This window comes from Bacillus sp. UNC41MFS5 (assembly GCF_000686805.1).
The window spans coordinates 210,594-325,936 of the sequence record NZ_KK366018.1 but is presented as its reverse complement, the minus strand read 5'-3'; the positions used below and the strand labels follow the sequence as shown (position 1 = coordinate 325,936).

Genomic DNA, 115,343 nt, shown 5'->3' with positions numbered 1-115,343 from the left:
ATGATTCATTACCTTACCATCAGTTCAGAAATGAATTTGAGACTCTAATCAATGCATTATTACATCTGCAGTTGAAATTCATTCAGAGTCAAACGGATATTCAAGAGATCGTTTGTACCCTCTTCCTTATTTTAAAACAGCAAAAAGGGATTGCAAAGATTCTTGGCAGAACGGCCCCGACGATATCGAGCCATTTTAAAAAGGGAAATAGTGAAGAAATCCTAGATACATTTTTAAAGATTATTAGTATATTGCATTCATTACAAGAAAAAGCGTATCCGGAAAGTGTCATTCATCCAGAAACTACAAATGAAAATCTTACAACAAGCATCAGGACTCACTTGCAATCGATTGTAAACACACTTATTGATTCTTAAGATTCAGCTATAGAGAGAGGAGAAACCATGTTATTTTTCAGTCTAGTTCTTGCCCACTTCATTGCTGATTTTTATTTACAAACAGATGACATGGTCATTGCAAAAAGAAAGAATTTATGGAAACATGTCAGCCACCATCTTTTCACGACTGCTTTAGTATTAATTGGATTCTGGATTCTCGACTATAATTTTGAGAATATCCTTAAACACCTGTTCATCCCTTTGATTTGTATTGTGGCGTCGCATCTTATTGTGGATTGGTTTAAGATTATCCTGCTTAATAAATTGAAAATGACGAATGAGGAAAATATGAAGCGGCTAGGTTACTTTGTTTTAGATCAGGTCCTGCATCTAGGTACGATTCTACTAGCATGTATGTTCTGCTTTCAGTTTAACATTGTAGGATTCGTTCAACAGAATGGGGGGTTAAGCTTTATTGATTCTGTTCTGTTTTTTATTATCATTGTTATCCTCACAACAACTGTAAGCGGACATATGATCAAGATCCTCCTCGGTTCCCTGCCAAATCAACTTTTGACCTTTGAGGGGAAATATTCTTTTAAAAATGAACAAAATGAAGCTGAATTTATTCGTAGGGGTAAAAAAGGATTAACAGAAGAATACAATTTTACAGTTTTCAGTAAGCATGATCTTTCGCGTGGGAAATTAATCGGCTATATTGAGAGATTACTAGTATTATTGTTAACATTTTATAGTGCCTACCCAGCCATTGGATTTATTGTGGCTGCCAAATCGATTGCCCGCTTTAAACAAATGGATGACAGGGACTGGGCAGAATATTTTTTATTGGGAACACTAACTTCTATGTTTCTTGGTATTACCCTTGGAATTTTATTAAAAGTAGTCATAACATAAGAAGTTATAGATTGAAAAGCATCCTGTGGGTGCTTTTGCTTTTTTTAGAGTGATTCAAAAGAGTTGACGAAACCATCGTTAAGTATTACTATTATCTCATATTCGAGATAATTGAAATTAAGAGATTTAATCAATTTGGACGGTTAGGAAATGACCAAATTTCTAACAATAATTGCAAGGAACTTTTAAATTTGAAAGGGGAAGGACACGATGAAACATATATTTCAAAAAGGAAAAGATGCAACGAAGCCAACATTTTTATTGCTACATGGGACGGGCGGAACGGAGTTAGATTTGATTCCACTTGCAGGTAAAATTGATGAGGATGCTTCTTTTTTAAGTGTACGCGGAAATGTCCTTGAAAATGGGATGCCGCGTTTTTTCCGGAGATTAGCTGAAGGGATTTTTGATGAGGAGGATCTTATTTTTCGTACAAAAGAATTGTATGAATTCCTAGACGAAGCCTCACAAACCTATGAATTTGATCGAAAGAATATCATTGCGATTGGATATTCCAATGGTGCGAATATCGCAGCGAGTTTGTTGTTCCATTACCAGGATGCCTTAAAAGGGGCCATTCTCCATCATCCAATGGTTCCATTAAGAGGAATTGAATTGCCAGATTTAACGGGGGTAAGTGTCTTTATTGGCGCAGGAACGAACGATCCGATTTGTTCGCCTCTGGAATCAGGGGACCTGGAAAAAATGTTGGAAAATGCGCAGGCAAAAGTCCATCTTCACTGGGAGCATAATGGCCACCAATTAACCTATGATGAAGTGGAAGCAGCTGCGGTCTGGTATAAACAAAGTAATAAATAGATACTTCCTTTATGCTAACCGAACAGCAATCGGTTAGCATTTTATTTTAAAAATTTAAACTATTCTATTGACTTTTTATCATTTTCTGAGGATAATCAAAGAAATTATAAATCGAAAAACAGTTTGGGATTAGTAAATCTTTGGAACGTGTTAGAGAGTGAAACCCACCGGCTGAAAGGTTTCTCACGGAAAAAAGTTTGAACCTGCCCTCACATACACTGCTTATGCAAACATAAGCCGTCACCCTCGTTACGGGTCCAAAGTGGGTGCATGGCATCAATAAAGGTGGTACCGCGGAAACGACTTTCCGTCCTTTTTATAAGGACAGAAGAGTCGTTTTTTTTATTTTAAGGCTGTGTTAAAGGGTAATGTTGATTTTTGCACTCTGTTGATTGGAGTGGAAGGCACGAAGACTCCTGCGGGAGTACGGGGCAGGGGAGACCCCGCAGGAGCAAAGCGACGAGGAGGCTCCCCGGCACGCCCGCGGAAAGCGAAGTGCCTGGAACGGAAATCAACAGACAAAATTAACACAGCCTATTTTAAAAGAAGGGTTAGAGGGATATGAAAAAACAGTTGGTGGTTGTAAAGATTGGGAGCAGTTCACTCACGAATGCCTCAGGGACAATTTCTGAAGAAAAAATACGTGACCATGTTGAGGCACTTGCTTTTTTGAAAGAACAAGGGCATGATGTTTTACTTATTTCATCTGGAGCTGTAGCCGCGGGTTTTGGTTCTCTTGGTTATCCCACTCGTCCCAAAACTGTATCTGGGAAACAGGCAGCGGCTGCTGTTGGTCAAGGGCTTCTGATGCAAAAGTATATTCAGTTGTTTAACGAGTTTAGTATCGTACCGGCCCAAATCCTATTAACGCGTGAAGACTTTTATAGCCAGGTCCGGTTTCATAACCTCTTTAATACGATTCAGAAGTTACTCCAAAAAGGTGTATTACCGATAATAAATGAAAATGATTCGGTGGCAATTGAGGAATTGACTTTCGGTGATAATGATATGTTGTCTGCTCTCGTGAGTGGCTTTTTACATGCCAATGCACTGATGATCTTAACCGATGTGAATGGTTTATATGATGGCAATCCAAAAACGTCTAAGGAAGCCAAGAAATATCATTTTATTCCCGAAATATCTGAAAACCTCCTAGGAGTTGCAGGGGAGGCTGGTTCTTCGGTAGGAACGGGTGGAATGAAGTCAAAATTACTAGCCTCAAAAAAAGCTCTTTCCCTTGGTGTCAGTGTCTTTGTCGGCACAGGTAAGGGAAAGGGAAAACTGGTGGATATTTTAGCTGGTAAAGGGGATGGGACGTATATTGGAGGGCCCTTCCAAACGCAAATGCAAATGAGAAAGCAATGGATCGCCTACCACTCACAGGTCGGTGGAGTAATTGAAATTGATGATGGGGCAGTGAATGCAGTGTTGTTTCAAGGTAAAAGTCTACTGCCAGTAGGAGTGACCAATGTAATAGGAGAGTTTAATGCCTTAGATGTTGTCGTGGTCCGCAATCAAAAAGGGAGAATCGTCGGGAAAGGACAAAGCTACTATTCATCTAAGAATCTACAAAAAGTAAAAGGCTTGCCAAGTGAACAATCCAAAGATTATTCGATTAACAAAAAAGCAGAAGTGATTCATCGTGATAATTGGGTCACCATGCCAAAGGAGTGAAAATAAATGAGTGAATTATTAGAAAAAGCCAGCAAATTGAAAAAAGCATCTAAACAATTGGGGATGCTGTCAACTGAAGACAAAAATGCAGCGTTGTTAACGATGGCGGACCATTTATTGAGAGAGAAAGAATGGTTAATCGCTGAAAACGCAAAGGATATAGAAGCAGGAAAAGAAAATGGATTTTCCGAATCACTTTTGGATCGGCTTCTTTTAACAGATGAAAGAATTGAACAGATTGTCGATGGAGTAAGACAGCTGGTAGATTTAAAGGATCCAATTGGCGAAACAATTGAAGCATGGGAGCGTCCGAATGGGTTACAAATCGAAACGATTCGGGTTCCGCTGGGGGTCATTGGAATGGTGTATGAAGCGCGTCCCAATGTTACCGTTGATGCAGGTAGTCTGTGCTTAAAGGCTGGAAACGCTGTTCTTTTAAGAGGGAGCACTTCGGCGATCCATTCTAATAAAGCGCTTGTTCATGTCATGCAGAAGGCACTCAATGAAACTGCTATTCCAGCAGATGCCGTTCAACTCTTAGAGGACACGAGCCGTGAAACAGCGGCTGAAATGTTTAAATTGAATGAATACCTCGATGTGCTTATTCCTCGCGGTGGAGCAGGGTTAATTCAATCAGTTGTTCAAAATGCAACAGTTCCAGTTTTGGAGACAGGCGTAGGCAATTGTCATGTTTTCATTGATGAAACCGCTAAAGAAAACATGGCTATCGACATTGCGATTAATGCAAAATTACATCGGCCATCCGTTTGTAATGCAGCGGAAACCGTGCTAATTCACGAAAAATGGCCTTATGTAGAAAAATTATTACATTCGCTTCATGACCGGGGAGTGGAACTGCGTGGGGATGAAGTTTTAACAGCTGACTATCCTTTTGTAAAGCAGGCCACGGAAGAGGATTGGAAAAGTGAATTTTTAGCACCGGTTTTGGCCGTAAAACTGGTAAATGATGTGAAGGAAGCGATTGATCATATTGATCAGTATGGAACGAAACATTCCGAGGCCATCATCAGTGAAAATCTTGACAATGTTCGTTGCTTCTTCCAGGCAGTCGATGCAGCGGTCCTCTATCATAATGCATCCACCCGATTTACCGATGGCGAGCAGTTTGGTTATGGGGCAGAAATTGGAATTAGTACACAAAAGCTTCATGCCCGCGGACCAATGGGCCTCCGAGCGTTAACAACAACGAAAGCGATTGTCCGTGGAACTGGACAAATTCGATCATAATGATTCACATAGTAAACAGGTAAGGATGTTGGTTCGTCCTTACCTGTTTTTTATTAATGAGTTGGAAACTATCCAAAAAAGAGGAAAAACTGGTATAATAAAAGCGAACGTATATTCCTATAATTATTTTTTAGTAAGATGGTGGTTCTAGTGTTAGATACTATTTCTATATCAGTAAGAACTCTCGTTGAACATGTATTTCGGAGCGGAAGTATCGATTCACGTTTCCGTTCACCATCAACGATGTTAGATGGAACAAGAATTCATCAAATGATCCAGAAAACGTATGGAGAATCTGATCAGAAAGAAGTATACCTCCGTGCAGAGGTCAAGGCAGGAGACCTTTCTTTCACTGTAGATGGCAGGTGTGATGGGTTGTTGTTTCGTGATGAAGAGGTGATTATCGATGAAATCAAATCCTTTTCGCACGCTTCGGAGCAGATTCAGCAAGGCGGCTATCCCGTGCACTGGGCACAAGCGAAACTGTATGCCTTTATGTATGCCAAGGATAATGATTTACAGGTTATCACTGTACAGCTTACCTATGTCCATGTTGATACACTTGAGAAGACATTTTTCCAAAAAAGATACTACATCACCGAACTTGAAGTCTTTCTAGAAAATGTAATGGAGGACTATTCCCCTTATGCAAACCTTCTCTCTAATCATCGAAAAAAGCGAAATGAGAGCTGTAGAGAGCTAACCTTCCCATTTGAAACCTACCGTGAGGGGCAACGGAAATTAGCTGGGGCGGTCTATAAGTCGATTTTAGATAAGAAAAATCTGTTTGCAAAAGCGCCAACCGGCATTGGAAAAACAATCTCGACACTCTTTCCATCCGTAAAAGCTATTGGTGAGGGGCATTTGGACAAAGTTTTCTATCTTACGGCTAAAACGATCACCCGTACAGCGGCCGAAGAGGCTTTTAAGAAAATGCGATCTTGCGGTCTTTGCATAAATACCGTAACAATTACGGCAAAAGACAAGGTTTGCTTTAAGGACGAAACCAATTGTCAAAAGGATTATTGTGAATTTGCTAATGGATATTATGACCGGATTAATGATGCGATACTTGATATCATATCTAATGAAAACGGCATGACTCGAGAAGTAATCGAAATTTACGCTAAGAAACACACCGTCTGTCCCTTTGAATTTTCGATTGACCTTGCCTATGTCGTCGATAGCATCATCTGCGATTACAATTATGTATTTAATCCGCGCGTCTCCTTAAAGCGGTTGTTGGAAGATCAAAAAAAATCTACTGCTCTATTGGTTGACGAGGCCCACAATCTTGTAGACCGCGGCCGGGAGATGTTTTCATCCTCCATAAACAAAGAGGTATTTCTACAATTGAAAAAGGAATTTAAAGGTGTCAATAAATCCCTGTTTGACGCAGCTAATAAGCTTAATGCCTGGTTTCTATCACTAAAAAAAGAAAATCTAGATAAGCATGAGTTCACGCTTAATCATCTGAATGAAGAATTGCTTGACTCCCTTATACAATTTCTAGAAGCTACCGAACAAGTGCTCTCTATAGAAGCTTCACCAACTCTTTTGGAAGCGTACTTTATCGTCAATAATTTTTTGAAAATCAATGAGTTTCTAGATGAACATTATGTCATTTACGTAGAAAAAGTGAAAAATGATTTCATTGTAAAGCTTTTTTGCATTGATCCTTCTAAGCTTCTTCATCAAATGGGAAAGGGATATCGATCCAAAATCTTCTTTTCAGCAACTCTTTCGCCTTTAAACTTTTATCAAGATCTACTTGGCGGGCAGGAGGATGATTATGTGCTATCCATCCCTTCGCCATTTTCAAGTGATCAGGTCGATGTCTATATTCATCCATTGTCCACTCGTTACCGTGATCGCGAACAGACGAAGGAATCAATCGCAGCAGGAATTCAATCATTGATAAAAAAGCGGCCTGGGAATTATTTTATCTTTTTCCCATCCTATCAGTATTTATTAGCTGTTTATGAACAATTCAAGCAGCAGGATGAAGAAACGAAAACAATTATTCAAGCACCTGGGATGACTGAACCGGAAAGAGAAGCCTTTTTGGATGCTTTTAAACCGAATCAAACGGAAACATTACTGGGATTCGCGGTCCTTGGAGGAATTTTTTCGGAGGGTGTCGATTTGATTGGTGATCGCCTAAATGGGGTTGTGGTTATCGGTGTAGGTTTGCCGCAACTATGTTTTGAACGGAATCTCATTAAAGAACATTTTAATCAACAAAACAAAAATGGTTATGACTATGCCTATGTATATCCTGGCATGAACAAGGTACTACAAGCTGGGGGAAGGTTAATTCGTTCAGAAGAGGACCTTGGAACGATCGTGTTGATTGATGATCGATTCTTACAACGTCAATATCAACAACTCCTGCCGCCAGAATGGCAGATGTTTACGGTTGGTACACTATAAATGCTTTAGAAGATAAACCCCTAATGGAGTCTTTTCCATAAGGGGTTTTGTAGTTCTTAAATAAAAAATGTTCCTGATACCATAAAGCTAAACAGTGTCCCAAGGATTAAACCTGTGGCTGCAAAAAAAGTAAGGATCGCACCGTGGATCTGACTGCGTTCACAAAAAGTCATGATGCCCATAAATACAGCCCCAACTCCGAACAAGAGCGGCATGAAGACAAGCGATACGGCGAAGAACAACCATCCCAAAATTACATAAGTCAATCCTTTCTTATTTCTAGTAGAAGATACATCCGGTTGGAAGGTTACACTCCCACAACTTTGACAAATATTTGAGTTGACTACCTCGTAGGAGCCTCCTGAAGAATCAAACATTTTACTCACCCCTTCGTATTTTTAAAAAAACTGAATATTTTAAAAATTAACTTTAGATTACCATAACTTGTTAAAAATTCAAGTGATATAGATTACTTCCTTGAATAAAAATGGCTTTTATTCCTTTTTTTAGATAAAGGTCCACACATAAATAATAATTTTTTTTGCTAAATAGGAGACATTTTTAGAATTATTACATATAATTAAAGAAAAGTTGCACACGGTAAAAACTTTGAAGGTGGGGAAAGAGAGATGGATAACCCTAAAATTATCAAACTTGTGAATGGTCAAAAAGGAAATTTAATAAAAATAACTGATATAAATCTAGAGGGTGTCATGAGAAGAAGATTATTAGATTTAGGATTTGTGAATGGAGCGCTCGTAGAGGTTATCCGAAAAAGTCCGTTAGGAGATCCAATTGCTTTTCGTGTCAGTCAAACAACCATCGCACTACGAAGAGAGGAAAGTTCAAGAATAGAGGGGGAGCTGGTGTCTTATGAGTAATGAATATCGAATTGCCTTAGCTGGAAATCCGAATACTGGGAAAAGTACCTTGTTCAATGCCTTAACCGGCCTCAGACAACATACAGGGAATTGGGCAGGAAAAACCGTTTCACTGGCACACGGGACTGTTCAGCATAAAGATAAAACGTTTAATCTTATTGATCTTCCTGGTACCTACTCACTTTTCTCGAATTCAACGGATGAAGAAGTTGCGCGAAATTATATCGTTTTCGAAAAACCAGATGTGACGGTTGTGGTATTAGATGCGACTTCATTAGAGCGTAATTTAAATCTAGCGTTGCAGGTATTAGAGATGACAACAAATGTTGTCATTTGTATCAATTTAATTGATGTTGCGGAAGAACAAGGAATTCAGATTAATGAGCGATTGTTGACCAATCGATTGGGGGTTCCCGTCATCAAGATTTCTGCCAGGAACAAAAAGGGATTTCCTATGCTTTTAGATACCATTGATCGGATTGTGACTGGGGTGATTGAATGCAACCCGGTACAGGTGTCCTATCCTGCGGAGATCGAAGCTAAGATTAAAAAAATTGAACCTAAAGTACGTGAATTTATTGGAGATCAATTATCCTCTCGTTGGGTTTCTTTGAGATTGCTAGATGGAGATGAATCATTACTGAATGAAATTAGTAACCGATTGGTTGCAGGAGGTGGTGTAGAGAATGAGTATTCAAAAGCTTTATGCTGAAGCTCAGGAGCTGTCGACACCAAAGCTGAGAGATGACATTGTTCAAAACCTTTACGATCGCAGTCATAAATTATGTCATGAAGGAATTACCTACACACAATCAAAAAGGGATACTCGAACCGAAAAACTGGATGCAGTTTTTACTTCACCAATTTTTGGTTTTCCCATCATGATTGCTATGTTAGGAGTTCTATTTTATTTAACAATCGCAGGAGCAAATATCCCATCCTCCATGATAGCTGAGTTTTTTGGATTCTTAGAGGGGTATATTACATCATTTTTTACCTTCCTGCATGCACCCGATTGGTTGCACGGAGTCCTTGTTCTCGGTTTATACCGAGGAACGACATGGGTGATTAGTGTTATGCTACCGCCGATGGCGATCTTTTTTCCAACATTTGCATTATTAGAAAATTATGGTTATCTTCCAAGGGTAGCCTTTAACATGGATCGGCTCTTTAAAAGAGTAGGTGCCCATGGGAAGCAATCATTAACAATGGCGATGGGATTTGGCTGTAATGCGGCAGCGGTTATTTCAACAAGGATTATTGAATCACCAAGAGAGCGGATGCTGGCCATCCTTACAAACAACTTTGTTCCATGTAATGGCCGATGGGGAACTTTAATTGTTTTAGCATCGTTATTCATGGCTGCCAATTTTACAGGTGGGGCAGCATCACTAGTTACCACAGGGGTCGTTGTCGGTATTGTTTTATTTGGTATAGTGGTAACCTTTTTTGTTTCTTGGGTTCTGTCGAAAACGGCCCTAAAAGGAGTACCAACTCATTACACATTAGAATTACCGCCTTACCGTAAACCGAAGATATTTGATACCGTGATTCGATCATCTTTAACAAAGTCTTGGTCTGTATTAGTTCGCGCCGTTAAAGTGGCTGCTCCAGCAGCGATTTTAACTTGGGTGTTTGCGAATATTTACATTGGTGATACCAGCATTTTGATGTATGCTGTTGAGTTTTTGGACCCATTTGGAAAAATGCTTGGCCTTGACGGTTACATCATGATGGCGTTTATTTTAGGGTTACCGGCAAACGAAATTGTTCTTCCAATCCTATTGATGGGTTATTTATCAACAGGATCTTTAACCGAAGTTGATAGCATGGTAGATTTGAAGAAAATCTTTCTTGATCACGGTTGGACGTGGCTCACTGCACTAAATATGATGTTATTTTCGCTTCTTCATTATCCATGCGGAACGACCTTGCTAAATATTTATAAAGAAACGAAGAGTAAGAAATGGACATTTCTCGCTTTCTTGATTCCGACTGTTATCGCAATCTTTGTTCCCCTCATTATTACACAAACGGTTAGATATTTTGGCTTACTATAAAGATTGAAAAAAGGGACTGACACTTTGTGGTCCCTTTACTTTTGAGGGTTAATAAAAAAAGGTAAGTCAGTGTTATTACTGACTTACCTTTTTTCGTTGGCTAATATAGAAAAGGGCTTGGTGGGACTTGAACCCACAAGACACACTGCAGTCAACAAGAAGGACTACAGGTTGCTCTACCACTTGAGCTACAAGCCCTGTTTTTATTTTGACCATTTACCTTAAAAATATCCGCTCCATTTTTAAAAATTAATCTACAGTCCCAGTTTGTTTGATATCTACCTTTACATGTACATGAACTTTTGCTGTTGGATAGAATCTCTTCCATTTTTTTTCATTAAAATCGCGATTTTGTTCTCTATATTTTGCACCTAGACCTAAAGGGTCCACTTCATGCTTTTGAAACTTTTTGATGAGTTTTAATGAGTGCTCTTCTAATTGCTCGGCAATTTCCTTTTGGATATGTTTTTTATCCAATGCTACCCTTTTTTTCTTGGGAGATGTGAATTCCTGAAGCCTTGTTTTCAACTTAAGATTAATCGTAAATTCCGGTCGGCCTTTTTTTATTTTTACTTGATAGTGTGCTTTTGAATGAAGATTATCTAGAACGACCTTTTCACCATTTTCTAAAGTGAAACGCTGTAAGCCTTGTATATATTTATCAACTAAACATTTAAATGTGAATGCATCCTCCATAAAAATAGGAAAGACATATCGATCATCTTTTAATATCGCCAGGCCAATAATTTTAATATTATCTTCTATCTGTTTGATTAATGGCAAATAGGGATCCTGTCCATTTTGGTTAAATTGAAATGAATATGTTTGTAAATTTGATTCAGGAAGATTATCTGATTTCATGGATTGATCCAGCATTTCTTGTACAAACAACGAAACATTTTCTGTTTTGAATTTCTCCATTTTAAGTAGTTCACTGGCATCCCCATCGACGACAGCCATTTGAATAACACTGCCTATGGCTGGGTCACGGTTTAGGGTGTCAACCACATCAGTAATCCCTTTTTTTGCTAGTGATTTTCCAAAAAGTGCAACCCGTAATTGACCGCTGACTAATGGATACCGTGACTCATTATTTATGTTGCTCCGAATTTCTTTACTCGTTTCACCCAAGGATATTTTGACTTCAGTGGTAGAGGGCTGATCCTTCTTATAAATTGGATAGGTAATGGATCCTTTTATCATTTTTTTTCCGGCCCAATCATATCCTACCCCCTGCGTCATATTTATTTGATTGACAATGTTGGTGGGTATCAGAGAACAACCGGATAATAAGAAAATAGTAACCCATATTACTATTAAGGTTCGATTAGCCATTTTGTTTTCTCCTTCTTAGTATTGTGAAAATTATTAGGAGGATTGGGATGTAGCCGTAAAAGATCCATAAATTTAGTTGGGTTACGTATTTACCCAGTGTTTCTTTCCATTGTTCGTTTATTAATTGAGATATAACGACACTGAGTAGGCTTAAAATGATTAAAAAGTTCTTTTGTTTCTTTTTAAAAATTCTCTTTAGACCTCTGGTAGTACACCATAACAGTAAAGTGATCAATGCTGAAACGATAATTAAATACATGGAGATATATAGGTATTCAAAGCGTTCTAAAAAAGATAGCCGGATAATTTTTATTAAAGTTAATTCTGGCCAAATGATTTCTTTTAACTGTCTTTCACTATAATAGGTAAATGATACAATCGCAGAAAGCGTATATAGTAAGGTAGTAAACAATACAGCTAAATGAGCGAACTTTTTTGACGATTTAGGATCTCTTATAAATGGATAGAACATGAGTAACGTTTCTGTTCCTGCTAACGTATACATAGAACTTTTGACTGCATCTAGCATATCCAAAAAAGAATGATTCATGATTGGCAGTAAATTGGAAAAATGAGCAGCTTTCAATGGAAAAATATAAAGGACGATTAGGGTGATTTGTGGAAAAATAAATGACAAAAAAGAAACACCAACAATAACCCGAAATCCTCCAGATACACAATAATAAACTACAACTAAGATTAATGAACAAAGTATCCATGAGGGTAATGTAGGGAACATCCAAACTTGAATAATCTCAATAAATCCAAGTAAGACCGAGACACTTGCCAACCAATAATAAATCATAATGATAAAACTAAAAAAATTACCAAGAATATTCCCAAACACTTTTGAATGGACATCAACGATATCTCCATCGGCTTTTTCGAGCAGTTTATACATCATCCATATGAATAGTTGAACTAAACACCCTGCCAAGAGTACACCAATCCAAGCATCATATCCTGCTTTCGCAGCAATGGTTCTTTGGAATCCTAATATGCCAACCCCAACTTGTGAATTATAAATAATAAAGAAAACTAAATAGGGAGAAACTTGATGCCTTTTATTCACTTGCACTGGAATACCCCTTTACGATTTATTCATAAAAATCGTTCACTGGCTCTGGGTTTTCTCGATTCCCAGTTGCTTTTCTTTTCTTTTGCGGTCTAAGGGTGGTCGGATTTTCTTGCTGTTTGGAAAAAGGAAGTCTAAACCAAAGATCTTGAAAAGATGTTGATCGTATTGGGTATAAGCTTAAATAAGGACGCCCGAGAGAAGTTAACCGTAATAAATGGATTTGTGTAAATTGCCATCCTAAAAACACCCCAAACAATCCAAACCATTGGGAAAGAATAATTACTGGAAACTTAATAAACCGAACAGTGTTGCTAAATTTATATACCGGCGACGTATAGGAAGCTAGGGTACCGAGCCCTACTAAAATAAGCAATACATTACTAGTTAACCCCGCTTCAACGACTGCCTGTCCGATAACAATCCCACCCACAACCCCAAGAGATTGCCCGATTTTAAATGGTAAACGAATACCTGCCTCTTTAACCATTTCAATCATGATTTCTAACATTAAAGCCTCTAAAAAAGGAGGAAAGGGAACAGTTGCCCTTGAACCAACTAGAGTTTCGAGCAATGGGGCAGGAATCAATTCATAATGATACGTCATGATCGCTACATACAAGGGAGTAGCTAGCCCAGAAATGTACAAAGTAAAAAAGCGTATGAGTCGAAAGAAATTTCCAATAATCCAGGAATAACTATAATCTTCCATCGCAATAAACGATTCAATTAAGGTAACTGGAACAAGGACTAGATTTGGTGAACCATCCACTGCAATGATTATTTTTCCTTCTGTTAGCCCTGCTGCCACACGATCGACTCGCTCAGTTGATATTGATTGTGGGAACAAGGAATTCGTATTGTCCTCAATCATTGAAGAAAGATAAGCACTGTCCTGGATATGATCATATTGAACATCGTTTATTCTTTGAACAACCGTGTTCACATTTTCCGGATCCGCAATCCCATCCATATAGATAACGGCAACATTGGTTTTTGAAAGTTCGCCGACTTTCATTTCGATTATAAGCAATTCAGGGACAGGTAATCGTTTTCGAATAAGATTAATATTGGTGTCTAATTCTTCAATAAAACCAACTTGTGGTCCAACTGTCGACGATTCCATCATTGCTATACTAACATCACGGAATTTACTGTTAGCAATATTTATTAATAAACATTCTTCATCTTGTTCATGCCTTTGAAGTGCCAAGAATCCCCGCATTAGGTTTTCAATGATTACCTTAGGATCATTTGTACAAAGAATTTCTTGTACAGGTATAACACTTTTTAATTCCTCTAATGATAGTTGCTCATTCAAAAAGGGCAAAACATCCTGGTGAAGGATGTCAGATGAAATCAGTGTCCGATAGTACGAAAGCCAAAAAGGATTCTCCTTTTTAATGGAAGTGTGCTCATGAACAAAGTCATTGGATTTTGATAATCGTTGGAGCCAATTTTGATTCTCATCGTTTTGTGAGCTTGCTTCTTTGCTGGGAAGATCTGCCTTTGGTTTCATGGATATCCCTCAAAATAATTTTTTCTTAATATGTGTAATAAAGGGAATTTTATGCAAATCATCCTGTGATTATAAGGTTTATGGAAGGAAAGATAATGGCAATGAAGAATAAACAAAAGCAAAAGATGAGAAATTAACAGAGTAGCAACTTTTATCTTGAATCGAATATTAGTGAAAGTTGGTGAAAAGCTTGAGAATATTTATGATAATTTTACTTTCTATTTTTTTAGGAGGCTGTTCAGCTGGAAATTTAAGTGACCAAAATCAAGTTCAACCCTCTTCACCATCCAAAATTGAAGATAGTACCAATCATAAAGATAAAAAAGGAATGATGAACTTTCTCTTAATTGGTAGTGATTCAAGAGGCGAACCTCAATCCTTTTCAGATGCCATCATAATTGCTCAATATGTTCCTAAAGAAGGTAATATCAAGTTAATTAGTGTGATGAGAGACAGTTATGTCAAGATTCCCGGGCATAAAAAGGGCTACGACAAGCTTAATATGGCCTATTTTATCGGGGGAAATGAATTATTAAAAAAGACCATTTATCAAAATTTCGGTATAAAAGTGGACCATTCCATTTCTATAGATTTTGAAGGGTTTGCGAATTTTATTGACTTGATTGCTCCAGAGGGTATTACTGTAAATGTTAGTCAAAAGATGATTGATGATTTCAATATGAAGGTGAACCCTGGAGAAAATGCGCTAAAAGGAAGAGAATTGTTAAAATATGTTCGGTTTAGGCATGATGACGAAAGTGATTTTGGTCGCGTTAAACGACAACAGGAAGTTATCGTCAAGGTAAAGGAACAGTTGAAAAACAAATTTAGTCATATAGAGTCGTTAGCCGCCCTGCCGGATTTTGTTGAGGAAAGTTTAAATCATGTGGAGTCAGACATGGATAAAGGAGAGATTTTAGCAGTACTGTCAAAACTAGTTTTTTATCCAATCAAAAATATCGACAGTTTACGTATCCCGGTCCAAAATAGCTATGTTAACAAAACCTATCCTCATGCTGGTGCTGTTCTAGAAATCAATTTGGAGGAAAATCGAGAGGCATTAAAGGATTTCTTAATGAAGCCTTCACCGGTGAACAGGGAGTATCATTATTAAGTAATAAAGCAGACATAGCTAGTGAACTATGTCTGCTTTATTGGAAAAAATACTGGAAGAAAATGTCTTATTGTACAAAAATCCTTAAAATTTGTACAAAACTAATCGTTATTTGTACTTAACTTCATAAATTGGTACAAAATGACCCGAAATCCGCACAAAACCACTCAAAAATTGCACAAAATGTTATTTCTTCAGTTTGTTGATCTCTTCCGTAACCACAAACGCAAGATCATCATTGCCAAACAACGATAACACACCAAGCAACGTTTGGTCGCTGACTTCTCCAGCTTCTTCTTTTGATACAGTTAACTCAATGGCCTCTCGTAAAGCTGGATTAGAACCCTGATTAGGATAGGCTTGTAAATATAACTCTTCTGGATCAAGGTCATGATTCACACACCATTGAGCAAAGACGAGAATCATCATTTTCTCTTCGCCACGATAGTTTTCGATTATTTTTTCTTCTAACTGTTTTGGATTCATAGGATTCTCCTTAGCAAGCGTTATGAACTAATTATATAAGATTTTTGTCGAATATATAATGGAAATACATGTTTTCGAATAAACTCCAACTTTTTAGGGATACTGTGTTAAGAAAATACTTTTAAAGGAAGTTGAACGTATAATGAGTAAAATTGAAGTTCAAGAAATTTTTACGATTACGGATGAAAATGGTGAAGAACAAGAAGTTGAAGTGCTTGGGGTCATGACAATAGAGGGTACAGACTATGTTGCTGTCGGGTTTGCGGACGAAATTAGGCAGGAATCTGAGGAAGATATTGATATCTTTTTTATGAAAGTCGATGATGAAGGTGATTTAGCCGCTATCGAAAGTGATGAAGAGTTCGACAAGGTTTCTGAGGCGTTTGATGCCATGATGGATGAAGAAGAGGGAATGGAAGAGTAATATAACCATCGGAGAGGGATGTTTGAAGCTCTCTCTTTTTTGCTTCATAAATTTCAATTGGAAAAAATATGTATGTATATAACCTTTCTAGGCATACTACTTATGAAGAACATCTATAAAGGAGCAATATCATGTTAATTGAAGAAGGTACTAAATATCAAATATCTCAAGGTATTAAAAGTTTTTTCAATTCTGCAGAATCTTTTACAGTTAAGAGTTATAATGGCGTCACTGTTCAATTTACACTTGCAGATAGTAAGGGGCATGGTTCCATGCCAATTGAGCATTTAGACTATTTATTGAAAAAATCAAACTTAACATTAATCCCAAATAAAAGAATATTATTAAGTAACGATAATAGTGAAGAACAAATTAGCTGAACAAACTCTGGGGTGAAGCCTATGGAAACTAAGAAACTCAAAGCTAAAGATTCAACGGTAGCGTACATAGATAGTGGAGAAGGGAAGCCAATCGTGCTTCTGCATGGCTTTTGTGGGAGTTCTAGCTATTGGGAGTTTGTAATTCCTACATTGTCAGCTAATTACAGGGTGATAGCACCGGACCTTCCTGGACATGGACAGTCAGATCCTCTTCAAGGTAGCAGCACGATTGAAAATATGGCTGATCAAGTGAAAAATCTTTTGGATGCATTAAATTTAACGGAAGTAACAATGTTTGGTCACTCATTAGGCGGGTACATCACGCTGGCTTTTGCAGAAAAGTACACTGGTCAATTAAACGGATATTCGCTTATTCATTCAACCGCCTTTCCAGATTCGGAAGAAGCGAAAAAAGCCAGGGTCGTCAATATTGATAAAGTAAACCGGTCGGGAATCTACTCGCTCATTGACGGATTGGTCCCAAAATTATTTTCGCAGGAAAATCAGGATGAGAATTATGTTGGTACTGCAATGGAAATTGGCTATGCTACTTCAGCAGAGGGGGCGATTGATGCGCTTAATGCGATGAAGGACCGGCCAGACCGGAATCGAGTATTAGAATCCTCGACATTGCCCATTCTCTTAGTTGCAGGGGAACAGGATCAAATCATTCCAGTAGAAAAAACATTTTCTGTAAGTAAAGCGAATATAAAGCAAGCTAAAATTAAAGATTCTGGTCATATGAGTATGTTTGAAAATCCGATGGAACTTATTTCTGAGATACAGGGATTTTTAGCACCTCTATAAGGTAGATTATAGGAACCAACTTGGTTCCTATTTTTTGTATTCTAATATAAAACAAGTTTATATATTAGAAAATAATTATTGACATTATAACGATTCTCTTGTTATTCTATAAACAACAAAGATTCACATTAGAAAACTTTCGATGTGGATATCTTTTTTATCTATTAGTTTCTTTATATGAATCTTTTTTATTTATTTCGATTCAAATTCCTTAATTTGAATTAAGGGTAAGTAATCATATAAACAGCCATCCTAATAATATTAGGAATATATGTTTAAAAGAAAGGATGATAGGATGAATTCACCGATGATTTATGAGCTTCGTCGTCCAACACAGACTGAACCTGGAAAAACTTATCCTGCGTTGTTTTTAATGCATGGGATTGGCAGTAATGAACAAAATATGCTGTCATTAGTAAACGGCTTAGAAGACCGTTTTTACATTTTTAGTATCCGTGGTCATATTCCACAACCTCCAGGCTATTCGTTTTTTACGATTCAAGGATATGGAAAACCGCACCGGGAAGTGTTTGATGAAGGAATCCGTAAACTAACAAGTTTTATTGATTATGCCTGCAAGGAATATCCATTGGATGAGAGCCAATTGTTCTTACTTGGCTTTAGTCAGGGAGCAATTTTGTCGATGACGCTTGGATTAACATTGGGCAGCCGAATAAAGGGAATTATTGCACTAAGTGGATACATTCCTGCTTTTGTAAAAGAAGAGTACGAAATCCACTCAGTTGATAATCTGTCCTTGTTTATTTCCCATGGTGAAATGGATCAGGTTCTTCCATTTGATTGGGGATTGGCAAATAATGAGTATTTTAGTGGTTTAGGGGCAAATGTCACCTTTAAAACCTACCAAGAAGGACACACCATCTCATTGGATAACCATCGTGATTTCATGAACTGGTTAATGGAAAAAGTAGAAAAATAATGATAATAAAAGGGGAAAATAATCATGTTAAAAAAATTCGAAGTTAGCACATTAATTTTAAGAGTCGTTTTAGGTATTACATTCTTTGTACATGGGTTAGTTAAATTTCAAGGTGGAATTGAAAATATCGTTGGCTGGTTTGACAGTATTGGGTTACCAGGTTTCTTAGCCTATGGAGTGGCTACAGTAGAAATGATTGGCGGAGCCGCATTAGTTATAGGTTTAGGCAGTCGAATTGTCTCAGCTCTATTTTCGTTACTAATGATTGGTGCAATCGTTAAAGTAAAACTAGCCGTAGGATTTTTAGGAAACGGACAAATGGCTGGTTATGAATTAGATTTGGCTTTCCTAGCTATGGCTTTGTTTATTGCGATTAATGGCAGTAAAATGTTTGCACTTGATCAACTCATTTTCAAAGGTCAGAAGGAAGAAACTACTTCTTTATCAAAAAGCTATAATAATTAAAAGGGGGATGTAAATATGATGCCATCTTTTTTTATTGCGCATGGAGCACCATTATTAGCAGTTGAGAATAATGAGTATACTCAGTTTCTAAGCCAGCTCGGTCAAACTCAGCCTAGGCCGAAAGCAATTATATTGTTTTCAGCGCACTGGGAATCATCGATGCAAAAAGTAAGCGAAGTCGACACATATGACACCATTTATGATTTTGGTGGCTTCGACCCGGAGTTATACACAATTAAATATCCGGCTAAAGGGGACCACCAGGTTTCACAAGAAATTAAAGACTTGTTCGCGAAAAACGGAGTCCCATTTGAAGTAGAAACGAACCGCGGCCTTGATCATGGGGCATGGGTAGTACTTCGAATGTTGTATCCGAATGCAGATATCCCTGTCATTTCGATGTCCGTTAATCCGAATCTTAAACCGGAAGATCAATATAAAGTAGGAAAAAGCTTAGCCTCATTAAGAGCAATTGATATATTAATCATTGCAAGTGGAGGGACAGTCCATAACCTGAGAGCAGTGAAATGGGCAGATAATGAAATTGATCAATGGGCTCTTGAATTTGACGATTGGTTGGCTCAGCACTTAAATAATTGGGACCTGGCGTCATTATTTAAATATGATTCCCTTGCACCTAATGCTGAATATGCTGTACCACGTTATGGCAATGAACACTTCATCCCAATTTTCTATGCAATGGGAGCTGCCGACGATAGTCAAAAAGCAAAGCTGCTGCATCGCAGTTTCCGCTACGGAAATTTGAGTCATAGTGTTTGGCAATTTGGGTGAATTGGATTAAATAACAAATCCTTTCCGCTATGGAAAGGGATTTTGTTATTTAATTATAATCATTTTCAATGAGATCCGGGTCCATATAGATACCATTAAAAAATACAGCCATCTCTAAAGTGCCCTTTGTATTATAAAAAGGAACTCCGACCATAACAATATCATCGTGTGAATGATTAATAAATACTTCGATTTTTTTTACTCCATTGTAGCTATATCCGTCACTTTTAAGTGAGTGTTTTACGTTCTTAAACTCTTGACTACTTAATAAAGTTGCTACAATTTTATTCTTTTCAGCTCCTAATACTGGTGAAACTATGCAACCACATTCATCTGTCTCTGCAGCCTTTGCTGTATTCCCAGTACTAACAAACAACGATAATCCAATAATGATTCCACATAATACTGTTATTAATTTCTTCAAGAATTTCTCCTCCTTTATATAACCTCCTTTATTTCATTCTCTGTTTTTCGACATTCTCCTTTAAAAAATTGGGAAAATATTCGACAAATGCCAATATTTATTACAATTTCGTGTCTAATTGGGTGTCAGGCACCTAGTAGTTTCAATCTACCATAATTAGGGTTAATTTTTTGAATATTCATTGACTTCTTGTATACATTCGTATACATTATACATGTAACCATTTTTGTATACATTTGTATACACAGAAAGGGGTTTTTAATATGAAAAACGAAGAATATAAGAACCATGACAAAGGCAGACTTCACCGCGGTGAAGGTTATAAACGAAAAGACAAGGATTCTCACCACCGAGGTGCAAAAACATTCCGTCGAGGAAGAGCCATTGCATTTTTAGAGATGATGAATGTAAAACGTTCTACCATAATGAAACAGTTAGAAGCGCCAGAGTTTCAATCGATTAATCAAGTTCTAGTCGGTGAATTAAAAGCAATAGATATGATCATTAACGAATTTGTCCAATTATTTGAACTTCACGAAATGGATGCAATCGATTCAATTAATAAAACTGAAGAAGAGGAAATTTCTTCAATAGCTACAAAAGATTCGTTAGATAACAACCAGAATGAAATGGATTAAGCAAAAAAAGACATAACTTAAATAAAAGATTGGAGTTGTTTTTATGTTCGTTCAGTTAAGAAAAATGACAGTAAAAGAGGGTAATGCAGAGCAAGTCGTAAAACGATTCAGTGGAGAAGGTTTGATTGAAAAACAGGAAGGATTCATTGATTCAACTGTTATGGTGAAAAAAGTTAGGCGAGGGGATGAAGAAGTCATTGTTATGATTCGGTGGGAGTCAGAGGAATACTGGAAGCAGTGGGAAAAGAGTGAGGCACATATAGCGAACCATAAAGCAAATCTTGGTAAGCCGAAGCCTGAATATATGGTTAGTTCAGAAGGTGGATTATACCAAGTAAAAGCGGTTAAAACTGCAGCCAAGCAGTTATTATAATAAAACAACGCTCAGAGCGATTAGTCTCAGAGCGTTGTTTGGTGATTTCTTCGCCTTTAATAGCCTTTTGCGGTATAGTATTTCACTGGTTCTTTATTAGAAGCTTTCAATTCTGAAAAGATTGTCCCTGTCAAACTATGTGACCCTTGCGCATCTAGACCCACTTCCCACATCATCATCCCGCCAAAGCCGTGATCAAGCGCTAGCCTTGTTTTCTTTTTCATTGTCGGACCACCGTTATAATGGTAGGTTGTCCCATTCATTTTCACGGTGTCCTTTCCGGCAAACGCAGGGTTTTTTTGAATAATTGCTGCAAATGAGACCTGTTTAATTTTAGGGTCTTCCGGTTGGGCGTACGATGGGACTCCCAATACTAATTTCTCTTTTGAAAGTTTATGAGTATCAAAGAGATTTGTCCAATAGTTTACGATTTTCTCAGTAAACGGATAGGGCGATAAATTAGCTGCATTGTATCCGCCGTCCCATTGACCATCATAGGCCATAATATTCACATGGTCGACATATTGAAACATGGACGGTTCATATTTAATAAAGCCAGCCTCGGTTAACGTGACCGCATGAATTTTTGAATGAACAGCAATAGACAGCTCTTTCTTTTTCGGGTGAAGCTGGGCGCTTAATTCTTTAGCAAAGGAAGCGAGATTTTTTGCATCAGCTGTCGTCCGAGGGTGTTCAAAATCGATATCAATACCATCCAGCTTCTCGCGGACTGCAAGATTAGTAAGCTCTTTCACTAGCTTTGCTCTAGATTTAGAATTAGAGATTGCTGGTTGAAAATAATTATAGGATTCTCCGCCCTTAATATGGTACCATCCACCGATTGCAAGGATAACTTTGGTGTCATGGCTGTCTGCTTTTTTAACAACCGTTCGTAGATTTTTTAAAGCTTGGTCGCCATTAAATAACACCGTTCCATCCTTGGTCGGATGGACGAATGAGAAAATGACATGTGTTAATTTCGAATAATCAACCATGTTTGGATCACGATAATCCTGAACATAACCGATGAGTACCTTTGATGCTGCTTTTTTTAATTTAGGAAACTCTTTTGCATTTGGCTTAATAGCTGATTTTGGTGCATCTTCTATGATGAGCGTACTAGGACGCACTTGCTTTTTATGGTTAGAGGTGAAAAGGACTCCTGTTAATATTCCTCCAATAAAGGTAACCGCGATTACCAGGCCAAGGAGGAGACGACGTTTATTCATAGTTATTGGTCCTCCCTATTATTTCTCACTTAAAAAATTGTAACAGAAAAAGCGATGTAAGAAGGTTGGTAATATCCACCTATGCAAGAATTGCCGCCATTGGGAAGTGAAAAAATTTGAATTCAGATGTTTCTTTTTGCTATAATCATAAGGTTAATGTTAAAAACCTAGTGTTTTTTATATATAAAAATTTGTAAGGTGGTAACCATGAATCAAGACTTTAGAGTGTTATTGTACTATAAATATGTAACCATAGAGAATCCTGAGGAAGTGACTCAGGAACATCTTCAATTCTGTAATGAACTTGGCCTCAAAGGCCGAATTATCATTGCTGCTGAAGGAATTAATGGTACGGTGTCAGGCACCATTGAACAAACTGACGCGTATATGGCATATATGTATGAACATCCTTTGTTCGCAGGTACTATTTTTAAAATTGATGAAGCGTCTGAGCATGCCTTCAAAAAGATGAAAGTTCGGTTCAGACCAGAGTTAGTTACTTTGCGTTTGGAAGATGACGTCAATCCGAATGTGCAAACAGGCAAGCATTTGAAGCCAAAGGAATTTTTTGAGGCAATGCAAGATGAAGATACAGTTGTTATTGATGCACGAAATGATTATGAGTTTGATCTAGGTCATTTTCGAGGAGCTGTCCGTCCGGATATTCTTAACTTCCGTGATCTGCCACAATGGATTCGAGAAAATAAACAGGAGTTTGAAGGAAAAAAGATTCTTACTTATTGTACTGGTGGGATTCGCTGTGAAAAATTCTCCGGTTGGCTGCTTCAAGAAGGTTTTGAAGATGTATCACAGCTTGAGGGTGGAATCGTTACTTATGGTAAAGATCCCGAAGTACAGGGAGACTTATGGGATGGTCAACTCTATGTGTTTGATGAGCGCATTAGTGTTCCTGTTAACCAAAAAGAGCATGTGGTTGTTGGGAAAGATTTTTACAGTGGCGAACCATGTGAACGCTACGTGAATTGTGCCAACCCAGAATGTAATCGTAAAATTCTTTGCTCTGAGGAGAACGAACATAAGCACTTACGAAGCTGTTCACACGAATGCCGTGTTCATCCTCGCAACCGTTATGTAGCACAGCATGGTTTAAGCGAAGAAGAGGTAGCGCAAAGATTGGCTGTCATTGAGAAAGAAAAAGAGTTAATCAAATAATTATTTTAATGAAAAACAGGTCATTGCGGTGGCCTGTTTTTCTTATGTTTTTTGGTTTGTTATAGGAATTCTGGAATATATTGATTATGATAAGAGTATAAATACGGTTTACATAGAAGGGAGCGGATATATAAATGGTGACCTATACCAATAGAAATGAAGTACCCACGCATGAAAAGTGGAATTTAGACGATATTTATTCCGATATGAGTAAATGGGAAGAGGATCTTCTTAGTATAGAAGAAATGGCAAAAAACCTGAAACAATATGATGGAACGATTCAGGATGGCCACTCATTGTATCAATACCTTATTCAACGAGAAGAATTATCTTTTATTTTTAACAAGGTTTATGCTTATGCGATGTTGAGTGTGGATCAAAATACAAGGGATACCCAAGCACAGTCCCACTTAGATCGAGCGAAACAGCTAAGTGTAAAAGTCAGTGCTTCGACCTCTTTCTTTATGCCTTATTTATTAAGCCTAGATGAAGAAACATTATCAGGATACATAAAATCAGAAAAGAAGCTGGATTACTTTGAAGAGGACTTATGGGAGTCCTTCCGTTACAAGCAACATGTATTAACTAAAGAACAAGAAGCTGTCCTTTCCCAGTTAGGGGAAGCCCTCTCGGCTCCAGGGAATATTTTTGGCATGATCAATAACGCAGATATTAAATTCGGGGAAGTAACCAGTGAAAACGGGGAACGTGTGGAATTAACGAGGGGAATGTACTCCAAATTAATTGAAGAAACAGACCGTGAAAAACGAAGAGAAGCATACAAGGCATATTATCAGCCCTACTTGCAGTTAAAAAATTCGATTGCAGCTACACTCTCAGCTGCCATTAAAAATAATGTGACTACGGCTAAAATACGTCAATACCCTTCCGCGTTGGAAAAATCCCTGTTTGGGGATAACGTACCAAAAGAGGTCTATGAGAATTTAATCAAAACAACGAAACAAAATATTCAGCCGCTTCATCAATATTCACGGATTCGCAAGGAAAAATTGAATCTGGATGAACTTCGTCAATATGATATGAGTGTCCCGCTTGTTAGCGGCGTGAAGCAAGTCATTTCTTATGAGGAAGCTTATGATACCATGTGCAAAGCTTTAGCACCACTTGGTGAGGACTATGTGAATATCCTGAAGGAGTTTAAAGAAGCACGGTATCTAGATGTTAGAGAAACACCAGGGAAGCGGTCAGGTGCCTATAATCTTGGAGTGTACGGTGTCCATCCCTATATCCTATTAAATCATCAAGATGATTTAGATAGTTTATTCACGTTGGTCCATGAATGCGGGCATGGTGTCCACAGCCGATTAAGTTCCCAGCATCAACCGCAAATCACTGCCAGGTACAGCATTTTTGTGGCAGAAGTGGCATCAACGGTAAATGAAGTGTTGTTAATTAACTACTTATTAAACAATGAGAAAAACCCTGATGTACGGAAGCATTTAGTGAATCATTTCATTGATCAATTTAAGGGGACTTTTTTTACCCAAGTCATGTTTTCTGAGTTTGAGATGAAGACCCATGAAATGGCTGAAAAAGGAATGCCGCTGAATGTGGAAGTATTTAACCAAACTTATGAGACATTATTCCGAGAATATAATGGGGAGGAAGTTGTCTTCGATGAAGAAGTAAAATTTGGCTGGTCAAGAATCCCTCATTTTTACCGCCCATTCTATGTTTATAAGTATGCAACGGGATTTGCGTCCGCGATTCACTTGGCCACGAAGATTCTTGAAGGGGACCAAGAAACATTATCTTCCTATTTAGAATTCTTAAAGAGCGGCAGTTCGGACTATCCACTTGAATTGTTAAAGAAGACCGGCGTCGATCTTACGACACCATCCCCAATTGAAAACTCACTTAAACGTTTTGGTGAATTAGTAGAGGAATTCTCACGTATATAGAAATAATCCACCCTTTAAGACCCATGACTTTCTTCTTCTGAAGATGGCCGTGGGTATATTTTTTTATAGTGTAATAGATGAACTCATTGTAAAATAAGGAAAGTTAAGTAAATAAAAGGGGTCATTTGGATTATGGAGAGTAGAAAAGACAAAAAACGAGGACGGAAGAAATCATTTCTCCCCATTCTCATTCTTGTAGTCGTGTTGCTGATTGCTGGAGGTTATTATTTGAACAGCAGTATGAAGAAAGAGAATTCTGCTGCGAAAATATCCAAGCATAATGAAAAAACGGTTGAAAAGGTAAAAAAAGAGGTAATTAAGGAAGAAATTAAGCCAGAACCCGTCAAGGAAACAGCGATTAAAATTAGTGCAGCTGGGGATTTTACACTTGGGTCAGACGAATCGTTTAATTATAGTAGTTCATTCATCAAGGCAGCTGATGACAATGGACTGCGGTATTTTGTCAAAGGCTTGGATAATATTTTTGTAAATGATGATTTTACAACGGTCAATTTGGAAACAACATTAACAAATGCGACCCAAAAAGCAGTGAAAACATTTCGCTTTAAAGGAGATCCATCTTATGCGGAAATTCTAAAATTGGGTGGAATTGAGGCTGTTAATTTAGCCAACAATCATATCCATGATTACCTGGATAAAGGCTATCAGGATACAATGACATCTCTGGACAAGGAGAACATTGGTTATTTTGGGTATGATCATAAATTTATTACAACCGTAAAAGATACGAAGATTGGTGCCCTAGGGTATGAGGGTTGGTCGGATACACAAGAAATACGCAGTCAAGTGGAGAAAGATATTAAAGAGCTGCGAGCGCAAGGAGCGCAGATCATTCTCGTACATTATCATTGGGGCAGTGAACGCCATTATGTCCCTGACAGTTCGCAACAGTCGTTGGCCCGGTTTACGATCGATCATGGTGCAGACCTTATTCTTGGTCACCACCCACATGTGGTCCAAGGAATTGAAGAATATAAAGGGAAATTTATTGTATATAGTCTCGGCAACTTTATGTTTGGTGGAAATAGCAACCCAAGTGACAAGGATACCTTTGTTTTTCAGCAAACCTTTCATTTGAAAGATGGAGTTCTATCTAATGTGAAAGAAATCAATGTTGTTCCATTTTCAATTTCTTCGGTTTCCTCAAGGAATGATTATCGACCAACATTATTAACCGGTTCAGAAAAGAAAAGAGTTAAGCAAAAAATTATTGATGGTTCCAACAAAATCAAGGGCTCTGATTGGTTGGTATATGAAAATAATGACCAGGTTGTAAAATCAGAAAACTGAATGTTCAAAAAAAGGGACAGTCACTCACTGTCCCTTATTTTATAGAAGAAATTTTTAAGCCGATGTTTGAGAAGATAGTATCGTAAAAAGTATATTCCCGGTTTTTATATTGATATTTATTCTTGCTTTGATTAGGTTTTCTGATGTTAATTTTCAAGTAATCATTAAAGCGTAAAAAAATGGAGTAATTTTCTGCCGGCAACTGGCTTAATAGCTCTAAATCCAGTTCTAATGTTCCATTCCCGCTTTCATCTAAGCTTACGGGAAGGGAAGATTCAAGCAAGGCATTCTTTGAATCCCGAATCAGTCCGTGTGTAAGTGTATCAAGATGATCTCCAAACACCTTAAATTTAAGATAATATTTATCCTTATCCAAGAATTCTTCCTTCAACTCAGAATGCATGGGTATGCGCATATATTTATATTTGTCCTCTAAGAACGGAACAACCACGTAGGGGAGATGATCTTTGATCATGACATCTTTTATTTTCTGCTGCTTTTCCCAGGCGAAAAGAGTTTCAAGGTCTTTATAATTCTTATCACGAAATAAGTGATAAACGACTTTGTTCATTGGATGGAAAAATTCCTCTGAAAACTCATAATCTAATTTCTTTGTTGTCTTTAACACTTGGTTGAACTTATAATAATAGACGCGCTTCAACCTCGTTTTTTGAAAATGTGGTGTATTAAAAAATCTCGTAATCGAATCAAATTCATAGAGTCGGTTTAAAACCATTTTCTGTTTTTCTATATCCAATTCTTTTTTTATAATATGATTAATCACTTTGAGATTACAATTGGTCTTTTGGATAATATTGGTTTGATTTGTTAGTCGAGTATCTTGGTTATCTAACCGATTTAAATAATAAATTGGTTCCACTGTCGTTGAAATTGTTTGGCAATGAGTCAGTACATCAATAAAAAATTGCTTGTCTTCTGCAAATTTCATTTCGGGAAATAAAATTTGTTTGTCTTTTATGATGCTCGTTTTGATCATGCGTGCTCGTGGTCCTAAATGATGAAATATATGTGGAATTGATATGGGTGATACACTTCGTCTTTCTTTACAAGATTCATGTTCACCGACTATAGACATCCCTTTTGGTGTAACCTGTATAGTTTTCCCTACTGCATAATCATCGCCGGTTTCTGTTAAGATGGACGATAATACTTCCAAGCCGTTAGGTTCAAGCCAATCATCAGCATCTAGGAACGAAATATAATTAGAGCGCGCCAATTGGATTCCGATATTTCGGGGGCGGCCAGGTGTGCCCGAATTTTTTTTCAAGAAAACAACAATGATGTTCGCGTATTTCGCAGAGTATTCTAATAGGATTTCTCTAGAGGAGTCTGAGGAACAATCATCGATTAATATATACTCGATTTGATCCATGCCGAGTGATTGATTAACAACCGAATTGATGGTTTTTCTTAGTGATTTTTCCGCGTTATAAACGGGGGTAATGACAGAAACCATTGTCGGTTTCCTTTCAATGGTTAGTTTTTGATCAACGATAAAGTAATCCTTTGTGTTTTTATTCCATATCCACCCCATGTTTTTTCACCTCAACCTTCTGTCCATTCTAGTACCTTTCATTCATTAATATGTAAAAAACTCCAAACCATTATTTATCTTTGGACAAAATATCGAATCTTATTCGAAAATTAACTCACCTCTTAGTAAAGTAATCCATAATTTCCGTTCATTTACATCTTTTTACACTAAATATATCTGAATAATGATAAAATAGGCATATTCATAATGATATTTAGGAGGGTTTCAACGTTGGATAAAAAGTTTTCAACACCAAAAGGATTTGGAGAAATACTTGACCATACCTTTCACCTAACAAAAAACCGCTTTAAGGACTTTTTCATGATATTACTGATCTTTATGGGTCCTGTTTACTTAGTTCAAGCAATCCTGCAACTCAGTTCTGGAACTAGTTTTTTTAGAGAAGTTGGCAGCGGCGGGGAGTGGTTTGAGCAAATTCTTACCAGTTTTGAAGAGACAGGAACATTTGATACCGGCAACTTGGGTGCAGACATTGGCTTAATCATCATTGGTATAGTAAGTGCGATCTTGGCACCTGTCGCCGAGGCAGCCATTCTCTTTACCATCAATCATGTCCGCCGAAATGAAGAATATACGGTGGGGTCAGTCATTAAAGAGGCCTTTTCCCGATTTTGGCCAATTATCGGCAGCAGTATTTTATTTGGCCTAATTACCGTAGGGATTATCATTCTTCCAATCGCAATTGTCGCATTCACAGGGGCTGTAGTTGCGACCTCAGTAAATCCGGTTGGAGGAATTCTGCTAGGAGTGGTCCTGTTTCTCTGCTTTACCGTTCTCGTAGGACTATTGTTAACCCGATGGAGCTTTTATTTTGGTTCTGTTGTCCTTGATAAAGTTTCCCCAGGTTTGGGAAGAAGTTGGAGATTAACTAGGAAGCGTACATGGGTATTGCTGGGACTTTATATCGTCTTTTATTTAATTATTTCTTGTGTTAGTTTTGGTGTTCAAATGACTTTGGGCATGGTTTTGGGCAATAGTGTGTTGCTAACATTGATTTCAAACTTTGTCACCTTAGTGACGACTATGATTTTCTCTGTGGGCTATGGGGTTATGTATATGGATGCCAAGACTCGACATGATGCAGACGATTTAAAAGAAATGATAGAAGAATTCAAAACAATTTAATAAATAACCTATTATGTTTGGTGATGATTATGTTCAATACAGACAAGGCACGAGGTGACCTTGAAGAAATATTAAAAAGAAAAGAATATACAGTTTATTACGAATCAAAAGGATTATTTGCCACCTGGTGGGATAAAGCAAAAGAATGGATTGCCACGCAACTGGAGAAATTGTTTCCAGCCATCGATTCCGCTAGCAGGGTGTCAGGCACCATTCTTATTGCGATCATAGTATTAATTGTTTTTTTACTTGTAATAGCTGCTTTTTTTGTGATTCGAAATATGAGACGCAACCAGGTCCTTCGCAAACAAAAACCGCTTCAATCGAGGAGGGAAATGAATTGGACGTCGCAAAGACATTTGGAAGAGGCAGAAAAGCATGTGAGGATAGAGGACTTTACGTTATCTACCCGCCATTTGTTTTTAGCATTGCTTCTTTCCCTTCATGAAAAAGGATTGCTTGAGGCAAGAATTTGGAAAACAAATTGGGACTATTATGATGAACTAAGGAAAGTAGATCAGGTCATAGCAGAACAATTTTTTCAGTTTGCACAACTTTTTGAAGAAGTGGCCTACGGGGAACGCACTGTGATGAAAGAGGAGTATTTGCAATTCCATCATGAAGTATGGAAGGTACTAGGAGATTTAAGGGAGGAGAATAGTTGATGAAATCTCTTTCCAACATGCGTAACTGGATAGGGCTGTCCATCCTGCTTAGTTTATTTTTGGTCTTTAGTTATTTAAGTTCTACCCCGAAGCCGCAGTATTATCCAGATTACGAGTCCGAGTCACCTGCTCCTAATGGAGTGAAAGCATTTTATACATATACCAAAAAGGAAAATAAAGGAAAACTCTGGAGGCATTCACCAGATTTACTGTCATCCGGATTAGATCAGCAATTGCTTATTATGGTCGAACCGTCTATTAGTTTTGAAAAGGAAGAGATAAAGGCTTACATCAATTATATGAAAGCCGGCAATACCATTTTATTGTTGCAAACCAATCCACAAGGTATGTTTGACATCAAAACGACTGCAACGAATTCAAGTGAGTCATTGAGAGTAAACACGCAGGACGGAACATCTTTTCGTGCACAAGTAAATACAAACCTACGATTGCAATCTAGAAAGGGAGATAGGGTATTACTTTCTGACCAGGATGGTCCGATAGCGGTTAAACGATCGATTGGAAAAGGCCAATTAATAGTTGGAATTACCCCTGAGTGGATGACGAATGGGAATCTCTTAAAGAAGGATCATTTACCTCTGCTATTGTACCTTTTCAATCAAGAAAAATCAGATTCCCTTCTGTTTGACGAATACATTCATGGAGAAGAGAATGCCTCTTCCGTTTGGAACGTGTACCCAATGTGGTTTTTAGTTCTTGTTATACAAATGATTCTATTACTCATTCTCTGGCTTTGGGCGAAAGGAAAGCGATTTGGACCTATTTTCGTCCCAAGGGAAGAGTCGGTTCGATTTAGTGATGAAGGTTTGAAAGCACTTGCTGCTTGGTACCTTCGCGGGAAACGGTATCATGATTCCATCAGCATCCAAGCAGACTTTGTCAAGATGCTTCTTCAAGAACGATGGCAGATTCCCTATCATAGAGAATGGCAGGAACTGATGAGTAATATTGAGAAAAAGTGGACTCGATTGCCTGCTAGTGAGATCCACTCATTTATATTAGGTTTGGTCCACATTCTAGAAAAAAAAACAATCACAAAACAAGAATACTTATTATGGTCAAAAAAGCTTGAGCAATTAAGGAGAGAGATGGAAGAATGAATACAGAATTAACATCCTTTTTGAATAAATATGAAGAGCGGATTTTAGGACAAAGTCTAAATCTTAAATTATTATTATCTGCTGTATTAGCTGGTGGGCATGTTCTATTAGAAGGAGTGCCTGGCACTGGGAAAACACAGATGGTGCGTACACTTGCAAATTTATTAGGAGGAACCTTTAATAGAATCCAATTTACCCCCGACTTATTGCCAAGTGATATTACAGGGAGCACGATTTACAATATGAAGGAGAGCAACTTCCAAACGCTAAAGGGGCCGATTTTTACTAATATCCTATTAGCAGATGAAATTAACCGGACCCCTGCAAAGACACAGGCCGCCCTGTTAGAAGCAATGGAAGAAAAACAGGTGACCATCCAAGGGGAATCATATCTATTACCCGATGTGTTTTTTGTGGTAGCCACCCAAAACCCGATTGAATTTGAAGGGACCTACCCACTTCCCGAAGCACAGCAGGATCGTTTTCTCTTTAAGTTAAATATTGAATTTCCAAGCTTTGAGGAAGAAAAAATGATCTTAAAACAAGTCATTGAGAACAGATTTGATGAATACCTAGTTTCAGCCATCCTAGATATGGACGAGTTTTTAAGAATTAGAAGAGACATTGAAAAAGTTACGGTGAGTGAAAGTGTATTAGATTATATGTTGAAAATTGTCAGGCAAACTCGTAAAGCAGAAGCAATCCGGTTCGGGGCTAGCACAAGAGCAGGAATTTCGATTGGCAAGGCCGCGCAAGCGTGGGCCTACCTCTCAGGCAGGGATTACGTCACACCTGACGATATCAAAATGGTTGCCAAGCCAGCCCTACGCCACCGTATTCAGATATCGCCGCATGTAGAATTGGAGGGAGCAACCGTTGACCAAATTATTGAAGAGCTGGTGGGCTCGGTTCCTGTTCCGAGATAGAGGAGTTTTACCAACTAAACGATTATTGCTGGTTTTCCTCATTCTATCCCTAGTTTTAGGTATTAGTACCTTATGGAAAATCTCATGGGAGTTTGTCTTTACAGTAGATCTCATTTTATTTTTGGTAAGTCTGCTAGACTTGTTTTTTTCACCTTCAAAAAAACAGCTTTCCTTTCAACGAACCATCCCTGCGGAATTAGAAAGAGGAATGACCTATCCGGTAACGATTGAGGTTCAGAATGCTTCTACCTATCCTTTCTCATACCGTATGGTGGACGGCTTACCACAGTCTTTTGTAAGGCCGTTTCCAATTTTCGGCTCAATCCCGAGGGAAGCAAGCGTGAATGTTACTTATGAAACCATTGCAATTAATAGAGGCATGTATGAGGTTAATAGGTTTTATCTTCGTTATTCGAGTTTGCTTGGTTTATGGGAAAAGCAAGTGACTGTTGAATTACGGGATGAAATAAAAGTTATTCCAGATTTAACGGAAACCAAACAGTATTTAGAAAGTGCACAGAAGTATTTGGCATACGAAGGGTTAAAGATACGGAGACAGCGCAGCGGAGTTGGTGATTTTGCCAAAATTAGAAATTATGTGGTGGGAGATGATCCCCGTAAAATCAACTGGCGTCAAACCGCAAAGCTCCGTGAAGTAATGACGAATGAATATGAACCAGAGCATGGAAAGTATATTACCATCTTAATTGATTGCGGAAGAATGATGGGGGCAGAATTATCGAAGGGGAATCGTTTAGAAAAAGCGTTGGAAGCAGCCTTGACTGTAGCAGCCGCAGCTCTCCAAAAGGGGGATTATGTGTCTGTTCTTGCCTTTTCAAAGGATATAAAAGTCTTTGTACCGCCTGCGAAAGGGATGGCACATCTGCAGACCATTCTTCAAGCGATTTATTCAGTAAATGTGGATGCAGCTGAGTCAAATTATGCTGCTGTGTTGCATTACCTGGAAACGGTCCAAAAGAAACGAAGTCTGCTGTTATTATTAAGTGATGTGCGTACCTTCCTGCACGAGGAAAGTGCTCTTATCCTCTTAAAACGGCTCCGACAACGGCATTTATTTTTGATGATAGGTATTGAAGATCAGACACTATTAAATAAAGTGAAAAAGGAGCCGAATACGGTCCAAGCATCGATGCAAAAAAGTATTGCCCAGCAGCAAATTCTTTTTAAGAAAAGGGAAAAGAACAAGTGGGAAAAACAAGGCCTCGTTATGATTGAGGCCCGTGAGGAGAAATTAGCGATTACCGCCGTTTCACATTATATTGACCTTATGAATCAGAATCTATTATAGCTTTCTTGAGTTTTATCTTGCCAATCGCTACATAAAGAATCAGTCCGATCACGGTTAAGAAAGCAACGATGTACTTTGCTTCTAATGAAATATCTGCCGGAGTAATAAACCCTTCAATGATGCCGGCAATGACAAACAAAGGAATTGTACCGAGCAGGAGTTGAACGGATCTTATTGCTTGCTGCTTTAATTGATAACTCCTTGAATATTGTCCTGGAACAAACAGCTTATAGCCCATTAGAAGACCTGCGCCACCGGCAATAAAAATCGCCGTCAGCTCAATCATTCCATGGGGAACGATGTACGCCCAAAAATCATACGATTTTTCGTGATGCCAAAACAGGGCAGCAAGCGCTCCAATAATGATGCCATTGTAGACCATTAAATAAACCGTTACGAGCCCAAAGGTGATGCCTCCAGCAAAAGCAAAGATGGCTACTTTAATATTATTTGTCATGATGCTCGCCGACATGAGGGAGGAGTCTACCGCTTCATGACCCTTCCCGAGTTGGTCTGGGTCCACACCTTTGGCTATTTCCGCGGGGAGAATAGAATAGATATGTAATGGATCATTCATGACGGATAAAAAGCTTCCAAAACCGCCAATGAGAAATAAGATCATCGCAGCTATGACAAACTTCCATTGTTCAAGCAATAGACCAATAAATTTTTGGCTAAAAAAATAACGAATTTGCTTGAAGCTAGAGACTTGGTCTTTGTACAAAAGATTATGTGATTTCGCCACAAGTCCGTTCAAATAATTGGTGACTTCATCATGAGGAAAATAGGTCTGACTGTAGGAGAGATTCTGGGCTGCTTTTTGATAGAGTCGATGGTAGTGTGTAATTTGTTCTCCTGTAATGGCAAGTCTGCGCTTACTCATGGTTGCCACAAATTGTTCTAGCTGTTTCCATTCGTCTCGATGCATTTTGACAAATTGTTTTACATTCATTTTGACACCTACTTTTTGGGGCTAGGAAAATAAGTCTTTATTCTTCTTAATTATAGTAATATTGTAGAAAAATAGAAATAGAAATTATCATCTTGAGATGGGAGAAACATATGAATGAAGATCATTTAGATATAAAAACACCTGAATTTGTTTCCATTCAGTTTCAGATTGCTGGTTTAGGCAGCAGGTCGGCTGCCTTTATTATCGACCAGTTGCTTTTAATGGCGTTTAATATTTTGTCGTTGATTCTCCTTTTTTTCGTTTTAGATGGTATGTCTAAAATGGAATTTATTTTCATTGGGAATTCACTGCCTATTGCGATAACGATTATTGCGTTGTTTCTCGTTAATACAGGCTACTTTTTTGTGTATGAGTTTTTTTCTGGCGGAAGAACACTTGGGAAGAAGTTAATGGGAATTCGTGTCATTCAAGAGAATGGTCACAGCATCACATTGCTTTCCAGCTTTATCCGTAATTTGATTCGTATAATCGATTCCTTGCCGACAGCTTACTTTCTCGGAATTATTATGATTTTTTTTCATTCGAAACATAAACGGCTTGGCGATCTTGTTGCTGGAACGATTGTCGTTCATGAGCGTAGGGCAAAACAGAAAAAGAAACAATCTCGGTTAGAAATTGAAATAGACAGCAGAGGTCTTTCAAAAAATGAACTTATGATTGATGAATGGACATTGAAATCATTAGGGATAAAAGAATGGAAATTGGTCAAAACATATGCAAATCGGTTTCTACAAATCACAATAGACGAAAGAAATCAACTGACGGAACAAATCGCAGAGTTATTATTTCCGAAAGTCGGATTGGACTCAGCAGGGAAAACGACTGCTGAATTAGAAAACAACCTGCTAGTGCTTTATTTAGTACTTCGCGAGGAATGGGAGTTTGAACTGTAAGAACGAGTATTAAACAGGTAGAAAGCAATGCAATAGCTGCATTGCTTTTATTTATATTTTCATTGGTGTTTCAATTAGCTCCAAGTGCATTTCTATGAAGTAATTTTATAGAATTAAAGGTTCGATTTGTAAAATCCGTCCGACTTGTGTCTCATTTAGTCGGTTTTTATCGAAAAATTTATCTTTACGATGTATAATAGGTAATTGTGGATTGCTGTGTGTTAATTAAGGAGGAAACTAATATGATGGAATGGACAATAATTCTGTTAATTGCGATATCTGCTGTATTGCTAATCGTTTCAATGGCATCGAATCGTAAAGTAGAAAAACAAAAACAAAAAGAAATTGATTTGGTTCATGTTGCTGTAATGAAAGATATCAATAACGTACAAGAGCAAATTCGTAGTCTTGAACTAGATATTGAAGTGGTCACCAAGGAAGCAGGCATTCAGCTGACTCCGGAAGAAGTTATTTTCAAACGCGAAGTACTAGATTTATATAAACGGAAATATTCAATTGAGACCATTGCACAGAAAAAACAAGTTTCAGAGAATGAAATTCAACAATTTCTAGCTCCGTATCTAGCTGCAAAGGATGAAAGGAGCAAATTAGTCCATGAAATTTAATGTAGTGAGCAGCTTTGCGGCCGGAATTCTTCTAGCTACGACCATTTGTGGTGCTGTTTACTTTACTGAAGATCCTGTGGTCACAAAAGCAGCCGCCAAACCAACCAAAACTGAGCAGAAAACAGTCGCTCAACCAACTGAAACTGAGATGAAGGACAAACTTCTTGCTGCTGGTTATGTTGTACAACCAAAGGCAGAATATGATAAAACGCTTGAAGCAGCAAAAAAAGCCGCTTCCACCGCTTCCACGGCTACTAATGGTTCCCAAAAGATTGCCTACCGATCAGTTATTTCCGTTACACAAGGGATGACGAGCATCGATGTCGGCAGAATGCTTGTAAAATCAAAAATCGTACCTGATGCCTTTAAATTCTCACAAGATGTAGAGAAAAAAGGTGTCGAGAAAAATTTGCGCCCAGGTACATTCGTGGTTGATACAGAAATGACCTATGATCAAATTATCGCAACCATTTTTAAAAAGTAATAAAACAAAGACGGACAGTATGATTAGATACTGTCCGTTTTGTTATATTATTTGCTTTTTTTCACAAATTCTTGAACCATTTCGCTCGTAACGAATTCTCGTGTCGGGATAAAGCGCAGGTTGATTTTATTTATACTATTTGTTACTGCGTTTATTTTATCAGTGGAAAAGGCTAGGCCTTGTTTACATAACTCAATCGCTTCTTCGATATATTCTTCACGTTGTTGATCGAGCGCTAAAAATTGTTGATAGGTTTCATGCTGATTTGCCGCATGTTTAATTAAATCTTTATGTACACTCATGATTTCACTCCTTAAATATAAACTTATCTAATCATACCACAATTAAATGCGGAAGAGACGGATGTATTAATAATAGTAGATAGAGCTACCTTGCAGCTGTCGTGTACGCATGGCAGTTCCTAAACACAAATAATCTAGAAATTTATAAGTATAATACTAGATTTACTCGAATATATTTCTCTTATTAGATTGAATGATAGATTTGAATAAAAATTTAACCCTGGCAAAGGAGATACTATGGGGCACAATCACACTCATCACAACCAAAATAAAAAAGCATTGATGATCGCTTTTCTCATTATTACCGTTTTTATGGTTTTAGAGTACATTGGAGGGACTTTGACAAATAGTCTAGCACTTCTATCTGATGCTGGGCATATGTTAAGTGATTCCATTTCCTTGGGAGTGGGATTACTAGCTCTTATTTTAGGAAAAAGGGCAGTGAGCGAGAGTAAAACATTTGGTTATCAGCGATTGGAAATCTTATCAGCTTTATTTAATGGGGTTCTATTAATTATTATTTCAATTTTAATCATGTGGGAGTCATTTCAACGTTTTACTGAACCACAGGTAATTTCCGGTACGGGTATGCTTTTGATATCTAGTATCGGCGCGTTGGTAAATATAATTGTTGCTTGGATTATGCATCAATCAGAAACTAGCGAAAACATTAACATGAGAGCTGCCTTTTTACATGTGATCGGTGATTTATTGGGTTCCGTTAGTGCTATAATTGCTTCCTTACTGATTATGTATTTTGGCTGGACCATTGCCGATCCAATAACTAGTTTAATTGTTTCCTTATTAATTTTAAAGAGCGGGATTGGGATTACCAACGATGCCATTCACATGCTGATGGAAGGTAAACCAGCGAACTTAGATATTGAAAAAGTGCGAGAAACATTACTTCAAATTCCAGGTGTGGTAAGTATGCATGATTTTCATGTGTGGAGTATCACATCAAATTTCCCATCGATCAGCTGTCACTTGGTGATTTCAGATAATAACCACGACTCGATTTTAAAGAATGCATTAAGAGAATTACACGATACTTTTGATTTGGAACATGCAACCATCCAAGTGGAAAGTGTTAATGCCGATTTGGACCAATATGAACATAATCGTTGTAATCATTTTGTAGGGAAAGGATTTTGACCGAGTTGAAGAAAAATTTGAACAGGGCCACCAATCATTCTTAAAGATAATAAACAAATATCATTAATTTGTTTAATAATGAACAAATCGTGTTCATTTAACAATTGTAAACATCCAATTTATATTTATAATTATGTATAGAAGAAAATAATGATTTTTGATACAGGATTGTTACTGGTATGCAGGCAAAACCTAAATGGATTGTTACTGTTTATTCAGGCAAAACCTAAATCGCTAAAATTTGACTTTTTACGTCTTTAATTTTAGTGGTTTAGGTTTTTCTTTTTTTTATAATTTCAATATTAATTTTTTTCAGAGGAGAGAAAATACTTATGAAACTTATTGCACTTGATTTGGACGGAACAACCCTAAATTCAAATAAAGAAATTAGTAAAGAAAACATCCGTGCTATTAAAAGAGCTCAACAACAAGGACATATCGTTATGGCATTATCTGGACGACCACTGAAATCGATTCATGCAGAATTGGCTAAATACGACTTAGACTGTCCCGTTGGCGGGAATAACGGAACAGCTTTGTTTGCTGATGGGGAATTAATTGAGTTAACATCTTTGGCTCAAGCTCAAAGCAATAAAATTGTCTTTGAGCTTGAGAAGGAATTTATGCCCTATAATTTCTCTACTAATAAAGGAACATTTGGACTTAAAAATTGGAACGAACGTTATGAAAAAGTTTTATCATCAGGACGAATACCAGAAGAATACTTCGAGAATAAACACTATAAAATGTTCACGACACCTCCTTGGGAATACGGACATACCTTATTTGAAAATTTTGAAGATATAATTAATGATAAAGAAATCACGATACAAAAATTCTTGATATTAGGACTTGATCCAGAGCAGAAACTACGTCTGAAGATGGTTTTGGAATCTATCGAACAAACCTATGTTACATCCTCATCCCCGTTTAATCTTGAAGTCATGCACATTAATGGAAATAAAGGGAACGGTCTTAAAGTAATGGCTCGCTATTTCCAAATACCATTAGAAGACACAGTGGCCATTGGAGATGAAAACAATGATATCCCGATGTTTAAGGCAGCCGGGTTATCTATCGCAATGGGAAATGCAGAGGAAGAAGTCAAAAAACATAGTGATCTTGTTACTTTAACCAATGATGAACATGGCGTGGCATACGCAATTGAAAAATATATTTTATAAGTTAACTAGAATCTGTTGTTTCGGAGCATGATTTTGTAAGGTCAAAGGAGGATTTTCAGTTGTATTTACGGTTAAAAAACCTGTTTACAATCCAAGGATATAGTTTATTCGTCATTTGTATGCTGCTGGTCGGTATCGGAATTTCTATTACAATGCCGTATTTATCCTTGTATTCTACAGAAGAGTTTGGAATGAGTACGGGAGCCTTTGGCGTGTTTATGGCCGTAAGTTCATTAAGCGGCGTGGTAGTAAACTCGCTGATCGCTAAACGTTCGGATCACGGGCTGGACCGAAGATGGATTATTATTTCAGCTATGGTCTCATCTGCTTTGGGCTATGCTTCGTACTTAGTGTTTGATAACTTCATTTTTCTGCTGATTGCTGTCACATTTTTTAATGGATTAGGGGCTGCTGCCATGCCGCAAATCTACGCTAGTGCACAGGAATCCGCAAATGAAAGCAAGTCCGATGATAAGACGTTTGCAATGTCTACATTACGATCACTTGTATCCCTTGGATTTCTAATCGGTCCATTAGGTGGGACATTCATTATAGGTCTCTATGGATACAAAGGACTCTTTCTAGGGACAACTGCCATCTTTATTATCATTGCATCACTTGTATTCCTATTTTTGCAAAAACGAAAAGTGGTTTTAAGCAATACTGGAGAAAGTAAAAGTACAGGAACTTCCATAATCAAAAGTAAGCTGATCAGGCATTCTTTTCTCGCTTTTATCCTTCTGTTTGCAGTGAATGCGATTAACTTTATTAACACGCCGTTATTTATTGTGAATGAACTCCATGGTACACATACTGATGTCGGATTGGTAGTTAGTATTTGTGCTGGTTTGGAAATTCCCATTATGCTTGTGCTGGGCGCTCTGAGCAGAAAAATTTCAAACAAATCTCTGATGATGATTGGCTGTTTTATTGCTGTTATCTATTTCACGATCTTAAGTGTGTCGACCCAATCATGGCAGATTATCGTTGCTCAGCTTCTGCAGGCAACGTTTGTGGCAATTGTCATGGGTAATGGACTAAGCTATTTCACGGATTTACTGCCCGATTCACCGGGAATGTCCGCAACTATTTATTCCAACGGATCCACGATTGGAAGGTTAGTGGGTAATCTGGGTGGCGGTATCATCGCCCAGTTTGCAGGTTTTCGTCATGTTAATTGGGTGTGTCTGGCACTAGTGATTTTCGCGTTTTTAATCCTATTGAGAATAAGACCACATCAGGAAATGAAAGTACCCGCAGGACATTCTCAGTCCGTGTAGGAGCAATTTTATATTAAATATTAGCCAAAAGACCCCAAACAAAAAATCCCCTCGAAAAGGGGATTTTTTGTTTTTTGAAGATGTCAGTCTAACAATAAACACCTGAGCAATAAATGAAAATATAGGAACGAATTAAAATTAAGGTTAACTTAAGATTCACCGATTAAAATGGGAAACAGTTAAGGGTATTGTTTGAATTTGGAGGTATTAATATATGAAAAAGAATTTTACAAAAATTATACTGGATTTGATGCTGGCCATCACTTTTGTGTTGCTAATGAATCCAAGAGTATTTGACGGTTTACCGTTTCATGAAATCGCTGGTCTGATCATAGGAGTAGCTATTCTATTCCATATCGGATTGAACTATCGATGGGTGGTAACTACAACTAAAAAGATTCTTGACCCCAAACTTCCCAAAAAAACGCGATTCAGTTTTCTGTTAAATATCCTACTATTAATTTCGATGGCTGCTGTCATTGTAACTGGTATATTAATTTCGAGAGTGGTTCTTCCAGGTCTTGCCATTGAAGGTAATCACACTATTCGGGAACTCCATGGTTTCTCTGCTGATGCTACACTTGCATTAGTCGGTCTTCATGTTGGAGTCCATTGGCAATGGGTAATGAGTATCTGTAAACGAGCGTTTAAATCGAAGGAAGGGAAAATTAGGAGGGGTGTAATTGTACCAGTAATTTTATCAATAGCCATTTTAGCTGGTGGAATTCAATGGTTTTCCGCGACAACTTCTTCAAATACTGGTGATTTTAAACAGGAACAAATGCAACAGAGTAGGCAGTCATCGAATGCGAACACAGGGAACACAACAAATACACAGCAAGACCCACCTAGCGGAGATGTTCGTGAAGGAAAATTCCATGGAAAAGAGGGACATGGTGGTACCAGCAACCCGTTTCTCGTTGTATTAAACTATTTTGCAATTTGGGCAGCAATTATCATTCCTACTTATTTTCTCGAAAAGCGAATCTTAAGAAATAAAAGGAAATCAAGAGATTTAAAACCTCAAGTATCATGATAACTTATAAATACACATTTAGATGAAGAAGTACTTTTAAACAGGAAAGGCTGCTGAAATAGCGGTCTTTTCTAAGTGTATTAACGGATGCTGAATATGTAATAAGTACAATGAAAATTCGTTTTAATAATTGAAACAATAAAATAAAAAAGGTTATTGACAAAAATTATTATAAGTATTAATATTATCTCATATTCAAGATATTTAACTTCAAGATTTATTAGGAGGTGAAACGGGTTATTAAGACGAAATGCCTGTCCAGATGATTGCCAAGTCATATTTTGAATAAAGTAAGAAGTAAAGTTTAACTTTTTTTACACTAATATCTCGAATTCGAGATAAAAACATTTAGGAGGATATTAAGATGATAAATATTGGTTTATTAATCATTCGTTTAGTAATTGGTGTTTTATTCATTGGTCACGGTGCTCAAAAATTGTTTGGTTGGTTTGGTGGTTATGGTTTAAAAGGTACAGGAGGCTGGTTTGAATCCATTGGTATGAAACCCGGGGTAACCATGGCTCTTTTCGCAGGATTAGCAGAACTTATTGGAGGACTTTTGTTTGCTTTAGGACTATTAACACCACTTGCAGGAATAATAATTGCAGGGACCATGGTAATGGCGATCGTTAAAGTGCATGCTCCAAACGGCTTATGGTCAACAGCTAATGGATATGAATATAACCTAACTCTACTTGCAGTTGCTATTGGAATAGCTTTAATCGGTCCGGGTCAATATGCATTGGATGCATTTTTATTCTAAAATACCTTGAAGTGAAGATTCTTGAATTTGGATGAATTTTGTGAGACTTTAAAATCTTAAGGAAGAACAAAATAAGGTATCAATGTTCTTGATTAAACTATAATTAATATGAAGAAGGAGAGATGAAAAATGAGCAAAAAGACAATGGGTATTCACCACATCACTGCAATTGTCGGTCATCCGCAAGAAAATGTAGATTTCTACGCAGGAGTATTGGGTTTACGTTTAGTCAAGCAAACAGTTAATTTTGATGATCCAGGTACTTATCACCTTTATTTCGGGAATGAAGGTGGAAAGCCAGGAACAATTATTACATTTTTTCCATGGGCAGGTGCTCGTCAAGGAATTATCGGTGACGGTCAAGTAGGAGTCACAGCCTATGTTGTTCCTAAAGGTGCCATGGGATTTTGGGAACAAAGATTAGAAAAGTTCAATGTTCCTTTTACTAAAATGGAACGCTTCGGAGAGCAATATTTAGAATTTGATGACCCACATGGGCTTCACTTGGAAATTGTAGAAAGAGAAGAAGGGGAAGTCAATTCATGGACCTTTGGAGGGGTGTCACCGGATGTTGCAATAAAAGGTTTTGGTGGAGCAACGCTATTATCTACACAACCGGACAAAACAGCAGAATTGTTAGAAAAAGTAATGGGTCTTGATTTTATCGGAAAAGAAGGAGATTTCGCTCGGTATCGTTCCACTGCTGATATTGGAAACGTTATTGACCTTAAATTAACTACGATTGGACACGGGCAAATGGGTGTAGGCACAGTTCACCACATTGCATGGCGAGCTATTGATGATCAAGACCAATTGGATTGGCAAAAGTATGTGGCGTCAAATGGATATGGTGTCACTCCTGTAAAAGACAGAAATTATTTCAATGCTATTTACTTCAGGGAACATGGGGAAATTTTATTTGAAATTGCAACTGATCCTCCAGGTTTCGCGCATGACGAATCACAGGAGACAATGGGTAAAAAGTTGATGTTACCTGAACCGTATGAAGCACAAAGAGCACAAATTGAACGAGGTTTGCTTCCATTTGATGTAAGAGTACTAGACTGATTTTACGAAAGGGAATGATATCTTTGCTTTCGATTGATCCAGCCTCCATGTCTGAAAGAGAAAATTATAAATTTCTAATAGGAAGTATTATACCTAGGCCAATTGCTTTCGTTACAACGAGTTCAAAAGAAGGCGTTCTGAATGGTGCGCCATTTAGTTATTTTAATATCGTCTCATCCAATCCCCCGATGATTTCATTATCTATTCAGCGCTCAGCGGGGAGACAGAAGGATACAGCTAGAAACATCATCGAATCTAAGGAATTTGTCATTCATATTGTTGACGAACTTAATGTTGATAAAATTAATAAAACAGCTGCAAATCTTCCTCCTGATAAAAGTGAAATAGATTTAGCTAAATTAACTCCATTAGACAGTGTTAAGATTTCTGTTCCTGGCGTAAAAGAAGCGAAAATTCGAATGGAATGCACATTACAGCATTCCTTAGAATTAGGAGGTTTGGATACACCAGGATGTGATTTTATTATAGGAAAAGTTGTTCAATTTCATGTTGAAAATGATATTTATGAAAATGGAAGGATAGATCCAAGGGGCTTAGCAGCAGTAAGCAGGCTGGCTGGAAATAATTATGCGAAAATCGGTGAGATTTTTGAAATAGAAAGACCTAAATAACTCCGCTATAAAATTTCATTATTCATGTTCGTAAAGAGTTTAAAATATCTGACTAATAATTTAGCCAATCGACAATGATCGATTGGTTTTTTATATTTATTTTTTGAGGTGAGCTTAGAACGATATAGGTTTGGCAGAGTGGTATTTAAATTTATCTTTAATTTGAGATACTTTACTTGACGACATTAGAAATTAAGATTTATTATGGTTACATAAAGTTACCGAGGTTAATAAAGATAACCTCAATTATTCACAAATAATAAATTGATTAGGAAGTGAACACTAAGATCGAAGTACCTGTGACACTATATTTTAAGGGACGAAATTATCAAACGAATGTATTTGCAAGAAAGGACACTCCTGAAACACAAATCTTTCAGAAGGAATAGGAACAAGTTGCAAAACAATGGACAAATTATTAATGGAGAAATCCCAACTTTAGATGAAGGGAGATAAAGCCTTGAATGAAAAGAAAGAAGTTGGAGAAAAAGCTCTTGAATATGTGAAAGACGGCATGGTTGTTGGTCTCGGTACAGGTACTACTGTATTTTATACCATCACTAAGCTTGGTCAGTTAGTCAAGCAGGGACTTTCTATTAAAGGAGTTCCTACTTCTGAACAAACGAAACAATTAGCGATAAAACTTGGCATACCACTTGTGTCATTCAATGAAATTGAGCAAATTGATGTCACGATTGATGGAGCAGATGAGGTAGATCTTGAGTTAAATCTCATTAAAGGCGGCGGAGGTGCTCTTTTAAGAGAGAAAATAATCGCGAATGCAGCTAATAATTTCATTGTCGTTGCTGACTCTGATAAAAATGTAGATACATTAGGAACTTTTCCATTGCCGATAGAAGTGGTTCCATTTGGTTACGAAATGACAGTAAAACATATCCGGGAACTCGGAGGCAGTCCGAAGCTGAGACAAATGGATGGGACCCCTTATCTAACAGATAACGGTAACTATATTATAGACAGCAGTTTTCAAGAAATTACAAATCCAGGAGAGTTAGAGAAAAACTTGAACCACATACCAGGTGTAGTTGATAACGGATTATTTGTAGGAATGGCAGATATTGTTATTACTATAATAGATAAAAAGCTTGCAACGAAAGTCCGAAGCTAGAAAATGGGAGAAATCAGAATACGAACATGGGGGATTAATAATGGAGTCAATGACGTTTGTCTTATTTGGAGCAACTGGGGATTTAGCAAAGAGAAAGATTTTCCCAGCTTTATACAACTTGTATGTTGATCAAAAGTTACCGCAGTCCATCTCTATTATTGGGCTCGGTAGAGGAGACCTTTCTCATTCAGATTTTCAAGAAAAAGTGAAAGACTCCATATTAGATTTTTCACGCCGCTTAGAACATGAGGCAGCAAATCTGGGGGGATTTTTAGAATATTTCCGCTACAGTAGATTGGATGTAAACCGTAAAGATGATTATCAACAACTGCTTCAATTAGTGAAGCAGCGGGAAGCAGATCTTGATATAGAAGAAAATCGTATGTTTTATCTTTCAGTGGCACCAGAATTTTTTGACATGATTGCCTTAAACATAAAAAATAGCGGTCTTGGTCAGACAACTGGCTGGAAACGATTAATCATTGAAAAGCCCTTTGGTCATGACCTCCAATCTGCACGGGAACTCAATAAAAAACTTAGCCGTGCTTTTGAGGAAGAGGAAATTTACCGAATCGACCATTACTTAGGCAAACAAATGGTTCAGAACCTGGAAGCCTTGGCTTTTGCAAACCCCCTACTTCAGTCGGTTTGGAATAATGAGCATATTGCAAATGTCCAAATAACTGCGAGTGAAACCGTTGGGGTTGAGAAGAGGGCGGGTTATTACGACCAAGCAGGAGCAATCCGTGATATGGTTCAAAACCATATGCTGCAAATTTTGATGATGACAGCCATGGATAAGCCTGAAAAAATTAACGCAACGGAAATTAGACATGAGAAGCGGAAGGTCATGGAGTCTCTTCGTTCTGTAAAAGAAGAAGATGTCCAGTATGAGATTGTCCGCGGTCAATACATTTCAGGGGAGGTTAATGATCAAAGAGTTCCAAGCTATAGAGAAGAGCCTGGAGTAAATCCTTCTTCTACGACTGATACATTTGTAGCTGTCCGTTTATGGATTGACAACCCATCCTGGACCGGGGTTCCCTTTTACATTCGGACAGGAAAAAGAATGAAGGAAAAATCAACACGGATTGTCATCGAATTTAAAAATAAGGAAAACAAGCAGTTTAAAAATAATCAAATCGATTCTAACTTATTGATTATCGAAATCAATCCGAATGAAAATATCTCCTTACAATTAAACAGCAAAAACCCATTGAATAATGGAAAGATAACGCCTATAAGGATTAATTTTTCAAATGATCAAATAGGATTGGGTGTACCTGAAGCGTATGAAAGACTTATCTATGACGCGGTTAACGGTGACTCTACTTTCTTTGCCCATTGGAAAGAAGTTGAATTGTCGTGGGAATGGGTTCAACCCATTCTGAATGCATTTGAGAAAAATTTAGTACCGCTCCATGAATATCAGTCAGGTTCATATGGGCCTCAAGCTTCTGATTCCTTGCTAGTGGAAAATGGCTTTAAATGGTGGCTTGATGAAAAACAGCAAGTAACAAAGGAAACTTTACTACACATCTAAGCTTCCATTGATCTATGTAATTACACATGATTGTGGGATTTGAAAGGAAAATTCCGTTGATCATGTTGTCCGTATTGCGAAAAGTATCTTATAACATTTATTAAATAAACAGAAAAAATTATTTTACAACATTGGAGGAGAACATAATGAAGGTAGGACTTATTGGTTTAGGAAAAATGGGGTTAAACTTAGGACAAAATATAATGGATCACCAGCATGAAGTGGTTGCATTTGATGTGAATCCAAGTGCAGTAGAAAATATGAAACAATTTGGAGCAACTGGTGTCTCCAGTTATAAAGAACTCATTCAGTCTTTGGAACATCCAAGAATTGTCTGGATCATGGTTCCTCATGGAGTAGTTGATTCAGTTATAAGTGAAATCATACCCTATTTGGAAAAAGGTGATATTGTCGTTGAAGCAGGAAATTCCCACTATAAAGAATCGATTCAACGATACAATGAATTAAAGGAAATTGGCGTGAGATTTATGGATGCAGGTACTTCAGGCGGTATGGAAGGTGCTCGAAATGGAGCTTGTTATATGATTGGCGGTGATCCAGAAGCCTGGGAGGTGGTTGAGCCCCTTTTCAAGGATACAGCTGTGGAAAATGGCTTCTTATATGCGGGCAAAGCAGGTAGTGGGCACTTCTTAAAAATGGTTCATAATGGAATTGAGTATGCCATGATGGCTGCGATTGGTGAAGGTTTTGAAGTTCTTGAGAAAAGTGAATTCGATTTTGATTATGAAAAGGTCGCACGTGTTTGGAATAATGGATCCGTTATTCGTTCATGGCTGATGGAATTAACAGAAAATGCATTCTCAAAATATCCAAATTTGGAAGAAATTAAAGGGATTATGCACTCCTCAGGTGAAGGAAAATGGACTGTAGAGGCAGCCTTAGACCTTAAAACAGCAACACCAGTCATTGCTATGTCATTACTAATGCGTTATCGCTCGCTTGAGGATGATACCTTTACCGGTAAGGTGGTAGCAGCACTTAGAAATGAATTTGGCGGACATACTGTCGAAAAGAACTAATAAATACTTTATAAAAAAATTGGAGGAAAACGATTATGAAATTCTTTATCGATACTGCAAATCTAGAAGAAATTAAAAAGGCTTATAAAATTGGTGTGTTATCTGGTGTTACAACTAACCCTTCATTAGTTGCTAAAGAAGGCGTGAAATTCGAAGATCGTATTGCAGAAATCTTAAATGCCGTTCCAGAAGTAGAGTCAGTTTCAGCCGAGGTAACACCTAATGCGTTAACTGCTGACCAAATGATTGCAGAAGCAGTTGAGCTTATTAAAATTAACGGCGGCGATAAGAATATTACCATCAAGCTTCCAATGACACTTGATGGTCTAGAGGCTTGCCGCTATTTAACTAAAAAAGGTGTAAAAACCAACGTTACCCTGATTTTTAGTGTGAACCAGGCATTGTTGGCAGCCCGGGCCGGAGCAACCTATGTTTCACCATTCTTAGGACGTTTAGATGATATTAATGAAGATGGGGTAGAACTGGTTGCAAAAATTGCCGAAATGTTCCGTGTTCAAAATCTAGATTCACAAATTATTGCCGCATCTGTACGTCATCCTGATCATGTAACCCGTGTAGCATTGGCTGGAGCTCATATTGCAACCATTCCTTTCAAGGTTATTGAGCAATTATCAAAACATCCATTAACAGACCAAGGACTTGAAAAATTTGCAGCTGACTGGAAAACTGTTTAAAAATTGCTGAATGGGCGTTATCTCAAAAAACGCCCTTACACATAACTTATATGAAGAGGTGCTAGAGCTGTCATTGAAGCATTGTCAAAGTACCTGAAGATTAGAGTGTTTAACACTGTAAAAAATAAGATCAAGAAAAATATCTTGAATTCAAGATATTTTTCTTGCGTTTTATTCACTTGAGGTGTAAAGTGATAGTAACGAAAGGAGATAAGTCATGTTGAGAAAAAATACACTTGGTTCATTAATTTGGTTGCGGATTGCTCGATTTACACATCAAAGTAATTTATTATCAAATGATTTCTTAAAACAATACGGGATCACAGCTGCACAGTTTGATGTATTAAACCAGGTTTCGACTTATCAGCCGATCACACAAAGTCAACTTGCCACCAAAGTAACGGTGTCGGAGGGTGGAATTTCTCGTATGCTTACTCGGCTTGAGCAAGAGGGATATATACAGCGTAAGCAAGACTGGAAAACCAAATGGATTACCTTGACGAATAAAGGGGAAGGTAAAATGAATGAAGTTTTTGAACACCAACTTACTTTCCAAACGTCCATTTTCAATGAGTGCTTAACAGAGGAAGAGCAAAAAACACTATATAAACTGATGAGTAAGCTACAAAAACATACTGAGAATAAATTAGAAAAATAAGGATTCTTTTCCTTGTGGTAATTTTATGATATTATTTTTTAATTATCACTTGACTAGTTAACTGAAAGAGGAGGAATAATTTTATGTATAAAATTCCAGGGCATCATCACATTTCAATGATTACAAAAAATGCAAGTAAAAATAATCACTTTTACCGTCATGTGCTTGGTTTACGTCGTGTGAAAGTAACGGTGAACCAAGATGATCCATCGATGTATCACTTATTTTTCGGGGATAAAACAGGCAGCCCGGGTACTGAACTATCATTTTTTGAAATGCCATTAGTTGGTCATACACATCGTGGTACAAATGCTATCACAAAAATTGGTTTACTCGTACCATCAGAAGCAAGTTTAGCCTATTGGAAAGCACGTTTTGAGGAACATGGTGTAACCAATAGTGGCATTACAACGTATGCCAATCATCCTGCTTTACACTTTGAAGACTCTGAAGGTTTACGTATGGTACTTCTAGTCTCTAACGGTGCAAAAGTACAACACTGGGAAACGTGGGAAAAATCTGATGTACCCAACGAGCACCAAATTCAAGGAATGGGCTCTGTGGAAATGACGGTACGAAGACTTGATAAATTAGCAAGCACTCTTACAGACATGTTTGGCTATACAGAGATAAGCCGAACAGATGACGAAGCGATTTTTCAATCCATCAAAGGAGAGGTTTTTGGGGAAATCGTCGTGAAATATTTAGACGGTTCTTCTGAAAAACCAGGTCGTGGCAGTATTCATCATTTAGCAATTCGTGTAAAAAACGATGAGGAGCTCGAATTTTGGGACAAGCAAGTACGAGCACGTGGCTTCCATTCTTCTGGCATCGTGGATCGCTTCTACTTTAAGAGCCTGTATTTCCGAGAATCAAACGGGATTCTATTTGAAATTGCTACCGATGGGCCAGGTTTCACGATTGATGGAGACATTGAAACACTTGGAGAAAAATTAGATTTACCGCCATTTTTAGAAGGCCGCAGAGATGAAATTGAAAAAAATCTAACACCCATTGAGGAATATTAATAAACAAACCAAACTTATCATAAAAATTCGAATTTTCTAGGAGGAAAATTAAATGAACGAATTAAAAGGTATACACCACGTAACAGCTATAACAAGTAGTGCAGAAAAGAACTATGAATTTTTCACCTATGTTTTAGGTATGCGGTTAGTTAAAAAAACAGTTAATCAAGATGATATTCAAACCTATCATTTATTCTTTGCCGATGATAAGGGCAGCGCAGGCACTGACATGACGTTCTTTGACTTCCCAGGCATTCCGAAAGGTGTACATGGCACAAACGAGATTTCAAAAACCTCTTTCCGTGTACCAAGTGATGCAGCATTAGACTATTGGGTAAAACGTTTTGATCGTTTAGAAGTCAAACATACTGGAATCAAAGAGCAATTTGGCAAGAAAACTCTCTCTTTCGTTGATTTTGATGATCAACAGTACCAATTAATTTCAGATGAATTCAATAAAGGCGTGGAATCTGGTACACCTTGGCAAAAGGGTCCGATACCACTGGAATATGCTATTACTGGTTTAGGTCCCGTTTTTGTGCGAATTTCGATGTTTGATTACTTTAAAGAAATGCTGGAAAAAGTCTTGTTATTTAAAGAGACTGCGGCAGATGGGGCATTCCATTTATTTGAAGTAGGGGAAGGCGGCAATGGTGCCTCTGTCATTGTAGAATACAATACCGTTCTTCCTCAATCCCGACAAGGTTATGGAGCAGTACACCATGCTGCATTCCGAGTAGAGGATCGCTCCGTATTAGAAGAATGGATTGAGAGAATGAGTAGTTTTGGATTACCTTCATCTGGTTATGTAAATCGTCACTTTTTTGAGTCTTTATATGCTAGAGTGACACCACATATTTTATTTGAGTTTGCGACAGATGGTCCTGGTTTTATGGGTGACGAACCTTATGAAACACTTGGCGAAAAATTATCGCTGCCTCCATTCTTAGAAATTAAACGTGAAGAAATAGAAGAATTAGTTCGTCCAATTGATACTGTGAGAAGTACAAAGGAATTCGTCAAAGAATAGGGGAGGAAATAGACGTGAATAAAAAAATTATGAAAATACAAAAATTAGGATTTCCATGGGAGACAGAAGATCCGTTCCTTATGACAGTTCATCATAAGGATGCGTATCCCGCAGGAAATGAACAGCAGGGTCCTAACATTTCATTGGAAGGTAGAAATCTTGGCGAGGATTTTACGTTGCGTGATGATTTTAGAATGTATCATGGCAAAACGGTTCCGGGATTTCCTGTACATCCCCACAGAGGTTTTGAAACGGTAACAGTCGTTTTGGAAGGTTTGATTGATCATTTTGATTCATATGGGTCTGTAGGACGATTTGGGAATGGAGATGTTCAGTGGATGACAGCAGGAAAGGGCGCCCAGCATACTGAAATGTTTCCTCTCGTCCATCAGGACAAAGGCAATCCACTTGAATTCTTTCAGATATGGCTGAATCTACCTGCAAAAGATAAATTCGCACATCCTGAATATAAAATGTTATGGGCTGAGGATATACCGGAAGTACATGCAGCAGCTGCGAATGGACAGAAAACGACCGTAAGATTGATTGCCGGTAGTATGATGGGCAAGTCTAGTTTAGAAGCAAACACTGCTTCATGGGCAAACAATAAAAATCATCATGTGGGAATCTACGTTATTCATATGGAGCCGGAAGCAGTCTTCACCCTGCCGTCAGTTTCAACGACAATGACGAGAAATCTATACTATTATCAGGGAGATAAACTAAACATAGACGAGACTAAGATTGAAACGTACCATCGTGTAAAGCTTGTTGGTGATCAGGAAATCACGATTACAAATGGATCATCTGAGAGTTATATGCTGCTCCTAGAGGGTGAGCCAATACAAGAAACTGTCGTATCCTATGGACCGTTTGTAATGAATACTGAGAAGGAAATTCGCGATGCGTTCAAGGATTATCAAACTACTCAATTTGGTGGCTGGCCATGGGACCGTCCAGATCCTGTTAATGAGCGTGAGTCAGGAAGATTCGCCCGCCATGCGGATGGAAGAGTTGAAAAAAGGTAACTACTATGTACTGCTTCTATAAAACCATACAGTTTCAACAAAAGTATTTTCGTTGTACGTTGACTTATTCCATAATTTTAAATAGCAATAAAAAATGTATTATATAGAAAGCCTCTTTTCCGGAGGCTTTTTTGTCATGTAATAAACGGTTTAAAAAAGGGCGAAAAGCCGTCCTGATAGGCTTCTCTCCCTTTTTAATTCTAAGCTATATTTTCCATTCTAATCATGAATTCTATATCTTCATTACGAATGTTTAACAATCTTTCTAGTACTGCCAGCTTGGTGGTTGCTTCCTTGACTTCATATACATTTACAACATTATCACTCTTTAGGTTACGAATCATATCTGAGACAACTTCTTTAAAAGTTTGTGAATCAATCAATAAATAATGAATTAATTCTATTGCTGCTTCTTTTTCTTGTTTGTTTTTGATGGCAAAAATGCTTTGAACATCAGGCTCTATTACAAAAAGAGATTGTAAATCATCTGAAATTCTTATAGTAACATAACTTGTTTTATTTCCATAATACTCATTATCCCTAATTCGAATTAGATCAAGTCCAACCATAAATTCATAAAAAGGATTGTTCTTATCAAGGGTACGAAACATGTTAATTTCAATGTTTGATTTTTCTGCTATAAAGATTTCTTTTTCAAATCTAGTTTGAATTACTTTTGATTCTAACATAGTCATTTTCCTTACCTCGCTTCTAAAAAATATATATATAAAAAGTAACATGTATACTTTTAGTAACCTGAATTCATTATAGTAAACATGAGATAATAAATCAACTATACTTGCTTAAGATTATGACGGTATGCTCATAAATAAAATTTAATCTCCGAACTAATACTATTTCTAACAAGTATCGTAAACAATAGAAAAGTGGAATTAAAGGCTTTTAGCTAATAGTTGGAGGAATATCTAAATGGAGAGTAAGTGTGATTTTTCACCGTTAAAGCAAAATTTGGAGGATGGTATTAAACATATAATTAATTTACTCGAAGCCAATTTAGATGTCCTAGCTAACGAAAACCACTGTGTATTAGGGAGTTTAGAGGATGTAAAAGAGCATCTACTAAAAATTGAATCCATGGCGGCTTCCTTTTATTTAAATTGCTATTTATCATCCTTTACTGATACATATAATGACTTATCTATCGCTGCTCAAATCCTATCGCAACAAAATCATGGTGCACTTATTATAGTTGAACGTAGTGATTCTGTTGATAATATTATCCAAAAAGGAACAACAATAGGAGCTATGGTGACACCAAAATTATTGGAAGCCATTTTTTATCCTGGAAATCCATTACATGATGGTGCAGTTTTAATACGGGGAAATACAGTCGTCTCAGCAGCAAATGTACTTCCGCTGACAACTGTATTAACTGGAGATAAGAAAGTTGGAACACGGCACCGTGCAGCCCTAGGAATATCCGAAAAAAGCGATGCACTTGCTCTTGTTGTTTCTGAAGAAACGGGTAAAATTTCATTCGCGTTTGAGGGAAAGTTATATCCAATAAATACTAGAAACCCTATCTTGTTTAATGCATGAGAATAATTTTAAGATTAAGGATATAAATTTATGGTAAAAAAAACTAAAATGGTTATTAATTTCAGTTTGTATGATTCAAACGCGAATAATGGAAAAATGTCCATTATTCGCGTTTTTGTTTCTAAAGAATTGAAGTCGTATTGTCTAAACATTGGGGCATGAACATTAACACTTTCATGTTTGATTTATGAGGTTTCATTTAATAAGGAATAAAAATTCTGGGTTTATTTAATGTAACTAGCTTTTCCTCATTTCGGGTCTTTTAATTTACAACCATTTATCTGCCCATTCTTCCAAAGCTTTGAGTGATCTTCCGAGTTCTGTCCCTTTTTTGGTTAATGAATATTCAGTCCGTACAGGACGGTCTGCAATAACATTTCTTAGCACAATTCCATTTTCCTCGAGCTCTTTCATTCGTTCATTTAAAACTCTTTTACTTAAGTCGGGAATGAAGGCATGAATTTCACTGAATCTTTTTGGCTCTTCTATTAATGTATGAATAATTAGGCCAACCCATTTCTTCCCCATAATATGGTAGCACTCTTCAACTTTATTACATAATTTATTTTCTGTAACCATCTATCAACACCTCAAATAGTATCTTGGTTATTTTTAATAACTGTATGATAATAATAACAAAATCAGTTGTTAAAATAAAGTATTTACTGGAACAAAATTACCAAATGAATAGAATTTGTACTTATTTGTTCAATTTGACACAGATAAATGGATTGCTAATTTTATAAAAGTTAATATGGTGATTTTCTTAATATTTGTGTTTTTAATTCTTAAAAAGAGAACCCTAAAATTAGTCTATTGACTTTATACCTATAGGGGTATAATATAGAGCTTGTCAATGACATCGTTTCATTAAAGGAGGCTTACATCACATGTTTAATTTTAATAGTTCTGATTTTACCCCTTACTTTGTATAAAAGATATTTGATAGAAATTAATTTTTAGAGGAGGTAAATAACATGGAGTATAATGATCAAATGAAAAATAGGGTAAAACGCATTGAAGGGCAGTTAAGAGGAATCTTAAAAATGATGGAAGAAAACAAGGACTGCAAAGAAGTTATCACCCAGTTATCTGCAACTAGAAGTGCCATTGATCGCACCATTGGTGTAATAGTTAGTTCCAATTTAGTGGAGTGTGTTCAACAAGCAGAAAACCATGGAGAAAAGAGCATGGAAGAATTAGTAAAAGAAGCTGTTAATCTGCTGGTAAAAAGCCGATAAAAAAGGGTTGACACCCTCTTTTATTTTAACTAATATTAATACCCATAGGGGTAATGGTAATTGACTAATGGGAGGAATGTAACAATGAATATTACAAAACTAGTTAATGCTAAAGGCTTAGCATGTCCAATGCCAATTGTTAAAACAAAGAAAGCCATGAATGAACTTGAATCTGGTCAAGTTTTAGAAATTCATACAACAGATAAAGGTGCTAAGAACGATCTTACTGCCTGGGCTAAATCGGGTGGTCATGAATTATTAAAATACGAAGAGGAAAATGGTGAATTAAAGTTTTGGATTAAAAAAGGATAATTTTTTTATTTTCACAAATACCCATACGGGTATAAGTAGGGAATTACATCTAGGAGGTCATAACATGACAGAAAAGAAAAAGACTACAATTGTATTATTTAGTGGAGATTATGATAAAGCAATGGCTGCTTATATTATCGCAAATGGAGCAGCTGCTTACGATCATGAAGTAACGATTTTCCATACATTTTGGGGATTAAATGCACTTCGTAAAGATGAAAAAATTCCGGTAAAAAAAGGCTTAATGGAAAAAATGTTTGGAAAAATGATGCCTAGAGGCGCTGATAAAATGGGTCTTTCCAAAATGAACTTTGGCGGATTCGGTCAGAAAATGATTAAAGATATTATGAAAAAGCATAATGCTCTTGGCTTACCACAATTAATCGAATTGGCTCAAGAGCAGGATGTAAAACTTGTAGCATGTACCATGACCATGGATTTGTTAGGTCTTAAACAAGAAGAGTTATTAGAATCAATCGAATATGCAGGAGTAGCTGCGTATTTAGCAGATGCAGAGGAAGGTAATGTCAATCTGTTTATTTAAAATGAACGGCAAGGGAAGGTAAAGTTGTATAAATTTTTTTAATAAAAATAATACCCTTATAGGTATGAAAATAGGAGGTCTATCATGAATAACATAAAAGCAAACCTAACTTTAGATGCAAAAGGATTAGCATGTCCAATGCCGATTGTTAGAACAAAAAAGGCGATGAATAACTTGGTGGAAGGGCAAGTATTAGAAGTCCAAGCAACTGATAAAGGCTCCAAAGCCGATATGAAAGCATGGTCTGAAAGTTCTGGGCATCTATATTTGGGAACCATCGAAGAAGGCGAGGTATTAAAGCATTACCTTCGCAAATCTTCTAATGATGAATCAAATGAAAGAAATCATCCGAATGTTATCAATAACGAAGAACTTGAGAAAATGCTTGATTCGAATGAAAATATCGTAGTAATCGATGTAAGAGAAGCCGCAGAATATGCTTTTAATCATATTCCCAAAGCGATATCCATTCCATTAGGTGACTTGGAAGAGAGAATAAATGAATTAAACAAACGAGATCAAATTTTTGTTGTCTGCCGGACAGGAAACCGCAGTGATCTTGCAGCTCAAAAATTAACGGAAAATGGATTTACTAACGTAATCAATGTTGTTCCAGGAATGAGCGGGTGGACTGGTGACACAACAGGTATCATTAAATAATGGAAAATGGTAATTGGTTTTGATTCTAATAGCATTTTGATGGCACTTAAACACTAGTTCGCAGACTTCTAAAACAGCATATTTTTTTTAACAAAATAATACCATGGGGGGTAATCGGAAGATGGCTGTAAATGCAATGACTTCAAAAGATGTAACGAAAAATGTTTTTGATAAAGAAGAGTTATTTGTTCTTGATGTACGTAATGAAAGTGATTTTAAGGATTGGAAAATTGAAGGCGAAAACTTTGAGTATTTAAATATTCCCTATTTCGAATTACTCGATGGTGTAGAAGAAATCGTAGATAAAATTCCTACTGATAAAAAAGTAGTGGTTGTTTGTGCGAAGGAAGGCTCATCGGTAATGGTGGCAGAAATGCTTTCGGATGCTGGGTTAAACGTGTTCTACCTTCAGGGTGGAATGAAAGCGTGGAGTGAACATTTAGAACCTGTTAAAGTGGGAGACCTAAATAATGGAGGCGAAATATATCAGTTTGTTCGGATCGGTAAAGGCTGTTTATCCTACATGGTGGTTTCAAACGGTGAAGCAGCACTGATTGATGCAACTCGTATGACCGATACCTATCTTGACTTTGCTGAAAGGATAGGTGCAAAAATTACTCATGTATTTGATACGCACCTTCATGCTGACCATATTTCAGGCGGGAGGACAATTGCTGAGAAAACTGGAGTAACCTACTGGCTTCCACCAAAGGATGCAACAGAAGTAACCTTTGATTATCAACCATTAGAAGACGGTAATGACGTAACCATCGGAAAGACTATTATTAATATTCATGCATTGTATTCTCCAGGTCACACGATTGGTTCCACTTCTTTTGTAATTGATGAAAAGTTCCTGCTTTCTGGTGATATTTTGTTTATTGATTCAATCGGAAGACCGGACCTAGCGGGTATGGCAGAAGACTGGGTTGGTGATTTAAGGGAAACTCTTTATAAACGTTACAGAGAATTATCAGAAGAACTTATCGTTCTACCAGCCCACTTTATGATTATTGATGAGTTAAATGATGATGGAAGTGTTTCAGAAAAATTAGGAACATTGTTTTCTAAAAATCATGGTCTAAACATTGAAGACGAAAATGAATTCAGAAAAATAGTAACGGGAAACTTGCCGCCGCAGCCAAACGCTTATCAAGAGATTCGTCAAACCAATATGGGTAAAATCACCCCAGATATTGAACAACAGCGCGAAATGGAAATCGGACCAAACCGTTGTGCGGTTCGTTAATTGTAAAATTGGAGGAAATATTCAGATGGAATCGATAAAAAAATAAAAGGGAACCAATGGAGATTTCCTTTTCTAAAGAGGAGGATAACATGGATATTGGCTTTATATTTACGATCTTCCTAATTGGAGTTGTAGGCTCTTTTATTTCAGGTATGTTAGGAATAGGGGGAGCTATCATCAACTACCCGATGTTGTTATACATTCCAGTCATGCTTGGAATGGGTCATTTTACAGCACATGAAGTTTCTGGAATTACAGCTATCCAGGTATTCTTTGCGACAATTGGTGGTGTGTTAGTCTACCGAAAAGGTAGATATTTAAATAAAACACTGATTGCTTACATGGGAATTAGTATTCTGATTGGAAGTTTTATTGGGGGATTCGGTTCTACGCACATGCCTGAAAGAGGAATTAATATCGTGTATGGAATTTTAGCGTTGATTGCCGTTATCATGATGTTTGTACCGAAAAAAGGAATCGATGATATTCCTTTGGAACAAGTGAAATTTAATAAGTGGTATGCTGCACTATTCGCCTTTATCGTGGGGATTGGAGCTGGTATTGTAGGGGCAGGAGGTGCTTTTCTGTTAGTGCCAATCATGCTTGTTGCGTTAAAGATTCCAACAAGGATGACCATTGCCTCTTCCTTAGCCATTACACTTCTTTCATCGATTGGGGCTGTTTCGGGTAAAATCACAACAGGACAAGTGCCAATTTTACCTTCACTTATCATGGTTGTTGCTAGTTTAATAGCTTCACCAATTGGAGCAAACACTGGGAAAAGAGTTAATACCAAAGTGTTGCAAGTCATTTTAGGGAGTTTAATTTTGGCTACTGCAGTGAAGACATGGATTGGAATTTTATAACCTTGGGTATTATTTCTAGATATTTTATAATTTGCATTTTAGAAATATAGGAATCAAACTAAGGAGTTTGAAAGGTTAATTATATTGTAAAACTTTGTTCATAGAAAATTAATTATTAACGTGTAATATAATTTTTGCAAACTAGGACAATTTGCAAGCTTTTCAAACCAACCCCCTTATTTTAAAGATTCGGCACCGAGCCGAATCTTTTTTATGTTTTGTCTGCAATAAAATCTCTTTATTAAGCCAGAAGACTTTTGAATCGTCTAAGCATAAAGCGGTTCGCATATGATGGTTAAAAGGGGGGCCTTGAATGATTGAAGAAATAAAGTTAAGCTCTTTTGTCGTCTTACTTTTTTTCAGTGGCATGTTTTTAGGGGGAAGTTCAATCCAATTCATGTCCCTTTTGTTAAATAGAAACTCTTTGTATTTACAGATCTTTTGCGTAGGATTGCTGGTAGGCTTATTTGCTTTTGAATTACTTCCAGATGTTTTTAGGGATTTTAAGTTGATTGGAATTTTTACAGGAATTTCAATTGGCATATTTATTATGTTTATGATTGAAATCATCATACATAAAAATATTTTTCAAACAGAGCACACAGATACCATTTATTTTTTATTAGTTGCCTTATCCATTCATAGTATTCCGACGGGAATTTCTTTTGGGATGAGCTTACAATCAGGTCAAATGATAAACTATGGGTTATTGATTGCATTTTTTCTTCATAATGTCCCAGAAGGTATGGTCATTATGGCATCGATGCCACTTATTAAAAAGAAAAATAAATTGTTTGTAACCTTTTGTTTTACGCTCTCCATGGTAATTGGCCTTAACATATTTTTGGGTATGAATATGAGAGTAGACTCAATCAAATGGAATACGGTCATGATGGGAATGACCCTTGGGACGATGGGTTACGTTACATTTTATGAACTACTGTGGAAGAAATCTAAAAAGCTTGCAAAAGGAAAAGTAGGTTTAATTGTGGTTTTAGGAATGGTTTGTATTCATTATTTCTTAAGGTTTCTTCCTTCACATTCATAAACCAATAAAATATTCACGCTCTTCCTAGTTTCTGTTTTCGTCTCCATAAAAGATAGACACTGACTGAGAGTAGGAGAAAGAATAAGATGAGATAAATACTGTATTTTGACATATATAGTTCAACTTGGCCCCATTTTTCTCCTAGTTTTCTTCCTAATGTGATAAAAGTAAAACTCCAAAGTATTGCTCCAGAACAAGCATACAAAAAAAATTTTCTAAAAGGGAAGTTGTTTAGCGCTGCTACATATGCAGTAAGATGTCGAACTCCAGGAATAAAATAGCCTATTATTATGAGCGGAGGTCCAACTCTTTTGAATAAATTTTTCGTTCTATCGATTTTTTCTTCCGTAATGTGAATCTTAGGGCCAAACTTTTTTATAAGAGGCAAACCGAACTTATAACCAATAAAGTAGCTAAGCGATATACCACCAGTTGCTCCAACAAAAGCACTAAATAATGAGAGTATGTAAGATAACTTTCCTTGAACCACATTATAGCCGACATATGTTAAAAGAATTTCATCAGGAATGGGGAGACCTACAATTCCTCCAATTAACGCTAGTATAATTCCAAAATATCCAAAATGTTCGATAAGGTAATTCATATGTTGCTCCACAAACATCCCACCTAAAAATAATTTTAAAAATATCCTTTATATATAACCTTTTAAAACAAGTTCTATTCCAATCACTGTTATTTAAAAAATAATGAAACAATCCAGAACAAAACACCTATCCAAAGAAGTATAATGAACGTTCCTGCTATCCAATTTTTCTTTTTTACCCTCTCAGAATTCTCGACAATTTCACGACATTCCTGAAGTACATCTTTGGGAATTAATTTCAAAGCTAATGAAATTCCAAGTGGGATTAGGATAATATCGTCGAGATACCCCAGCAAAGGAATAAAATCTGGAATTAAATCAATTGGGCTAAAGGCATATGCCACAATGATAATGGATAGAAGTTTAACATATAAAGGCGTTTTGGGATGCTTGTAAGCCTCCACTAACACAAAAATATCCTGTTTGATCTTTTTTGCACGAGCTTTTAATTTTGCAATGGTTTCCCCCATCTATTTCTCCTCCTATAATAGATCACTTCTCTATATGTCAAAAGGGTGATAGCAAATGACTTAATATTATTGTACTTCACAAAGGGTTGCTGCGTCTTTTCAGATTATTCCACTAAAGTTTCAGTTAGTTCAATAATATAAAAGGTTATTGACAAAAAAATTCTTTGACATTCCTCATCTTGGCCAAACATCTAGGGGAACTTCAGATATTTCTACTGTATCACTAAGGGTCAGAAATTCTAATTCATTTACTTGAAAATACATAGACGTCTATATATAATAAAAAACATGATAAAATATGACACAGCATCAAAAGTTGGAAAGATTAGAGACGCAGTAAACAATTTGATTTTGTCGGAGCTTAACGAACTCGGAGTGGATGGTATCGCCCCCTCTCATGGGGATATTTTAGTGTGCCTTTACGAAAAAAATGGTTTATCTGTGAAGGAACTAGCTGAAAAAATCCATCGCACTCAACCGACTGTAACAGTATTAATTGATAAACTACAGAAACTAGGGTTTGTAGAGAGAAATAAGAGTAAGGAGGACAGTAGAATAACTTTAATCAATCTTACCGAAAAGGGAACCAAGCTGGAACCGATATTTCGTGAGATCTCAGAAAAATTAAACACTGTCATTTATGGGGGTTTAACGAATACCGAAAAAGAACTGTTAGAGTCTTTGTTAGAAAAAATCCTACAAAGATTTTAATTTTTTTTGATAAATAGATAGATATCTATGTAATTAGAAGTAAACGATTAGATAGTTTAGAAGGAATAATGAAAGGCGAATTAAGGGGGGGTTAATACATGCATCAGACTTATCAATCGCGTATAGAAAAAGCAAAAAAAGCAATTGTTGAAGCAGAATATATTTTATTAGGTGGCGGTGCAGGGTTATCCGCTGCTGCAGGTATAACATATAGCGGGAAAAGGTTCATAGATAATTTCGGTCCATTTATCGAAAAATATGGTTTTTCCGATCTTTATACCTCCGGCTTTTACCCGTTTGAAACGGAAGAAGAGAAATGGGCGTATTGGGCAAAACACATCAACTTAAACCGATATGAAATCGGTGCTACTAAACTCTACATCGATTTATTTAACCTGGTAAATGATAAAAATTATTTTGTTATCTCAACTAATGTAGAAAGCCAGTTTGAAAAAGCAGGTTTTCCACCGAATAAAGTATTTGAAATCCAAGGTGATTATAGTTTTTTACAATGTGAAAAAGGTTGCCATGACATGTTATATAATAACGAATTATTGGTGAAGGAAATGATTGAAAAGACTGTTGATTGCAAAATACCTCCTAGTCTTGTTCCAAGATGTCCTGTTTGTGGTGGAAATATGGATGTTAATCTCAGGAAAGACCAATACTTCGTGCAGGATGAAAAGTGGTATAAATCTGATAAGTTGTACAGAAACTTCCTACAGAATTCAGAAGGAAAGAGGATTGTGTACATGGAGTTAGGTGTTGGATTTAATACACCTGGGATTATTCGTTATCCATTTGAACAAATGACTTATCACAATGAAAGAGCAACGTTAGTCCGATTGAACAAAGATCAACCAGAGGGCTTTGTGGAAACCGTAGATCAAACCATTGCATTCACCGAAAACATGCAAGATGTTGTATCGGCTTTAATAGAGTAGAGGAGGGATTGTTTCATGCAACAATTGCTGCTAAAAGAATATTCTTCGCTCATCGATTTGAAAAATAAATACACGCCATCATCGATACTTTTAAAAAACAAAGCAGAATTTGTCAATGATTTAGTAGATATACTGCTGAAAGAAAATGCTGCCGTGAGAAATATTGAAGTTCCTCATGATTTTACCGGCAAACGAAGCTTATTGAGAGGATTATTAAATGTTAGAGAACCAAAACCTCTTGATATCTGTTTTCTAGAAAAATTAGACTCACTTTTACAAACTGAATTAAAAGAGAAAGGCATTGTTGAAGTTGAAAACCTTGAAACCATTTCAACTTTAGTTCCCAATAACTCCTTTAACCAATCGGATAAATTTGTATTATGGCAAGGTGACATTACGCAGTTAAATGCGGATGCTATCGTCAATGCGGCTAATAAATACATGTTAGGCTGTTTTCAGCCTTTACATGCTTGTATTGATAATGCAATCCATTCCGCAGCAGGTCCACAGCTAAGAGATGACTGTGAAACAATTATGTCCATCCAAAAGGAATTGGAGATGACTGGGGGAGCAAAAATTACAAGAGGTTATAATCTTCCTGCAAGATTTGTTATGCATACTGTAGGACCGATTGTTCCAAAAGGAACAGAATTAACGGAAAAACAAAAAGCAGAATTAGCTTCTTGTTATAAGTCCTGTTTGGAGGTTGCCAATGAAATTGGTGAAATTAAAACAATCGCTTTTTGCGGGATTTCAACAGGGGTGTTTGGATTTCCAAAAAGGGATGCAGCCAACATAGCTGTTAAGACAGTGAATGATTGGTTAAATACACATTCCAATCATTTCGAAAAAATCATATTTAATGTGTTTAGTGAAGGAGATTCCAAGGAATACTTCAATGTATTTGACCCGGGAAAATAGGAACTAACCTCTAAATTTCTAAAAATACTATAGACTTTAAAAATGAGGTGTGATCAATATGGGAATTGAAATAAAAGAAATCCTTGCAAAAAAAATCCTTACCGAAGCAAAAGGTTATTTGGATGTTGGCTATACACATTCATTGAATCCTTATAGTGGTTGTGCGTTTGCTTGCAGATACTGCTATGTTAGAGAAATGCCAATTCAAAGATTTAAAGAAATTTCCTGGGGAGAATGGTTGGACATTAAAGCAAACGCAGCAGAAAATTACCGCAAAGAAATCTTTAAACTTCGGAAGAAAAAAAATCCCTTGAACATTTTTATGTCTTCCGCAACCGATCCTTACCAACCAATTGAACGTAAAGTAGAAATTACAAGAAGTATCTTAGAAGAAATGATTGAAAATCCTCCTGATTTTCTTCAAATTCAAACACGAGGACCACTAATAACAAGAGATATTGATTTGATCGTTAAACTAAAGGAAAAATGTAAAGTTCTAGTATCTATGACGATTGAAACGGACAGGGAAGAAATAAAGCAAATTTTTGCTCCATATGCACCAGGAATTAATTTGCGGTTAAAAGCCTTAAAAGAAGTTCATGAAGCCGGAATAATGACCCAAGCTTCAATATCGCCCGTTTTGCCCTTTACCCCAGAGTTTCCGAAAGTATTGGATGGGATTGTTGACCATATATGGATTGATACACTATCCATTGGAGATGGTGCCATGGGTAAACGTTCAGAAAGATTAGGAATGCCAAAATTATTTGAAGAACATGGACAATCAGGGTGGTATGAAAACAATCTACATGTAAAAGTGGAAAAATATTTTAAAAAATATTTTCCAAGTGAAATGATACGGGTTTCCAAAAATGAAGCATTCACAAGATAGCAATCTTTATTAATTAAGGTTTTTTAAACAATTATGTAACTGCCTTTGAGTATTGTTATGAGTTAAGGAGTTTTTTAGGAGTGGTAATGAAATGGTTTTAAAGACAAATAAATATTCGCTTGCTTTCGCTATACTTTTAGCTGTATTTTCTGCAATTGGTCCATTTACCATCGATATGTATTTAGCTTCTTTTCCTAAAATTATGGGATATTTTGAGACAAAAGCTTCTATGGTCTAAGCAAGCTTGACCTCTTGTATTTTAGGGATCGCTTTCGGGCAAATCATCATGGGGGCATTAAGTGATGTTCATGGCAGACGGAAACCTTTATTGTATTCTATGGTTGTGTACTCTCTTTCTTCTTTCGCTTGTGCTTTTGCACCGAACATTACTGTCTTTATCATTCTGCGTTTCATACAAGGATTTGCAGGTTCTGCTGGGATTGTAATTTCTCGTGCAATAGTTCGTGATTTATACAGTGGTATAGAACTGACAAAGTTTTTTTCACTCTTAACCATCATTTTTAATCTTGCTCCGTTGATTGCTCCACTTGCAGGAAGTACCATCATTTCTTTTACTCCTTGGACAGGTATATTTATCTTTTTAGGCTTTTTTGGAATCTTATTATCAACTTTAACTGCATTTAATATTAAAGAAAGCCTGCTTGCAGAACGACGTGTTTCTAGTGATTTCATGGGGTTATTACGCAATTTTAAAGATTTGCTAAAACATAGGAGATTCATGGGATACGCTCTTGTTCAGGGTATATTGTTTTCCGGAATTTTTGCCTACATTTTCGGCGCTTCATTTATTTATCAAAATATTTATGAGGTGACACCACAAGTGTTTTCCATGCTATTTGCTTTAAATGGCATTAGTTTAATTCTAGGGGCTCAAATTGTGAAATTGTTAGCAGGGAGGATAAAAGAAGATAGTATCCTTCTGATTGGCCTAGCACTAGCCTTTATAGCTGGGACGATTGTTTTTATCGATGTTTTTTTGCATGGACCGTTACTATTGTTAGTCATACCGCTTTTCTTTTTAAACGCTGCCATTGGTGTCACCGGTCCGACTTCTTTTACATTAGCGATGGAATCGCAAGGGCACATTGCAGGAAGCGCTGCCGCACTCTTGGGGTTATGCCGACTTTATTAGGTGCTGTTACTGCCCCTCTTGTGGGTATTGCAGGTGAGTATTCTGCAGTACCATTCGGAGTTATTATTGTCACAACAAGCTTGCTGTCTATCATTGCTTATATGGTTCTAGTAAAAATGCGAAAACATAATGGAAAAACAGATGTGGAAAAATTTCTCCACGGCTGACATATGCCCTTCAGAAAGAGCAGTAAACTAACACTGCTCTATTTTTTTAGAAACGAGTTTGGTTGCTGTAAAAAAAGCAAAAAAGTCGGTTCTATTCTAGATTCCTATCCAACAATGCCCCAGTTTGTTCAGCCATAACACGAGCTGGCAAAGGCATTCCATTCTTGAACCACCATTCTACTGCTCCAACGACCGCTGAGCCAAAAAACTGCAGAATCACTTCATCATTTAATCCTTTGTTTTTTCCATCTGATATATCCACTTCAGGTTTAAACTCTTCAACGACTAAATCAAGAAAACGACTACGAAAATATGGTGCACCTTTACTCGCTAACATCGTTGAAAAAAACAAATAGTTACGCTCAAAGTATTCGTACCAGACATAATTTCCTTCTTGAAACGTCATCTCAGATGCTGATTGGCATAGTTCTCGGAGATTTTCTATATGTTCTTCAATCAGCTTATCAAGGAGGTCATATTTATCTGTGTAATGAAGATAAATGGTTCCTCGGTTAACATCAGCTCTATCTGCAATATCCTGAATGGTAATATCATCAAAACTTTTTTCAGACATCAGTTCAGTTACAGCATTTTTTATAGCTACTTGGCTTTTGGCTATTCTTCTATCTACTTTAGACACATTAATTCACCAATCTTTCTAGAGATAATCAACAATTTGAATGGATTTGTTGAGTAATCAACGAATTGCGTTAATTTAACCATTGAAAGTATGAAGGGCTTTTTTATAATTATAAACAGGTGTTGATTAATCAATCAATATTGATTTTCAACAGACATCAAGTTCAGCTAACTTTTGAAATAATAAAAGTAATTAAAGTTCAACAGGAGGCTATTTTATGGACCGTATTGAAAAGAGCAAGGAAAAATACAAACAGTTATTTGGCGAGGGAGTACCGGCCGCATACGCTACAGACCCTGATTTTCAGGACATTCTTAGCCGATTTATTTTTGGAGAAGTTTTTTATCAAGGTAATTTAGATGACCAGCAACGTGAGCTTATCACTCTGGTAGTGCTCGCCACGAACCAGACGTTACTTCAGCTTAAGGCGCATGTAGCTGCTGCACTAAACGTTGGACTGACACCAGTGGAAATTAAAGAAGCTGTTTACCAGTGTGCACCATACATTGGATTTCCCAAAACACTAAATGCCATTAATGAAGTCAATGAGGTTTTCAAAGCAAGAAATATTGATTTACCGATTGAAAGCCAAAAGAATGTAGATGAAGATAATCGTTTTGAGAAAGGACTTGCTACTCAAGTAGAGATTTTTGGTGAAGTAATTGCGAAAATGCAAGAGAGTGCCCCATCAAATCAAAAGCATATTCAGGAATACCTTTCCGCTTTTTGCTTCGGGGATTTCTACACACGCGAGGGACTTGATTTGAAGACACGGGAGTTGTTGACACTTTGTATCGTAAGTAGCTTAGGCGGGGCTGAAGGCCAAGTGAAGGCACATGTGCAAGGAAACTTAAATGTAGGCAATGACAAGGAAACTATGATTACCGCCATTACCCACTGCCTACCTTATATGGGATTTCCCAGAACATTGAACTCATTAGCTTGTGTGAATGAAATTATTCCAGAAAATAAGACAAGGTACTAAAAAATATAATAATGCAAAGGAGACAAAATCATGTTTAACGAAACTTACAAATTATCAAACGGTGTAGAAATACCAAAATTAGGTCTTGGTACCTGGCTGCTTGACGATGCACAGACAGCACAGGCAGTGCGTGATGCGGTATCTATCGGATATCGTCATATTGATACTGCTCAGGCTTATAAGAATGAAGTTGGTGTAGGCGAAGGAATCCGTTCCTGCGGTGTGGCAAGAGAAGAACTTTTCATCACGACAAAGGTTGCTGCGGAAGAAAAGACCTATGAGGCAGTTACACAGTCCATTGATGAGTCTTTAGCAAAGATGGGACTGGATTACATTGACCTTCTGATTATCCACAGCCCACAGCCTTGGATGGAGTTCCGTGAGGAGAACCGTTACTTCGAGGAAAACATAGAAGTATGGAAAGCAATGGAGGATGCATATAAGACAGGCAAGGTAAAGACAATCGGTCTTTCTAACTTCCTTCAGGATGATGTAGAGAATATTTTTGCAAGCTGTGAGATCAAGCCTATGGTAAATCAGGTATTGGCACATGTGAGCAATACTCCTTTGGAACTAATCGAATTCTGCCAGAAGAATGACATCCTGGTAGAGGCATATTCACCAATTGCTCACGGTGCAGTTCTGGATAATGCAGAGGTTAAGGTAATAGCTGATAAGTATGGAGTATCTGTTGCTCAGCTTTGCCTACGTTATGATATCCAGCTTGGACTTGTAGTAATTCCAAAAACCGCAAATTCGGATCACATGAGAAACAATGCAGAGCTTGATTTTGTTATTAACGATGCAGATATGGAGACTTTGAAGAATGTTGAGCACATCCAGAATTATGGTGAGCATAGCTTCTTCCCGGTATTTGGCGGGAAATTAAAATAAGCAGGTAATCAAAGGAGAACGGACAAATCCTACTTGTAACAGAAGGTGGGGGAAAACAAATAAATGAAAAATTTAACCAATATATTAAAAGAGTATTAAATTGGCTTCCATTGATAAACAAAACTATAGGATTTAACAATGGATATGTGGAAATCTAAAGCAAATGAAGGAGGATTTATGATGGAATATCGCACAGTAGGAAAAACCGGGATTCAGGTTTCGAATTTATGTTTTGGTGCCATGTCTTTTGGCGGAGATGCTGACGCAGAAACATCTAAAGCCATGTATAAACGATGTCGGGAAGCTGGTATCAACTTCTTCGATACTGCCGATGTTTATGGGCGTTCTGAGGAAATTCTAGGAGAGTGTATCGCACATGAAAGAGACGAAATCGTCTTAACCTCAAAGGTGTTCTGGAACACGGGTGCTGATGTGAATGCTCGAGGTTTGTCCCGTAAACATATGATGCAAGGGATTGAAAATAGCCTGCGTCGCTTAAAGACGGATTATATTGATTTTTATTTCGTCCATGATTTTGATGAACAAACTCCAATTGAGGAAACGCTGCGGACACTCGATGACTTACAGCGTCAAGGAAAGATTCTCTATCCAGCCGTAAGCAATTGGGCAGCATGGCAAATCACAAAAGCATTAGGAATTTCTGCAAAAGAACAGCTCGCTCGCTTTGAATTAATCCAGCCTATGTATAACCTTGTTAAACGCCAAGCAGAGGTTGAACTTTTACCAATGGCTGCTTCTGAACAAATTGGAGTGATTTCATACAGCCCACTTGGTGGTGGCCTACTATCAGGAAAATATGGAGTGAATAAACGTCCTGAGCAGGGCCGCCTTGTACAGAATGCCCGCTATCAAGACCGTTATGGTGCGGCTGAAGATTTCGTTACGGCTGAACAATTCACCAAATATGCCCAAGAGCATGATGTGAAACCTGCAACTTTAGCAGTTGCATGGGTAAAAGCAAATCCCGCTGTTACTGCCCCTATCATTGGTGCACGTAATTTAGACCAATTGGAAGATTCTTTAACAGCTGCCGATTTTAAAATGACAGAAGAAATGTACGCTGAAATTTCCAATTTATCAAGAACACCTGCACCCGCAACAGACCGAGGAGAGGTATTAACTGGTAAATGGAAGTAAGGATTACAAACTCTTGATGAAGTGGGGTAAGAAGGATGTATTATGTGTACATCCTTCTTTTTAACGTTTAAGCTATTCATCATGATAAAGGGGAGGAGGTTGGTTCTAGTGGCACAAAAAGCCATTAGTACCGTCCCCCCGGCATCTCGTCGTTCCAACATTGCATTAATTGGTGTATGCCTTTTTCAATTTGGTCCAATGGAATGCCGCCGAAGCCTAATAAAAAAGTTGGATATGGATAGTCAATAGGACTTAACAGATAATCGCTTACTGGATAGATGGCAATATGGGCCTTAGCGGCTATTTGTTTTAACTGATCTTCCCTTTTTGACAGGGGGACGGAAATTAAAATGTGCATTCCTGCCAGGTCTCCTGTGATGATGACATCCGGATAATACGTTTCTAATATCTGGGTTAATTTTTCATGTTTTTTCCGATAAATTTTCCGCATCCTGTTTAAGTGTTTGGAAAAATTGCCATCTCTCATAAAGTCAGCTAAAATATGCTGATCGAATCTCGGTACGGTTGATGAGTAAAAACTGAATGTCTCCTTGTATTTTTGCAGTAAGGTTGATGGTAGGACAAAATAAGCAACACGTAAAGAAGGCATTAATGATTTGGTAAACGTGCTCAAATAAATAACTTTTTCGTTTTGGTCTAACCCCTGTAAGGCGGGAATAGGTTTTCCGATATAACGAAACTCGCTATCATAATCGTCTTCAATGATGTAGCGGCCTTTATCCTTTGCTGCCCAGTTTAATAGCTGTGTTCTTCTAGTTGCGGATAGGACGGCACCCGTAGGGAACTGGTGGGAAGGGGTTATGTAAACAATATTGGCCTTTGTTTTTTCCAGTTCATCCACGATTAAACCATTTTCATCCACCGAAATAGGGATGGCTCTATTTTGCATTTGTATTTTAGGTATGGCCGAATAGCCAGGATTTTCAAGTGCAAATTTTAAATCATTTCCAAGTAACCTTAGAATCATTGGAAGCAGCTGCTCCGTTCCCGAACCAATGACAATCTGTTCGGGGCTGCAGACAATCCCCCTCGATTGATAAAGATATTTGGCAATTTCCACTCTTAATGCGAATTCTCCTTGCGGGTCTCCAATTTCCAACAACTCTTTTGAACTGCTATCATATATATTTTTTGCATATTTTCGCCAAAGTGAAAAAGGGAAATAGTCTGCATCAATTTTTCCGGGATGGAAGTCAAATTGAACGATTTTTTTCTCGACCTTTCCTACAGGCATGTTTAGGAGTTCTTTTTCAATATAGGGTAATTCGTCGATCTCTTCCACGAAAAAACCGATGCGGGGTTTGGATGCCACATAGCCTTCTGCCATGAGCTGGGCATAGGCAATTTCAATGGTGGTTTGGCTGATATTTAAAAATTCAGCTAATTTTTTCTTCGATGGTAATTTTGTTCCCACTTCAATTTGTTTATGGATAATGGCATCTTTGATTCCATTATAAAGCTGGTCATACAATGGTTTGTCTGTACCATTATCTAACTTAAACATTAGCATATCCATTCGCAATTCCCTCCAACTGACCACGTTGTTTTTCATAAAACTGAACCTTTTCATGTAGTCAATTTCTATTATACTGTAATTATCAAATGAATGGAGGTTATTTTATGAAACTAGTAGGAACCGAAAGAGTAAAACGCGGAATGGCTGAAATGCAAAAAGGCGGCGTTATTATGGATGTCATTAATGCCGAGCAGGCAAAAATAGCTGAGGCGGCCGGTGCGGTTGCGGTTATGGCGTTGGAGCGGGTACCATCCGATATTCGCGCAGCTGGTGGGGTAGCCCGGATGGCAGACCCTCGGATTATGGAAGAAGTAATGAGCGCTGTAACCATTCCAGTAATGGCAAAAGCACGTATCGGCCACATTGTCGAAGCACGTGTATTAGAAGCAATGGGCGTCGATTACATAGATGAAAGTGAAGTTTTGACACCTGCGGATGAGGAATACCATTTATTAAAAAGCGACTACACTGTACCTTTTGTTTGCGGGTGCCGCGATTTAGGGGAAGCTGCACGCCGCATTGGCGAAGGAGCATCTATGTTACGGACAAAAGGGGAACCGGGTACTGGAAATATTGTCGAGGCGGTTCGTCATATTCGCAAAGTAAATGCCCAAGTAAGACGCGTGGTCGGTATGAATACGGACGAATTAATGACGGAAGCAAAGAATTTAGGAGCACCATTTGAGTTATTGCTAGAAATTAAAAAATTGGGGAGACTTCCTGTTGTCAATTTTGCTGCCGGCGGGGTGGCTACACCTGCAGATGCCGCTTTAATGATGGAACTTGGAGCTGATGGTGTATTTGTCGGATCTGGTATTTTCAAATCCGATAATCCAGAAAAATTCGCACGTGCAATTGTAGAAGCAACAACAAACTACCGAGATTATAAACTGATTGCCGAAATTTCAAAAGAGCTGGGGACACCGATGAAAGGAATTGAAATTTCCGCGTTAGATGCAAAAGATCGTATGCAGGAACGTGGTTGGTAATATGCTGAAAATTGGGGTACTTGCATTACAAGGTGCAGTCAGAGAGCATATAAGACAAATTGAAGAGCTTGGATGTAGGGCCATTTCAGTTAAATCAGCTGAAGATCTAAAAGAATTGAATGGTCTTGTACTGCCTGGCGGAGAAAGTACAACAATGCGGAAACTGCTGGACCGATACGAGTTGCTTGAACCCATTCGTGCTCTAGCCGCCGGGGGAGTTCCGATGTTTGGAACATGTGCTGGCCTGATTTTACTGGCAAAGGAAATCGTTGGCTATGATACGCCACATCTCGGGGTGATGGACATCGTGGTCGAACGGAATTCATTTGGTCGCCAAGTTGATAGTTTTGAAGTCGAGATGTCCATCAGTGGAGTAGGAGAGGATATTCCCGCTGTTTTCATCCGAGCACCTCATATCGTGGCTGCCGGTGAGAATGTTGAGATTCTGGCAAAGCATGAAGAGCGCATTGTTTTAGCGCGGGAAGGTCAATTCTTAGGTTGTTCCTTTCACCCAGAATTAACAGAGGATATTAGAGTTATGAAGTATTTTATTGAAATGGTGCGAGAGAATACAAATGTTTTAGCTTATTAGGTTCCGCGGGGACGCCGATTGGTTTTAAAGACCAGTCGGCGTTTTTTGTGGGGTTATAGTGATTGGAAATTCTAAATGTTTTTGTTTCCTATGTAATTTTAGGAAAGATTTGCCCATGGCTGAGTTTTATTAATGAATTATAGGTTTCTTTCTAATAAAATTCCTACTTGTTCTGCCATAACTTGAGGTGGATAAGGCATTCCATTCGTAATCCACCATTCCACAATCCCGACATATGAAGTGACAATAAATTGAAGAAGAACATCTTCTTTTAATTCATGGTTCTTTCCTTGTGATGTATCGATTTCATCTATGAACTCCTCAACGAGAAATTCATGGAATTGCCTACGAAAAGAAGGAGCTCCTTTACTTGCTAACATCGTCGAAAAGAATAAGTAATGAGTTTTGATGTATTCAAACCATGGGAGATTCGCATCTGTATATTCTGCTGCGGAGGTTGCTTCGCAGATTTCTCTCATTTCGTTAATATGTTCTTCAATGAGCTTGTCCAGGAGATCAAACTTATCCATGTAATGAAGATAGATAGTTCCTCTGCTAACATTGGCTTGATTGGAAATGTCCTGAATGGTAATATCATCGAAATTTTTTTCAGACATCAGCTCAATCAAGGCTTTTTTTATAGCTTCTTGGCTTTTAGCTATTCTTCTATCTACTTTAGGCATTTTAAGATTCACCAACTTTCTTAAAAGATAATGAACAATTTTATTTGATTTGTTTACTACTAAACAAATTGCGTTGAATTAACAATTGAAAACATCCTATAACTATATATAATTATAGACGCGTGTTCAATTATATATCAATGTATATTTTTTTACTAGCATTGAATTATATTGCCTATGGAATGATATAGCAAACAATAAATTAATCCTAGAATAATATGAAGGAGGAAATCCAATGAAAGAAGTTATACTTTGGACCGGTGCTGGACAGATCGGCATGGCAATAGCAAGGAGAATCGGCTGTGGTAAGAAAATTATTGTTGGAGATAAGAACCTAGAAAATGCCATGGCGATTGCAAAAATTATGGAAGAAGCCGGATTTGATGTGATGCCTGTCGAAACGGACATTTCTTCCAGAGAATCTATTTTAAATTTGATCGCAGAAGGTCAGAAGTATGGTGAAATCACTGCTCTTATCAATGCAGCCGGCGTGTCACCTAGTCAGGCACCTATTGAAACCATTTTAAAGGTGGATTTGTACGGAACTGCAGTATTGCTGGAGGAAGTAGGTAAGGTAATAGCTCCTAGAGGCGTGGGTGTAACCATATCCAGTCAATCTGGACATAGAATGCCTCAATTGGGAGTTGAAATTGATGAACAGTTAGCAACTACACCAACTGAAGAACTCCTTCATTTGGAAGTCCTTCGTCCAGAAAATATCAAGGATACGTTGCAAGCTTATCAAATGGCAAAACGGTGCAATGTGAAACGGGTTATGTTCGAATCTATACGTTGGGGAGAAAAAAACGCTCGTATCAATTCTATTTCTCCAGGGATTATCGTAACGCCATTGGCTATAGATGAATTCAATGGTCCAAGAGGAGAGTTCTATAAGAATATGTTTGAAAAGTGCCCAGCCGGACGCCCTGGAACAGCTGATGAGGTTGCAAATGTGGCTGAGCTGCTGATGATGCCACAGGGAGCTTTCATCACCGGGTCTGATTTCCTAATTGACGGTGGAGCGACTGCTGCTTATTTTTACGGACCACTTAAACCAGCAGAATAATGAAAGGAATCTAAAAATGCTGTCTCAATTAGAAATGAGGCAGTATTTTTTTGATAAATATTATTTTTTGCGACATGAAAGTCCTAAAATCAAAAGGTTAAACTGTAGACGAATGTATAAATTGAAGGATGAGAAAGCTATTAAACTTGTTAGCGATTTGAAACTTTATCCTTCTGATAAAATTAAAGCACTTTCACGGAAAGTAGTAATAAAAGGGTATTGACAAAAAATTTTATAAGTAATATTATTACCTCATATTCAAGATATTTTAATTCGAGATTTTATGAGGAGGTGCACTAAATGGAGAGGAAATGCTCGAATTTGCCCTTTCTTTTATTAATGCAAACATCTAAAGCAATTCATGAACAAATAAAGGAGGAAATGGCAAAAAATAAGCTTGGTATTACGGAATTTTCAGTTTTAGAGGTACTTTATCAAAAAGGGAAACAAACGATTCAACAAATTGGAAATTGCATATTGGTCTCAAGTGGTTCGATGACCTATGTTATAGATAAGCTAGAGCAAAGGGGTTTATTATGCCGAAATACCTGTCCAGATGATCGCCGGGTGATACATGTGACATTGACTGATGACGGAAATGAATTGATGAACTACATCATGCCGAAATATCATGAGTTTATTAATCAAATGTTTGAAGCACTAGATTCTGATGAGGCAGAGACGCTGGTGAATCTTATGAAAAAAGTAAAGAATAAAGTTTAAACTTTCATTTTTTTTAATAAAATATCTCGAGTTCGAGATAAATAACATTTAGGAGGATTATAAGATGATAGATATTGGTTTATTATTGATTCGTTTGGTAATTGGTTTACTATTTGTGGGTCACGGTGCTCAAAAGTTGTTTGGTTGGTTCGGTGGCTATGGATTGAAAGGAACCGGTGGATGGTTTGAATCCATTGGCATGAAACCAGGAGTGACCATGGCTCTTTTCGCAGGGTTAGCAGAACTTATTGGCGGAACCTTGTTTGCATTAGGACTTTTAACTCCACTTGCAGGAATTTTGATTGCAGGGACTATGGCAATGGCGATTGTGAAAGTTCATGCTCCTAACGGATTATGGGCAACAGCTAATGGATATGAATACAACTTAACTTTGCTTTCAGTAGCTATTGGTATAGCTTTGATCGGTCCCGGTCAATATGCTTTAGATGCATTTTTATTCTAATTTATCGCGAATCTAGGGTAATCATAAAAATAATAAAATTACGGAGGAACAGAAAATGTTGTTAAAGAACGAAATCGGAGCACTTATTTTACGAGTAACATTAGGGGCATTATTTTTAATTCACGGAATTGTAAAGTTTCAAGGTGGAATTGAAAATATTGTCGGTTGGTTTGAAAGTATTGGATTACCTGGATTTATGGCATATGGCGTGGCATTGATTGAAATCATTGGCGGTGTAGCATTAATCATTGGATTGGCAACTAGACTTGTATCTGCTTTGTTTGCATTACTAATGATTGGAGCAACACTAAAAGTTAAACTTTCTGTTGGTTTATTGGGAAATGGTCAAATGGCAGGATATGAGTTAGATTTGGCATTCTTAGCAATAGCAGTTTATCTTGCAACCAATGGAAGTAAGTTATTTTCAGTTAGGCAATTGATTTTACAAAAAGATTCTAATGAATTAAAAAGAGCTGCTTAATCATGAATGCAGCTCTTAATTCAAAGAAACTTTGAAAACTAGATAATTTAATTCAATATAAAGGAAGAATTAACAATGACACTTACACAACAAACCATGACAGATGAACAAAGAAAGTCAGTTGCACTTGAATACTTTAAACTAATGGATCAGGGTAACCCTGCCTTTCTTGAATTATTTGCCGAGGATGCCCAGTTTTATTTCCCAAAGATGGGAATGGCAACTGGAATTGAGGAAATTAAAAAACTTCTTTTTGAGAGTGGTAGAGGTCCAAAGCTTAAATCCATCACCCACGACTATGCTTATTTTAACTATATATTTCAAGGAGACACGGTTGTCGTAGAGGGTACAAGTTCTGGTGTTACAACCAATGGAAAAGAATGGCGTGCCGGATTTACTCATGCAGGGCGCTTTTGTAATGTGTTTGAAATACGGGATTACAAGATTAATCGACTTTTCATTTATCTAGACCCAGACTATGAAAATTAATGCCTCATTCCATGTAATATTTAAATAAAATTTACAAATAAGGAAATCAATAATAAATAATGAGTCAATAGGACATTTTCTATTGACTCATTTATTTGAAAATAAATAGACATCTATGTATAATAAAAAACATGATAAAATATGACACAGCATCAAAAGTTGGAAAGATTAGAGACGCAGTAAATAATTTGATTTTGTCGGAGCTTAACAAAAACGGAGTGGATGGTATCGCCCCATCTCATGGGGATATTTTAGTGTGCCTTTACGAAAAAAATGGTTTATCCGTGAAGGAGCTGTCTGAAAAAATTCATCGCACTCAACCGACAGTAACAGTTTTAATTGATAAGCTACAGAAACTAGGATTTGTAGAGAGAATAAAGAGTAAGGAGGACAGCAGAAAAACTTTAATCAATCTTACTGACAAGGGAATCAAGCTCGAACCAATATTTCGTAAGATCTCAGAAAAAATAAACACTGTCATTTATGGCGGTTTAACGAACACCGAAAAAGAACAGTTGGAACATTTGTTAGAAAAAATCCTAAAAAGATTTTAAATTTTTTTGACATAATATATAGACGTCTATGTAATTTTTGCGAGGTAATAATAGGGTAAACAAATGCTAAAAGAGGAGAGGTAACATGATTCGATTTGAACAAGTATCGAAACAATTCCCTAGTGGAACCTTTGCCGTAAAGTCTTTAGATTTTGAAATAAAGAAAGGCGAATTTTTTGTTTTAATCGGACCTAGTGGTTCTGGTAAGACAACGACATTAAAAATGATTAATCGCCTCATCGAATTAACAAAAGGTTGGGTTTGGATTAATGGAAAAAAAATAAGCGATTATGATATTAATGAACTTCGTTGGAATATAGGGTATGTTCTGCAACAAATTGCTCTTTTTCCACATATGACAATTGCCGAAAATATCGCAGTTGTACCCGAACTAAAAAATTGGGATAAAGAAAAGATTGCTGCTCGTATTGATGATTTACTAAATATGGTGGGGCTTGAGCCTAGTGTGTATCGAAATCGTAAGCCTAGTGAACTTTCAGGAGGACAGCAGCAACGAGTAGGTGTAATAAGAGCATTAGCAGCGGACCCTGAAATCATCTTAATGGACGAACCGTTTAGTGCGCTTGATCCATTTAGCCGGGATAAATTGCAAGAAGATATGCTTGAAATTCAACGAAAAATGAAAAAAACAATTGTTTTTGTTACTCATGATATGAAAGAAGCTTTAAAGCTGGGGGACCGTATTTGTCTGATGAAAGATGGAGAAATCGTTCAGGTGGGAACCCCACACGAATTCTTAACCAATCCTGTGAATGACTTCGTGAGTGAATTTGTTGGCAACCGTAAATTACAGATTCATTTGAATGAACTCATTACTCCCATTACAGATGAACGAGCATTATTATCCGATACAAAAACCATTTCTTTATCTACTCCAGTAGATAAAGTTTTAGAACAACTAGCATCGTTCGAACAAATTACTGTAGAAGAAAATGGAAAAGCAATCGGGAATATCAGCCGACAAAATGCAATGAAGGTTATGTCACGATATTTGAGAGAAGGAGGGCAAATTCATGAGTAATTTGATAAGTGTCTTATCAGATCGAAAATCTCAGCTTTTGAACGCTCTTTTGCAACATATAGAAATATCGTTAATCGCTCTTTTTTTCTCGTTAATAATTGCGATACCACTAGGAATCTATTTAACTCGAAAACAAAGAATTGCGGAATACATTATCGGAATTACTGGAGTGCTGCAAACCATTCCTTCATTAGCTTTGTTAGGTCTTTTAATACCACTTTTTGGAATTGGAACTGTCCCTGCTGTAATTGCGCTAATCGCTTATGCACTGCTTCCCTTGTTACGCAATACCTATACAGGAATTAAAGAGGTTGAGCCCTCCTTACTAGAAGCTGCAAGCGCCATGGGAATGAACAGAAGAAAAAGACTATTAAAAGTCGAGCTTCCTTTAGCTATGCCTGTCATCATGGCAGGTATCCGAACAGCTACCATTTTTATTATAGGAACAGCAACGATTGCTTCACTAATCGGAGCGGGTGGATTAGGGGATATTATTCTACTTGGAATATCCCGAAATGATTATTCACTTATAGTTCTAGGAGCTGTGCCATCCGCACTTTTGGCGATCATTTTTGATCTACTACTCCGAAGGCTAGAAACTATTTCCTTTAAAAAGATAATGGTATCATCAGGTGCTTTTGCGCTTCTTATCGTTCTAATTGTGGGATCTATGGTTGGTCCGGCACTTTTTCAAAAAGAGCAAAAGACGATTACAATCGCTGGCAAGTTCGGTCCGGAGCCGGAAATTTTGGACAATATGTATAAATTACTGATTGAAGAAAATACAGACTTGAAAGTGAAGTTAAGAACAGGGTTAGGTGATACGACTTTTGTATTTAATGCCTTAAAGTCGAAGGATGTTGATATTTATCCCGAATTTTCGGGAACAGCGATTGTCAACTTCCTAAAAGAGAACCCTATAAGTACAAATAGTAAAGAAGTGTACGCACAAGCAAAAAAAGGCATGGCAAAAAAATATAACATGGCAATGTTATCCTTTCACAGTATACAAGGGGATTGTATAACGACATGCAAGTAATTTCAGCTGAAGAAAATGGTACTCATGGAAAAAAGTCCTAAAATCAAAATCCCTTTAAATTACCATTTTTGGTTTTTTTTTAAAATTTCATGTCGTTAATTAGCGACATGAAATTTAAAAAAAATGTACCAGCGACGAGAAAGTTTAAAAATAGTGTAAGTTTTAAAAGAAAAAGAAGGAAATCAAAAAACCTTACATATTGTATTTTTTGCGACAAGAAAGTCCTAAAACCGAAAGGCTAAAATGTAATTAGGGATTTTTGTTTGTCGGATAGTATTATCAAATTCTTCTTTGCATTTTTGTTCCTACTTTGATTGAACACTTTAAACACTTTGATAAAAATAACACGTTGTCAAAACGAGGATATCTTATGGATTACGGGAATAATTCATTTCTAATTAACCATCGGGGTTTTTGCTGGAATAACCGGTAAAGCATTATTCTTATTTAAATAACGGAGGGATCGGGTTGTTGAGGCAGCCCTTTTCTTGTTCCACTAACATTTGGTTAGTTTAATTACATTTCTTTAAAAACTTCATTTTAAATGTTTAAAACCTCAGTTAAATCTTCTTTGCCCTATGTCATTCTCTTCTTCCTCTTTTTATTGAAACTGTTTTTCATAGGGGATCACAATAGATTCCTCGACAATAATACCCCACTGGTTCCACTATCACATAAAGCAGTTAAGTAATTCCATTCTAGTTAGTAATTAATACAAAACTATTTGTGATTTGGTGCAAAGTAAACTAGGGACTAGCTTTAATTTTTATTGTGGGAGGATTAGGCAACTATTTGAGAGGAATAGGATATCGGTCGTTTTTTCTTTTGTTGCATAATAAAAAAGCCTCGACTTTTTCTATAACTATGATTCTGTTGAAAAATAAAATCAAAAATTCTAAACAGAGTACACTTGATAAAAAAAAACATAAGCAGCTAGTCCCCGATAAAATTAGTCATTACCTTTGGTAAATCAGTATTTATAACCATAAAAACAGCACCACATCTCAAAATCTTATACAATTTTGACTCTAACGAATCAATACAAATACGAAAAATTGTAGGAGGAAAACAATATGAAAAAACTATTATTTCCGTCCCTTGCATTGGTGATGTCCCTCACTCTTACTGCTTGCAACAACAATAATGACACAAATGGGGTTTCCCAACAGAAGCCATCGGGTGACACTTCCCAGCAGGAGCCATCTGGGTATGACCGTGAACTTGTTGAATTCCCTGAGAACTACGATAAGGGTGTGAACTACACGAAAGTGAATCGAGGAAATGTCAGAGAGGAACTCTATACAAGCCGCGAAGCAATTGAAGCAGTGCAGAACGGGCAGCCGATTCCTGACGGCACCGTAATCACTCTCGAAATCTATAGGGATGAAGAGCTCGATGAAATCTTCGTGATGGAAAAGCGAACTGGCTGGGGCGACCAAACCCCGCAAGGGACACCACGTAACGGAGATTGGCAATACCAGGAATTCAATGGTGACAGGTCGTTGGATAACGAGGAAGATATCGGTCGCTGCTTTTCTTGTCACGCGAATCAGGAACGGGATGACTTCGTGAACACGTTGGATGAAATGAATGGATTTGATCTTGAAGATTTAACAGGATCAAAGGACAGTAGTACAGAATCCCAAATCGCAGGAATCCCTACGAATCACTGGGAGGTAAAAGCGGTAGACGATAATCTGGAGGACTCGCTGGATATTTCGATTGGAAATAACTTAGTGGAAGAAGAAGAAAAAGCAGGGATCATCCAGAAGGTTCTTTTGATGATCCATTTTAATCAATAGTCATAGGGGATTTAGTAGCATTTAAATAGGATAAGGATATATTCACCAATAAACCGTCCAACTGAGACCAATCCAGGTATTAATTAAATTAGAAAGAGGAGAGGTTCTTGAAACGAAATATGTTAATCAGGCTGGTTATTGATCTTTCTATGACAGTTCTGATGTTAGTTGCAATGGCTTACCAGATTACCGGAAATACAATCCATGAAGTTGTGGGGGTTATATTGTTTTTGTTATTTATTGCCCACAATATTTTAAATCGACGATGGTATAAGACGATTTTTAAGGGAAAGCACAATGTACAACGTAAACTGAGCATTGCGGTCAATTTGCTTTTTCTTGTATCCATGACTGTGGTGATAATAAGTTCTGTGCCGATTTCCCGTGACATATTTGCCTTTTTACCAATATACAATGACATGATTCTATTACAGATACATGTTATGACTTCATATTGGGGATTTATTTTCATGGCTGTCCATATAGGAATGTCCTGGGGAACAATTATCAATTCAGTACGAAACATGACGGGGATTACCAGCACGACCCGTATCCGTACAATCGCGTTGCGTGTTATAGCGGTGTTGATAGTTGTATACGGTGTTCAGACTTCCTTCGAGCGAGATATGCTTTCTAGGTTAACCATATATAATCCATTCGGATGGAGCTATGATGAATCCACCATGGTATTTTTAATAGATTATCTATCCATAATGGGAATTTATATCAGTGGGACTCATTATGTTCTGAAATTTGTTAGGAAGCAGGATAAAACTATGGCTTACAAAGATAGGTAAATTGCAGAATAGTAAAGGTGCATTAATCACGGATTAATGCACTTTTATATTTTTTAAGTGTAGCTACTAATATGTGAAGGGGAATCAAGCTTTTACCCTTTGGTCATTTTGCTCCCTCAGGCGCTTTATATCTTCTTTAGGTGGTAAACCAAACATGCGCGAATATTCACGGCTGAATTGTGATGGACTTTCATAGCCCATCCGGAATGCAACATCTGCTGCATCTGCCGATTCAGATAATAACAGGCTTCGGGCTTCTTGAAGTCTCAGTTGTTTTTGGAATTGAATTGGGCTCATGGCGGTTATCTCTTTAAAGTGCCGATGGAGTGAAGAAACACTCATATTTGCTATTTCCGCAAGTTCTTCAATCTTAAAAGATTTTTCATAGTTATTCATGATATGTTCAATCACGTCACTGATTTGATGGGTAGAACTTCCTTCTATAGCTATTTGTTTTAGCATACTCCCATGTTCTCCTTGCAGAACCCTATAAATGATTTCTTTTGTGATTAGAGGAGCAAGTACCTTGATATCTTTAGGAGTATCTAGCAAACGAGCTAATCTTGTTACCGCGTCTAGCAAAGATGACTCTATTTTGCTGACATACATACCTCGTTTAGCATTTTCCTTCTTTTCAACTCCCATTTGGAATTCACGTAACACCTCCAATATTTCACTCGGTGTGAATTCAAGTTTCAGAGCCAGATACGGAACTTCGGAAGAGGCTTCAGTGATTTGTGCGGTTGTTGGCAAGTTAACGGATGCAACAAGGTAATCGGCAGGACCATACTGAAAACGCTCCTGTGACAACAATACCTCCTTCATCCCTTGAACGACAATACATAAGGAAGGTTTGTAAACTCCGTAATATGGACCTCCATCATTAGAGTAACGGGAGAAAAATAAAGACGGAATAGCAGTCATTTGAGTACCGTCCCGTCCTGTATATCGCTCTATGATTTTGGTCAGCTCAACTCTTTGTCTGTATAATTGTTCAAACATAATATCCTCCTTTGTTATCTTCATCCGCGATGGTCCCATTATAAAGCTAATTCATCTTTTACGTAAATGGTTGTGAGAGGATTATGCAATCATTTGATACGATTGTGATACCAGGATTGATTACATTTGTTGCATAATGAGGATGCAAGTTATTGCACATCATTATTTTCAACATAAAAAGATCAAATTATTGATAAGGGAGTAGATAGATCACCATGAATAATACGTGGAAAATATACATGCTAACTCTCATCAGCTTCTTGGTTGGCACCTCACAATTCGTCATCTCTGGCATTCTAGATAAAGTCGCTTCTTCAGTCGACGTTTCCGTATCGGTTGCTGGACAGCTAATTACAGTATTCGCTCTTGCTAACGCAATCGGCACGCCCCTCTTCATGATGGCGACTGCAAAGTTGGATCGGCGAAAGCAGCTGTTACTGTCTCTAGCCATAATATTTCTTGGAGTTGTTTCGACACTTGCTCTTCCGGGTTTTGGTTTTCTGATGGTTTCACGGATCATACTCGGAGTTGGAACTGGTATCTTCGTCGTCACCTCCTATTCCACTGCAGCTAATTTGGCACTTTCGGGACGACAGGCTGGAGCAATGTCAAATATCGCATTGGGCTATAGTGTTTCCCTTGTTCTCGGTGTACCCATCGGGCGTGTAATTGCTTCCGCATATGACTGGAAGGTGATTTTTTGGGGCATTGGAATCTTTACTGTGCTGGGATTCATTGCTATTGCAATAACAATCCCATCTATGCAAAGTGAAGCATCTATCCCTCTGGGGGAGCAACTCGCCCTGTTAAAGAATCCAAAGGTCGCTTTCGCCCTTGGTGTGTCGTTATTCGTATTTATCGGCTACTCAGTGATCAATACGTATATCACTCCCTTCTTGACCTCTACTATATCAATTAGTGGAAGGGGAGTTAGCGTCATTCTCTTCGCATTGGGCATGGCGAGCTTGTTCGGGTCCAAACTTGGTGGCTTCCTAGCGGATCGGATTGGTACTACTCGGACACTTATTGGCAGCATAGTATTACAAACCCTAAGTCTTGCAATGGTGTCTGCCCTTTCGGGCTTTGCAGTTATCGTCATTATGTTACTTATAATTTGGTCGGTTGCTGTTTGGATGTTCGGACCGACCCAGAACTTTAACCTACTGTCGATCGCTCCTGAAGCGTCGGGTATCATGCTTAGTTTAAACAGCACATTTGTGCAGCTTGGATTTGCAGCAGGCGCAGGTATCGGGGGAATCGCCGTGGGTGGCTCATCGATAATTTCCATTTGTTGGATTGGTACTGCTGCGGTTGCAGTGGCATTGTTTATCACTGTCGCCTCATTGGGACTTACCCGTTCGCTATCAAGTGAACGTGGATGATGTTTCTATCGCTGGCTATGAACTTTCAAGTCGCAAACAGCAGTGATTACGTTAACTTAAGGGACAAAATTTATTATACGAGGAGTAGTTACTATGAAAATTTTGATTTTAGGTGCCGCAGGTCAAATAGCCCGTATGTTAAGAAATGAATTGATCAATAGAACTGACCATTCAATCGTTCTTTATGCCAGAAACGGTCATAAGCGTTTAACTATTAATGATGATAACCGAGAAGTTATCTTTGACGGTGATTTTAAAGACAAAGATAAACTGATTGATGCTATGAAAGATGTTGACCTTGTATATATCAACGACATGGGTGACGATAAATCAACAAAAGCAATCATTGATGCCATGCATACTCTTTTAAGATTGACATGTCTTTACAACGAAAATGGGAATTCTAAATATATGATTACCCAAAAAGGAGAGCCATTTATTGGTGCGCAAGTTACGCGTCAAGCTGTAACTCAATTAATCATGGATATTATTGAAGAAAAAAGTGATAAATATCTTCAAACCAGTCTAGGAGTAAGCGAACCATATACAGATTGGGCAAAGCCATCATTTTATTAAAAAATCAAGAAGAGGGGAGATATTTTTAAGACGAATATTTCTAAACAGCAGTATGAATATTGATAGAAATACGCAGCGGAAGTTAAGCTGACACCTGAAGAACTAGATGATTTGAACGACGCACTATCAAAGATTGAAATTTCGGGCGAGTGCTACCCGGCAGAATACGCAAATAGAGTGGGAAAATAAAATACACTCAAAATTTAATTAACAGGAGGAATTTTTCATGCAAAAAGTAACATTAAACAACGGTGTTGAAATGCCAATTCTTGGCTTTGGGGTTTTTCAGATGCAGGATGAAAATGAATGTGAACAAGCTGTTTACGATGCGATAATGGCAGGATATCGTCTAATCGATACGGCTGCCTCTTATCTAAATGAAGAAGCAGTCGGCAGAGCAATCAAGCGGAGCGGTGTGCCAAGAGAGGAATTGTTCATCACAACAAAACTTTGGGTTCAGGATGCTGGTTATGAGAGCACAAAGAAAGCATTTGCCAATTCACTAAAAAGACTTAAATTGGATTATTTGGACTTGTATTTGATTCATCAGCCATTCGGCGATGTATATGGTTCTTGGCGAGCTATGGAGGAATTATACCGGGAAGGAAAAATCAAAGCTATCGGAGTAAGTAACTTCTATTCAGACCGCCTTATTGATTTAATCATTCATAATGAAGTTGTTCCTGCCGTAAATCAGGTTGAAACACATGTTTTCAATCAACAAATTGAAAGTCATAACTTTATGAAAGAGAACAATGTTCAGATTGAGTCTTGGGGACCGTTTGCTGAAGGGAAAAATAACATGTTCCAGAACGAAACTTTGGTATCAATTGCTGAAAATTATAATAAATCCGTTGCACAGGTGGTTTTACGTTGGTTAACACAAAGAGGCGTCGTTGCGATTCCAAAATCTGTTCGTAAGGAAAGAATCATCGAAAACTTCAATATCTTTGACTTTGAATTAAGCCAAGAAGATATGGAGAAAATTGCTACCTTAGATACGAAACAAAGCTTGTTCTTTTCACATCAAGACCCTGAAATGGTGAAATGGATCGGAACCCGTAAACTTGATATTTAATGTTCTTTTCTAATTCTGAGGTGAATCTACCCACCTAAATACTATTGTGCATTAAGGTGTGGAATCCATAAAAAAGCGTGTGATTTCTATACACGCTTTTTCCATTATAGACGGTGGAGTAGGAATAGAGGTTTCTGCAATCGGACTCGGTTGCATGGGTGTGATTTGAATAAAGCATTCTCAAATATCGAGATTCCGGAGATCACTATCCTCCAGAATACGAAATAGAATTAACAAATAGGAAAGGATGTTCTCTATTATGTCTAATATTCAAGATATAAGCGAAAGTGTAATCTTCCCGAAAGGTGTAAAAGTGCCGAATGACCATTTCATAGGGGCTGCATATCTTGAAATGCTAGTTCCAAATGACAATATCTTTAATTGCCCCATAGGTAATGTGACTTTTGAACCAGGGGCTAGAAATAATTGGCATAAGCATCCAGGTGGTCAGATTCTCCTCGTTACCGGTGGCAAAGGATATTATCAGGAAGAAGGCAAACCCGTACAAGAGCTTCACGAAGGTGATGTTATAAAGATCCTTCCTGAGGTAAAACATTGGCATGGTGCTACATCAGATAGCTGGTTTACACATCTCGCGATAAGTACGAATGTTCAAAAGGGAGAAACCGAATGGTTGGAACCCGTAACAGATGATGAATATAACAACTTAAAATAACACGAATTTTTTTCTGTGAGGTCACTGAAAGTTTTTATTTTTTACAGGCATCCAACTTAGCTAAATCCGAAGTAAGTAAAACGAAAGAAGGGATATAAAATGTCTAATTCTAAAGAACCTACTGTTGCACAGAAAAAGTTAGGAAATTTTGCGCCAAAGCTTGTGCAATTAACTGATGATGTTTTGTTTGGAGATGTATGGGCGCGCACGGAGCTTTCTCCGCGTGAACGCAGTTTAATTACCGTTGCTTCTTTATTAACTGGTGGAAATACAGAACAACTAAAATCCCATTTAAATTTAGCAAAACAAAACGGTCTTTCAGAAGAAGAACTTATTGAAGCAATGACTCATCTTGCTTTTTACGCAGGTTGGGCGAAGGCAATGTCAGCCATGACAGTTGCAAAAGAAGTATTCTCAAAAGAAAAATAAATAACGAAAGGATGTTTTATTAGTATGTCTAATATTCAAGATAAAGTCGTCATTATTACGGGTGCCTCTAGTGGGATTGGAGAAGCAACTGCAAAAGAACTTGCCTCCAAAGGCGCAAAACTTGTTCTTGCAGCACGCCGTGAAGACCGTTTAAAACATTTACAACAAGACATTCAAAATACTAGCGGTCAAGTAATATATAAAGTTACTGATGTGACTTCGCATGAACAAATGGAGGAACTCGCCGAGGTTGCTCTTAAAGAGTTTGGAAAAATCGATGTATTAGTCAATAATGCCGGAGTGATGCCACATTCATTTCTTTATAAGAAAATGATTGATGATTGGAACAAGATGATTGATGTCAATATTAAAGGAGTGCTTTACGGCATTGCTGCTGTTCTTCCAACAATGAGAGAACGTAAATCCGGTCATATTATTAATCTTTCTTCTGTAGCAGGACACTTTGTTGGTCCTGGGAGCACCGTTTACGCTGGAACTAAGTTCGCCGTGCGTGCTATTTCAGAAGGATTGCGTAAAGAAGAGGCTGGAAACAATATTCGTTCAACTATTATCTCACCAGGAGCGGTTCAGTCTGAATTAATTAATTTGATCACCGATATGGATTTAAAACCTGGAATTGATAAACTTTATGAAGATGTTGCCATTGATGCTGAAAGCATTGCCCGTGCCATTGCTTTTTCAATTGAACAACCTTCCGATGTAGCCATTAATGAGATGATTATTCGTCCTACAAGTCAAGAAAGGTAATGTTAACTTGAAAGGGTATGTAGTTAACTTGGATACAAAAGAGAGTTTATTTTACTCACATAGAGACCCTGCCATGGTAAAAGGGCTTGGTACTAGTAAATTTGATATCTAAAATTCTTAAGAACAAAAGAAACATAATGTAACAAGGCTGCCCTACATTTTTGGGGCGGCTTATCTTGTTTCTTAATTAATAATGGAGGCAGGGTGGTAGAATGTCGAATTTCGAAGAACTTACTACAACACAGAAACTGAACGGTCATGTTGTATCAAAATCTAAGAAAAGAATAATAAGGAAAATATTGATATCTTTATTGGTTTCTTTAGTTGTATTAGGAGTTGTCATTTCATTGTTTATAAACATACATCCAGCTTTCGGCGGTAACCCAAGTAAAGAACAAAAAGAGGTATATAATACGTTTGATAATTATGATAACGGGAAATTTGTCTATCGGGCATCAACAAAGATGAACGGGAGTGCATCTAATAGCCCCTCCACATTCGAGGACTCTAATTCAGGTGGTAAAGAACGCAATCCTGCTGGTCAAATTCCTGTTTCCGAGATTGATTGGAACAAAATTAATAGCAAAGATGATAGTTTATCCTGGTTTGGGCATTCTGCTTTTTTACTTAGTATCGATAATAAAAAGATACTCCTTGATCCCATGCTAGGTCCCATAGCTTCACCTGTTTCCTTTGTAGGACCTAAACGTTTCAGTGAAGATATGTTGGATATGATTGAAGAAATGCCTCCTATTGATGCTGTTTTTATTACGCACGATCATTACGACCATTTAGATTATCAATCTATAAAAAAGCTAAATAGCAAGGTCGGTCATTTCTTTGTTCCTTACGGTGTAAGTAATCATTTGATTCGATGGGGTGTCGCAAAAAAAAAATTACAGAACTTAATTGGTGGGATGAAACTGAGTTCCAGGGTTTAACCATTGCATTGACCCCATCTAAACATTTCTCAGGAAGAGGACCTTTTAATCGAGATTCAACCCTTTGGGGTGGTTGGGTCATTCTTGGAAAACAAACCCGTTTCTATACCAGTGGAGATGGCGGCTATGATACACATTTTAAGGAAATTGGCGATAAATACGGACCTTTTGATATCGCTTTAATAGAAGGCGGTCAATATGATAGACGCTGGTCATGGGCTCATATGTTTCCGGAAGAATCCGTACAGGCTAATATAGATGTAAAAGGCAAGCATATGTTGTTAATGCATTGGGGTGCCTTTACACTTGCGAATCATGGCTGGACAGAACCAATAGAACGAGCATTAAAAGCGGCAAAGAAAAATGATGTGATTCTCATCGCTCCACAAATTGGTGAAACTGTTCAATTGGATGGAAAGTTGTCTGTTCCTATTTCATCATGGTGGAAAAAGTAATTTTTAATATTCAATGAGGGGGATACAAATGATAAAGACGTTATATTTAATGAGACATGGACAAACATTATTTAATAAAAGAAGGAAAGTTCAAGGTTGGTGTGATTCACCTCTTACAGAGCTAGGTATTAAACAAGCGGAGATTGCTGCAAAGTATTTTAAAGAGCACAATATTGTTTTCGATCATGCTTATAGCTCAACATCCGAAAGAGCTTGTGACACTTTAGAAATTGTGACCGATATGCCTTATACAAGAGTAAAAGGATTAAAGGAATGGAATTTTGGATCTTTTGAAGGTGAAAGTGAAGATCTAAATCCATCACTTCCTTACGGTGATTTTTTTGCCAATTATGGCGGAGAAGAAGAAAAAGAATTTCAAAAAAGAGTTGCTGATACTTGTCAAAAAATAATGGAAGAAGACAATGAAGTGGTTTTAGCAGTATCCCACGGAGCAGCTTGTAGAAAATTTATGCAGTTTTGGGAACATACAAGTCCCATTACACAAAAAGAAAGAATTAGCAATTGTTGCATATTGAAATTTGAATATGAGAACAAAGAATTTAAACTAATTGAAATTATAAACCATAATTTTAATTGTTAAAAAATGGCGATCTACAAGATTCCTTAATTGTAGAAACGTAGGCTTGAAGGCTAGGGAGGACTACATGTGTTTGCACGGTTAAAAAACCTGTTTGCGATTAAAGGTTATTATCTATTCGTCATTTGTATGCTGCTTGTCGGTATCGGTATTTCCATTACTCAGCCCTACTTATCCTTGTATTTTATTGAAGATTTTGGAATGAGTGCAGGAGCTTTTGGCGTTTTTATGGCGATAAGTTCCTTAAGCGGAGTCCTGGTAAACTCACGTATTGCGAAACATTCTGATAGCGGTCTAGACCGAAAATGGTTGAAAAAGGAATGGGATAACTATAAAAAAGGAAAATTCGTAGTATTGGCGAGTTTTCCTTTTTTATTGCTTGACGAAACCAAATTAATATAAAAAATGTTAATGCGCCATAGAGAGACAAAATATAATCCCTTGACTTAGAGTACACTCTAAGTATTATCATACTTTGTGTTACAAATTAAAAATGAAGGAAGATATAGACATATCAGATTTAATGGAGGCGGTTAAATTGACATATTCTATTGGAGAATTTTCTAAAATCGTTGGTTTAAGCGAACATACCTTGAGATTTTATGAAAAGGAAGGATTAATAAAAGTAAACAGAGACGATAACAATGTCAGAATCTATTCGGATGAAAATAAATTGTGGATTGAATCATTGCTCCATCTAAAAAATACGGGGATGTCTCTAAAAGACATGAAGCAATTTGCCATGTGGGGGCATGTTGGGGATGAAACAATGGAAGATAGGTTAGCCCTACTTAAAAATCATCGAAAAAAAGTAGTGGAAGACTTTGAGAAGCTTCGTCAAAGTTTAGAGCATCTGGATAAAAAAATTAATTATTATGAAAATGAATTAGGAGACTGTTTCTCTACAAATTAAGTTACCAGTTGTTTTTTCTATTTGAGATTTTTTGATAAATCTCATACAGACGGCTTTCGCAATCATATTTTTATGGAAAAAAATACAAATGATAAAACACTGGCCTTAGAGTGCACTCCAAGGATTAATCTATTCTTGCACCAGTTGAACACATGAAGGGTCGATAAACCTTTACAAAATAATAAATAAACAAATAGAAAGAGGTTAAAAAATGAACACAAAATATAGCAACTTATTTGAATCACTTACATTTAACAATGGTATCACCATTAAAAATAGAGTCGTTATGGCTCCAATGACAACTTGGTCCAGTAATGATGATTACACCATTTCAGATGAAGAAGTGAACTATTATAAAAGAAGAGTCAACGGAGTAGGACTTGTTATCACTGGCTGTACTCATGTACAACCAAACGGGATAGGTTTTACGCATGAATTCGCAGCTTATGACGATAAATTTATTCCAAGTCTACGGAAATTGGCGGAAGCGGGGAAAAGTGGAGGAGCTCCTGCAATACTTCAGATTTTCCATGCAGGTAACAAAGCACTACCATCTTTAACTCCAAATGGTGAGGTGGTTAGTTCCAGTGCTGTAGAGACTGAAGCTACTGGATTTGCTCCTTCAGTTTTACCTAGAGAACTTTCACATGATGAAATAATGGAAGTGATTCATGCGTTTGGAGAAACAACAAGACGAGCGATTGAAGCTGGGTTTGATGGTGTTGAAGTTCATGGTGCACACGGTTTTTTACTGCAAAACTTCTTCTCTCCATTCTTCAATAGACGTGGGGATGAATGGGGTGGCTCTCTAGAAAATCGGTTGCGTTTCCCATTGGCAGTCGTACAGGAATTGAAAAATGTGATTAAGAAGCATGCAACAAAACCGTTTATTTTCGGCTACAGAATTTCACCTGACGAACATGAAGAAGGCGGTTTGAGAATGAAGGATACCTACGAATTAATTAATCGTCTTATCGAAGCAGATGTTGATTATGTACATGCTTCATTGGCTGATGCTCTTTCTTCAAAGCCAGTGGATAGTCAAGATGAAAAAACATATCTTGAATTAATTGTTGAACATGTAAACAGCAGAGTTCCTGTAATGGCTGCTGGTTCTATGGTAACTGCTGATCATGTTGCAATAGCATTAGGTAAGGGTCTATCCTTAGCAGCGGTTGGTCATGGATTAATCATGAATCCAGACTGGGTAGAAAAGGTTCAGAATGGAAAGGAAACTGAAATTAAGACGGCAATTAAGACTTCACAAGTGAGCTATATTGAGCTTCCAGAAAAACTTTGGGGGATAATTCAGGCTTCTGGTCCATGGTTTAAGATCGAAGATTAAACTCGAAAAGAAAAGTTATCATGTTTATATTAGAAAGGAATTTTATTATATACTAAAACCAGCAGAACAATAAAAGGAATCTAAAAATGCTGTCTCAAGTAGAAAGGAGGCAGTATTTTTTGATAAAGTTAGAATTATTTTAATACTTTAATCTTAAATATATAAACTGCGTAAAATATAAATTTGACGCAGTTATGTTGATTTAGTAAAATATAGAAGTGGGGTGATTTTATGGTAAATCAATCAAAGCAGCAACAATTTCAAAAACTTCAAACGCTGCTCAAAGAACTTCCTTGGTATGTAGACGAATATATTAATCATAAGTTACGTAAGCTTTCGACGGCTTCCTTATTTAATTACTGTCATGATTATAAAATCTTCTTTAACTGGATGATCAGCGAGCAAATGGTGTCAGGCACCGTCAAAGATATTCCTTTAGAGCGTTTAGAGCAACTGACCGTCTTGGAGGTTGAAGGTTTTTTAAACTATTTGCACTATCAATTAAATAATAAAGAACTTACCGTAAATCGGAAATTATCTGCTTTAAAATCACTGTTTAATTATTTACAAAACATTGCTGAAACACCTGACTTAAGGCCTTATATGAACCGTAATGTCATGGCGAAGATTGAATTTAATGAAGTAAAAGACAGCATGGAAACTAAGGCAACTAAGATGGAAGGTAAAATCCTTCTCGGAGATGAATATGAGAAATTTCGCTTATTTGTTGCGAATGAATATGGTGAAATAAATAAAGATAATAAAAAACTCTTTAACTTTTATCAATTAAATAAGGAACGTGATACAGCCATTGTCTCATTAATCTTAGGATCCGGGCTGCGTCTTTCGGAATTAGTTGGGATTGAATTAGACGATATTGATTATAGTAAGTATTGTGTCAGAGTAATCCGCAAAGGAAATAAAGAACAATTCGTTTATTTTAGCCAAGTGGCGATGGCTGACCTCCAAGAATATTTAGCAGTCAGAACTGCCAAATACAACGTTGATAAAAATGAAAAGGCCTTATTTGTTAGTGGCCCAACAGGTCCTAAAGTAAAATCGCGAAGATTAAAAGTTAGAGCTGTTGAAAATCTGATAGAAAAATATGCAACCGCATTTGGTAAACCATCGTTATCCGTACATAAGCTCCGGCATTCATTCGCAACCAGATATCATGCTGAAATTAATGATGTACCAAAATTAAGACGACAATTAGGTCATTCATCGATCCAAACGACGATGATCTATACGCATATTAAGAATGATGATTTAAAAATTGCTGTGGATAAAATGGATATGCCGAAAGAACAAATAGAATAAACAAAGACTGTCATTTTCATGGCAGTCTTTGTTTATGTTTTTTATCAGTTTACATAATATTATTATGGTAACTAAAATATAAAATATCTCAATTCCTAAGTATACTTAAGAAAATGAGACGGAACAAAATTTTTAATAAATTTTCATACAAAAAAGCATTCAGAAAGCTCCTAAGCTCCCTAAACGCATTCCTTTAACCCACATTTTTCATCGAATTGCTCCCTGTAAACTGACTATTATACAGGTCTGCATAAAAACCGCCTTGTTCTAGTAATTCCACATGTGTTCCTTTTTCTATTACACTTCCGTTATTCATTACTAGAATTAAATCAGCATCCCGAATCGTCGACAATCTATGAGCGATTACGAAGCTGGTCCTCCCTTTCATCAAGTGGTTCATCGCTTTTTGGATTTGAACCTCTGTTCGCGTATCGACACTGCTGGTCGCTTCATCCAGAATAAGGATCGCTGGATTAGCAAGGATCGCCCTAGCTATCGTTAACAGTTGTTTTTGCCCCTGAGAAATGTTGGACGCCTCTTCATTCAAAATCGTATCATACCCATCTGGCAGCGTTCGAATAAAGTGATCAGCGTTGGCCGCGCGAGCCGCTGCCACCACCTCTTCTTTGCTTGCTCCCTCTTTTCCATAGGCAATATTATCAAAAATCGTACTATTAAATAACCAAGTATCCTGAAGCACCATACCAAACAAACTCCTTAGATGTTCCCTTTTTAACTCTCTCGTATCTACTCCATCAATGAATATGCTGCCAGAATTAATTTCATAGAAACGCATCAGCAAGTTAATTAATGTGGTTTTGCCCGCTCCTGTTGGGCCGACAATCGCTACTGTCTGACCTGGTTTCACATCGATTTCCATATCTTTGATTAAAAGTTCATTTTCCTCGTAACCAAAACTTACATGGTCAAAGGTTACTTCACCTTTTGGACTAGTGATCACCTTCGCATCAACAGCTTCCGGCACCTCTTCTGTTTCATCCAAAATTTCAAAGACACGTTCGGCGCTTGCGATGGTGGATTGAATGACGTTTGCGATTGATGCGGTTTGAGCAATAGGTTGGGAAAATTGACGTGCATATTGGATAAATGCCTGTATATCACCAATTTCAATCGCCTTTTTCGTTACCAAGATTCCACCAACGACTGATACGAGAACATAGCCGATATTATTGATAAAACCCATCAGCGGCATGATCAACCCGGATACAAATTGTGCTTTCCAAGCGGATTGGTAGAGAGTTTCATTGATTCCCTCAAATGTTTCAATTGATTTCTGTTCGTGGCCAAAAACTTTGACTACTTTATGACCTGTATACATTTCTTCCACATGCCCATTTAATTGGCCTAATGATTTTTGTTGCCCTTTAAAATACTGTTGTGACTTTTTAGCGATCTTAGCAATCGCTACACCGCTTAGCGGAAGTGTCAAAATGACAATCAGCGTCATTAATGGACTAATCGACAGCATCATGATAATTACACCGATAATCGTAACAACGGAGGTAATCAGCTGGGTTAAGCTTTGCTGTAAGGTCGTACTAATATTATCGACATCATTAACCGCACGACTGAGAATTTCACCATGTGTACGTGAATCAAAGTATTTTAGCGGCAGCCGGTTCAATTTCTCCTCTACCTCTTTACGAAGATTGTAAACTGTCTTTTGCGCGACACCTGCCATAATATATTGTTGGATATAGGCAAATATTGCACTTAGAATATATAGGCCAATGAGTAAAATAATAATTTGACCGATATAATCAAAATCGATTTTAGCTCCAGGGATTCCTCTAAACTTCATCATCAAACCTTCAAATAACTTAGTAGTCGCCTTCCCCAATATTTTAGGGCTGACAATCGCAAAAATTGTACTGATAATGGCTGTAATTAAAACCGCTAAAAGCTGTAGTTTATATGGCTTCAAATAGCTGATAAGTCTATTTAGGGTCCCTTTAAAGTTCTTTGCTTTTTGGACAGGCATGCCCATTCCCATTGGGCCAAATCCGCCGCCTGGTCCAGGGCCAGGTTTTCTAGCTCCTGTCTCTTGCGTGTGGTTTTGATTGGAATCTTTACTCATGCGATTTCCTCCTCTGACAGCTGTGACATGACAATCTCGCGATAAACCGCACATGATTCCATTAATTCTTTGTGTTTCCCGATACCAGATATTTCACCGTTATCGAGAACAATAATCTGATCAGCGTCGATTATAGTACTAACACGCTGAGCTACAATGAGTACCGTTGAGTTCCCCGTTTCGTTTTTAAGGGCAGCACGAAGTTTTGCATCGGTTTTAAAGTCCAATGCAGAGAAGCTGTCATCAAATATATAGATTTCCGGCTTTCGTACCAGGGCTCGTGCAATCGACAATCGCTGTTTTTGCCCTCCGGAAACGTTTGTTCCCCCTTGGGAGATTACCGCATTAAAGCCTTCTGGCATGTTTGAAATAAATTCTTTCGCTTGCGCCACTTCTGCGGCATGATCAACCTCTTCTGCTGTTGCATTTTCTTTTCCATAGCGGATGTTCTCTGCAATTGTTCCGGTGAAAAGGACGGATTGCTGTGGGACAAACCCTATCTTTTCACGAAGTTTTTCTTGTGCCATATCCCTGACATCTATCCCATCGACAAGGACTTTACCGCTATCGACATCATAAAAACGTGGAATTAAGTTAATAAGTGTTGATTTTCCTGAACCGGTTCCGCCAATTATTGCCGTTACTTCACCAGGTTTAGTAGAAAAAGAGATATTTGAAATTGCCGGCATTTCCGCGCCTGGATAACTGAATGTTACGTCTTGAAACTCAACAAAGCCTTTTATTCCATCCTCTACTTTTGACGAGGATGGATCTTTAATATCTGCTTGTGTTTCCAGTACTTCATTGATTCGAACGGCAGAGACCGATGCTCTGGGGATCATGACAAACATCATCGACAGCATAATGAATGAAAACATAATTTGCATCGCATATTGGATAAACGCCATCATATCTCCGACCTGCATATGGCCATTACTAATCCGCAGTCCGCCAAACCAGACAATCGCGACCGAGGAAAGGTTAAGGACCACCATCATAATCGGCATCATCGCTGCCATAATTTTATTTACTTTAATGGCTGTTTCGGTTAAATCCCAGTTCGCTTCATCAAAACGCTTCTTCTCATGCTCCACTCGGTTAAAAGAGCGAATGACACGAATCCCGGTTAAGTTTTCACGTAAAACCCGATTGAGATTATCTAACTTTATTTGCATCGCTTTAAAAAGTGGAATCCCTTTTCTTGCAATGATCACGATTGCCAGCACGAGAACAGGCAGAGCAACAGCAAGAACTAAGGTAAGTTTCGCATCTTTTGAATACGCCATGATGATCCCGCCAATACACATCATCGGTGCCATCGCCATCATTCGGAGCATCATCACTAATACCTGCTGGATCTGAGTTATATCGTTGGTTGTTCTAGTAATCAGCGAGGCTGTTCCTAGCTGATCAAACTCATGCAGTGAAAAGTTTCCAACGTGTGAGAAAATTTTGCTTCGTAATAACTTTCCAAAGCCTGAGGCTGCTTTTGCTGAGTAGAAACTAGCAGCAATCGAACAAATCATCCCCCCTGCCGCCACAAGCAGCATAAAACCGCCAATTTTCCATATGTAGCCCGAGTCTCCTTTGACAACCCCTTTATCAACGATATCGGACATTAACGTTGGCAAATATAATTCTGATAATGATTGTAAGAGGACAAGACCTAAAACCAGATAAATGGCTAATTGAAATGGTTTTAGAAATTTGGTTAATTTAATCAATATCCTTCAACTCCGTTTTTTAATTGATTAAGAGTAACTGTAGCTTATTTTTATGAACTAAATATGAACAATTGATATGAAATTAGTTTTTTTATCCAACTCCCTTGATAAATTTGGCAAGAATAAGTATATTCTCGTCTGGAAATCTCGTCAAATTTTTGCAAAATAAAAACACAGGATCTCCTGTGTCGATATAATACAGCTATTTATTCCGTTCTTTATGAACAACTATCCGAATTAACTTCCACTGACCTTGGTTAAATGACCAAGTTGAATCAACAGAAGCAATCACGTCAGCATTGGCAATCCCGGTAATCCGCTGTTCACCTAGTAACCCCACTTGGTTGTTCTCTATAGGTATAGGTTGGAGACGGTTAAATGGATTAACGGTTAACTCAGTCGGCTCATTTAGCTTCCCATGATTATATAATCCAAGTTTTTTATAATACTTCTGACGGTCCTTTAAATCAAACAGATAAGACTTTCCTGTTTTGGCGAGTTTAATCTCTGCTTTATATCCATGAAGAAAATGGCTATCCATTTCAAGTGGTTCTGGCAGAATTAGTTTCGTCTGTTCAAAATTCCTAATTGAATAGGAGTAATTCTGAACAGTTCGCTCATTCCCCCCTTTCAACACACTTGCAAATAGGTCTTTCACTCCATCATTGTTTAAATCTACAAGTTCCAATGCCGCCTTAGAACCACTATTTAGAGGAATGGTGTATTTCTTTCCGTGTGAAGCATTAATTTCAATATAGATTTTCTCCAAAAATGCCTCCTCTTTCTGATAAGGAACCCCCTTTAAAAGTATTTCTTCCTCTTTTCCGTCACCGGTAATATCTGCTTTTTCATTTGAAATAGTGATTATTTTTGTCGTTTCCTCAATCGCATATACCCCAGTAATTGCAGTAAGTGACATGAGAAAAAATGAAACAATGACCAAAATCATCTCTTTTTTCATCCATGAACCCCCCCAGAAACTCTATTACTTGTTAGTATGACCAGTTTTGGAAAAAAGATGAAAAAGGACACTCTAATTTTTAGAGTGTCCCGTAAACATTTATTCACTAGGTTTTTCCGGTGCAGATACTTTCCAAACAGTGGTAACCTTTCCGTTTTCCTCTTCATCCAGAATAAATGAACCATTGGAATATCGGTCACTGTAGTGAATATCAATTGTATTAAGTTCCTCGAGATGTCCTTTTTCCGTGTGGATAAAAATCACATCTTGCTCATTGGCAATTTCAAATCCCGCAATGCGGTGTGGATTTGATTTGAGCTCTCTTAAAATTACTACGCCGCGTTTGGCACGAGTAGCTTTTTCAAATTCTTTCATTTTCATTCTCTTTACAGCTCCACGCTGTGTAGCGATAACGATTGTTTCGTTACTGTCTGGATGAATGATTTTTCCACCAATCACGAAATCATCATCTTTTAAATTGATCCCTTTCACACCTGCAGCACGAGCACCAACAATACTAATTTCTTCTTCATGAAACCATAATGAATATCCTAAGTGGGTAATCAAGAATAATTCTTTTGTTCCATCGGTTAAATGAACATCAATTACTTGATCATCATCTTTTAGGTTGATACCAACAAGAGGTTTAGAATATCGTTGTGCTTTGTATTGTTTTAACTCCGTTTTCTTGGCCATGCCATTTTTCGTGACAAAGACAAGGAATAGATCAGCCTCAAAGTCCTTGACTGGAATCGCTTGGATGATTTCTTCATCACGGTCAATTGGAATGATATTAGCAACATGTTGTCCAAGGTCTTTCCAGCGGATATCTGGCAGCTCATGAACAGGACAGAATAAGTAGTTTCCTTTATTTGTGAAGAGAAGCAGGACATCCTTCGTATTCATTTCGAGTTGCGCTAATAAACGGTCTGAATCCTTCATTGCTAGATCCTGACCATTGGAAGCCGCATAGGAACGAGTACTTGTCCGTTTTACGTATCCTTGTTTCGTAATCGTTACAATAACATCTTCACTTGGGACAGTTACTTCCAGATTGATTTTCAATTCTTCAATTTCTGCTTCAATCTTTGAACGACGTTCATCTGCAAAACGTTTTTTGACGTCTCTTAATTCTTTTTTAATCACAGAGAAAAGAGTTTTCTCACTTGCTAAAATGCTTGTAAGCTCTTCGATCTTCTTCGCTAACTCTTCCGCTTCCTGTCTTAGGGCAGTGATATCGGTGTTTGTTAAACGATATAGCTGTAAGGAAACAATTGCTTCTGATTGCGGCTCTGTAAAGGCAAATTTTGCGATCAAATTGTCCTTCGCGTCTCGTTTGTCCTTAGATGCACGAATGGTAGCAATCACTTCGTCAAGGATTGATAAAGCCTTCATCAGACCTTCAACGATATGCTGTCGTTCTCTGGCTTTATTAAGATCATATTGGGACCTTCTGGTGACAACTTCTTTTTGGTGCTCGATATAAGCATCCAATAATTCTCTAAGTCCCATTAATTTTGGACGTTTCTTGTGAATCGCAACCATATTAAAATTATAGGTTACTTGAAGATCACTATTTTTATATAAATAGTTTAAGACTCCTGCCGCATCTGCATCTTTCTTCAGTTCAATGACAATTCTGAGACCTGTCCGGTCTGTTTCATCGCGGATTTCTGAAATTCCTTCCACTTTACGATCGAGACGGAACTCATCCATTTTTTTGACGAGATTGGCTTTATTCACCTCATACGGAATTTCCGTAATAACGATTTGCTGCTTACCGCCACGAACCTCTTCAATGTCAGCTTTGCTGCGGACAATAATTTTTCCTTTACCAGTTTCATAGGCTTTTTTAATTCCATCAATTCCTTGAATGATACCGCCAGTTGGGAAATCTGGTCCTTTGACAATCGTCATGAGTTCCTCAACGGAACAATCTGGATGGTCCATTCTCTTGATAACCCCGTCAATGACTTCGCCAAGGTGATGTGGAGGAATATCTGTTGCATACCCCGCAGAGATTCCTGTTGATCCATTGACAAGCAGGTTTGGGAACATCGCAGGCAAAACCGTTGGCTCTTTTGAAGTATCATCAAAGTTAGGAATAAATTCGACCGTATCTTTTTCGATATCACGCATTAATTCTGCAGCAATAGCGGATAGCCTTGCTTCTGTATAACGCATCGCAGCAGGCGGGTCACCATCGACGCTGCCGTTGTTTCCATGCATTTGGACGAGAACATTTCTAACCTTCCAATCCTGACTCATCCGTACCATTGCCTCATACACAGATGAATCACCATGTGGATGGTAGTTACCAATAACGTTACCGACAGTTTTCGCAGATTTACGAAAACCTTTATCGTGCGTATTTCCTTCAAAATGCATTGCATAAAGAATTCTCCGCTGCACCGGTTTTAAACCGTCACGTGCATCCGGAAGAGCTCGTTCTTGAATAATATATTTACTATATCGACCAAAACGATCACCAATTACATCTTCTAGAGGCAAGTCACGGAATTTTTCATTTGTACTCATCCTTCAGAACCCTCCTCGGAGACCGTAATATTTTCATTTTCTAAAATTGTGTCATCCTCTTCTAAGCCAAATGCTACATTACTTTCTATCCATTTGCGGCGCGGTTCCACCTTATCACCCATCAGAGTGGTTACCCGGCGTTCCGCTCTTGCAGCATCATCAATTTTCACACGAATCAAAGTGCGTGTTTCTGGATCCATCGTTGTATCCCAAAGTTGGTCGGCGTTCATTTCGCCCAGTCCTTTATAACGTTGAATGATATAGCCTCTGCCAACTTTTTTTATAGCATCCTGGAGATCATCATCACTCCATGCGTATTCAATGATTTCCTTTTTGCCTGTCCCTTTACTCACCTTATACAGCGGCGGCAGGGCAATAAACACTTTTCCTGCTTCTAACAATGGCTTCATATAGCGATAAAAGAAAGTAAGCAGTAGAACTTGAATATGTGCTCCATCTGTATCGGCATCGGTCATAATGACAATTTTGTCATAATTGATGTCTTCCACACTGAAATCGGAACCAACTCCACCGCCGATGGCATGGATAATCGTATTGATTTCTTCATTCTTAAAAATATCAGCAAGCTTAGCTTTTTCGGTATTAATGACTTTACCTCTTAGTGGAAGGACTGCTTGAAAACGTCGATCACGTCCCTGTTTCGCTGAACCTCCTGCGGAATCACCCTCCACCAGGTAGAGTTCGTTCCTTTGCGGATTTCGTGATTGGGCGGGTGTTAGTTTACCAGACAAAACAGCATCCGAACGCTTGCGTTTTTTTCCGCTACGAGCGTCCTCACGTGCTTTTCTGGCCGCCTCTCTTGCTTGATAGGCTTTGATCGATTTTTTGATAAGCAGGGAGCTAATATCAGGGTTCTCTTCTAGAAAATAGGAGAGGTGCTCAGAAACAACTGAATCGACGGCTGACCTAGCTTCACTTGTTCCCAATTTCCCTTTTGTTTGTCCTTCAAACTGGAGCAATTCTTCCGGGATTCGAACGGAGATAATTGCCGATAATCCTTCGCGGATATCTGCACCATCAAGGTTTTTGTCTTTGTCTTTTAAGAATGAAACCTTACGAGCATAATCATTAAATACCCTCGTCATCGCTGTTTTTGCCCCGGCCTCATGGGTACCGCCATCTCTTGTACGGACATTATTTACAAAGGAGAGGACATTTTCTGAATAACCATCATTAAATTGAAAGGCAAAATCCACTTCAATTCCATGCTGAGAACCCTCTAAACTGACAACTGGATGGAGGACATCCTTCTCTTCGTTTAAATAGGCAACGAACGCTTCAATCCCATTTTCATAATGAAAGACTTCATGGAAATCATTTCGGTCATCGATAATTTCGATTTTCAAACCTTTTAACAAGAAGGCTGACTCCCTTAACCTCTCACATAACGTTTCGAAATTAAAAGTGGTCGTTGAAAAAATAGTTGGATCTGGTTTGAAATGAATCGTTGTTCCCGTTTGATTGGTTTTGCCGATTTTTTCGAGGGTAGTTGCGGGTTTCCCTCCATTTTCAAAACGCTGTTCATATACGAAACCGTCTCTTTTGATGGTGACAGTTAACCATTCTGATAAGGCATTAACAACAGATGCACCCACTCCGTGCAAACCACCGCTTGTTTTATAACCGCCTTGGCCGAACTTTCCGCCGGCATGAAGCACGGTCAAGATAACCTCTGGTGTCGGTTTCCCCATTTTGTGCATACCAGTAGGCATTCCGCGTCCACGGTCATTGACACTAATTGAATTATCTTTATGAATTTTGACAATGATTTGATCACCAAATCCACCAAGTGCTTCATCGACAGAATTGTCGACAATCTCATAAACAAGATGGTGAAGACCGCGTGAATCGGTGCTGCCAATGTACATTCCTGGTCGTTTCCTAACCGCCTCAAGACCCTCTAGTACCTGTATGGCATCATCATTATAATCAAAAACTTGCTGATTCCTTGCCACTAAAATACCCCTTTCATTCCCTACAAAAAGAAGTATCCTTCTAATTGCTCATGAACTAATTGATTAGTCATTCTTTATATTATCTTTTTATAAAATTAAAAATAGAACCAATGTTTGCCGCTTCTTATTTTAACATAAATCTTGCGGCGTCTATGCTATATTGTAGCGATTTATTTCGATTTAGCAAATACGTAATTTTAAACAACATATTTTTGTAATAATATAATCATGGGTTTAAAGCGTGTTAAAAATAAAAAAACTGCTAAATATTAGCAGTTTTAGGGTTGGATTTTTAAGCTCTAGATATCGCATGTTCGACTTTAATGCAACGATTCATTATAACCGTATATCCCTTGTTTTTTAAGAATTCATAGGCTTCTTCGTTTTCAAGGCCAAGCTGGGCCCAGTAGATATCTGAATCAATCTCATCAAACTCCTTCGCAACATCGAACAATTGTTCTGACCTGCGGAAAACATTAACAATGTCCACGTGTCCTTCAATATCTTTGAGAGATGCAACGGCTTTCACTCCTAATGCAGATTCAATCGTGGGATTCACCGGAATAATTTCATAGCCCGCTTTTTGCATCGCTTCAGACACTTGATAGGAAGTTCGTTCAGGATTATTACTCAAACCAACTACCGCAATTCTTTTTGCCTTTTTTAAAATAATTCCAATTTCATTGCGACTTGGATTTTCAATAGTCATCATATTCACTCCTAGGGTCTTTTTCTTTATTTTACCTATATTTTCAAAAAAAAACATAATAAACAGCTTAAAGGGTCGCATTCTTTACTTCTTATTTGTAAAGAGTTACACAGTTTCTCCCACGGTCTTTTGAAAAAGAGAGTGCTTGATTCGCCTCTAAAATTAATTCCTCTTTCGCTTTCCCTTTAGAATACACGGAGATTCCAAAGCTGCAAGTGATCTTATCGATATTCTCAAAATGAAATTCCTCAATAATCGAACGGATGGATTCTGCTAATTCCTGTGCCCCATTTCCGTCGGTTCCAGGAGTGAATAATATAAATTCTTCTCTACCCCAACGGGCAAAAATATCTGATTCGCGAATCCGTTGCTGAACGATGATGGAAATGGTAGAGAGTACTTTATTACCTGCATCTTGCCCAAACCGTTCATTCACATGTTTAAAGAAATCAACATCCATGATAATCATCGAAAAAGGCTGGGTTAATCGTTCGGCACGTCTCATTTCCACCTCTAAGATCGCATTTATTTCCAATTGGTTTATACTGTAAGTTAAAGAATCCATCAGGAATAATTGTCTGTTCTCTCTCTTCTCCTTCTCTAAATTGGTGATATCCATACAGACACATAAGTATTGGTTCGAACCCGGTATGGACTCATATTTTAAATTAAAGTAACTCTCTTCACTATTGATGTTGATCCAGTGCATATTTACAGAGTTTTTTCCCATTTCTATGATTTCTTCAAACCATCTTCTTTTATCGATTGGATAAAAATAATTGGCATCTTCTACAAAAAAACTAGAAAGGTATTTCATTTTAGGTAGCTGTGTCTGAGCCTTACTGATTCCAGTAAAATTACTAAAGGCTTGATTGAATTCGATAATATCCTCGTTGTCAGTAACATAGATAAGGTGGTCTTGAAAGTTTAATAAAGCTTTCGTTAACTTCTTTTGTTTGGAAATTTCTTTTTCAAGCTGTTTCACATCTTTGTATTGGTAAGTTAAGTATGGTTGAATATTAGCCGCCACTTTGAAGCACCTCTTTCTTTCATTCAGGATAATATGATAAAACCGACCATTTATTAAGATACTTCGGTCGGTTTAGTATGTATTTCTATGATTTTATCTAAATTATATTGACTCCATGCATGGCTTTCAATGGATTAACAAATGGTTTGAAAATTCTTCTTATTTTCGTAATAAAATTGACCCTATTTGTTCTTACTTTTGACCAGATTTAAAAAAGCAAATACATGTGAAAGGATTAATAGTGTTTTTTCTAAATTCCATGGTAAAATAGAAGGACCGGATCTTTTTGTAGAAGGAGAATTTGTTAATGATTCAAATTATTTTAGTAGTCATTCTGGCTTATTTACTTGGTTCGATCCCCTCTGGTTTAATTATCGGTAAGGTTTTTTATAAAACAGATATTCGTGAACATGGGAGTGGAAATTTAGGAGGGACCAATACCTTTCGTACACTAGGTGTAAAAGCTGGATTAGTGGTTACACTTGCTGACATCCTGAAAGGGACCTTAGCTGCCGCCTTGCCGCATCTCTTCCAAGTTGATATAAATCCATTAATGGCAGGTATTTTTGCAGTTGTCGGGCACACCTATCCAATCTTCGCAGGGTTTCGTGGGGGAAAAGCGGTTGCTACCTCTGGTGGTGTCGTATTGTTTTATGCACCTTATATGTTTATTACCGTATTAATTTTCTTTTTTATTAGTTTATACATATCAAAATATGTTTCCTTATCTTCAATGATAGCAGGGATTACAGCCGTGATGTTTGCCCTTGTTTCGGGGGTGGTTGATGAATGGGACATCCCTCTTCTCATTGTCGTCCTGTTCCTTGCGTCGTTTGTCATTTATCGTCACCGAGCAAATATTAAACGAATTATGAATAAGACAGAGCCCAAGATTAAATGGCTTTAGCAAAGGAAGAACCGATTTTTCGGTTCTTTTTTATATGTTAAAAACTCCTTTTTAATCAAAGAATAGTTTTAACATTATCCAAGAATATAATATAGTATAATTATCAGATAAAAGATAAGGAGTAGTTATGAAAAGGCATGCCATACCTTCAGTTATAATTATTTTTGTTTGTATTGCTTTAGCATCATTCCTTTTTATTCAACAATGGCAAAATACTAATGAGGACGAACAAAAGGTTTTTCCAACGAAAAATCTTCAAACCCGTTCTTTATTGCTGGTCAATCGAGAAATGACAGAAAAAATAACCATTGGAGCCATCGGAGATATCCTTATTCACGATAATGTTTATCAAGATGCCTTTAATGGTGCAACATATGAATTTGACCCGATGTTTGAGAACGTAAAAACTCTATTAAAAAAACCAGACGTATTAACTGCCAATCAAGAAAGTACGATAGGTGGAAAAACATTAGGTCTTGCTGGTTATCCACGGTTTAATAGTCCTTACGAGGTGGCGGATGCTCTTGTCCACACAGGAGTAGATATTGTATCCACTGCCAATAATCATACCTTGGATAAAGGCGAAAAAGGGATTAAGTCAGAGGCTGACTATTTAGAAAGTATTGGTTTACCTCACGTTGGAAGCTTCCTTGATGAAAAGGACCGCCAAAAATTGAGGATTTTAAATAAAAATGGGATAAAGATTGCTTTTCTCTCCTATACATACGGAACAAACGGAATCCCGGTTCCAGACGGAAAGGATTTCCTAGTCAATCTGATTAATCGTGAAACGATGCGTGATGAGATTCATCGTGCCAAAAAGGAAGCCGATGTCATTGTTATGAGTATCCATTGGGGAGATGAGTACCACCGGATGCCTAACAAAGAACAAAAGGATCTGGCTAGATTTCTCGCAAATGAAGGTGTCGATATCATTTTTGGATCACATCCGCATGTTCTTCAGCCCATGGAATGGATCAAAACAGCGGATGGAAGAAAAGCATTTGTTGTCTATTCATTAGGAAATTTTCTATCATCACAACGAAATGATTATAAAGATATTGGTGGTTTAGCTACGGTTGGGATTACAAAACATATATCAGGTAATGGAAATTCGATTGAATTGTCTCACCCGAATTTTTATCCAACCTATGTCTCTGGTAAAAAAAATCATAATTTCCGTGTAATCCCTTTAGAAAATGCTCGATCATTTGGTCTTCGTAATGCCAAAGAAAAGTACACGGAAATCCAAAATCACATGATGCAGTGGCTCCGTTAATACGGGGCCTTTTATTCTTAGATTAATGATAGGAGAAGATCGGATGGAACGGATAAAGCAAAAAGGGCTCTGGCTATCTGGGTATTTTTTACTCATCTTGTATCTTTTTACGAGAGGATTTTACAACCCTTTTTTTGTGCTATTAATTGGTTTATTATTAATCATTGTTTTTTTAAAAGAAGAGAATCGCCTCTCTGGTTGGATGGTTATTTCATTTTTTCTCGGAAATCTCTTGCTGGGATACATGGATAATTTTATTGAAAGTTTTCATTTAGCACCCTTTTCGCTTATCATGTTGAGTCAATTATTATTGTTGATTCCCATTTTAATGATAAGTTATGTGGTTAAGCAGTTTAAACAAGAAATAACTCCTTACTTTCACCGGCCAATTTTTACTGGAGAAATTCAATTTCCTTTTAAAATTATTTTTTCTTTTAAGAGATTCGTTCTTATATTTGGACTAATGGCTGTTCTATTTATAGGTATTACACTTCTATTTCAAAAAGAAGGTATGCATTGGCGTCCGTTTTTATTGATTTTGTTATTCGCATTGGTAAACGCGATACTTGATGAGGTATTATGGCGTGGAATCCTTCTGCCGAAACTGATCAGAATCACCAATCAACCTATTGGGATAATCGTTACGAGCATCGCTTTCGGTATCAACACCACCATGTTTGGTTTTGCACCAATGATATGTATGATTTATATTTTTCTAGGATTAATTTTAGCTTTTTTAACAGTCAAATCACAAAGTGTACTTCCTGCGATGATTGCACATACCTTCGTCACAACCTTCTTGTTAATAACCGGGTTAATAACTATCCCTGTATATTATGGTTCATAGCAAAAAGCACACTTAAAGATGGTTACTCTTCAAGTGTGCTCTGATTCTTTTTCCAAATATGTTCTAACAATCCTTCTTTATGTAAAATGTCTCGTTGGCGCTCACCAAGTAAATCATAATGGGAATACCCATCCTTGCGAACATGAATCCATTCTTTTTTTAATCCATATTTTTGTCCCCAGTCTGCTAATTGCTCAAGGTTATTACAACCAACCTTGGTTACCGTATTGCATCCTGGAAAGCGTTCATCTATCCAATAATGGGTTAAAAAAGCTATTTCTCCATTATCAATTTTTCTCTTCCACTCGATGACTTCCTGCCGTTTGATTCCAAAAGCCACCTAAGTCACCCCATTCCGACAGAAACCTGCCTGCACATATGTTTGGGAAATGTTTTCCCTAGACTATTTTTTCTTAATTTCTTCATATTTTAGGAACCATTCAGGGAAGGCTTTTTTGAATGAAGTCGGTCTAAAGTTATCTTTTTTAACAATAATGTGCGTGGTCTTCCCCTCCACACATATCTCATCTTCACCATTTACAACTATATAACCATATACCGTTTTGATACCATCATTTAATTCAACCCACGTTTTTACAAACCCCTGATCACCGTAACGCAACGGTTTTTTATAGGTCGCTTGGACGTCATAAACAGGGGCAAAATAACCTGACTCTTCCATTGCAAGATAACTATAGCCTAGATCCTCAATAAACCCAGTTCTGCCAAGTTCAAAGAATTTAAGATAATTAGCGTGGTAAATAACCCCCATCATATCCGTGTCCGCATAATAGAGTTGAATTTCTCGAGTCGAAATAAAATAGTTTTCCATGGGCCCTCACCCTTTCTACGATAGAGTTTTACATTTTATTGATGGCCTTTAATACATCCTCTACCTCAAGTAGGAGTGACTTTTCAAAAAGATCTTCCCCATCTTCCACTTCCATTAACCTTGAGGCCTGTGCTTGAATCATTTCATCCACCATATTAGTAGCAAAACGGCCATTACCCTTAAAGGATTCTTGATCTATTTTACTCAATAGCAGCAGTTTAGCATCACTTGATAATTGGTATTGATAACTTTCTGCATATACGGTCATGATTTCAAGCAGTTCTTCAGAAGTATAGTCTGGAAATAAGAAGAACTTTTTAAACCTTGAGCGAAGACCTGGATTACTTTCTAATAGCAGGTCCATTTCATGTGGATAACCGGCCAGGACTACCACTAAGTTTTCATTGTGCTTTGTCATTTCATCGACAATTGTATCGATGACTTCTTTGCCAAAATCACCTGAGGTCGAACTGAAAAGTGAATAGGCTTCATCAATAAATAAGACTCCTCCAAGAGCTTCTTTAATCTTTTTTTTCGTTTTTCCGGCAGTTTGTCCTACATACCCAGCCACAAAATCTGCTCTGCTTGCGACAATTAGATGACCTCTTTTTAACATGCCACAGTCCTTCAAAAGCTCTGCATAAATCTTAGCTACGGTCGTTTTTCCTGTTCCTGGATTGCCGGTGAAAACAGCATGTAATTGAATAGGCACTGGTGGAAGACCTTTTTTCGTCCGGTATTGCTGCATCTTGACGAAGGAAATCAGTGACCTCATTTCCATCTTTAATGCGTCTAAACCAATGAGCCGGTCCAATTTTTCATAAGGGGATTCTTCAACTTCTTCTTTTGCGATTAGAAAGTCTTCTTTATTCAGTAACATAAATTCAAGGATATTATCGTCAGAGACTTCCTTATTAGAGCCCTTCTTGAAAATTGCATCGATAACGATATTGCGGACTGTTCGTGCATTTCCGAATGTATCATCCACCCGCTCACGATCTAGTCGATGATTAATTTCAATTTTAGCTTCCTCACTAAGGAAATAATCATTATCTGCTGAAACTTTTTCAGCTATCCATATTAACTCTTCATTTGAATAATTAGGTAAATGAATGAGGTTTGACTGTGGAAAGCGACTGCGTAAGCCTGGATTTGCATCCAAAAAGGTGCGCATTTCTTCGGGATAGCCCGCCATAATTACTGCAAATCTCCCGCCATACTCACTTCCAGTCATCAGGGAAACTAACGTATCAATGGCCGCTTGACCATAATCATTGCCTGTTTGGCCTTCGCGCTTCAGACTGTAGGCTTCATCAATAAACAGCACACCACCAATTGAACGTTCCACAACGGAACGGACATTTTCCTCGGTTTGTCCAACGAAAGAACCAACAAGCTGGGAGCGGTCGGTTTCGATCACTTCCTCTCGAGGCAGGACTCCTAATTCATGATAAATTTTCGCTAATAAGCGGGCAAGTGTGGTTTTCCCTGTTCCCGGATTTCCTGTTAAAATCATATTTAGGCTCAAATCGTCCTGCATTTGAAAGCCTAAATCTTTCCGCTTTTTTTGATACTTGAGAAAGCGGTAAAAGTCATTTACTCGATTCTTGACAAATTCCATTCCAATCATATCATTTAGTTGATCTAATGCATTGATTTGATCGGTGACAGATTGTACGTTCTCTTCGTAAAATTGCCTTTGCCAAGTTTCTTTGATTTCATCTAAATTGGATAAATGCAATTTTAAATCATCATAATAGGTGGAGGTATGGAAAACACCTGTAATCGATTGGTCATACTCCTCCACGGCCTTTAATAGCTTACCTGTTTCATCGATTGCAGAAGAGTATAACTCAAATAACTGATTATACCGTTGATAAACTTCCTTCGTACTCAACGTTGCAGAAAGTTCTCTTTTTACTGCTAAATCTGATTGTTTTTCGTCTGCATTACTTAAAAAATTTTGACATACTTCTATGTACTGTTCGGCTGTTTTCTTTTTTGCCGTTCGGTTATCTGTTTCTCTCATAGCAGGAAATGTAAGAGGTAAGAGTATTTCTGCTAATTTTTTCCATTCTGTTTGTAACATATATTCTTTTGCTGCTTGATTATTTGGATCTAAACTAAGTGCTCTTTCCATCCATATTGCAGCCATTTTATCCTGTTCATTTCGTCCAATCCGAGAGAGAGCAGCAAGTGTTAAAAGTTTTGATAAGGTGATGGGATTGGATTCATCTGTCAACGCAGAAATTAATGCACTTTCATTAGAAATCGAACCATTCTGGTTTAGTTCCAGTTCCCATTGCTTTAGTTTTTCTTCATTATTATTAGTGACCTGGTTTACAATTTGTCTCAAGATTATCACTTCTTCTTCAAAATTTCCCTTCTATCTTACCATAACAATCACTCCATACCTAAACAAAAGACCTGTCCACAATGAACAGGTCATACAATTGTTATTAGCTTTGTTGGTTATTTGCTTCATCCTTAATTTCTGACCGGAACGATTCAATGCTTTCCCGGCGGCGCTCGTTCTTCGCCTCAATTTCCTGGCGTTGAGTCTCGCTGTCAGTAAGGGCTAATGATTCCTCAGCTGCTTCGATATTATTTTCCGTATTCTGAATCATCGCTTGAAGCTTTTCAACATTATCACTGCGGTCATCTGGATTCGGTTTGTTATTATATGCCATTGTAATTTCCTCCTAGGGTGTAATTGGTACAGATATAGTTTGTTACGGACTGAAAAAAATAAACAAGAATTTTTCAAAAACAAAAAAGACTTGCTGGCTTTCACCAGTCAAGTCTAAAATTCATTGTTATTCACCTTTTGTTTGTATTACTTGTGCATGCTCACCTGAAGTATCATTCATTTTCTTTCCTTTATTCCCGCTAAAACCACGTGGTTGTGTTCCAACGTGATCTGGTTGAAAACGTTTCGTTTGATATTTTTTACCCATGTCATGATCCCTCCTTATTTACATTTTGTCCTAAAGGAAGGAAAACATGATTGGTAAACTTTTTTAGTTATTCTGCTTTTCCGAGACGTTTTTCTTCTAGGCGCTGTTCAATTTTTTCCATCGCAGCGCGATCTTTTAATAGTTGTGTTTTATTTTCAGATACAAGCTCAGCAAATGAGCGTTTTCTTGGTTTTCTCATCGGTATCACCGTCCTTAGTTCCTATTCTAACAGTTATTATGCCCGGAAACGGTTGCAATTATTACAACTTTTTGAAAATTTTAAAGAAAAGCCTTTCCCAAGAAAAAAGACATTGGAATAATCCAACGTCTTTTTTAATCTATTTTAATTTTCTGGTAAAATCTTTCATATCATCAAGTTTCATTTCACCGATATATTTATTCTGAATGTTTCCTTTACTATCAATAAAATACGTAGTTGGTATGGATAGGACTTGATAAGTTTCATTTACTTGATCTTCTGAATCAAGAAGAATTGGAAAAGTAATTTTATTTTCATCCACAAAGCCTTGGACATCTAATTGAGGATCAATGTTCACGGCTAAAATGACAACATCCTTAGGCATTTGTTTTGAAAATTGTTCCATTGCCGGCATTTCTGCTTTACATGGAGGACACCATGTTGCCCAGAAGTTAAGCATTACTTTTTTACCTTTTAAATTAGACAGCTTTATCTTTTCGCCGGTAAGTGTTTTGAGTTCAAAATCAGGTGCCTTTGCTCCAACAGCGAGACCTTCTTGACTTGCTGTGGTTTGACTTTTCGTTTCGGGAGTTTCTGAAGTCTTATCCATGGCTTGAACAATCGCGACTGTAAGTAAGGAAACTAGTATTACGGTAGCAAGTACTTTTTTTATCATTCCCGAATCCTCCTTTACTTCATAATCTGCTACATTGATTTTACACTATAATCTTAGGTGAAACCAAATACGGATATGCCGAAACTGTGACAATTTACAAAAAACAATCCGCTCTTAGGATTGAAAGAGTTTCTCCAGTTCTTCCTGGTAATTTCCTTTTATTATACCCTTTTCGGTGATGATTGCGGTAACAAGCTCATTTGGTGTGACATCAAACGCAGGGTTAAACACTTTCACACCTTCAGGGGCAGTCCTTTTTCCAAAGCCATCCGTAATTTCGGATGCATCTCTTTCCTCGATTGGAATATCGGTACCTGTTTTTGTATCCAAATCAATCGTGGAGATTGGTGCTGCCACGTAGAAAGGTATATTATGGGCTTTTGCTAATAAGGCAACTCCGTATGTCCCAATTTTGTTGGCTACATCACCATTGGCTGCAACACGATCGCAACCAACAATCACTGCTTGAACCCAGCCCTTTTGCATAACCATCGCGGCCATATTGTCCGTTATGAGAGTGACATCTATGCCAGCCTGCATTAGTTCCCATGCAGTTAATCGCGCCCCTTGTAGCAGCGGTCTTGTTTCATCAGCAAAAACTTTGATATCCCAGCCCTTTTCTTTTGCTAAATAAAGTGGTGCTAAGGCTGTTCCATATCTCGCTGTAGCGATCCCACCCGCATTGCAATGTGTTAGAATCCCCATCCCGTCCTCTAAAAGGTTTAATGCATGCTCTCCGATTGTCCGACATACTTCTTCATCTTCATTACGAATGTTATGGGCTTCTTCTTCCAATGCTTCTTTGATTTGATTAATCGGTAATTCTTTCTCTTTAAGTGCTCGTTCATTCATTCGCTTCAAAGCCCAAAACAAGTTGACGGCTGTTGGTCGTGAAGATGCTAAATAATCTGATTGCTTTTTTAAATGTCCATAAAAATCCTCAAAAGAATTTTCCGGGGCATCCTTGAATCCAAGCACTAACCCGTATGCGGCAGCTATGCCAATCGCTGGCGCCCCTCGAACTTTTAGCTGCTTAATGGCATCCCAAGCATCTTCAATTTTTCTGGTTTCGAGAAATTCTGTAATGTTCGGTATTTTGGTTTGATCGAGTATTTTTAGAACTCCGTTTTCATAGGAAACGGATTGTAAGTATGTGTTTTCCATGTAAAACATCCTTTCACTTTTATGTAAATTCTTGTTAAGTTTTTAGAATCATTTCTTCAACTTCACCCAATGTAATTTTAACAATATCAGAGACATATGCAATACTTTCATTTTTTTATTTGTCGCTCTGATAAGTTAACTAAATTGTGTGAAAATTTGTTAAAATAGAAGTATGAATGAATGGGGGGATATTTTTGAAGATACTTGTATTAGGTGGAAGCCGCTTTTTAGGAAAAACATTCGTAGAAGAAGCTTTAAAACGCAATCATGAAGTCACCATATTTAATCGTGGAATTCAAAGTCCCGGAATTAAGGATATCGAAGTTCTCTATGGAAATCGATTTGGAAATTTGAAAGCGCTTCAAAATCGCTATTGGGATGCTGTACTTGATACAAGCGGGTTTATTCCCTATACAGTCCAGAACACAACCAACTTATTAAGAGACCAAGTCCAGCATTATACGTTTATTTCGAGTATTTCTGTCTATCAAGATTGGATTCAGGAGAATTTGGATGAAAACTACTCTGTCTTGAAAATGTCAATCGAGGAAGCAAATCAGCTTTCGATGGATGCCGACGGACCCATCTATCAATATTACGGACATTTTAAGGCTTTATGTGAACAAATAGCTGAGAAAAATATGCCGGGGCGTGTATTAAATATACGTGCCGGTCAATTAATTGGGCCAAATGATTATACTGACCGTGTTCCCTATTGGGTGAATAGAATCGCAAAAGGCGGCAAGGTATTGGTACCTGGAAATCCGAACCGCCGGGTGCAGATGATTGACAACAAAGACATGGCTAACTGGATACTCGATATGGAAGAGAAGCATTCCGCTGGAACTTTTAATGCAACGGGTCCTGATTATCCATTAACGATAAAAGAGTTTGTTGATACATGTATTAAAGTGACAGGTTCAAATGCAGATGTGGTTTGGGCCGAGGAACAATTTCTTCTGGATCAAAAAGTAGCCCCATGGACGGAAATGCCGCTTTGGGTGCCCGAGAATTATCCATTGTCATCTGAGTCAGTGGAGCCATGGAAAGGTGCATTTTCTATCAATGTTGATAAAGCCATTCAGAGTGGTCTTTCATTTAGGCCTCTTGAAGATAGTATCACTGATATTTATGAATGGGAGAAAACCCGCCAATTGACTGAGGATGAGTGGAATGCTGGGATACGGGCGGATAAAGAGAAAAAACTTCTAAATTTATTGACTAAAAATTGATCAGTATTTGCTAGATTGTTGAAAATGATTAAAGGTCCTCAATCGAACCAATTGAGGACCTTTAATTTTAATCTTTACTGATTTTATCTATAGTTGTTTTAGCCCATTAGTTTTCGTTTTTGCTTAAGAAGGTTATTAAATTCTTGGTCTAGTTCGGGATACCGAGGGTCCTTTTGATCAATAAATGATAACTGTCCCAAAATTGTCGCAATCTTGTTTTCGATTATTAGTAGTGACTGTTTTAAGGTATCCTTCTCATTTTCACCCTGATTTAAATATTCTTCAGGTTTCATCTCAATCCGTCTGATTTTTTGGTTTTCAAATACAAGCAACCGGTCGCAAAGTTTATTGAGAAAATAATAGTCATGGGAGACGGTAATAATCGTCCCGGAGAACTCCGACAATGTATTTTCAAGCTGCTCTCTACTCGGCAAATCTAGATGATTGGTTGGCTCATCAAGTATAAGAACATCATATTCCTTCATTAATAAATCGACGAGTTTTACTCTTGTTCGTTCCCCCAAACTCAATGTTCCAATTGGCTTTGTAATTAGTGCTTCTTTTAAGCCGATATTGGCCAATAGGGTTCTAGCTTTTAGAACACTTTCCCGATCAGTGAATCCCAGTGCGTCAATGGCCGTTTTTTCGGAGGGCAAATCATCCACATCTTGACTCAGATAGGCGATTGTTATAGTGTCGCTTCTCCACAACTCTCCATTAGAACAACCTTCTTGTTCTAACAACATTTTTATGAAGGTCGTTTTGCCGCAGCCATTTTCACCAAAAAGGCCGATCCGTTCTCCGTAGTTAATATAGAAGTTGGAATGATGAAAAAGCGTCCGATTCTCATATGATTTGGTTAAATTTTTCGCCTCGACAATACGTTTGCCTCTCTTCCCTTGCGCGTCAAATTGAAACCTTATTTGAACTTCATCTAAAGGTTTTTCGAGCTTGTTTTTTTCGAGCTCATTTTGCAGGCGTTTCATTTTGGACTTCACTTGATTGTCGGTTTTTTTAGCCTTTACCCGATGATATTCCTTAATCCCATTTTGTCTTTTGCTTGGCCCCTTCCCTTTTTTTGTAGAATCGCGATGGGCTTTATCAGACCAGGATTTTAATTGAGTAATTTGTGTTTCCACTTCTTTTATTTTTTGCTGCTGGACATCATATTGGTGCTTCTTATTTTCAATTTTTTGCTGCTTCTCTTTACGATAGTCACTATAGTTTCCATTGTAAAAATTAATTTTGCTATTTTCTAATTCAAAAATTCTAGTAACTGTTTTATCTAAGAAATGCCGATCATGAGAGATAATAAGGACGGGTCCCCGGAAATTCTCTAATTCAGAAACCAACCACTCGATCCCTTTATAATCTAAATGGTTCGTTGGTTCATCCAAAATTAAAAAGTCCG

The 115,343-nt window shown here is 37.5% G+C and carries 125 protein-coding genes, 1 tRNA gene and 2 pseudogenes (2 of these 128 cut by a window edge); 92 read left to right on the top strand and 36 right to left on the bottom strand.

Annotation, left to right across the window (positions count from 1 at the left end):
* The 7 genes from BR30_RS0125230 to BR30_RS0125205 form a co-directional block, all read left to right on the top strand.
* Window positions 1–377, top strand: the final stretch of a protein-coding gene (locus BR30_RS0125230) for a hypothetical protein (RefSeq protein ID WP_026567436.1). It extends 412 nt beyond the left edge of the window; 377 of the gene's 789 nt are visible here — the last part of the coding sequence; its start codon lies off the left edge, out of view; the stop codon is at window positions 375–377.
* 27 nt (window positions 378–404) lie between these two features.
* A complete protein-coding gene (locus tag BR30_RS0125225) occupies window positions 405–1,253 on the top strand; it encodes a DUF3307 domain-containing protein (protein ID WP_026567435.1) in 849 nt (282 codons plus the stop codon).
* 210 nt (window positions 1,254–1,463) lie between these two features.
* Window positions 1,464–2,072: an alpha/beta hydrolase gene (locus BR30_RS0125220; protein ID WP_026567434.1), complete on the top strand. Its 609-nt coding sequence runs from the start codon at window positions 1,464–1,466 to the stop codon at window positions 2,070–2,072.
* Window positions 2,073–2,427: 355 nt separating this feature from the next.
* Window positions 2,428–2,637: a hypothetical protein gene (locus BR30_RS38175; protein ID WP_155928829.1), complete on the top strand. Its 210-nt coding sequence runs from the start codon at window positions 2,428–2,430 to the stop codon at window positions 2,635–2,637.
* Window positions 2,634–3,746, top strand: coding sequence for a glutamate 5-kinase (proB, locus tag BR30_RS0125215; protein WP_026567433.1), 1,113 nt, complete (start codon window positions 2,634–2,636; stop codon window positions 3,744–3,746). The genes BR30_RS38175 and proB overlap by 4 nt, the downstream gene beginning before the upstream one ends.
* 6 nt (window positions 3,747–3,752) lie before the next feature.
* A complete protein-coding gene (locus BR30_RS0125210) occupies window positions 3,753–4,994 on the top strand; it encodes a glutamate-5-semialdehyde dehydrogenase (RefSeq protein ID WP_026567432.1) in 1,242 nt (413 codons plus the stop codon).
* 150 nt (window positions 4,995–5,144) lie between these two features.
* Window positions 5,145–7,427, top strand: a complete 2,283-nt coding sequence (locus BR30_RS0125205; protein WP_026567431.1) for an ATP-dependent DNA helicase — start codon at window positions 5,145–5,147, stop codon at window positions 7,425–7,427.
* A gap of 56 nt (window positions 7,428–7,483) precedes the next feature.
* Here the strand turns inward: BR30_RS0125205 and BR30_RS34525 are convergent, their stop codons facing one another.
* Entirely contained in the window at window positions 7,484–7,804 is a 321-nt protein-coding gene (locus BR30_RS34525; protein WP_035446113.1) for a hypothetical protein, read from the bottom strand.
* Window positions 7,805–8,056: 252 nt separating this feature from the next.
* On the opposite strand from BR30_RS34525, the gene BR30_RS0125195 reads away from it, so the two are divergent.
* The 3 genes from BR30_RS0125195 to BR30_RS0125185 are packed head-to-tail and all read left to right on the top strand — an operon-like array spanning window position 8,057 to window position 10,368.
* A complete protein-coding gene (locus BR30_RS0125195; protein WP_026567430.1) occupies window positions 8,057–8,308 on the top strand; it encodes a FeoA family protein in 252 nt (83 codons plus the stop codon).
* Window positions 8,301–9,020 carry a FeoB small GTPase domain-containing protein gene (locus tag BR30_RS0125190; RefSeq protein WP_026567429.1) on the top strand — a complete coding sequence of 240 codons (720 nt, stop codon included), beginning with the start codon at window positions 8,301–8,303 and terminating at the stop codon, window positions 9,018–9,020. The genes BR30_RS0125195 and BR30_RS0125190 overlap by 8 nt, the downstream gene beginning before the upstream one ends.
* Window positions 8,995–10,368 carry a nucleoside recognition domain-containing protein gene (locus BR30_RS0125185; protein ID WP_026567428.1) on the top strand — a complete coding sequence of 458 codons (1,374 nt, stop codon included), beginning with the start codon at window positions 8,995–8,997 and terminating at the stop codon, window positions 10,366–10,368. Before BR30_RS0125190 ends, BR30_RS0125185 begins: the two co-directional genes overlap by 26 nt.
* 112 nt (window positions 10,369–10,480) lie before the next feature.
* Here the strand turns inward: BR30_RS0125185 and BR30_RS0125180 are convergent.
* The 4 genes from BR30_RS0125180 to BR30_RS0125165 form a co-directional block, all read right to left on the bottom strand.
* Window positions 10,481–10,566, bottom strand: a tRNA-OTHER gene (locus tag BR30_RS0125180).
* A gap of 51 nt (window positions 10,567–10,617) precedes the next feature.
* Window positions 10,618–11,703: a Ger(x)C family spore germination protein gene (locus BR30_RS0125175; RefSeq protein ID WP_026567427.1), complete on the bottom strand. Its 1,086-nt coding sequence runs from the start codon at window positions 11,701–11,703 to the stop codon at window positions 10,618–10,620.
* Window positions 11,696–12,781, bottom strand: a complete 1,086-nt coding sequence (locus tag BR30_RS0125170; RefSeq protein WP_035446111.1) for a GerAB/ArcD/ProY family transporter — start codon at window positions 12,779–12,781, stop codon at window positions 11,696–11,698. Before BR30_RS0125170 ends, BR30_RS0125175 begins: the two co-directional genes overlap by 8 nt.
* Before the next feature lie 19 nt (window positions 12,782–12,800).
* Window positions 12,801–14,297, bottom strand: coding sequence for a spore germination protein (locus tag BR30_RS0125165; RefSeq protein WP_026567425.1), 1,497 nt, complete (start codon window positions 14,295–14,297; stop codon window positions 12,801–12,803).
* Between the two features lie 202 nt (window positions 14,298–14,499).
* On the opposite strand from BR30_RS0125165, the gene BR30_RS0125160 reads away from it, so the two are divergent.
* Window positions 14,500–15,411, top strand: coding sequence for an LCP family protein (locus BR30_RS0125160; RefSeq protein WP_035446109.1), 912 nt, complete (start codon window positions 14,500–14,502; stop codon window positions 15,409–15,411).
* 186 nt (window positions 15,412–15,597) lie between these two features.
* Here the strand turns inward: BR30_RS0125160 and BR30_RS0125155 are convergent, their stop codons facing one another.
* Window positions 15,598–15,897: a hypothetical protein gene (locus BR30_RS0125155; RefSeq protein WP_026567423.1), complete on the bottom strand. Its 300-nt coding sequence runs from the start codon at window positions 15,895–15,897 to the stop codon at window positions 15,598–15,600.
* Between the two features lie 142 nt (window positions 15,898–16,039).
* Here BR30_RS0125155 and BR30_RS0125150 point away from each other — a divergent pair, with 142 nt between their 5' ends.
* The 6 genes from BR30_RS0125150 to BR30_RS0125125 all read left to right on the top strand — a co-directional run bounded on the left by BR30_RS0125150 (window position 16,040) and on the right by BR30_RS0125125 (window position 19,705).
* Window positions 16,040–16,321, top strand: a complete 282-nt coding sequence (locus BR30_RS0125150; protein ID WP_026567422.1) for a DUF1292 domain-containing protein — start codon at window positions 16,040–16,042, stop codon at window positions 16,319–16,321.
* A gap of 131 nt (window positions 16,322–16,452) precedes the next feature.
* On the top strand, window positions 16,453–16,701 hold the full coding sequence (locus BR30_RS0125145) for a hypothetical protein (protein ID WP_026567421.1): 249 nt from the start codon (window positions 16,453–16,455) through the stop codon (window positions 16,699–16,701).
* 21 nt (window positions 16,702–16,722) lie between these two features.
* On the top strand, window positions 16,723–17,508 hold the full coding sequence (locus tag BR30_RS0125140) for an alpha/beta fold hydrolase (protein WP_026567420.1): 786 nt from the start codon (window positions 16,723–16,725) through the stop codon (window positions 17,506–17,508).
* A 295-nt stretch (window positions 17,509–17,803) separates the two neighbouring features.
* Complete coding sequence (locus BR30_RS0125135) at window positions 17,804–18,448, top strand: alpha/beta hydrolase (protein WP_026567419.1); 645 nt, start codon at window positions 17,804–17,806, stop codon at window positions 18,446–18,448.
* A gap of 24 nt (window positions 18,449–18,472) precedes the next feature.
* Window positions 18,473–18,913 carry a DoxX family protein gene (locus tag BR30_RS0125130; protein ID WP_026567418.1) on the top strand — a complete coding sequence of 147 codons (441 nt, stop codon included), beginning with the start codon at window positions 18,473–18,475 and terminating at the stop codon, window positions 18,911–18,913.
* Between the two features lie 15 nt (window positions 18,914–18,928).
* Window positions 18,929–19,705 carry a dioxygenase family protein gene (locus tag BR30_RS0125125; protein ID WP_026567417.1) on the top strand — a complete coding sequence of 259 codons (777 nt, stop codon included), beginning with the start codon at window positions 18,929–18,931 and terminating at the stop codon, window positions 19,703–19,705.
* Between the two features lie 49 nt (window positions 19,706–19,754).
* Here BR30_RS0125125 and BR30_RS0125120 read toward each other — a convergent pair whose 3' ends face one another.
* Entirely contained in the window at window positions 19,755–20,129 is a 375-nt protein-coding gene (locus BR30_RS0125120; protein ID WP_026567416.1) for a hypothetical protein, read from the bottom strand.
* A gap of 263 nt (window positions 20,130–20,392) precedes the next feature.
* Here BR30_RS0125120 and BR30_RS0125115 point away from each other — a divergent pair, with 263 nt between their 5' ends.
* Together BR30_RS0125115 and BR30_RS0125110 are read left to right on the top strand one after the other, a co-directional pair.
* Window positions 20,393–20,767 carry a hypothetical protein gene (locus tag BR30_RS0125115; RefSeq protein ID WP_026567415.1) on the top strand — a complete coding sequence of 125 codons (375 nt, stop codon included), beginning with the start codon at window positions 20,393–20,395 and terminating at the stop codon, window positions 20,765–20,767.
* A gap of 43 nt (window positions 20,768–20,810) precedes the next feature.
* Window positions 20,811–21,140, top strand: a complete 330-nt coding sequence (locus tag BR30_RS0125110; protein ID WP_026567414.1) for an antibiotic biosynthesis monooxygenase family protein — start codon at window positions 20,811–20,813, stop codon at window positions 21,138–21,140.
* Between the two features lie 56 nt (window positions 21,141–21,196).
* Here BR30_RS0125110 and BR30_RS0125105 read toward each other — a convergent pair whose 3' ends face one another.
* On the bottom strand, window positions 21,197–22,369 hold the full coding sequence (locus BR30_RS0125105; protein WP_026567413.1) for a glycoside hydrolase family 18 protein: 1,173 nt from the start codon (window positions 22,367–22,369) through the stop codon (window positions 21,197–21,199).
* Window positions 22,370–22,576: 207 nt separating this feature from the next.
* Between BR30_RS0125105 and trhO the strand changes: the two genes are divergently transcribed.
* The 3 genes from trhO to BR30_RS34520 all read left to right on the top strand — a co-directional run bounded on the left by trhO (window position 22,577) and on the right by BR30_RS34520 (window position 26,775).
* The gene (gene trhO, locus BR30_RS0125100; protein ID WP_026567412.1) at window positions 22,577–23,542 is read left to right on the top strand and encodes an oxygen-dependent tRNA uridine(34) hydroxylase TrhO; all 966 of its coding nucleotides are present in this window, start codon (window positions 22,577–22,579) and stop codon (window positions 23,540–23,542) included.
* A gap of 134 nt (window positions 23,543–23,676) precedes the next feature.
* Window positions 23,677–25,464: an oligoendopeptidase F gene (gene pepF / locus BR30_RS0125095; protein ID WP_026567411.1), complete on the top strand. Its 1,788-nt coding sequence runs from the start codon at window positions 23,677–23,679 to the stop codon at window positions 25,462–25,464.
* A 132-nt stretch (window positions 25,465–25,596) separates the two neighbouring features.
* A complete protein-coding gene (locus BR30_RS34520; RefSeq protein ID WP_035446107.1) occupies window positions 25,597–26,775 on the top strand; it encodes a CapA family protein in 1,179 nt (392 codons plus the stop codon).
* Between the two features lie 34 nt (window positions 26,776–26,809).
* Here the strand turns inward: BR30_RS34520 and BR30_RS0125085 are convergent, their stop codons facing one another.
* The gene (locus BR30_RS0125085; RefSeq protein ID WP_026567410.1) at window positions 26,810–28,330 is read right to left on the bottom strand and encodes a glycosyltransferase family 2 protein; all 1,521 of its coding nucleotides are present in this window, start codon (window positions 28,328–28,330) and stop codon (window positions 26,810–26,812) included.
* Between the two features lie 231 nt (window positions 28,331–28,561).
* Between BR30_RS0125085 and BR30_RS0125080 the strand changes: the two genes are divergently transcribed.
* Genes BR30_RS0125080 through BR30_RS0125060 form a run of 5 tightly spaced genes read left to right on the top strand, consistent with a single transcriptional unit; the run spans window position 28,562 to window position 33,497 of the window.
* Entirely contained in the window at window positions 28,562–29,476 is a 915-nt protein-coding gene (locus BR30_RS0125080) for a hypothetical protein (RefSeq protein WP_026567409.1), read from the top strand.
* Between the two features lie 29 nt (window positions 29,477–29,505).
* Window positions 29,506–30,141, top strand: coding sequence for a DUF4129 domain-containing protein (locus tag BR30_RS0125075; RefSeq protein WP_026567408.1), 636 nt, complete (start codon window positions 29,506–29,508; stop codon window positions 30,139–30,141).
* A complete protein-coding gene (locus BR30_RS0125070; protein WP_026567407.1) occupies window positions 30,141–31,262 on the top strand; it encodes a DUF4350 domain-containing protein in 1,122 nt (373 codons plus the stop codon). The genes BR30_RS0125075 and BR30_RS0125070 overlap by 1 nt, the downstream gene beginning before the upstream one ends.
* On the top strand, window positions 31,259–32,188 hold the full coding sequence (locus tag BR30_RS0125065; protein ID WP_026567406.1) for an AAA family ATPase: 930 nt from the start codon (window positions 31,259–31,261) through the stop codon (window positions 32,186–32,188). Before BR30_RS0125070 ends, BR30_RS0125065 begins: the two co-directional genes overlap by 4 nt.
* The gene (locus BR30_RS0125060) at window positions 32,139–33,497 is read left to right on the top strand and encodes a DUF58 domain-containing protein (protein WP_051633772.1); all 1,359 of its coding nucleotides are present in this window, start codon (window positions 32,139–32,141) and stop codon (window positions 33,495–33,497) included. Before BR30_RS0125065 ends, BR30_RS0125060 begins: the two co-directional genes overlap by 50 nt.
* On the opposite strand, the gene BR30_RS0125055 is transcribed toward BR30_RS0125060, so the two are convergent.
* A complete protein-coding gene (locus BR30_RS0125055) occupies window positions 33,475–34,449 on the bottom strand; it encodes a stage II sporulation protein M (RefSeq protein WP_026567404.1) in 975 nt (324 codons plus the stop codon). The genes BR30_RS0125060 and BR30_RS0125055 overlap by 23 nt on opposite strands.
* A gap of 110 nt (window positions 34,450–34,559) precedes the next feature.
* Between BR30_RS0125055 and BR30_RS0125050 the strand changes: the two genes are divergently transcribed.
* From BR30_RS0125050 to BR30_RS0125040, 3 genes are all read left to right on the top strand, one after another.
* On the top strand, window positions 34,560–35,363 hold the full coding sequence (locus BR30_RS0125050) for an RDD family protein (protein WP_026567403.1): 804 nt from the start codon (window positions 34,560–34,562) through the stop codon (window positions 35,361–35,363).
* A gap of 242 nt (window positions 35,364–35,605) precedes the next feature.
* A complete protein-coding gene (locus BR30_RS0125045; RefSeq protein ID WP_231507805.1) occupies window positions 35,606–35,989 on the top strand; it encodes a hypothetical protein in 384 nt (127 codons plus the stop codon).
* Window positions 35,979–36,473 carry an aminodeoxychorismate lyase gene (locus BR30_RS0125040; protein ID WP_026567401.1) on the top strand — a complete coding sequence of 165 codons (495 nt, stop codon included), beginning with the start codon at window positions 35,979–35,981 and terminating at the stop codon, window positions 36,471–36,473. The genes BR30_RS0125045 and BR30_RS0125040 overlap by 11 nt, the downstream gene beginning before the upstream one ends.
* A gap of 47 nt (window positions 36,474–36,520) precedes the next feature.
* Here BR30_RS0125040 and BR30_RS0125035 read toward each other — a convergent pair whose 3' ends face one another.
* Entirely contained in the window at window positions 36,521–36,775 is a 255-nt protein-coding gene (locus tag BR30_RS0125035) for a DUF2533 family protein (RefSeq protein WP_026567400.1), read from the bottom strand.
* Window positions 36,776–37,012: 237 nt separating this feature from the next.
* Here BR30_RS0125035 and BR30_RS0125030 point away from each other — a divergent pair, with 237 nt between their 5' ends.
* The 9 genes from BR30_RS0125030 (at window position 37,013) to rpiA (ending at window position 45,022) form a co-directional block, all read left to right on the top strand.
* Window positions 37,013–37,930, top strand: a complete 918-nt coding sequence (locus tag BR30_RS0125030) for a cation diffusion facilitator family transporter (RefSeq protein ID WP_026567399.1) — start codon at window positions 37,013–37,015, stop codon at window positions 37,928–37,930.
* 332 nt (window positions 37,931–38,262) lie between these two features.
* Window positions 38,263–39,114 (top strand): Cof-type HAD-IIB family hydrolase, encoded by an 852-nt coding sequence (locus BR30_RS0125020; protein WP_026567398.1) that lies wholly within the window; start codon window positions 38,263–38,265, stop codon window positions 39,112–39,114.
* A 59-nt stretch (window positions 39,115–39,173) separates the two neighbouring features.
* On the top strand, window positions 39,174–40,394 hold the full coding sequence (locus tag BR30_RS0125015; RefSeq protein WP_026567397.1) for a sugar efflux transporter: 1,221 nt from the start codon (window positions 39,174–39,176) through the stop codon (window positions 40,392–40,394).
* A 214-nt stretch (window positions 40,395–40,608) separates the two neighbouring features.
* Complete coding sequence (locus BR30_RS0125010; RefSeq protein WP_026567396.1) at window positions 40,609–41,430, top strand: DUF4405 domain-containing protein; 822 nt, start codon at window positions 40,609–40,611, stop codon at window positions 41,428–41,430.
* 364 nt (window positions 41,431–41,794) lie between these two features.
* Window positions 41,795–42,193, top strand: coding sequence for a DoxX family protein (locus BR30_RS0125005; RefSeq protein WP_026567395.1), 399 nt, complete (start codon window positions 41,795–41,797; stop codon window positions 42,191–42,193).
* Between the two features lie 129 nt (window positions 42,194–42,322).
* On the top strand, window positions 42,323–43,261 hold the full coding sequence (locus BR30_RS0125000; protein ID WP_026567394.1) for a ring-cleaving dioxygenase: 939 nt from the start codon (window positions 42,323–42,325) through the stop codon (window positions 43,259–43,261).
* 23 nt (window positions 43,262–43,284) lie between these two features.
* Window positions 43,285–43,893 carry a flavin reductase family protein gene (locus tag BR30_RS0124995; protein ID WP_026567393.1) on the top strand — a complete coding sequence of 203 codons (609 nt, stop codon included), beginning with the start codon at window positions 43,285–43,287 and terminating at the stop codon, window positions 43,891–43,893.
* A gap of 275 nt (window positions 43,894–44,168) precedes the next feature.
* Complete coding sequence (locus BR30_RS38925; RefSeq protein ID WP_155928827.1) at window positions 44,169–44,282, top strand: BA3454 family stress response protein; 114 nt, start codon at window positions 44,169–44,171, stop codon at window positions 44,280–44,282.
* 71 nt (window positions 44,283–44,353) lie between these two features.
* Window positions 44,354–45,022, top strand: coding sequence for a ribose-5-phosphate isomerase RpiA (gene rpiA, locus BR30_RS0124990; protein ID WP_026567392.1), 669 nt, complete (start codon window positions 44,354–44,356; stop codon window positions 45,020–45,022).
* Here the strand turns inward: rpiA and BR30_RS38920 are convergent.
* Window positions 44,951–45,139 (bottom strand): hypothetical protein, encoded by a 189-nt coding sequence (locus tag BR30_RS38920; protein WP_442852997.1) that lies wholly within the window; start codon window positions 45,137–45,139, stop codon window positions 44,951–44,953. The two genes, rpiA and BR30_RS38920, sit on opposite strands and share 72 nt — an antisense overlap.
* Here BR30_RS38920 and zwf point away from each other — a divergent pair.
* From zwf to BR30_RS0124955, 7 genes are all read left to right on the top strand, one after another.
* Window positions 45,063–46,565 (top strand): glucose-6-phosphate dehydrogenase, encoded by a 1,503-nt coding sequence (zwf, locus tag BR30_RS0124985; RefSeq protein WP_026567391.1) that lies wholly within the window; start codon window positions 45,063–45,065, stop codon window positions 46,563–46,565. The two genes, BR30_RS38920 and zwf, sit on opposite strands and share 77 nt — an antisense overlap.
* 146 nt (window positions 46,566–46,711) lie before the next feature.
* Entirely contained in the window at window positions 46,712–47,605 is an 894-nt protein-coding gene (gnd, locus tag BR30_RS0124980) for a phosphogluconate dehydrogenase (NAD(+)-dependent, decarboxylating) (protein WP_026567390.1), read from the top strand.
* A gap of 35 nt (window positions 47,606–47,640) precedes the next feature.
* Entirely contained in the window at window positions 47,641–48,300 is a 660-nt protein-coding gene (gene fsa / locus BR30_RS0124975) for a fructose-6-phosphate aldolase (RefSeq protein ID WP_026567389.1), read from the top strand.
* A 220-nt stretch (window positions 48,301–48,520) separates the two neighbouring features.
* A complete protein-coding gene (locus BR30_RS0124970; protein WP_026567388.1) occupies window positions 48,521–48,958 on the top strand; it encodes a MarR family winged helix-turn-helix transcriptional regulator in 438 nt (145 codons plus the stop codon).
* A gap of 83 nt (window positions 48,959–49,041) precedes the next feature.
* Entirely contained in the window at window positions 49,042–49,986 is a 945-nt protein-coding gene (locus tag BR30_RS0124965) for a ring-cleaving dioxygenase (RefSeq protein WP_026567387.1), read from the top strand.
* Window positions 49,987–50,038: 52 nt separating this feature from the next.
* Complete coding sequence (locus BR30_RS0124960) at window positions 50,039–51,016, top strand: ring-cleaving dioxygenase (RefSeq protein WP_026567386.1); 978 nt, start codon at window positions 50,039–50,041, stop codon at window positions 51,014–51,016.
* A gap of 14 nt (window positions 51,017–51,030) precedes the next feature.
* Complete coding sequence (locus tag BR30_RS0124955; protein ID WP_026567385.1) at window positions 51,031–52,044, top strand: pirin family protein; 1,014 nt, start codon at window positions 51,031–51,033, stop codon at window positions 52,042–52,044.
* Between the two features lie 200 nt (window positions 52,045–52,244).
* On the opposite strand, the gene BR30_RS0124950 is transcribed toward BR30_RS0124955, so the two are convergent.
* Entirely contained in the window at window positions 52,245–52,739 is a 495-nt protein-coding gene (locus BR30_RS0124950) for a hypothetical protein (protein WP_155928825.1), read from the bottom strand.
* 235 nt (window positions 52,740–52,974) lie between these two features.
* Here BR30_RS0124950 and cdaS point away from each other — a divergent pair, with 235 nt between their 5' ends.
* Window positions 52,975–53,604: a sporulation-specific diadenylate cyclase CdaS gene (gene cdaS / locus BR30_RS0124945; RefSeq protein WP_026567383.1), complete on the top strand. Its 630-nt coding sequence runs from the start codon at window positions 52,975–52,977 to the stop codon at window positions 53,602–53,604.
* Window positions 53,605–53,871: 267 nt separating this feature from the next.
* On the opposite strand, the gene BR30_RS0124935 is transcribed toward cdaS, so the two are convergent.
* Complete coding sequence (locus BR30_RS0124935) at window positions 53,872–54,183, bottom strand: winged helix-turn-helix transcriptional regulator (protein WP_026567382.1); 312 nt, start codon at window positions 54,181–54,183, stop codon at window positions 53,872–53,874.
* 398 nt (window positions 54,184–54,581) lie between these two features.
* Between BR30_RS0124935 and BR30_RS0124930 the strand changes: the two genes are divergently transcribed.
* The 7 genes from BR30_RS0124930 (at window position 54,582) to BR30_RS0124900 (ending at window position 59,524) form a co-directional block, all read left to right on the top strand.
* The gene (locus BR30_RS0124930) at window positions 54,582–54,845 is read left to right on the top strand and encodes a metal-sensitive transcriptional regulator (RefSeq protein ID WP_026567381.1); all 264 of its coding nucleotides are present in this window, start codon (window positions 54,582–54,584) and stop codon (window positions 54,843–54,845) included.
* Window positions 54,846–54,929: 84 nt separating this feature from the next.
* Window positions 54,930–55,157 carry a sulfurtransferase TusA family protein gene (locus tag BR30_RS0124925; protein WP_026567380.1) on the top strand — a complete coding sequence of 76 codons (228 nt, stop codon included), beginning with the start codon at window positions 54,930–54,932 and terminating at the stop codon, window positions 55,155–55,157.
* A 64-nt stretch (window positions 55,158–55,221) separates the two neighbouring features.
* Window positions 55,222–55,701: a DsrE/DsrF/DrsH-like family protein gene (locus BR30_RS0124920; RefSeq protein WP_026567379.1), complete on the top strand. Its 480-nt coding sequence runs from the start codon at window positions 55,222–55,224 to the stop codon at window positions 55,699–55,701.
* 84 nt (window positions 55,702–55,785) lie between these two features.
* Window positions 55,786–56,361 carry a sulfurtransferase TusA family protein gene (locus BR30_RS0124915; protein WP_026567378.1) on the top strand — a complete coding sequence of 192 codons (576 nt, stop codon included), beginning with the start codon at window positions 55,786–55,788 and terminating at the stop codon, window positions 56,359–56,361.
* Between the two features lie 121 nt (window positions 56,362–56,482).
* Window positions 56,483–57,610, top strand: coding sequence for an MBL fold metallo-hydrolase (locus BR30_RS0124910; protein WP_026567377.1), 1,128 nt, complete (start codon window positions 56,483–56,485; stop codon window positions 57,608–57,610).
* 89 nt (window positions 57,611–57,699) lie between these two features.
* Complete coding sequence (locus BR30_RS0124905; RefSeq protein WP_026567376.1) at window positions 57,700–58,476, top strand: sulfite exporter TauE/SafE family protein; 777 nt, start codon at window positions 57,700–57,702, stop codon at window positions 58,474–58,476.
* Window positions 58,477–58,789: 313 nt separating this feature from the next.
* Window positions 58,790–59,524, top strand: coding sequence for a ZIP family metal transporter (locus BR30_RS0124900; RefSeq protein WP_026567375.1), 735 nt, complete (start codon window positions 58,790–58,792; stop codon window positions 59,522–59,524).
* A gap of 13 nt (window positions 59,525–59,537) precedes the next feature.
* Here the strand turns inward: BR30_RS0124900 and BR30_RS0124895 are convergent, their stop codons facing one another.
* A complete protein-coding gene (locus tag BR30_RS0124895; RefSeq protein ID WP_026567374.1) occupies window positions 59,538–60,140 on the bottom strand; it encodes a DedA family protein in 603 nt (200 codons plus the stop codon).
* 77 nt (window positions 60,141–60,217) lie between these two features.
* Window positions 60,218–60,598, bottom strand: a complete 381-nt coding sequence (locus BR30_RS0124890; RefSeq protein ID WP_026567373.1) for a YkvA family protein — start codon at window positions 60,596–60,598, stop codon at window positions 60,218–60,220.
* 288 nt (window positions 60,599–60,886) lie between these two features.
* Between BR30_RS0124890 and BR30_RS0124885 the strand changes: the two genes are divergently transcribed.
* The 7 genes from BR30_RS0124885 (at window position 60,887) to BR30_RS38740 (ending at window position 65,386) form a co-directional block, all read left to right on the top strand.
* Entirely contained in the window at window positions 60,887–61,309 is a 423-nt protein-coding gene (locus BR30_RS0124885) for a MarR family winged helix-turn-helix transcriptional regulator (RefSeq protein WP_026567372.1), read from the top strand.
* 98 nt (window positions 61,310–61,407) lie between these two features.
* Window positions 61,408–62,253: an SIR2 family NAD-dependent protein deacylase gene (locus BR30_RS0124880; RefSeq protein WP_026567371.1), complete on the top strand. Its 846-nt coding sequence runs from the start codon at window positions 61,408–61,410 to the stop codon at window positions 62,251–62,253.
* A 15-nt stretch (window positions 62,254–62,268) separates the two neighbouring features.
* Entirely contained in the window at window positions 62,269–63,174 is a 906-nt protein-coding gene (locus tag BR30_RS0124875) for a protein-ADP-ribose hydrolase (protein WP_026567370.1), read from the top strand.
* Window positions 63,175–63,232: 58 nt separating this feature from the next.
* A complete protein-coding gene (locus BR30_RS0124870; RefSeq protein ID WP_026567369.1) occupies window positions 63,233–64,066 on the top strand; it encodes an SPL family radical SAM protein in 834 nt (277 codons plus the stop codon).
* Between the two features lie 91 nt (window positions 64,067–64,157).
* Window positions 64,158–64,304, top strand: a complete 147-nt coding sequence (locus BR30_RS38745) for a hypothetical protein (RefSeq protein WP_331280815.1) — start codon at window positions 64,158–64,160, stop codon at window positions 64,302–64,304.
* 6 nt (window positions 64,305–64,310) lie between these two features.
* A complete protein-coding gene (locus BR30_RS34515; protein ID WP_331280814.1) occupies window positions 64,311–65,219 on the top strand; it encodes a multidrug effflux MFS transporter in 909 nt (302 codons plus the stop codon).
* Window positions 65,204–65,386 (top strand): hypothetical protein, encoded by a 183-nt coding sequence (locus BR30_RS38740; protein ID WP_026567366.1) that lies wholly within the window; start codon window positions 65,204–65,206, stop codon window positions 65,384–65,386. Before BR30_RS34515 ends, BR30_RS38740 begins: the two co-directional genes overlap by 16 nt.
* Window positions 65,387–65,477: 91 nt before the next feature.
* Here BR30_RS38740 and BR30_RS0124845 read toward each other — a convergent pair whose 3' ends face one another.
* A complete protein-coding gene (locus tag BR30_RS0124845; protein ID WP_026567365.1) occupies window positions 65,478–66,026 on the bottom strand; it encodes a TetR/AcrR family transcriptional regulator in 549 nt (182 codons plus the stop codon).
* A 217-nt stretch (window positions 66,027–66,243) separates the two neighbouring features.
* Here BR30_RS0124845 and BR30_RS0124840 point away from each other — a divergent pair, with 217 nt between their 5' ends.
* The 3 genes from BR30_RS0124840 (at window position 66,244) to BR30_RS0124830 (ending at window position 69,063) form a co-directional block, all read left to right on the top strand.
* Window positions 66,244–67,011, top strand: a complete 768-nt coding sequence (locus BR30_RS0124840; RefSeq protein WP_026567364.1) for a carboxymuconolactone decarboxylase family protein — start codon at window positions 66,244–66,246, stop codon at window positions 67,009–67,011.
* A gap of 30 nt (window positions 67,012–67,041) precedes the next feature.
* Window positions 67,042–67,905: an aldo/keto reductase gene (locus BR30_RS0124835; RefSeq protein WP_026567363.1), complete on the top strand. Its 864-nt coding sequence runs from the start codon at window positions 67,042–67,044 to the stop codon at window positions 67,903–67,905.
* Between the two features lie 180 nt (window positions 67,906–68,085).
* Window positions 68,086–69,063, top strand: coding sequence for an aldo/keto reductase (locus BR30_RS0124830; RefSeq protein ID WP_026567362.1), 978 nt, complete (start codon window positions 68,086–68,088; stop codon window positions 69,061–69,063).
* A 124-nt stretch (window positions 69,064–69,187) separates the two neighbouring features.
* On the opposite strand, the gene pdxR is transcribed toward BR30_RS0124830, so the two are convergent.
* A complete protein-coding gene (gene pdxR / locus BR30_RS0124825) occupies window positions 69,188–70,600 on the bottom strand; it encodes a MocR-like pyridoxine biosynthesis transcription factor PdxR (protein WP_026567361.1) in 1,413 nt (470 codons plus the stop codon).
* Between the two features lie 104 nt (window positions 70,601–70,704).
* On the opposite strand from pdxR, the gene pdxS reads away from it, so the two are divergent.
* Both pdxS and pdxT read left to right on the top strand, forming a co-directional pair.
* Window positions 70,705–71,589, top strand: a complete 885-nt coding sequence (gene pdxS / locus BR30_RS0124820) for a pyridoxal 5'-phosphate synthase lyase subunit PdxS (protein ID WP_026567360.1) — start codon at window positions 70,705–70,707, stop codon at window positions 71,587–71,589.
* A 1-nt stretch (window position 71,590) separates the two neighbouring features.
* Window positions 71,591–72,181, top strand: a complete 591-nt coding sequence (gene pdxT, locus BR30_RS0124815) for a pyridoxal 5'-phosphate synthase glutaminase subunit PdxT (RefSeq protein ID WP_035446105.1) — start codon at window positions 71,591–71,593, stop codon at window positions 72,179–72,181.
* 137 nt (window positions 72,182–72,318) lie between these two features.
* Here the strand turns inward: pdxT and BR30_RS0124805 are convergent, their stop codons facing one another.
* Entirely contained in the window at window positions 72,319–72,864 is a 546-nt protein-coding gene (locus BR30_RS0124805) for a TetR/AcrR family transcriptional regulator (protein WP_026567358.1), read from the bottom strand.
* Between the two features lie 235 nt (window positions 72,865–73,099).
* On the opposite strand from BR30_RS0124805, the gene BR30_RS0124800 reads away from it, so the two are divergent.
* The 10 genes and pseudogenes from BR30_RS0124800 to BR30_RS0124745 all read left to right on the top strand — a co-directional run bounded on the left by BR30_RS0124800 (window position 73,100) and on the right by BR30_RS0124745 (window position 81,320).
* A complete protein-coding gene (locus BR30_RS0124800) occupies window positions 73,100–73,930 on the top strand; it encodes an SDR family oxidoreductase (RefSeq protein ID WP_026567357.1) in 831 nt (276 codons plus the stop codon).
* A gap of 339 nt (window positions 73,931–74,269) precedes the next feature.
* Window positions 74,270–74,653, top strand: coding sequence for a MarR family winged helix-turn-helix transcriptional regulator (locus BR30_RS0124790; protein WP_231507804.1), 384 nt, complete (start codon window positions 74,270–74,272; stop codon window positions 74,651–74,653).
* Window positions 74,654–74,717: 64 nt separating this feature from the next.
* Window positions 74,718–75,116 (top strand): DoxX family protein, encoded by a 399-nt coding sequence (locus tag BR30_RS0124785; RefSeq protein WP_026567354.1) that lies wholly within the window; start codon window positions 74,718–74,720, stop codon window positions 75,114–75,116.
* A gap of 55 nt (window positions 75,117–75,171) precedes the next feature.
* Window positions 75,172–75,597: a DoxX family protein gene (locus tag BR30_RS0124780; RefSeq protein WP_026567353.1), complete on the top strand. Its 426-nt coding sequence runs from the start codon at window positions 75,172–75,174 to the stop codon at window positions 75,595–75,597.
* A 75-nt stretch (window positions 75,598–75,672) separates the two neighbouring features.
* Window positions 75,673–76,086 carry a nuclear transport factor 2 family protein gene (locus BR30_RS34510; protein WP_035446187.1) on the top strand — a complete coding sequence of 138 codons (414 nt, stop codon included), beginning with the start codon at window positions 75,673–75,675 and terminating at the stop codon, window positions 76,084–76,086.
* Window positions 76,087–76,217: 131 nt separating this feature from the next.
* Complete coding sequence (locus BR30_RS0124770; RefSeq protein ID WP_026567352.1) at window positions 76,218–76,640, top strand: MarR family winged helix-turn-helix transcriptional regulator; 423 nt, start codon at window positions 76,218–76,220, stop codon at window positions 76,638–76,640.
* Window positions 76,641–76,725: 85 nt separating this feature from the next.
* On the top strand, window positions 76,726–77,682 hold the full coding sequence (opuFA, locus tag BR30_RS0124765; protein ID WP_026567351.1) for an osmoprotectant update ABC transporter ATP-binding subunit OpuFA: 957 nt from the start codon (window positions 76,726–76,728) through the stop codon (window positions 77,680–77,682).
* A pseudogene (locus tag BR30_RS34505) lies at window positions 77,675–78,676 on the top strand (ABC transporter permease/substrate-binding protein); the annotation flags it as partial. The gene opuFA and the pseudogene BR30_RS34505, both read left to right, overlap by 8 nt.
* Before the next feature lie 1,118 nt (window positions 78,677–79,794).
* Window positions 79,795–80,523 carry a cytochrome P460 family protein gene (locus BR30_RS35415; protein WP_051633771.1) on the top strand — a complete coding sequence of 243 codons (729 nt, stop codon included), beginning with the start codon at window positions 79,795–79,797 and terminating at the stop codon, window positions 80,521–80,523.
* A 107-nt stretch (window positions 80,524–80,630) separates the two neighbouring features.
* Window positions 80,631–81,320 carry a DUF4405 domain-containing protein gene (locus BR30_RS0124745; protein WP_026567350.1) on the top strand — a complete coding sequence of 230 codons (690 nt, stop codon included), beginning with the start codon at window positions 80,631–80,633 and terminating at the stop codon, window positions 81,318–81,320.
* 84 nt (window positions 81,321–81,404) lie between these two features.
* On the opposite strand, the gene BR30_RS0124740 is transcribed toward BR30_RS0124745, so the two are convergent.
* Window positions 81,405–82,322: an AraC family transcriptional regulator gene (locus BR30_RS0124740; protein ID WP_026567349.1), complete on the bottom strand. Its 918-nt coding sequence runs from the start codon at window positions 82,320–82,322 to the stop codon at window positions 81,405–81,407.
* 215 nt (window positions 82,323–82,537) lie between these two features.
* Here BR30_RS0124740 and BR30_RS0124735 point away from each other — a divergent pair, with 215 nt between their 5' ends.
* From BR30_RS0124735 to xerS, 12 genes and pseudogenes are all read left to right on the top strand, one after another.
* The gene (locus tag BR30_RS0124735) at window positions 82,538–83,704 is read left to right on the top strand and encodes an MFS transporter (RefSeq protein WP_026567348.1); all 1,167 of its coding nucleotides are present in this window, start codon (window positions 82,538–82,540) and stop codon (window positions 83,702–83,704) included.
* Between the two features lie 93 nt (window positions 83,705–83,797).
* Window positions 83,798–84,280 (top strand): NAD(P)H-binding protein, encoded by a 483-nt coding sequence (locus tag BR30_RS0124730; RefSeq protein WP_026567347.1) that lies wholly within the window; start codon window positions 83,798–83,800, stop codon window positions 84,278–84,280.
* Window positions 84,281–84,506: 226 nt separating this feature from the next.
* Complete coding sequence (locus BR30_RS0124725; protein ID WP_026567346.1) at window positions 84,507–85,358, top strand: aldo/keto reductase; 852 nt, start codon at window positions 84,507–84,509, stop codon at window positions 85,356–85,358.
* A 259-nt stretch (window positions 85,359–85,617) separates the two neighbouring features.
* Window positions 85,618–86,034 (top strand): (R)-mandelonitrile lyase, encoded by a 417-nt coding sequence (locus BR30_RS0124720; protein WP_026567345.1) that lies wholly within the window; start codon window positions 85,618–85,620, stop codon window positions 86,032–86,034.
* Window positions 86,035–86,133: 99 nt separating this feature from the next.
* Entirely contained in the window at window positions 86,134–86,463 is a 330-nt protein-coding gene (locus tag BR30_RS0124715; RefSeq protein WP_026567344.1) for a carboxymuconolactone decarboxylase family protein, read from the top strand.
* A 24-nt stretch (window positions 86,464–86,487) separates the two neighbouring features.
* Window positions 86,488–87,231, top strand: coding sequence for an SDR family oxidoreductase (locus tag BR30_RS0124710; RefSeq protein WP_026567343.1), 744 nt, complete (start codon window positions 86,488–86,490; stop codon window positions 87,229–87,231).
* A gap of 299 nt (window positions 87,232–87,530) precedes the next feature.
* A pseudogene (locus BR30_RS34495) lies at window positions 87,531–88,627 on the top strand (MBL fold metallo-hydrolase).
* A gap of 28 nt (window positions 88,628–88,655) precedes the next feature.
* Entirely contained in the window at window positions 88,656–89,228 is a 573-nt protein-coding gene (locus BR30_RS0124700) for a histidine phosphatase family protein (RefSeq protein WP_026567342.1), read from the top strand.
* A 66-nt stretch (window positions 89,229–89,294) separates the two neighbouring features.
* Window positions 89,295–89,627 carry a hypothetical protein gene (locus BR30_RS0124695; protein ID WP_026567341.1) on the top strand — a complete coding sequence of 111 codons (333 nt, stop codon included), beginning with the start codon at window positions 89,295–89,297 and terminating at the stop codon, window positions 89,625–89,627.
* Between the two features lie 136 nt (window positions 89,628–89,763).
* On the top strand, window positions 89,764–90,138 hold the full coding sequence (locus BR30_RS0124690; RefSeq protein ID WP_026567340.1) for a MerR family transcriptional regulator: 375 nt from the start codon (window positions 89,764–89,766) through the stop codon (window positions 90,136–90,138).
* Between the two features lie 211 nt (window positions 90,139–90,349).
* Window positions 90,350–91,483, top strand: coding sequence for an NADH-dependent flavin oxidoreductase (locus tag BR30_RS0124685; RefSeq protein WP_026567339.1), 1,134 nt, complete (start codon window positions 90,350–90,352; stop codon window positions 91,481–91,483).
* A 231-nt stretch (window positions 91,484–91,714) separates the two neighbouring features.
* Entirely contained in the window at window positions 91,715–92,803 is a 1,089-nt protein-coding gene (gene xerS / locus BR30_RS0124680; protein ID WP_026567338.1) for a tyrosine recombinase XerS, read from the top strand.
* A gap of 193 nt (window positions 92,804–92,996) precedes the next feature.
* On the opposite strand, the gene BR30_RS0124675 is transcribed toward xerS, so the two are convergent.
* The 7 genes from BR30_RS0124675 to BR30_RS0124645 all read right to left on the bottom strand — a co-directional run bounded on the left by BR30_RS0124675 (window position 92,997) and on the right by BR30_RS0124645 (window position 103,839).
* Complete coding sequence (locus BR30_RS0124675) at window positions 92,997–94,901, bottom strand: ABC transporter ATP-binding protein (protein WP_026567337.1); 1,905 nt, start codon at window positions 94,899–94,901, stop codon at window positions 92,997–92,999.
* Window positions 94,898–96,625 (bottom strand): ABC transporter ATP-binding protein, encoded by a 1,728-nt coding sequence (locus BR30_RS0124670; RefSeq protein WP_026567336.1) that lies wholly within the window; start codon window positions 96,623–96,625, stop codon window positions 94,898–94,900. The genes BR30_RS0124675 and BR30_RS0124670 overlap by 4 nt, the downstream gene beginning before the upstream one ends.
* A gap of 202 nt (window positions 96,626–96,827) precedes the next feature.
* Window positions 96,828–97,586, bottom strand: coding sequence for a hypothetical protein (locus BR30_RS0124665; protein WP_026567335.1), 759 nt, complete (start codon window positions 97,584–97,586; stop codon window positions 96,828–96,830).
* A 99-nt stretch (window positions 97,587–97,685) separates the two neighbouring features.
* Window positions 97,686–100,124 carry a DNA topoisomerase IV subunit A gene (gene parC, locus BR30_RS0124660; RefSeq protein WP_026567334.1) on the bottom strand — a complete coding sequence of 813 codons (2,439 nt, stop codon included), beginning with the start codon at window positions 100,122–100,124 and terminating at the stop codon, window positions 97,686–97,688.
* A complete protein-coding gene (gene parE / locus BR30_RS0124655; RefSeq protein ID WP_026567333.1) occupies window positions 100,121–102,100 on the bottom strand; it encodes a DNA topoisomerase IV subunit B in 1,980 nt (659 codons plus the stop codon). Before parE ends, parC begins: the two co-directional genes overlap by 4 nt.
* 292 nt (window positions 102,101–102,392) lie before the next feature.
* Window positions 102,393–102,809, bottom strand: a complete 417-nt coding sequence (locus tag BR30_RS0124650) for a CoA-binding protein (protein WP_026567332.1) — start codon at window positions 102,807–102,809, stop codon at window positions 102,393–102,395.
* A gap of 91 nt (window positions 102,810–102,900) precedes the next feature.
* The gene (locus tag BR30_RS0124645) at window positions 102,901–103,839 is read right to left on the bottom strand and encodes a sensor domain-containing diguanylate cyclase (RefSeq protein ID WP_026567331.1); all 939 of its coding nucleotides are present in this window, start codon (window positions 103,837–103,839) and stop codon (window positions 102,901–102,903) included.
* A gap of 307 nt (window positions 103,840–104,146) precedes the next feature.
* On the opposite strand from BR30_RS0124645, the gene plsY reads away from it, so the two are divergent.
* From plsY to BR30_RS0124630, 3 genes are all read left to right on the top strand, one after another.
* On the top strand, window positions 104,147–104,746 hold the full coding sequence (gene plsY, locus BR30_RS0124640) for a glycerol-3-phosphate 1-O-acyltransferase PlsY (protein WP_026567330.1): 600 nt from the start codon (window positions 104,147–104,149) through the stop codon (window positions 104,744–104,746).
* A gap of 127 nt (window positions 104,747–104,873) precedes the next feature.
* A complete protein-coding gene (locus tag BR30_RS0124635) occupies window positions 104,874–106,025 on the top strand; it encodes a CapA family protein (protein WP_026567329.1) in 1,152 nt (383 codons plus the stop codon).
* Window positions 106,026–106,068: 43 nt separating this feature from the next.
* Complete coding sequence (locus BR30_RS0124630) at window positions 106,069–106,872, top strand: CPBP family intramembrane glutamic endopeptidase (RefSeq protein ID WP_026567328.1); 804 nt, start codon at window positions 106,069–106,071, stop codon at window positions 106,870–106,872.
* A gap of 22 nt (window positions 106,873–106,894) precedes the next feature.
* Here the strand turns inward: BR30_RS0124630 and BR30_RS0124625 are convergent, their stop codons facing one another.
* The 8 genes from BR30_RS0124625 to mtnA all read right to left on the bottom strand — a co-directional run bounded on the left by BR30_RS0124625 (window position 106,895) and on the right by mtnA (window position 112,700).
* Window positions 106,895–107,212: a hypothetical protein gene (locus BR30_RS0124625; RefSeq protein WP_026567327.1), complete on the bottom strand. Its 318-nt coding sequence runs from the start codon at window positions 107,210–107,212 to the stop codon at window positions 106,895–106,897.
* Between the two features lie 63 nt (window positions 107,213–107,275).
* Window positions 107,276–107,704: an acyl-CoA thioesterase gene (locus BR30_RS0124620; protein ID WP_026567326.1), complete on the bottom strand. Its 429-nt coding sequence runs from the start codon at window positions 107,702–107,704 to the stop codon at window positions 107,276–107,278.
* A gap of 28 nt (window positions 107,705–107,732) precedes the next feature.
* Complete coding sequence (locus BR30_RS0124615) at window positions 107,733–110,069, bottom strand: AAA family ATPase (protein WP_231507803.1); 2,337 nt, start codon at window positions 110,067–110,069, stop codon at window positions 107,733–107,735.
* 94 nt (window positions 110,070–110,163) lie between these two features.
* Complete coding sequence (gene tlp / locus BR30_RS0124610) at window positions 110,164–110,394, bottom strand: small acid-soluble spore protein Tlp (protein WP_026567324.1); 231 nt, start codon at window positions 110,392–110,394, stop codon at window positions 110,164–110,166.
* Window positions 110,395–110,520: 126 nt separating this feature from the next.
* Window positions 110,521–110,661 (bottom strand): acid-soluble spore protein N, encoded by a 141-nt coding sequence (locus BR30_RS0124605; protein WP_026567323.1) that lies wholly within the window; start codon window positions 110,659–110,661, stop codon window positions 110,521–110,523.
* 67 nt (window positions 110,662–110,728) lie between these two features.
* The gene (locus BR30_RS0124600; protein WP_026567322.1) at window positions 110,729–110,860 is read right to left on the bottom strand and encodes an FbpB family small basic protein; all 132 of its coding nucleotides are present in this window, start codon (window positions 110,858–110,860) and stop codon (window positions 110,729–110,731) included.
* 139 nt (window positions 110,861–110,999) lie between these two features.
* The gene (locus BR30_RS0124595) at window positions 111,000–111,536 is read right to left on the bottom strand and encodes a redoxin domain-containing protein (protein ID WP_026567321.1); all 537 of its coding nucleotides are present in this window, start codon (window positions 111,534–111,536) and stop codon (window positions 111,000–111,002) included.
* Between the two features lie 114 nt (window positions 111,537–111,650).
* Window positions 111,651–112,700, bottom strand: coding sequence for an S-methyl-5-thioribose-1-phosphate isomerase (gene mtnA / locus BR30_RS0124590; protein WP_026567320.1), 1,050 nt, complete (start codon window positions 112,698–112,700; stop codon window positions 111,651–111,653).
* A 194-nt stretch (window positions 112,701–112,894) separates the two neighbouring features.
* Here mtnA and BR30_RS0124585 point away from each other — a divergent pair, with 194 nt between their 5' ends.
* The gene (locus BR30_RS0124585) at window positions 112,895–113,932 is read left to right on the top strand and encodes an NAD-dependent epimerase/dehydratase family protein (protein WP_026567319.1); all 1,038 of its coding nucleotides are present in this window, start codon (window positions 112,895–112,897) and stop codon (window positions 113,930–113,932) included.
* 98 nt (window positions 113,933–114,030) lie between these two features.
* Here BR30_RS0124585 and abc-f read toward each other — a convergent pair whose 3' ends face one another.
* Window positions 114,031–115,343 carry the 3' portion of a ribosomal protection-like ABC-F family protein gene (gene abc-f / locus BR30_RS0124580; RefSeq protein ID WP_026567318.1) on the bottom strand. 418 nt of this gene lie beyond the right edge of the window, so 1,313 of the gene's 1,731 nt are visible here — the last part of the coding sequence; its start codon lies beyond the right edge, outside the window — the gene reads right to left on this strand; the stop codon is at window positions 114,031–114,033.

What these genes read in the sequence shown, in the direction of transcription:
- BR30_RS0125225 (WP_026567435.1), top strand. Translation starts at nt 405, where the DNA reads ATGTTATTTTTCAGTCTAGTTCTTGCCCACTTCATTGCTGATTTTTAT.
- BR30_RS0125220 (WP_026567434.1), top strand. Translation starts at nt 1,464, where the DNA reads ATGAAACATATATTTCAAAAAGGAAAAGATGCAACGAAGCCAACATTT.
- proB (WP_026567433.1), top strand. Translation starts at nt 2,634, where the DNA reads ATGAAAAAACAGTTGGTGGTTGTAAAGATTGGGAGCAGTTCACTCACG.
- BR30_RS0125210 (WP_026567432.1), top strand. Translation starts at nt 3,753, where the DNA reads ATGAGTGAATTATTAGAAAAAGCCAGCAAATTGAAAAAAGCATCTAAA.
- BR30_RS34525 (WP_035446113.1), bottom strand. Translation starts at nt 7,804, where the DNA reads ATGTTTGATTCTTCAGGAGGCTCCTACGAGGTAGTCAACTCAAATATT.
- BR30_RS0125195 (WP_026567430.1), top strand. Translation starts at nt 8,057, where the DNA reads ATGGATAACCCTAAAATTATCAAACTTGTGAATGGTCAAAAAGGAAAT.
- BR30_RS0125190 (WP_026567429.1), top strand. Translation starts at nt 8,301, where the DNA reads ATGAGTAATGAATATCGAATTGCCTTAGCTGGAAATCCGAATACTGGG.
- BR30_RS0125185 (WP_026567428.1), top strand. Translation starts at nt 8,995, where the DNA reads ATGAGTATTCAAAAGCTTTATGCTGAAGCTCAGGAGCTGTCGACACCA.
- BR30_RS0125175 (WP_026567427.1), bottom strand. Translation starts at nt 11,703, where the DNA reads ATGGCTAATCGAACCTTAATAGTAATATGGGTTACTATTTTCTTATTA.
- BR30_RS0125165 (WP_026567425.1), bottom strand. Translation starts at nt 14,297, where the DNA reads ATGAAACCAAAGGCAGATCTTCCCAGCAAAGAAGCAAGCTCACAAAAC.
- BR30_RS0125160 (WP_035446109.1), top strand. Translation starts at nt 14,500, where the DNA reads ATGATAATTTTACTTTCTATTTTTTTAGGAGGCTGTTCAGCTGGAAAT.
- BR30_RS0125155 (WP_026567423.1), bottom strand. Translation starts at nt 15,897, where the DNA reads ATGAATCCAAAACAGTTAGAAGAAAAAATAATCGAAAACTATCGTGGC.
- BR30_RS0125150 (WP_026567422.1), top strand. Translation starts at nt 16,040, where the DNA reads ATGAGTAAAATTGAAGTTCAAGAAATTTTTACGATTACGGATGAAAAT.
- BR30_RS0125145 (WP_026567421.1), top strand. Translation starts at nt 16,453, where the DNA reads ATGTTAATTGAAGAAGGTACTAAATATCAAATATCTCAAGGTATTAAA.
- BR30_RS0125140 (WP_026567420.1), top strand. Translation starts at nt 16,723, where the DNA reads ATGGAAACTAAGAAACTCAAAGCTAAAGATTCAACGGTAGCGTACATA.
- BR30_RS0125135 (WP_026567419.1), top strand. Translation starts at nt 17,804, where the DNA reads ATGAATTCACCGATGATTTATGAGCTTCGTCGTCCAACACAGACTGAA.
- BR30_RS0125130 (WP_026567418.1), top strand. Translation starts at nt 18,473, where the DNA reads ATGTTAAAAAAATTCGAAGTTAGCACATTAATTTTAAGAGTCGTTTTA.
- BR30_RS0125125 (WP_026567417.1), top strand. Translation starts at nt 18,929, where the DNA reads ATGATGCCATCTTTTTTTATTGCGCATGGAGCACCATTATTAGCAGTT.
- BR30_RS0125115 (WP_026567415.1), top strand. Translation starts at nt 20,393, where the DNA reads ATGAAAAACGAAGAATATAAGAACCATGACAAAGGCAGACTTCACCGC.
- BR30_RS0125110 (WP_026567414.1), top strand. Translation starts at nt 20,811, where the DNA reads ATGTTCGTTCAGTTAAGAAAAATGACAGTAAAAGAGGGTAATGCAGAG.
- BR30_RS0125105 (WP_026567413.1), bottom strand. Translation starts at nt 22,369, where the DNA reads ATGAATAAACGTCGTCTCCTCCTTGGCCTGGTAATCGCGGTTACCTTT.
- trhO (WP_026567412.1), top strand. Translation starts at nt 22,577, where the DNA reads ATGAATCAAGACTTTAGAGTGTTATTGTACTATAAATATGTAACCATA.
- pepF (WP_026567411.1), top strand. Translation starts at nt 23,677, where the DNA reads ATGGTGACCTATACCAATAGAAATGAAGTACCCACGCATGAAAAGTGG.
- BR30_RS34520 (WP_035446107.1), top strand. Translation starts at nt 25,597, where the DNA reads ATGGAGAGTAGAAAAGACAAAAAACGAGGACGGAAGAAATCATTTCTC.
- BR30_RS0125085 (WP_026567410.1), bottom strand. Translation starts at nt 28,330, where the DNA reads ATGGGGTGGATATGGAATAAAAACACAAAGGATTACTTTATCGTTGAT.
- BR30_RS0125075 (WP_026567408.1), top strand. Translation starts at nt 29,506, where the DNA reads ATGTTCAATACAGACAAGGCACGAGGTGACCTTGAAGAAATATTAAAA.
- BR30_RS0125070 (WP_026567407.1), top strand. Translation starts at nt 30,141, where the DNA reads ATGAAATCTCTTTCCAACATGCGTAACTGGATAGGGCTGTCCATCCTG.
- BR30_RS0125065 (WP_026567406.1), top strand. Translation starts at nt 31,259, where the DNA reads ATGAATACAGAATTAACATCCTTTTTGAATAAATATGAAGAGCGGATT.
- BR30_RS0125055 (WP_026567404.1), bottom strand. Translation starts at nt 34,449, where the DNA reads ATGAATGTAAAACAATTTGTCAAAATGCATCGAGACGAATGGAAACAG.
- BR30_RS0125050 (WP_026567403.1), top strand. Translation starts at nt 34,560, where the DNA reads ATGAATGAAGATCATTTAGATATAAAAACACCTGAATTTGTTTCCATT.
- BR30_RS0125045 (WP_231507805.1), top strand. Translation starts at nt 35,606, where the DNA reads ATGATGGAATGGACAATAATTCTGTTAATTGCGATATCTGCTGTATTG.
- BR30_RS0125040 (WP_026567401.1), top strand. Translation starts at nt 35,979, where the DNA reads ATGAAATTTAATGTAGTGAGCAGCTTTGCGGCCGGAATTCTTCTAGCT.
- BR30_RS0125035 (WP_026567400.1), bottom strand. Translation starts at nt 36,775, where the DNA reads ATGAGTGTACATAAAGATTTAATTAAACATGCGGCAAATCAGCATGAA.
- BR30_RS0125030 (WP_026567399.1), top strand. Translation starts at nt 37,013, where the DNA reads ATGGGGCACAATCACACTCATCACAACCAAAATAAAAAAGCATTGATG.
- BR30_RS0125020 (WP_026567398.1), top strand. Translation starts at nt 38,263, where the DNA reads ATGAAACTTATTGCACTTGATTTGGACGGAACAACCCTAAATTCAAAT.
- BR30_RS0125010 (WP_026567396.1), top strand. Translation starts at nt 40,609, where the DNA reads ATGAAAAAGAATTTTACAAAAATTATACTGGATTTGATGCTGGCCATC.
- BR30_RS0125005 (WP_026567395.1), top strand. Translation starts at nt 41,795, where the DNA reads ATGATAAATATTGGTTTATTAATCATTCGTTTAGTAATTGGTGTTTTA.
- BR30_RS0125000 (WP_026567394.1), top strand. Translation starts at nt 42,323, where the DNA reads ATGAGCAAAAAGACAATGGGTATTCACCACATCACTGCAATTGTCGGT.
- zwf (WP_026567391.1), top strand. Translation starts at nt 45,063, where the DNA reads ATGGAGTCAATGACGTTTGTCTTATTTGGAGCAACTGGGGATTTAGCA.
- gnd (WP_026567390.1), top strand. Translation starts at nt 46,712, where the DNA reads ATGAAGGTAGGACTTATTGGTTTAGGAAAAATGGGGTTAAACTTAGGA.
- fsa (WP_026567389.1), top strand. Translation starts at nt 47,641, where the DNA reads ATGAAATTCTTTATCGATACTGCAAATCTAGAAGAAATTAAAAAGGCT.
- BR30_RS0124965 (WP_026567387.1), top strand. Translation starts at nt 49,042, where the DNA reads ATGTATAAAATTCCAGGGCATCATCACATTTCAATGATTACAAAAAAT.
- BR30_RS0124960 (WP_026567386.1), top strand. Translation starts at nt 50,039, where the DNA reads ATGAACGAATTAAAAGGTATACACCACGTAACAGCTATAACAAGTAGT.
- BR30_RS0124950 (WP_155928825.1), bottom strand. Translation starts at nt 52,739, where the DNA reads ATGACTATGTTAGAATCAAAAGTAATTCAAACTAGATTTGAAAAAGAA.
- cdaS (WP_026567383.1), top strand. Translation starts at nt 52,975, where the DNA reads ATGGAGAGTAAGTGTGATTTTTCACCGTTAAAGCAAAATTTGGAGGAT.
- BR30_RS0124935 (WP_026567382.1), bottom strand. Translation starts at nt 54,183, where the DNA reads ATGGTTACAGAAAATAAATTATGTAATAAAGTTGAAGAGTGCTACCAT.
- BR30_RS0124930 (WP_026567381.1), top strand. Translation starts at nt 54,582, where the DNA reads ATGGAGTATAATGATCAAATGAAAAATAGGGTAAAACGCATTGAAGGG.
- BR30_RS0124925 (WP_026567380.1), top strand. Translation starts at nt 54,930, where the DNA reads ATGAATATTACAAAACTAGTTAATGCTAAAGGCTTAGCATGTCCAATG.
- BR30_RS0124920 (WP_026567379.1), top strand. Translation starts at nt 55,222, where the DNA reads ATGACAGAAAAGAAAAAGACTACAATTGTATTATTTAGTGGAGATTAT.
- BR30_RS0124915 (WP_026567378.1), top strand. Translation starts at nt 55,786, where the DNA reads ATGAATAACATAAAAGCAAACCTAACTTTAGATGCAAAAGGATTAGCA.
- BR30_RS0124910 (WP_026567377.1), top strand. Translation starts at nt 56,483, where the DNA reads ATGGCTGTAAATGCAATGACTTCAAAAGATGTAACGAAAAATGTTTTT.
- BR30_RS0124905 (WP_026567376.1), top strand. Translation starts at nt 57,700, where the DNA reads ATGGATATTGGCTTTATATTTACGATCTTCCTAATTGGAGTTGTAGGC.
- BR30_RS0124900 (WP_026567375.1), top strand. Translation starts at nt 58,790, where the DNA reads ATGATTGAAGAAATAAAGTTAAGCTCTTTTGTCGTCTTACTTTTTTTC.
- BR30_RS0124890 (WP_026567373.1), bottom strand. Translation starts at nt 60,598, where the DNA reads ATGGGGGAAACCATTGCAAAATTAAAAGCTCGTGCAAAAAAGATCAAA.
- BR30_RS0124885 (WP_026567372.1), top strand. Translation starts at nt 60,887, where the DNA reads ATGATAAAATATGACACAGCATCAAAAGTTGGAAAGATTAGAGACGCA.
- BR30_RS0124880 (WP_026567371.1), top strand. Translation starts at nt 61,408, where the DNA reads ATGCATCAGACTTATCAATCGCGTATAGAAAAAGCAAAAAAAGCAATT.
- BR30_RS0124875 (WP_026567370.1), top strand. Translation starts at nt 62,269, where the DNA reads ATGCAACAATTGCTGCTAAAAGAATATTCTTCGCTCATCGATTTGAAA.
- BR30_RS0124870 (WP_026567369.1), top strand. Translation starts at nt 63,233, where the DNA reads ATGGGAATTGAAATAAAAGAAATCCTTGCAAAAAAAATCCTTACCGAA.
- BR30_RS38745 (WP_331280815.1), top strand. Translation starts at nt 64,158, where the DNA reads ATGGTTTTAAAGACAAATAAATATTCGCTTGCTTTCGCTATACTTTTA.
- BR30_RS38740 (WP_026567366.1), top strand. Translation starts at nt 65,204, where the DNA reads ATGCCGACTTTATTAGGTGCTGTTACTGCCCCTCTTGTGGGTATTGCA.
- BR30_RS0124840 (WP_026567364.1), top strand. Translation starts at nt 66,244, where the DNA reads ATGGACCGTATTGAAAAGAGCAAGGAAAAATACAAACAGTTATTTGGC.
- BR30_RS0124835 (WP_026567363.1), top strand. Translation starts at nt 67,042, where the DNA reads ATGTTTAACGAAACTTACAAATTATCAAACGGTGTAGAAATACCAAAA.
- BR30_RS0124830 (WP_026567362.1), top strand. Translation starts at nt 68,086, where the DNA reads ATGGAATATCGCACAGTAGGAAAAACCGGGATTCAGGTTTCGAATTTA.
- pdxR (WP_026567361.1), bottom strand. Translation starts at nt 70,600, where the DNA reads ATGGATATGCTAATGTTTAAGTTAGATAATGGTACAGACAAACCATTG.
- pdxS (WP_026567360.1), top strand. Translation starts at nt 70,705, where the DNA reads ATGAAACTAGTAGGAACCGAAAGAGTAAAACGCGGAATGGCTGAAATG.
- pdxT (WP_035446105.1), top strand. Translation starts at nt 71,591, where the DNA reads ATGCTGAAAATTGGGGTACTTGCATTACAAGGTGCAGTCAGAGAGCAT.
- BR30_RS0124805 (WP_026567358.1), bottom strand. Translation starts at nt 72,864, where the DNA reads ATGCCTAAAGTAGATAGAAGAATAGCTAAAAGCCAAGAAGCTATAAAA.
- BR30_RS0124800 (WP_026567357.1), top strand. Translation starts at nt 73,100, where the DNA reads ATGAAAGAAGTTATACTTTGGACCGGTGCTGGACAGATCGGCATGGCA.
- BR30_RS0124790 (WP_231507804.1), top strand. Translation starts at nt 74,270, where the DNA reads ATGCAAACATCTAAAGCAATTCATGAACAAATAAAGGAGGAAATGGCA.
- BR30_RS0124785 (WP_026567354.1), top strand. Translation starts at nt 74,718, where the DNA reads ATGATAGATATTGGTTTATTATTGATTCGTTTGGTAATTGGTTTACTA.
- BR30_RS0124780 (WP_026567353.1), top strand. Translation starts at nt 75,172, where the DNA reads ATGTTGTTAAAGAACGAAATCGGAGCACTTATTTTACGAGTAACATTA.
- BR30_RS34510 (WP_035446187.1), top strand. Translation starts at nt 75,673, where the DNA reads ATGACACTTACACAACAAACCATGACAGATGAACAAAGAAAGTCAGTT.
- BR30_RS0124770 (WP_026567352.1), top strand. Translation starts at nt 76,218, where the DNA reads ATGATAAAATATGACACAGCATCAAAAGTTGGAAAGATTAGAGACGCA.
- opuFA (WP_026567351.1), top strand. Translation starts at nt 76,726, where the DNA reads ATGATTCGATTTGAACAAGTATCGAAACAATTCCCTAGTGGAACCTTT.
- BR30_RS35415 (WP_051633771.1), top strand. Translation starts at nt 79,795, where the DNA reads ATGAAAAAACTATTATTTCCGTCCCTTGCATTGGTGATGTCCCTCACT.
- BR30_RS0124740 (WP_026567349.1), bottom strand. Translation starts at nt 82,322, where the DNA reads ATGTTTGAACAATTATACAGACAAAGAGTTGAGCTGACCAAAATCATA.
- BR30_RS0124735 (WP_026567348.1), top strand. Translation starts at nt 82,538, where the DNA reads ATGAATAATACGTGGAAAATATACATGCTAACTCTCATCAGCTTCTTG.
- BR30_RS0124730 (WP_026567347.1), top strand. Translation starts at nt 83,798, where the DNA reads ATGAAAATTTTGATTTTAGGTGCCGCAGGTCAAATAGCCCGTATGTTA.
- BR30_RS0124725 (WP_026567346.1), top strand. Translation starts at nt 84,507, where the DNA reads ATGCAAAAAGTAACATTAAACAACGGTGTTGAAATGCCAATTCTTGGC.
- BR30_RS0124720 (WP_026567345.1), top strand. Translation starts at nt 85,618, where the DNA reads ATGTCTAATATTCAAGATATAAGCGAAAGTGTAATCTTCCCGAAAGGT.
- BR30_RS0124715 (WP_026567344.1), top strand. Translation starts at nt 86,134, where the DNA reads ATGTCTAATTCTAAAGAACCTACTGTTGCACAGAAAAAGTTAGGAAAT.
- BR30_RS0124710 (WP_026567343.1), top strand. Translation starts at nt 86,488, where the DNA reads ATGTCTAATATTCAAGATAAAGTCGTCATTATTACGGGTGCCTCTAGT.
- BR30_RS0124700 (WP_026567342.1), top strand. Translation starts at nt 88,656, where the DNA reads ATGATAAAGACGTTATATTTAATGAGACATGGACAAACATTATTTAAT.
- BR30_RS0124685 (WP_026567339.1), top strand. Translation starts at nt 90,350, where the DNA reads ATGAACACAAAATATAGCAACTTATTTGAATCACTTACATTTAACAAT.
- xerS (WP_026567338.1), top strand. Translation starts at nt 91,715, where the DNA reads ATGGTAAATCAATCAAAGCAGCAACAATTTCAAAAACTTCAAACGCTG.
- BR30_RS0124675 (WP_026567337.1), bottom strand. Translation starts at nt 94,901, where the DNA reads ATGAGTAAAGATTCCAATCAAAACCACACGCAAGAGACAGGAGCTAGA.
- BR30_RS0124665 (WP_026567335.1), bottom strand. Translation starts at nt 97,586, where the DNA reads ATGAAAAAAGAGATGATTTTGGTCATTGTTTCATTTTTTCTCATGTCA.
- parC (WP_026567334.1), bottom strand. Translation starts at nt 100,124, where the DNA reads ATGAGTACAAATGAAAAATTCCGTGACTTGCCTCTAGAAGATGTAATT.
- BR30_RS0124650 (WP_026567332.1), bottom strand. Translation starts at nt 102,809, where the DNA reads ATGACTATTGAAAATCCAAGTCGCAATGAAATTGGAATTATTTTAAAA.
- plsY (WP_026567330.1), top strand. Translation starts at nt 104,147, where the DNA reads ATGATTCAAATTATTTTAGTAGTCATTCTGGCTTATTTACTTGGTTCG.
- BR30_RS0124635 (WP_026567329.1), top strand. Translation starts at nt 104,874, where the DNA reads ATGAAAAGGCATGCCATACCTTCAGTTATAATTATTTTTGTTTGTATT.
- BR30_RS0124630 (WP_026567328.1), top strand. Translation starts at nt 106,069, where the DNA reads ATGGAACGGATAAAGCAAAAAGGGCTCTGGCTATCTGGGTATTTTTTA.
- BR30_RS0124620 (WP_026567326.1), bottom strand. Translation starts at nt 107,704, where the DNA reads ATGGAAAACTATTTTATTTCGACTCGAGAAATTCAACTCTATTATGCG.
- tlp (WP_026567324.1), bottom strand. Translation starts at nt 110,394, where the DNA reads ATGGCATATAATAACAAACCGAATCCAGATGACCGCAGTGATAATGTT.
- BR30_RS0124605 (WP_026567323.1), bottom strand. Translation starts at nt 110,661, where the DNA reads ATGGGTAAAAAATATCAAACGAAACGTTTTCAACCAGATCACGTTGGA.
- BR30_RS0124600 (WP_026567322.1), bottom strand. Translation starts at nt 110,860, where the DNA reads ATGAGAAAACCAAGAAAACGCTCATTTGCTGAGCTTGTATCTGAAAAT.
- BR30_RS0124595 (WP_026567321.1), bottom strand. Translation starts at nt 111,536, where the DNA reads ATGATAAAAAAAGTACTTGCTACCGTAATACTAGTTTCCTTACTTACA.
- mtnA (WP_026567320.1), bottom strand. Translation starts at nt 112,700, where the DNA reads ATGGAAAACACATACTTACAATCCGTTTCCTATGAAAACGGAGTTCTA.